A 115,343-nucleotide genomic window follows, 5' to 3' on the forward strand; every position below is an offset into this window, starting at 1 on the left:
AATCTGTCATGTGTTTCTCCTTTCGCTGTGGTGCCGGAGGATATCCCATGAGAGATTTCAGCCTGTTTCTATAGATATTGTAGCAACATAGAAGGGGAAAAACAAGGCGTTTTCAGCCGGGATATCCGTCCGGTGTGATGGTTGTAAAGTGGTATCCATTAAAAATCGGAATTTCCCGGCCGAGCGGCCATGAACTTCTGAACAGGAAACAGTGGTAATATTTCCTGCAGGACGGATGAAATATCTGGAACTGCAGTACAAGACGCCGCCCTGAGATTTAATGTAAGAACATTATACACAGAGCGTTTTGAAAAGGCAAGAAAAATTTACAGCAGAGACTCCAGAAAACGTTCCCGTACTTCTTCCAGGTATGTCTTGCTAATCGGGAGCTGTTCGCCGCCTGTTACAAAGACCGTGGTGCCGTCAAGCTTTTCCACATGGTCGATATTGACCGCCAGGGTACGGTGGCACTGGATAAACTCGGAGGGAAGAGAGGAGATCACATTTTTGAGTGGCATCGCCTGGCGGTGGACGCTCCCGTCAGATGTGTGGACCTCGGTATACTGGTTCCGGCTTGAAAAGTACAGAATATCCCGGTAGGGGATCTTTGTGATATTCCCGTAGTGGCGGCAGACAAAATAGGCTCCTGACTGGCGGCGTTTCACATACTGCATGCAGGAGTCGAGCTGTTCGTAGGAGATGGGCTTGAGATAATAATTGAGGGCGCGGACATTATAGCCTTCGAAGACATACTCCTGATAGGCGGTGAGAAAGACCAGTTCTCCGGTATATCCGTCCTGTCGGAGACGGTATGCCAGGCTGACTCCGTCTGTATCTCCCAGACGGATATCCAGGAAGAGCAGGGAGAAGTGGGAATAGTCAAGCGACAGGAACTCTTCCCCGGAACGGCAGACAGAAACAGAAAGGTCCGCAGAATTTGCAGCCTGCCATTTCCGGAGCAGTTCTTCGAGTGTTCTGATATAGGGCTCTTCATCCTCAAGAATACATACGTTGATAGTCATGCACAGCCTCCGTTATCATATGTCAATAGTCATGTACAGTCCCCGCTGTCCAGGGGCAGGATCAGGGTGAACGTGAACTGGTCTTTCTCAGGGCAGAGTTTTAAGAAGCCTCCGGCCCGTTCCGCGATCCCGGCGATCCGTCTCAGTCCGATGCCGTGATCTTCCCCTGCCCGTTCTTTTGTCGTGGCGGGAATCCCCTCGCGGGTCTGATTATAATGTCCTCCGCTGCTGTTCTCAATCTGCAGGAAAAAACTGGACTTCAAGATCTTGATAGTCGTGTGGATGTAGCGCTGCCGGTCATCCGGCAGTTCCAGACACGCCTCTACCGCATTGTCCAACGCACAGGCGAGGACGGCAGAAAGCTCGGTATCCTCAATGGGAAGTGTCATTCCTTCCGGGAGGATGACCGAGTTGACCAGGCTGATGCGGTGCGCCCGGGCGTCAGCGAGCTTGCAGGATAGGACCGCGTCGATGACAGCGTTTCCGGTATGGATATCACGGCGGTCCGTGGTCATCTGGTGCAGGAGAGTGCCGAGATAATGGACGCAGGTCTTTGTCTCCCCGTTTTCCAGGAGCTCCCGGCAAGTCTGGAGATGGCGGACGAGATCTATTTCCTGGAGAACGGGCGCGTCGTGTCTGTGGAGAACAGCCGGGGCGTGGTCGTGGAGGACGAAAAAGGCACGTCTGCAGAAAGCGGGGAGGGGAGCATATGAAGAAGAGACTCATCGGCGCGTTGGCAGTACTGCTGTGCGCGGCCCTTGCCCTGCGGGTCCGGGCAGTGAACGCGGATGTGAGAGAACCGGAGATCGTGAACTATGAGATGGGACAGGAGGCGGCCCTTGGGGAGAATATCTTCCTGGACAGCTATGAAGATATGAACGGGTATTTTGTGACCGTGGAGTCGGCACATATCCTGACCTATGATGAATTTATGGAAAAGCATAAGGAGAGCATTGAGGCGAGCCTGGAGGAGGGGGATTCCCTGCCGGATAAGAACAGCGAAGTGTTCCCCGAGATGGTATATGAGGTGAATATCTTTGTGCGAAACGGCGGTACGGAGGAGAAGGAGGACTGCGGTCTGGCGTTTATGAACTACAACCTGACTGCCACGGACTTTATGCTGCAGATCAGCGATTCCCTGTACTGGCTCGTCAATCCGGGGGAGCCCTCGATGTTCATGGACTTCCGGCTCCGCCCCCAGACCTCTATGGAGTTCTGCCTGCCGTTTTTCTTCGCCCCGTCGTCCGATGCGTCGGGACCGGGGCTTGGTCTTACGGAAGATGAGGTGCGCGGGGCAGAAATGTATTTGCCGGTGTCCCTCTATCCGCAGCAGATCCAGATCCGGGTCGAGGCGGAAGAGTGAGCGTCCGGCGCGGAAAAACAGGGGCTTAAGCAGCCCGTGAAAATTTACAGCTCCACTGCCGTCCACGTATGTCCTGTGGACGGCAGAAACTTTTCCAGAATATCCTGCGTCCTGATCTTCAGGCTTGCTGTGTTGATGCAGGGATGGCAGCCGATGTATTCACTTCTTAAGATATCCCCGTCGATCACGAGATTTACCTTATGTTCTGTGTCGTTCATCAGACCCATGACGCTGACGCTTCCGGGCGTGATGTCCAGGTACTGCTCCATATATTCCGGCCCGGCGAAGGAGAGCCTTGAGATGCCCAGCTGATGGGAGAGGTCCTTTGTGAGGAACTTCTTGTCCCCGGGCATGAGGAGCAGGTAGAAGGCTGTTTTCTGCCGGTTGCACAGAAACAGGTTCTTGCAGGGCATGATACCCAGTTCGTCCTCGATTCCCCGGCATGCTTCGATGGTGAAAGCGGCTTCATGATCCACGCCCTCAAAGGGGATTCCCAGTTTTTCCAGAAGTTCATAGACCCGGCGCTCTTTGTCCGGGCGGCCGGTACAGTCCGGCATCTGTGTAAAATGATCTTTGCTGATATAGATTTCGGTTGAATAAGTTTCGTTCATAGATTGATTATCCTCCATAATTTTATTCAGGCCGCATTTTATCGTTACAGTCTGAGCCAGAGTGATACGGCGAGATCCGCTGCGAACAGAAGAGTCAGCAGTGTGGTCAGCAGGACCCGTTTTGTGTGCGTAAGTTTCAGGAACCATTCGTTCCACCTCGGCGCAAAATAATAGAGAAATGCGCATCCAAGGAGCGCGAATGAAACAGAGCCGCCCAGGTAAACTCTGCCGCCCAGGTTGAGAAAATATTCACTGTAGTTGCGAAGGTGCAGCCCGAGACCCAACTCAAAGAGCCAGTTCATCGTGTATTCTCCCACTGTGTAGAGGCAGAAGTTCATGAGGAATACAAGCACCGGTTTGTCCAGAAAATGCCGGATAACCGCCAGGAGCAATACAGCGCATACTCCATACAGGGGGAGCCAGGGACCGCTCATGAAGTTGGTATCCGGCAGGGTTCCGCTCTGCAGAAGACTGGTCAGCGCCTCCAGTACCCACCCGAAGATGGAAAATGCATGGAACAGAAAAACGTAGGAGAGAAAGCTGTATTTCCTTCCTGCTTTCAGAGGACTGTGGACAGCTCTCGAGGGAGGCTGTACGGAAAAAAGGAACATGGGATACTGTTCCGGCTCAAACTGCGTGATCCTGGAATAAGGTCCGCGGGAGTCGTCATAGAGCGCCTTGCTGATCAGCAGCTCGTCCTCTGTGGGAACATGTTCCAGGTAGGAATCACTTAAATTCTCAAATCCCGGAGAGCGGGAGAGCACATAATTCCTCCTCAGCGTGAGATAGAGCTGGGCCCTGCACCCTGTCATATATGGGTTTACAAAGAGCAGATCTGCTGCTCCGAGGGTACACAGAGACAGAATTTCCCATCCGGTGAAAGACAGATCCAGAAGGAACATTTTCCACTTGTTGTGCTGCGTGAGCTGACGGGAGAGAAAAAATGCATCTTTCCGGCGGATCTTCGGATTTTCAGCGAGAATATACGGGATCAGACTATACTCATAATGCTTTATGAAACCGCCGATGACCGTCAGATTCCACAGAAACTGGAAAAAAGAGCGGCAAAACATCACCCATGCAGGATGGATAAAACAGCGCAGCTGATACAGGAAAAAGATCTTCGAGAGCGGGGTGTTTCTGTAATTGTGGAGTTCAAGGAAGAAACGTTTCTCGCCGACCTGGAGAATATTGTTGACAAAGATCAGGTATAAAAAGGACAGGACCACCCCGCTGAGAAGAAAAACTGCGGAGAATCCGATATCCTCTGTGACAAATGTGTTTATTGTCCTGAGCACGGAGAAGAAAAAGGACGTGCCGGATGTATAGAGGTCGATCAGAAAACTGCCCGGATCCACAGGAGAGCTGCCGATCAGACGGTCGAGAATGGTGTCATCCAGAAAGTTGCTGACCATTTCCTCCGCCACCTGGGAATTGGAGATGTCAGGTGCAAAAGGCGCGTCTGTTGCTCCTTTTTCCGGCACGGAAGTCTGATAACCGAAAAAGGTAGTGGAAACCGGGTATGCAGTTGTAAGTACAGCAATAAGGAAGCAGACGGAAATCAGCTTGAAATAGTTCTTCTTTATGGCTGTACGAGATTTTTTCTTTAGCGCTTTCCTCGTCCACATATATGCCTCCGGACTGAATAAAAACAGTGTAAAAAGTAACAGTGCCGGATGATTCCGACACTGTATTATTATAATTTAGATGAATATAATTTGCAAGATGAATCGAAGCGCGCTTCGCCCGGCAATTCGAAGCGCGCTGTTCCCGGATATTTATTCGGACTGGTACCAGCCCCAGACATAGAGAACCGGAAGGATCAGGTTCAGAATATATGCGGCTGAGAATCCGGTCGTGACGATATTGAACACGATGGTGGCGATTACAGACAGGACATAGACTGCTCCGATGATCATTACGGACTTCCTGGAGCGGTACATGACACCCATGATACCTGCGGCCATATCGATACATGACATGATCAGTGATACAACGTAAGACCACATGGGGATGGCTGCCATTCCCATAGATTCCAGAGCCGAGGTGATGGCGTCGTAGGTGGCGAGTGTAATGATTCCTCCGAGAATACCAAAGGCGCTGAAAATGATCAGCAGAATAGATACGACATTTAACAGTGTGCTTTTTTTCTTCTTCATTGTGAGATACCTCCTCATAAAATTGTGTAAAAAGGGTTTATAGAAAACACGGTTTGCAGACCATGTGCTTTCTCCTGCGCTTTCCCGTTTACATCCTGCGGAGTGCTTCGATGGGGCTTAAATTCGCTGCTTTTCTTGCCGGGTAAATGCCGAAAATAATCCCTACGCCGCAGGAGAAAAGGGTGGCGGTTACAACCGCCGGGAGTGACAGGGAGGCAGTGATGCCTCCAAGCTTAAGGGCGCTGATCAGTGCGGTAAGACCTCCGCCCAGCAGGATACCGATGATGCCGCCGATTCCGGAGATGATGGCAGACTCGCACAGAAACTGGGCGATGATGGAGCCGGTCTTTGCCCCCAGCGCCTTGCGGATCCCGATTTCCCGGGTCCGTTCCGTGACGGAGACCAGCATAATATTCATGACGCCGATACCGCCGACTACCAGGGAAATCCCCGCAACAAGTGCCACGAAAGCGGTGACCCCGTCCATGACTGCGCCGAACATGTCGGTGAGGTCAATGGGGCGTTGGCGGATGAAGGGAGCATCCCCCAGATCTGCATGTCTGGAGTTAAGCACCCGGACCGCGGCAGATGCCACCTGGGAGGAAGCATCGCTGTCTGCTGCTGTCAGGGTGACGGAAGAGAATCCCTCTACCGGGATGCCGAAAGCTTCTGCGGAAGTATAAGGCATTTCGATGGAGATAGAAGTGATGTCAAGACCCATTGCCTGGTAGGTCTGTTCCACTTCCATCATATCGTCGGAAGTCTCACGGATTCCGAGGATGGTCACATCCCGGATACCGCTTCCGATGGCGAGTTCAAAAGTCATGCCGGTCACATTGGTGTTGCCGAACAGATAGATGGCTGTGAGCTCGTCGATAACGCAGACAGGTCTTCCGTTTACCATGTCGTTTTCTGTGAAATAACTGCCACGCATGAGAGGGGCGGAATTCATGGTATCAGCGTAGTCGGGAGTAGTCAGTGTGATGTATGCGTCAAAGGTTCCTTTCCGTGTTGTGCATTTCCCTGTGGTACTCTGGTACGCGGTGACGCTTTCCACCATATCTCCAAGGGAACTCTTCAGATAGGAAATGTCGTCCCCGGTGATAACCTGGGGATCCGTCAGTTCCTCGGTATTCGCCTGGACAGTCACCGTGTTGGTCTGCTGACTGGCGGCGTTCACCACGTCATTTTTCAGTCCGTTTCCGATGGAGACGATGGTCACCACCGAGGTGATGCCGATGATGATGCCGAGCATGGTGAGGAAGGAACGGCCTTTGTTGGCGCGGATGTTATCCAGAGCCATCTTGATGTATTCAAAAAATTGTCCCATATGTTTTTCCCTCCTGGACGGTTATTCGGATTCGGTCTCCTGGGCAACAGCGCGCATTCCTTCGTGAATGTCCAGATTGGTCAGATCATTTACCACAAGATCCCCATCGGAAAGACCATTTACGACTTCCGCCTGTGTGGCTGACATGACGCCGAGTTCCACCGGGCGTTCCCGCACTATGCCATCCTCGATGACGTAGACAAAATCGCCGTCGGAGGAAGCATTGACAGCTTCTGTGGGAATGACGATCACGTCTTTTGCCTCTGCAATGGTCATGCGGACTTTTGCCGAAGCACCGATGCAGATATTACCGTCCGGGTTATTGATGTGAACCTGGGCTCCGATCACGGAGTTGCCCTGAGCGTTTGGAAGGGCGATCCGGTCAATGGCTGTCAGCGTCCCCTCGTAGGTACTTTCTCCCATAGTGATAACAGCAGTGGTCCCTGTTTTGACTTTTGCATAGTCATCGGGAGAGATTTCAATCTTTACCCTGACGTTGTCGGTGCTGGCAATCGTAAACAGCGCTCCGCCCTGGGCGGCGGTTCCGGATTGTGCTGCCTCTGCAGAGGCTATGACACCATTCATGTCGGCTTTCACTCCTTCTCTTCCTTTCTGGAGCAGTTCTTCCGGTGTGAGCGCTGCAAGTTCTGCCAGGTTGTCGCTGATGTCCAGTCCCTTAAGTTCTTCTGCGGTCATCCCAGTATCTGCGGAGACGGAACCTGCAGCCTGAACTGCAGCCTGCCACTCGGCATATTTTGCATCGTACTGTGCTTTCAGCTCTGTATATCCGGCATCATCTACTGAAATATCCGGAAGCTTTGACAGCTCGCCCTGCAGAGCACTGACTTTTGTCTGCGCCTGGCTGCGCGCGGCAACTGCTTCATCATAGGCCTGGAACACCGGCTCCAGATCAGAGATTGTCTTCTTCTGTTCCTCTGTCCGCTCCGCTTCCGGAATATTGAGAGCTGCGTCAAGATCCGCCCGCTTTCCGGCATATCCGGTTTCCGTGGAGTCGATGATATTCTGGCTGCTGTCGATGATCTGCTGCTGAACGCTGATTTCGTTTTCCAGTTCCTGACGGCGTGCGGCATTTTCCTGTGTCTGAGCCTCGGCAGCCTTTGCGTTGGCTTCATACTGTGCCTTCGCCTGAGCGACCTGTGAAGCCAGAGTATTTACTTCGTTTTCCAGGGCATTTGCCTGTGCGGCGGCCTGACTGGCAGCAGCGCTGGCGGCTTCTGCAGCTTTGGCATTCTGGGCTTTGGTTGCCCGGGAGGCATTCAGGCTTGACTGGAGAGTCAGCTGTGCCTGCTGATTATCCCGCTCCAGGGTAGAGGTGTCAAAGGAGACGAGCAGATCCCCTTCTCTGACTGCCTGACCGACTACCGCATTGCACTGGCTGATAGGCGCAGTGACAGGAGAGTAGTAGGTTTTTGTATTTTCACTTTCGATAGTTCCAGTGGAATTGTACTCCTCAGATACCGTGCCGCGGGAAGCCCGTACCGTGGCAAGAGCAGTGCCGGCGTCTGTGCCTGAAGACTGCCCGGATGTCAGGAATGACAATCCTAAAAATGCCAGGATCAATACTCCGATTACCGGTATGATAACCCAGCCGGGCAGCTTCTTTTTTGGAGGCGCGGGAACTGCAGAAAGCACGTCGGTGTCTGACAGGTCTGTTTCGACCGGGAATTCCGTGTCTGTGGATGGAATATCAGGTTGGTTATTGTTTTTCTTACGTTTCATTATGTTTTCCTTTCTCTTGGTTTTTTTTGAATTACTTTCTTAAATCGGATCATCTTATAACTTTAATCTTTCATCTTTATATTTCACGATTCACCATTCAGATAATCCGCTTCCACGCGCCCGTCGCTGATGCGGATGACTCTTCTGCTCTGCCGGGCAATGTCATCGTCGTGGGTGATGACGATGACGGTCCTGCCGCTTTTGTGGAGTTCTTTTAAAATATTCATGATTTCAACGGTCGATCTGCTGTCCAGATTCCCGGTGGGTTCATCCGCCAGTATGACAGGAGGCTGCGCGGCAATGGCCCTTGCCACGGCGACTCGCTGCTGTTGTCCGCCGGAAAGTTCCCCCGGCCGGTGCTTCATACGTTTCCCGAGACCGACTTTTGTGAGGGCGGCAGTGGCGAGCCTGCGCCGGGTCTGCTTTGAAACGCCCCGGTAGATCAGGGGAAGTTCTACATTCCCTATGGCGTCCAGATTCGGGATCAGGTTAAAACCCTGGAAGATGAAGCCGATCTCCTGGTTGCGGATTTCAGAGAGCTGATTGTCTGTCAGCCCGGATACGTCCCTGCCGTTCAGGTAATAGTGTCCGGATGTCGGGGTATCCAGACAGCCGAGCATGTTCATCAGCGTGGATTTTCCCGAACCGGAATGCCCTACAATAGCGACAAACTCCCCTTTTTCAATGGTCAGGCTGACGCCGTCAAGAGCGCGGACTTCATTCTCACCCGGATTGTAAATCTTATGTAAGTTCTCAACCCTTATGAGTGGTTCCATAATAGTCTCCTTTTCATTATTGTATTAATTAAGTAATACAATAATACTGCAAAAGGAAAATGTCAATAGGGGAAGGTTATTTTGGAATGGAAAAACTGATACAGGTTCCCTGCCCTTCATGGCTGAGGATTGTCAGACCGTTATTGCCAGGATAGGACAGAGTAAGCCGTTTATGGGTGTTTCTTACACCGATGTGGAATTTCTGATCATCCGGGGCGTCGAGAGACTTACGAATTGCTGTCAGGCGATCACGGCGGATTCCTGCCCCGTTGTCCAGAATATGAAAGCGAAGAGAATCACCTCTGTCCAGGATTTTAATCCGGATTACGAGGGAGTCCTGGGGCGAATGTATGCTGTACTGAATACTGTTTTCGAGAAGCGGCTGGAAAAGCATGCGGATGACGCGGCAGTTCAGGATATCCTCGTCATATTCCCACAGAAGTGCAATCTGTCCCGGATGATGGAACTTCTGTATTTCCACATACTCTTTGCAGGAACAGATTTCCTCCCGGAGCGTGACGGGCGATGAAGAATCACCGAGAGCATAGCGCAGAATATCAGATAGTGCATGGATCAGCCTGCTTGCTGGAGCCTGATATCCTTCCTGCTTGACGATTTCCATATCAATAGATTGGAGCGTATTGAAGAAAAAGTGTGGATTGATCTGAAGCTGAAGGGCTTTCAGCTCACTTAATGTTTTCTTTAGTTCCCCTTCTTTCACCTGCAGGGTAAGTGCATTATTTCTTACAAAGGTATGGATTACATGATTGAGGATAAGGTTATATTCATCAAGTTTTTCACTGCCCTGATCATTTCTGCCGTCAAGCGGATAAGTGCCGGTTTCCGCCTGCCAGAGAATATCCAGAAGCTGTTCGATCTGGCTGAAATTTTTATTTGTCAGATAGAAACTGAATATCAGGCATAAAACTGCCGCAATGATAACTCCGGCAACGGCGCAGTAAAGGATCTGGTACATGAGCTGATAGATATCATGGGTTGGAACAAGAGAAAGAAAGTGAAGCCCATATTCGGGATAGGTAAATTCTGTCAGAATATAAGATTCTCCCTCATATCGGACAGGCATGAGATATCTGCCTTCCTCTGATGCGGAGAGAGAAAGCTGAAGGTGTACGCTGTTGTTTTTATCAAAATTCATAGCAGAGGCATTGTCATTGGAGAAGAGAAGCCTGCCTGCAGAATCTGTGACAAGTATTGCCTCGTTGGAATAGTTCTCTATAGATGCCAGAAGTTGCGAAAGCACACTCTGGTTCAGATTTATAACAAGCACACCATCATAATAATTGATCCGACGGTATATTGTGACAGCCTCGTGGGCTGCCTCAAAGGAATAGTTCTGAAAGGAACGGTTTACAATCCAGGCATCTTCTTTATCTGTATGGCTCTTGAAATCAGAAAGCCACTGTTGATCCGGCGTATCGGAGATGGAAGTGATCTGGCGTCCCGTCTGAAAAAATATATCATTTTCATTTGGATAGTAGATATATACAGAGTCAATATAATTGCAGCCAGAACGGACATTTTCCAGGATGGAATACATGATGTCTTTTACGGCATTTTCCTTATAATTCAGAGATGCCTGATTGAGAATCCGGTACATGGACATGGAGACGTCAGTGCTGTTGTTAAGCATAACAGCCACTTCGTCCCCCTTTGTAAGAATCTCCTCCATGAGCCGTGTGCCGGTCTGGAATGTGCTCTGTGCTTGCGAGTTTGTGTTTTTCCGGATCTGAATATAAGAAAAAATGGACAGCAAAAGTCCGATAATGATTACGGGAAGAGAAAAAATAAAAAAGTAGCGGATAAATTTGTGGATAAAATACTTCTGTTTCATCAAAAGATTCCTGCCTTATTTTTGGATGGAGTTGTCGCGAAACTCTCTCGGAGTAATTTTGTAGTATTGTTTAAATGCACGGGTAAAATTTTTGGGGTTATCATATCCTACCATCAGTGCGATTTCGTAGGTCTTAAAATCAATGTTTTTCAGAAGTTCTGCAGCCCGTTTCATTCTGCTCTGAGTCAGATAATCGGAAAAGGTCATTCCGGTTATTTTGTGAAAGAGGCGAGAAAAGTAGCCCGGACTTAAATGAACCGATATAGCAGCCGTATCCAGCGAGACATCGCTGAGATGGGACTGCACATAATCTTTGGCCGCATCAATCACTTTGGCGTGATACGTATTATCTCCGGTATCCGGAATGTCGGTCTCATCGGGAGTTTCTGCTTCCAGTTCTTCTTTGATGCGGAGTACTGCGGCGGTTAATTCTTCGTATTTGATCGGCTTCAGAAGAAAGTCATGTACTTTATATCGGATTGCCTTCTGTGCATAATCAAAATGCCGGTATCCGGTCAGAATAATAATGGCAATAGAGTTCTTCTCCTCCCGAAGCATACGGACAAGGTCAAGTCCGGATATGCCGGGAAGCCGGATATCGCTCAGCAGAATATCTGCCGGATGACAGGAAAGATAGTGCCATGCATCCTGACCGTTGGAAAAGCTTTCTGTGACCGTAATGCCAAGGGAATTCCAGGGAAACAGATTGACAAGGCATTCACGGATGTTGTCTTCATCCTCAACAATAACCAGTTTGAGCATATTGCACATCTCCTTTGAATAAAAATAGAAGAAAAATGTCAAAAAATGATACTTTTGCTGATAATGTTAGCATAATCTCGGAAGAAATGTCAAGGAAGGCACCTGTAAAGAAAATTACGGACATGGTAAATTGTATATCAGAAAGGATATCCGAGAAATGAAAAGAAAAGGAGGAACAGTTTTATGAGAAAAAAGTATGTAGCGATGATGCTGGCGGCGATTCTAGGAATTTCAACGGCATTTGCTGCTGGTGGCTGCGGTCAGAACGATTCGGAAGAAAAGCAGGGAGAACAGGGAAATAGCGAAGAAAACGAAGAAGATATCACGCTGCGGTTTATGTGGTGGGGAGATGACGTGCGGCATGAAGCTACCCTGGCAGTAATCGAGCAGTACGAAGAAGCACATCCCAATGTAACGATTGAGGCGGAGTATGGCGGATATGACGGGTATTTTGAAAAACTTACCACACAGCTTTCCGGTGGTACAGCAGCTGATATTATCCAGTATAATGCCAATACAGTTACGGATCTTATGGCAATCGGTGATGTCTTTGTCAATCTGGAAGACTACTCGGATGTACTTGATACTTCAGGATTTAATCAGGATTTTGTACAGAACTTTTCTTACTACGACGGAAAAATGATCGCCCTGCCGACAGGAGTAAACGGTGGAATCTGGCTTGCCAATACAGCCCTGTTTGACGAGGTGGGGATTGATCCGGAAAGTATCGTGACATGGGACGATTTTATTGCGGCGGGCAAAAAGATGCATGAAGCCAACAGCAGCTATTATCTTTTTAATATTGATATCGAGACACTTGGAAAAGAGCTTTTAGGTTCCATTATGGCACAGATTACGGGCGAGGATATGATCGATGTTGATACCTATGAGATGAATTTTACAAAAGAGGATCTTCTCACGGCATTTACGCTCATTGAAGAAATGTACGACAACAATGTGTTGGAACCGGCAGCGGACAGCGCTCCGTATTCTCTGAAGATCAATACAAATCCGAAATGGATTAACCATGAACTGGCGGTCGCATATGGAGCAACCTCTAACATCTATGACGGGTATTATGATTTTAAGGATACAGCAGCGGCTCTTGATATGCCGGTGTTTGAAGACGCGAAAGAGACTGGAATCCTTTATGTTCCGCCGCAGATGATGGCAATATCGTCTACATGTGAACATCCGGAGGTGGCCGCGGATTTCCTGAATTACTTTTTTAATGACGAGACAGCTCTGGATACACTGAAAGGATGCCGCTCGATCCCACCGACAGAAAAAGGACAGCAGATCTGCGAAGAAAAAGGATATATTGATCCGGTGCTTGTGACTGCTGTGGAAAAGGCTGCAGAGACAGGAACTGCTCATCAGAATATCTACACCCCCACTGAGGTAGTGGAGATCCTTCAGGACGCGACAGAGAAAATTGCCTATGATCAGGGTGATGCGCAGAGTATTACGGAGGAGACGATGACTCTTCTTGAGGAAACACTGAACAGGCTGAAAGGATAGCAATATCCTGAGGATACAGATAAGAAGAGGTTTTGGAAAGTATGGGGATGCCGTAACATAGAAGGAAAAGTTCTGAGTGCGGCATCTCCGCTTTCAGAAAAGAGGTCAGGTATGGGAAAAAAGAAAAAAAAGCTCGGGGATGCGAAAGGATACATATACATACTCCCGTGGATCGTTGGCTTTCTTATGTTTCAACTGCTTCCGCTGGCAAATTCTTTCCGGTATTCCCTTACAAACATTAAGCTTGGCGGAGATTACGATTTTATCGGTCTTGACAATTATTTACGGATGTTTACGGGAGATGCGGATATCATTAATTCCGTGCTGGTCACACTGAAATATATTTTTATGACTGTTCCGGCAAAATTGATCTTCGCCCTTGCAGTCGCCATGCTGCTGAGCATGAAAATCAAAGGAATTCGCATATTCAGAACCGTTTACTATCTCCCGTCGATTCTGGGCGGAAGTGTGGCGATTTCTGCACTGTGGCGGGTCATGTTCATGAAAACAGGGATTGTAAATAATCTCCTTGGCACAGAGATCAACTGGCTGGGAGATCCGAAGTATGCCTTGATTACGATTGGTCTGATCGATGTCTGGCAGTTTGGTTCCTCCATGGTATTGTTTTTCGCGGCTCTTAAGCAGGTCCCTGCCGATCTGTATGAGGCGGCGCAGATAGATGGGGCGGGAAAAGTTCGGTCGTTTTTCCAGGTTACATTGCCGATGATAAGTCCGGTAATGCTGTTTAATATCGTAATGCAGACAATCAATGCCCTGCAGAATTATACATCTGCATATGTTGTGACAGGGGGAGGACCGATAAAATCGACGAATGTTATGGCTCTTAAAATTTATGAGGATGCATTTGTGAAATCAGATCTTGGATATGCCAGTGCGGAATCATGGCTTTTGTTTGTGCTTCTTCTGGCGCTGACCGGCGTGATCTTTATTACTTCGAAATTCTGGGTGTTCTATGGAGATGAGGGAGGCGAGTAACCGTGAAGAAAAGAAAAAGGAAACTGATGCGTTGGATATCATTTCTTGTTGTACTGGCTCTTGGCATTGTTATGATCTATCCTCTGATCTGGATGTTTTTTGCATCATTTAAAACAAATGATGAGATTAATCTTGCGACTGCACTTCTACCACAGCATTTTGATCTTTCCGGATTTATTGAAGGGTGGAAGTCATCCGGACAGTATACATTTACAGACTATTTTATCAATACGTTTGTCCTGGTTGTACCTACGGTACTGTTTACCGTTGTGTCCTGTACGGTTGTCGCGTACGGATTTGCCAGATTTTCATTTAAGGGAAATAAGCTTCTTTTCGGGATCATGCTTTCAACCCTTATGGTGCCAAATTCCGTGCTGATTATCCCCCGATATCTCCTGTTTCGGGATTTCGGATGGCTGAACAGTTATATGCCGTTCTGGATGCCTGCCCTGTTTGCCTGCTATCCTTTTTTCATCTATCAGGAAGTGCAGTTCCTGCGGGGAATACCGAGAGAACTAGATGAGGCGGCAAAGATAGACGGGTGCGGTTCGTTCCAGATACTGACGAAGATTCTTCTGCCGGTACTGAAACCGTCTATGATGTCAATCTGTATTTTTCAGACAATCTGGACATGGAATGATTTTATGAATCCGCTGGTATATATCAACAGTGTATCAAAATATCCGTTGTCACTTGCACTGCGGATGGGACTTGACGTAGCAGCTTCGGCAAACTGGAATGAGATTATGGCAATGGCGTGTGTGTCTGTTATTCCGCCGATGATCATGTTTTTCTGCCTGCAGAAGTATTTTGTGGAAGGGATTGCAACGTCAGGATTAAAAGGTTAGTGGAGGAGAAAAATGATGAGTGGTTATACATTTCGAGCAATGGAGGTTCATGATTTTACGCAGATCTGGAATCTGGATGAGATCAGGAGAAGACTGGATTTTATGGTCCGCAACGGGATGAATGCTCTGGTATTTCATGAGCCGGGGATAGAGGACAAGATTGTTTTTCCTGCAAAATTTCTGGGTGGAAGCGGGAATCCCGACAGTTACTACGATGCTTTCCTGGAGGTAGACCATGCGATTCTTTATCATGCCCTTCGGGAGAACCTGAATCTGAACCGCAGAGATTATATAAATCATGTCATTCGAGAAGCAAGAGAAGCAGGAGTGGACGTATATTTCGAAAACAAGGAACTCTGGTTTTCTGATTTTGTCCTGAAATACAGAAAAGAACTGATGCAGCAGGACGGCACGATCTGCCCCAGCGATCCGTTCTGGTATGAAGAGTTCCTTCCGTACAAGTATAAGGAGCTTTTCCTGGCACTTCCGGATCTGGCGGGAATCATATGTTCAATCGGTACGGGAGAGGCGAGACTTGCAATCAGCAATACATTTGCCTGCGGGTGTGACAGATGTAAGAATCTGGATCCGGTGGAATGGTATAAGAATATGATACTGGGAATGTATAAGCCTTTTAAAGAGGCAGGAAAGAAGCTGATCATCCGGGATTTCATCTATACAAAAGCGGAACAGGAGCGGTTCCAGAAAGCGTTTATTGATATGCCGGAAGATATTGTACTCTCTCTGAAAAATACACCTCATGATTTCTATCCCACATTTCCCGACAATCCTCTGATGGGGCAGGTAGGAAGTCATCCGCAGATTACCGAGTATGATGTGAACGGGCAGTTCTTCGGCTGGGGAGCACAGCCTTCTGCGATGCTTTCCGACATCCGCCGCAGGCTGCGGTATGGAAAGGAGCATAATGTGACCGGATTTCTGGCACGGACAGACTGGGAGGGGGTGCAGGACTGGACCTGCTTTGATAACCTGAATATGGTGAATCTGTATGCAATAGCGGCGTGTGCAGAAGATGAGAATATCAGTGATGAAGCGATTTATCTGAAATGGCTTGAGGGAGAACATATGCTCCGGGAAAATCTGACACCGGGAGAACTGAAATCCTGTATCGGCAGGATGAAGGAATGGCTGGATGAAACATGGCCGATTGTGGAGAAAACAAATTTTGTCAACGGGTGTCTGTTTTCGAACGATAGCTGTATTCATCTGACACCGGATCAGTTCACCTTCATCGGCGGAACCCACCACAGTTTAAGTGAGTGGGATCCGGAAAAGAAAGACGCCCTTGAAATGTCTGCAGAAAACATTAGAAAAATTATCGGAGATAAAGAGTGGGCGAGAGAAAAATGCGAGAAACTGGCAGATCAGGTCTCCTCAGGAAATCCGGGACTGACAGAAGAAGCATATGATAAGGTGAAAGAGCATTTTGAGTTTATGCGCTGGTATGTGAGAGGATTCCGGTTAACTGCAAGAGGCTACTGTTTTGGGCGGTATGTGCGGGAAAAAGATGGCAATGATGTGATTGCAGAAGGAAAGACTGCTGCAGAACTTCTGAAAGAAAACATTCAGGAGATGGAATGTTACCGGGAAAAGCTGTGTACTATGCCGTTTATCCATACATATCCGTTTGATGCACAGCTGAATCCGGAACGTGTAGATTTCTATATTCAAGCTTTGAAGAAAATGTCAGGAGGAACTGCGAGATGAGACCGGTAAGGATTAACAGGGAAACATTCCGGGACAAGGTGATGGGGTGCTGGCTGGGAAAAAATGCGGGCGGTACGCTTGGGGAGCCTCTGGAGGGAAAATTCGGGCAGAAGGAAATGTTCCATGTGGACTGGTATCCTTCTCTGCCGGAGGGGGGGATACCGAATGATGATCTGGAACTTCAGCTGATCTGGTTCCAGAAACTTAAGGAGAAAGGACCGGGGATTACATCTGCCGATCTTGCGGAAAGTTGGATGGACTGTGTCTCCTACAATTTTGATGAGTATGGGCTCTGTAAAGAAAATATGCAGAAAGGACTTCTTCCGCCGGTCTCTGGTTGGCACAACAATGCCTTTAAAGACTGCATGGGAAGTCCCATACGCTCTGAAATCTGGGCGTGTATCTGTCCGGGAGCTCCTGAAAGGGCGGCATGGTATGCATTCCAGGATGCCATCGTCGATCATGGAGGCGGAGAGTCGGTTTACGGTGAGATTTTCAACGCAGTGCTGGAATCCTGCGCATTTGTAAACAGCGATAAATTTGAATTGCTGAAGGCTGCTTTGTCTGCAATCCCCAAGTCCAGCAGAACATTTCAGTGCGTCAAGAAAAGCATCGATAATTATCATGCCGGGATGGAATACGAGGCAAACAGGAATGATCTTGTTGAACATTTTTACCATCCGGTTGCGCAGTATTCACCGTTGAATTTAGGATTCCAGACAATCGGCTGGCTGTATGGAGAGGACTTCGGCGACGCCATCTGTAAAGCCGTAAATTGTGGGTGGGACACGGACTGTACTGCTGCGACACTGGGGGCAGTACTCGGAATTATCGGGGGAGCTTCTGCCCTGCCGCAGAAATGGATTGAACCTCTGGGATATGAGATTGCCACTAACATGACGACAGGAGGAATCCGCAATCTTACTGCGCCCACGAATATCCGGGAACTGACCACGCTGGTGTGTCAGGAGGCAGAGAACGTTGCACGGTACTGGAACAGCGGTATCTGCTTTACCGATGCGGAACCAATGAGCCGGAATATGGTTCTCCATGTGGAAAAACCGGATTTTCTGGACAGTTACGAGCCAAATGGTATCGCATACAGCCTGGGCGGTTTGAAAGAGACCGTGTGCTACGAAGAGCATGCAGCTATCCTGGGGGACAGATCTTCAAAAATTTCTCTTTGGCTTGAAAATCCCCATCCGGAAGAAAAGGAGGCAGAAGTGAGCCTGGAACTTCCGGAGGGATTCTCCTGCAGCAGGGATGGCGAGATTTTACCGGAAAATATGAGCGCGGAGGAAAGCATCCGGCTTCGTATTCCGGCAGGAGAGAAAGTTATTTTGAGATATGAAATCAGCGCAGATCCCGAAAAAATCCACGAGACGAATCTGTGCTGGTTCAGAATCCGGATAAAAGGCGAGCCGGTAATTCCGGCGGTTCCTGTAGTGCTGACCGGAGGAAGAAGGTGGATGGTATCCGAACTGTTTGAGGATCGGACACTGGATGATGACTGCGGAATCTGCGAAGAACAGATCTTCCTGACAGCGCCGGAAGGCTGGAAAGAACAGTGGAATCCGGGAAATGATCTGCAGGTGTCCGGCTGCTTTGAAAAAGATAAAAATCGAAAAAGCGGAATCGTGTATGCTCTTCACCAGATATATTCAGAAGAAGACAGGAAAGTAGTGCTGGGGGTCCCGAACAATGGGTATATGAAACTGTTTTTGAATGGTCAGATGATCCACCGGACAAAGGAGAAAGTTCCCCTTCGCGCCAATCTTGGGAATGGAGGAGCCCTGGGAGACCTGTCTAACTATGTGGTGACAGAACTGAAGAAAGGTTGGAATCAGATTCTCATAAAGATGCAGTCAGACGGTGCAGAAAGCGAACCCTACATGGCTCATTTTACTGTAGGCGGGATGAGTGATGTGTGTGTGAAAAATCATGGTATGCCGGTAATGGGATTGATCCGTTCGCGGTTTATCTGGGGGTGGTAGAGTGAAAGAATGGATTCGCCCCGGATACCTTACGCAGACTGTGAAAGCAGATGACAGAAGAATGGAGTTTGACTGTAAGAATCAGACGATTGTGCAGAAGGAAACACTGGTTGACGTGTTGTTTATCGGTGATTCCATTACACAGATGTGGGAACTGCCGGCATATTTTCATGAATCAGGCTTAAGAATGATTAACCGGGGAATCGGGGGAGACCGTACAGGCACGCTCCTTCACAGATTCCGTGCGGATGCAGTCCAACTGAAACCGCATTTTACAATATTAATGGACGGAATTAATGATGCATGGGACCTGGAAGATGATAACTGGAAACAGGAACCGGGAATACCATTGGACGAAGTGATCAAAACGGCAGTTTGCAACATACGGGAGGTGCTTAAGATTGCAGCAGAAGAAAAAATGAAGCTGGCGGTCTGCTCCCTTCTCCCGACGGAAATGCTGTGGACAAACCATGAGAGAGACCGTCAGATCTATGTGCAGATCTTTAATGCGGAACTGCAGAGGCTTGCGGAGAAATATGGATATCCATTTGTCGATTATTATCATTCTTTTGTTGCGGAAAACGGATATTCAGTCAGAAGGGAACTTACCCGCGAGGGGCTTCATCCGAACGTGTTCGGCTACGACAGAATGGCAGAGATACTGAAACGGACAGTGAAAATATTTGATTGAGAATAAAGTGGCTGCAGGTGCTCTTTACAATATACCTGCAGCCACTTTATTTGTGCTTCGTTTCGAAAAATCCCGATTCAGTGTGTTTTCCTCCGCTTTGGATAATGGACGGGAATCTCAAGGAGAGTGCGCACCCTGCCTGCCAGGTGCTTCTCAATGGCATAAAGGTGCTCTTCCGGGAGATTCAGGCTTTTATGTCTCTTAAAGCGGAATCCGATCATGCGTCTGAGCTGTTCTTTCTGTCTGCTTCCCATGACCTCTGCGCACACTTCCTCATAGGAAATATTATAAGGATTGGAGCGGGTTCTGGCGTATTCGTCCAGGTTTGCGTAATCTTCTTTTCCGGCATAGCAGAAAAGAGAAAGTCCGTTGTCAAAGATGGGGGCGGGAGCAATGATTTTTCCGCTGCGGTTATCGCGCAGAACACCAAAGTTTCCGAAATGCCGGTCCTCGTTGTAGATCAGTGCATCAAATACAAGCATGCTGCGGATCTGTTCGGAAAAATCCGTTCCCAGCCTGTCATAATAGGAAAGGCAGGCAGCAATGCCTCCACTCAGGACGATGCGTCCGATGGGAATATAAGAGATGTCGATACTGGTAAAAAGAGCACATTTGGACGCTGTGATTCCTTTCCAGTTCTCCAGGTCATAATGCACTGCATTCAGCCCCATGGTCTCTGCAATCTGAGAAGCGTAATACTCACAGTAGGGTTCTCTGCCGGTATTTGATGCTCCGGAAGTGCCGCCCTTGTATAGGTAGATCCCGTCATGCTCCACATAGCGCCATGCTTTGGGGAGCATACCGCCTGTGGTTAGTTCAGGAGATGTAGTGAACGCCTGTCTGCTTCCACCTGCTCCGGTATAGGCAACCAGAGCCAGAATTTCGGAAAAGCGGTTCTCATAAAGATTATATTGAGAAAATTTTCCTTCAAATCCTTCCGGAACGATCCAGTAACTGTCGTTCAGGGAGAGACCTTTGCAGACGTCAATGATTCCCTTGGTGTCATTGCGGCTCAGCCCCAGAGTCTTTAGAATCTCGTCCACAAAGGCGCGGTTCTTCGGAATGACCCGGCGTTCCAGCCAGTGGATAACACCTTCGCCGGTGCGTTCCATATCCAGGGGCAGCAGATATGCCTGTTCTCTGTTCGTGTATATGATTTCGGCTACCAGACCGGACAGACCACGTTTTTCCATGGAAAAACGCATCAGTTCAGTGTCATAGATCCGAAGGCTGTAAATATCACTCATAGGCTCCTCCTTATCGGTTAATCGCTTAGTTTCATTATAACAGCATTTCCCCTGAGCCTCAATGAATATATAAAAAATATTGTAAAGCGCACTTGACATATAATGTAAAGTGAACTATACTTTAAATGTAAAGCGAGCTATACATCGGGCACAGGTACTGCAGATCCTGTGCGGAAAGGAGAGATCAAACGTGCACAACCGGATACAGGAACTGCGCAAGGAGCGCAGAATTACCCAGAGTGAACTGGCGGATGCGGTGGAAGTGACCCGTCAGACGATTATTTCCCTGGAAAACGGGAAGTACAATGCATCCCTGATCCTGGCACACAAGATCGCCCAGTTTTTCGGGATGACTATTGAAGAGATTTTTATTTTTGACAAAGAGGAGGAGAACATATGTTGATCAGGAGCATGTTGTTTCACGGGGCAAAGACAGATGAAGAATTCAGGGAAAAGCTGAAAGCGAGAAGACGGCTGATGATACCGTTTATTGTGCTTGGTCTGGCGGCGGTTATCGCCGGGATCATCGCGGGAATCGTATTTGAGGATTCACAGCAGGGGTCATTCCTTGGCGGAATGTATACCGGGGCAGGCGCGGCAGTCACTGCGGCAGCGATTGTGGCAATCATCCGGATCAATAAAACATTAAAAGATGAAAAGCGGCTTCACAGACAGCGCATCGAAGAAAGTGACGAGCGGAGGAATGACATCGTCACCAGGTCTTCTTCGATGGCAGGATTCGTTATGCTTTATGTCTGCTTTGCAGGACTTCTTATTGCCGGATTCTTCAGCATGGCAGTGTACTGGACTCTGTGGTGTGTAATGGTAGGATATTTTCTCTGTTTCGTGCTGCTGAATCTGTATTTTGAAAAGAAATTATGATACCGGGCGGTTTTCTCCCGGGTGGAGTGCTTCGTGTTCCCGGCGGATTTCCTCAAAGCAGTCCGGGGCGGTCCATTCCCGGTTTGTCGGAGTCAGGATCGCCTTGTAGGGAAACGGACCTGCTCCGCATTTCCGCAGGGCGGCAAGAGCCTGATTGAGGCGGTTGTCATCGAAAAAGCAGAATACGAAAAGGGTGCCGGGAAGCTCAGCGCCTTCATAGGTACTGTCCACCCGCTCCATGCCTTTTACGCCGGCAAGGGCGCCCAGAGGCTGGTTATAGTCTTCCGGTGAAATCCGTTTCAGACGGACATGAAGGGGAAAGAGCGCCATCTCGATTTTAATGAGCTGATCTTTCTGCGGGGGATTGAAAAGTAAAATTGTTTCTTTCATATGGAATGCTCCTTGATTTTTATAATTGATGATCTGGCTTCGGAAAATGTCTTTATAGCTGAACCAGATACCTTCCTTAGGATTGTAACACGATTTCCGGCAGCAGGGAAGGGGAGGAGAAAAATGAGAAAAATGAAAAAAGCACTTGCATCTTTCAGAAAAGAATGATATAAGATGAATTGTATTAAGACAATAATACAAAATAAATATTATAATGAGGTAGGAGGAAACGGACGTGATTGAGATTAAAAATCTCACGAAAGTGTATAAACTTAACAAGAAGCAGATGCGGGAGTCGAAGACGACAAATCCGCTGAAAACTGCAGTTGATGACTTAAGCCTTACTGCCCGCCCGGGCGAGATCTACGGTCTGCTCGGACCGAACGGCGCGGGCAAAACCACAACGCTGCGCTGCATTTCCACGATTATCCGCCCCACGAAAGGGCAGATCTATGTGGCGGGGCATGAGGTACAGAAGGAGCCGGAGAAGGTGAGGGAGAAGATAGGGTTTCTGACAGGGGATATCCGTCTGGATCCCCAGTTCTCCGTGGACTATATGTTTGACTTTTTTGCCAGGCTGCACAGGATGCCACCGGAGCGGATCAAAGAGAGGAAAGAGGAACTGTTTACTTATTTCGGTATCCGGGATTTCGCTCATAAGAAGATCAAGGAACTTTCCACCGGAATGGGACAGAAGGCAGCCATCGCCGTATGCCTTGCCCATGATCCGGACATCGTGATTTTTGACGAGCCCACCAACGGACTGGACATTGTCACGGCGAGAAATGTGACGGATTATCTGAAAAAGTTAAGAGACGAAGGAAAACTTGTGATTGTTTCCACGCATATCATGTCAGAAGCAGAGAAACTGTGTGACAGGATCGGCATTATCATTGACGGGCAGAAGGTGATGGAGGGAAGGCTGGAAGAGATTCTTCACGACACGGATTCACAGGATCTGGAGGACGCTTTCTTTACCTTATATCAGAGCAGAAAGGGGGAGGAGTAAGATGGAAGGAATCAGACAGATATGCGCAAAGGAACTGGCCAGAGTGTTCCGGGATAAAAAGATGGTGGTCTCTGTCTTTATTCTTCCGGTTGCACTGATGATCGTAATTATGAGTCTGGCGAGCAGTATGGCTCAGAGTGCAAATGAAAATGTAGAGACGCACCGGTCTGTAGTGTATGTGGAAAATGCACCGGCGGGATTTGTGGATTTTCTTACTGCAGCGGATGAAAACTGTCTTGTGTACACTCCGGAAAATGCAGATGAAATGCCGGGCGTCGCGGCAGATGCAGAGAGCCCGGATTCACTTATGAAAGAAGTCCGGAATGCGGTTGTGGAGGGAAATGTGGATCTGATCATCGAGTTTCCTGAAAACTTTACAGATGAGATTGAGTCCTATAAGGCGGGAAATGAGATCCCCCAGGTAAAGACTTACTATAATCCGTCAGAAGACTATTCCAATGCTGCCTATCAGGAAATTTCCGGAGGAGTCCTTGAGGCGTACCGGCAGCAGCTTCTCGCCCGGAGAGTACCTGATATGGCTTCACTGACAGTGTTTACCGTGAACTCCGATAATCCGGATATGATCCTTCAGGATGAGGGAAAAGCAGGCGGTAAGATACTGGGAATGATGATGCCGTACTTTGTGACGATTCTTCTTTTCGCGGGAGCGATGGGAATCGGTACGGATATGGTGGCAGGAGAGAAGGAGCGCGGTACCATGGCAAGCCTTCTTGTCTCCCCGGTCAGACGCAGTTCTATCGTGCTCGGCAAAGTGTTCGCGCTGATGATTATCTCCGGTGTGTCCGCGGTCGTCTATGTGGCGGCAATGGTGATCTTTATGCCGCAGATGATGGGCGGCTTTGCGGGAGAGGATCTGGGTATCAGCCTGACTCTCACCCCCGGACAGATCGCTATGCTGGCGGTTCTGCTGATCCTTGTGGCATTTCTTTATTCCGCAATTGTCGTGATGATTTCCGTGTTCGCAAAATCGGTAAAAGAGGCGAGCACTTATATCACTCCGGCGTACATCGTGATCCTTATGCTGGGGCTGTCCACCATGTTTACCACAGAGGCGCCGGCCGACTGGGTATATGCAGTTCCGGTGTACAATATTACCCTTGCCCTGCAGGGAATCCTGACACATGAGATTACTGCCCTGCAGTATGTCCTGACACTGGTTGTGACACTTGTGACAGGAGGGATTCTTGTGGCGGCGATTGCGAAGGCGTTCGAGAGTGAAAAGGTGATGGCGCTTTAAAGCTGGTACTTTATCTTCAGAAGTTCATATAATAATATAGAAGGAAGAAGAGAGCCGCTCGGGCAGGGGGAGTGTCCGGGCGGATTTTTTTATCCGGTTTTTGTCTGAGGGAGGCTTGACCAGTGAGAATCTGTGAGCTCAGGGAAAGAGAAGTGATCAATATCTGCAGCGGCAGGAGACTTGGGTGTGTGGCGGATGTGGAGATCAATGTCTGCGACGGAACGGTGGAGGCGATTATCGTACCGGGACCGGGAAAGATCTGCGGTTTCCTGGGGACAGACTGCGAGTATGTGATTCCGTTCGGCTGCATCAGGAAGATCGGACCGGACATTGTACTGGTTGAGATTCAGGAAGAAAAGTTTTTGCAAAAGTTCTAGTCTTTGTGTATAATGAACGCAGAACTTCAGGCAGAAAGGCGGGAAATACTATGAGATGTCCATATTGCGGAAACCCGGATACAAGAGTGATCGATTCCAGACCGGCGGAGGATAAGAGTACGATCCGCAGAAGACGGTCCTGTGATGAGTGCGGGAGACGTTTCACTACCTATGAAAAGGTCGAGACGATTCCCCTGATTGTGATTAAGAAGGATAATAACCGGGAACAGTACGAGAGAACCAAGATCGAGCACGGTGTCTTAAGTGCATGCTATAAGCGGCCGGTTCCGGCAGAGATGATCCAGAAGACGATCGATGCCATCGAGCTTGAGATATTCAACCGGGAGGAGAAGGAGATTCCCAGCAGTGTCATTGGCGAGATTGTCATGGAAAAACTCAAAGATCTGGATCCGGTGGCATATGTGAGGTTTGCATCCGTGTACAGAGAGTTCAAGGATGTGAATACTTTTATGGATGAGCTGAAGAAGTTCCTGCAGTGACGGCACAGAGGAAGGAAAGAACATGAGGACATATAAGCTGACTATCGCCTATGACGGCACCCGTTACCAGGGGTGGCAGAGACAGGCAAACACGGACCAGACGATACAGGGAATTCTGGAAAGTGTCCTGTCGGAGGCGGCGGGAATCCCTCTGGAGGTGGACGGTTCCGGCAGAACCGACGCCGGAGTCCACGCCTGGGGGCAGACTGCCAGTGTGGTGCTCCCCTCCCCGGCGGGAGAGGAGTTCTTTCTTGATACGGTAAATGAAAGACTTCCGGAAGATATCAGAATCCGTGAGGCATGCCTGGTCAAAAACGGGTTCCATGCAAGGAAGAGCGCCGTCGGAAAAAAGTATGAGTACCGGATCGACACCGGGGAAAAAGCGGATGTATTTGAACGGAGATATTCCTTCCATTATCCGTGCTGCCTGGATCTGGAAGCCATGCGCAGGACGGCGGGATATCTTACAGGAACCCATGAGTTTGCAGGGTATACGGATAAAAAGGATAAAAGCGGGGAAAAGTCCACAAAACGGACAATCTATGATATAATAGTCAGCGGACAAGGCAGCAGGGTGCTTATTACCTATGACGGAACAGGATTTCTGTATCATATGGTACGGATTCTGACGGGCACGCTGCTGGAAGCAGGCACCGGGGTACGCTCTCCGGAGAGTGCGGCGGATGCCCTGCACAGAAAGGACAGGCAGAAGGCGGGGTTCCTTGCCCCGGCGCAGGGACTGTGTTTAAAAGAAGTGCGTTACTGACAGAGAAAAGAGGGCAGATAAGAAGAGATCTATCTGTCCTTCATTTTGGGGCGCTTTTGCAGGTGCTGTTGGCAGAAGGAGGAATAAATGAAGCTGATATCTTGGAACGTAAACGGAATCCGGGCATGTGTCCAGAAAGGATTCCTTGATTATTTTAAAGAGGCGGACGCCGATATTTTCTGTATTCAGGAGACGAAGATGCAGGAGGGGCAGCTCTCCCTTGAACTGGAGGGATACCACCAGTACTGGAATTACGCGGTGCGAAAAGGATATTCCGGAACTGCTGTATTTACAAAGAAAGAACCCCTTACCGTGAGTTATGGAATCGGAATCGAGGAGCATGATCAGGAGGGGCGTGTGATTACCTGTGAGTTTGAAGATTTCTATTTTGTAACTGTATATACGCCAAACTCCCAGAACGAACTGGCAAGGCTGGATTACAGGATGAAGTGGGAAGATGATTTCCGCGCCTACCTCAAGAAGCTGGAAGAGACAAAACCGGTGATCGTCACGGGCGACATGAATGTGGCCCACGAGGAGATCGACCTGAAGAATCCGAAGACGAACCGAAAAAATGCCGGGTTCACCGATGAGGAGAGACAGAAATTTACGGAGCTCCTGGATGCGGGATTTATCGATACGTTCCGGTATTTTTATCCGGATCAGGAAGGGATCTATTCCTGGTGGTCCTACCGGTTCCGGGCACGGGAGAAGAACGCGGGGTGGCGCATTGACTATTTCTGTGTCTCAGAGTGTCTGAAAGACCGTCTCGTGGATGCGAAGATCCACACGGAAGTGATGGGATCAGACCACTGTCCGGTAGAACTTGACATTACGGATTAAAATAGTAATAGACAGGAGGAATTATAAATGACAAAGATTGATATTATCTCCGGTTTCCTCGGGGCCGGAAAAACAACACTGATAAAGAAACTGCTCTCCGAGGCATTTCAGGGCGAGCAGGTGGTACTGATTGAAAATGAGTTCGGTGAGATCGGCATTGACGGAGGTTTCCTGAAAGAGTCCGGGATCGAGATCCGCGAGATGAACTCCGGGTGCATCTGCTGTTCCCTGGTGGGTGATTTCGGGAAATCCCTGCGCGAGGTTGTGGATACCTACCATCCGGACCGCATCCTGATTGAGCCTTCGGGAGTGGGCAAGCTTTCCGATGTGATCAGGGCAGTGCAGGACGTACAGGGAGAGATTGATGCGGAGCTCAACAGCTTTACTACGGTAGTGGATGTGACAAAGTGCAGGATTTACCGGAAGAATTTCGGCGAGTTCTTCAGCAACCAGATCGAGTATGCCGGCGCGGTGATCTTAAGCCGTACAGACAAGGCAAAGCCGGAGAAGATCGAGGAGGCGGTGAGTCTGCTGCGGGAACTCAATGATAAGGCTCCCTTTATCACGACGCCTATCGCACAGCTTCCGGGGAAAAAGATCCTTGAGACCATGGAATCCAGCAAGTCTCTGGAGGAGGAACTTCTGGCGGAAGTGATCTGCCCGGTGTGCGGAGAGCACCATGACCACGATGAGTGCTGCGGTCATGATCACGACGACCATGACCATCACCACGATCATGAGCACCACCATCATCACGGGGATCACGACCACGACGATCACGATCATGAGCATGGCGGCCACGATCACGATCATCACGATCATGAGCACGGCGACCACGACCACTGCTGTGACCACGATCACGACCATCACCATCATCATGACCACGCAGGTCATCATCATGCAGATGAGGTGTTCACAAGCTGGGGACGCGAGACGATCCATACCTACACAAAGGATCAGATCACAGAGATCTTAAAGAAGCTTGAGAGTGACAGCTCCTACGGAAATATCCTGCGTGCCAAGGGAATGGTTGCGGGCGCTGACGGAGAGTGGATCTACTTTGATATGGTGCCGGGCGAGCATGATGTGAGGACAGGTGCTCCGGAATATACGGGAAGAATCTGCGTGATCGGTGCAGAGATCAACGAGGAAAAACTGGCAGAACTCTTTGGCGTTGCGTAAAAAGAAGGTCCCGGCGCGGATGCCGGGACTTTTGAAAGGAGATGGTACGGAGTATGAGAGAACCTGATGTAATGGTATATCTGATGACAGGGTTCCTTGACAGCGGAAAGACCCAGTTTTTGAACTTTACCCTGAAACAGGATTATTTTCAGATTGACGGGAAGACGCTTCTGATTCTCTGCGAGGAGGGCGAGGAAGAATATAATCCCATGGAGCTCCTGAAATATGGCGTTGTGATCGAGAAGGTGGAAGACCAGGAAGATCTGACGGAAGAATGGCTCATGGAAATGGACAGAAAACATGAGCCGGAGCGTGTCGTTATCGAGTATAACGGCATGTGGAAAGTCAGCGATTTTGAAAAGCTGAAACTTCCCGCAGGCTGGTCCATCGAACAGAAGCTGACGACAGTGGATGCCAGTACGTTCCAGATGTACCTGACGAACTTGAAGCCGCTGTTTGTGGAGATGGTAAGAAATGCAGAGCTGGTTCTGTTCAACCGCTGCGAGGACCGCAAGCCTCTGGCAGGATACCGCCGGAGCGTAAAGGTGGTAAGCCCCCAGGCGGAAGTGATTTTCGAAGATGAGAACGGCGAGATCGACAATATTTTCGAGGATGAAGTGCCCTATGATCTGAAAGCTCCGGTGATCGAGATCCGAAGAGAAGATTACGGAATCTGGTATGTGGACATGATGGATCATCCGGAGAGATATAAGGGAAAAGTCGTGGAATTCACGGCAAAAGTTCTCAAGCCCAAATCATTCCCGTCGAAAGTGTTCCTGCCGGGACGCATGGCGATGACGTGCTGCGCGGAGGATACTTCATTTCTCGGATATGTCTGCCGGAGTGCCTATGCGCCGAAGCTTAAAGCAGGACAGTGGGTGAAAGTGCGGGCAAAGGTGCGGTACGCGAACCTTTCGGTCTACCGGGGAGAAGGACCTGTGCTTGAAGCGGAAAATATAGAGCTTGCAGAGCCTATAGAAGAACTGGTATACTTCAATTAACAGATTCACAGGAGGTATTTGTCATGGATAAGAAATATGATGTGATTGCTCTGGGAGAACTGCTCATTGATTTTACGATGAACGGACAGAGCGAACAGGGAAACAATATGTTTGAGGCGTGCCCGGGGGGAGCGCCCTGCAATGTGCTTGCACTCTTAAATAGGATGGGAAAGAAGACGGCATTTGTCGGAAAGGTCGGAAAGGATCAGTTCGGCACGCTTCTGAGAAACACGATCACAGAAGCGGGGATTGACGCTTCCCATCTGATTACAGACAATGAAGTAAACACAACACTTGCATTTGTACATACATTCCCGGACGGAGACAGAGAATTTTCCTTCTACAGAAACCCGGGAGCAGACATGATGCTGGCACCGGAGGAGATCGATCCGGAATTCATTGCACAGACGAAAATCTTCCATTTCGGAACGCTGTCCATGACACATGAAACGGTGCGCGAAGCGACGAAAAAAGCGCTGGGAATTGCGAAGGAAAACGGATGTCTGATCTCTTTTGACCCGAACCTGAGGGAGCCTCTCTGGAGTTCTCTGGACCTGGCGAAGGCGCAGATGGAGTACGGTTTCGGATACTGCGATATCCTGAAGATTTCTGACAATGAGATCCAGTTCATTTCCGGAAAAGAGGACTATGACGAGGGAATCGCATATCTTCAGGAGAGATACCATATCCCGCTGATTCTGCTGACTATGGGAAGAAACGGAAGCCGTGCATACTACAAGGGAATGCGTGTGGAGCGTCCGGGATTCACTGTAAAGGCGATTGAGACGACGGGAGCAGGAGATACCTTCTGCGGAAGCTCCCTGAATTATATTCTGGAGCATGATTTCGAGAACCTGACAGAGGAGCAGCTGGGCGAGCTGCTGACATTTGCAAATGCGGCAGCAGCCCTTGTTACTACAAAGAAAGGTGCGATCCGGGCGATGCCGGAGCGGGAGGATGTGCTGGCGCTGATCAACGGGTGATTTATGCCATCCGGTTCTTATTCCTCCACTCCCGCGGCGATATCCCGTATATATGCTTGAAGGCCCGGGAAAAATGAAGCTGGTTCGGGTATCCTACGGCATTTCCGATGTCGCTGATGGGGAGATGAGTCAGCTTCAGCAGTTCTGCTGCCTTTACCATCCGGTAATTCATCAGGAATTCCTGGGGAGATTTGCCGATAGTATCTTTGAATATTCTGCCGAAATAGCTGCGGTTGAGACCGCAGAAAGCGGCGATGCCCTCAACGGAAATATCGTTCTGAAAGTTCTGTTCGATATAGTTGAGGGCTTCTTTTATATAGAAGTCTTTCAGTTTCCCGCTGTTCGAGAGCTTCATGGAAGCTGCGGAACGCGAGAGATAATCAATAAACAGGTAGAGATGCCCGATCAGATGGAAGGGCGACTCATCGCTGTGTTCTGCAATATAGAGCATTTCCTGCATCATTTTTTCCCGAAGATCTTTGGAATGGGCGTGGTAAACCGGGTTTTCCGGTGACAGACCGGCAATTTCGATAATCTCTTTCGCGCGCAGGCCGTCGAACTCCAGCCAGACATATTCCCAGGGGAGTTCCGCGTCTGCTACATAAGTATTGATCTGTTTCGGAAAAATCATGAAGCCCTGGCCGCTGCGGATCTGATATGTGTGAGTGACACCTTTCAGATCGTCCGCCATAAGGGTGCCTGTTCCGGAGATTACATAGTGGAACAGAAAGTGGTTGCGGGAGGCGGGACCGAAAGAGTGTGCGGGTTCGCACTGCTCCTTTCCGAACTGGTACAGTCCCAGGTCAACAAAGTTTTCATTTGGAAATACAGAAAAGATAATATCACTCATGGTTGAAATCTCCTTCGGATCAGCTTTGGCGTCTGCAGGCTACATATATATAATATACCAAAATGCGCTCCTATTTGGCAATAGAAAGAAATAAAACGCAAACTGGCATAAAATCCGAAAAACAGGGATATTTATAGGCGCATTTTGGAATGTTATAATATATTCACAATAAAAAAAGAACAAAGGAAGGAGCGGTAACTATTATGAAAAGGAAAAATGCGATCAGCGCTGTCCTTGCGGTTGTCATGGTGACGGCGGCTGTCCTTCCGGGATGCGGTGCCAATGAGAATGACGGAAAGACGGAGATAGAAATTCTCCAGTACAAACCCGAGGCGGCAGCGTATTTCGACCAGGTGGAGGACGAGTTCAACGCGACCCACGATGACATTCATCTCACGATCAGTTCTCCAAATGACGCCAGTACGATTATGAGAACGAGATTTGTGAGAAACGACTATCCGGACATTATCGGAATCGGAGGAGATATCAACTACTCCTATTACGTTGATGCGGATATTCTTGCAGATATATCGGACTATGAAGGGCTGGCCGATATTAATCCGACTTATGTGGATATCCTGGAATCACTGGAGATTGTTCCTACAGAAGGGACATACGGAGTGCCGTACGTGGCCAATGCAGCGGGAATTCTGTACAACAGAGATATGTTTGAGGAGCATGGATGGAAGATCCCCGAGACCTGGAGCGAGCTTATGGATCTCTGTGAGGAGATCCAGTCGGAGGGAATCCTGCCGTTCTACTTCGGTTTCCGTGATACCTGGACCTGCCTTGCGCCATGGAATGCCCTGGTAGTAGGACTGGCGCCGTCAGACACATGCCAACAGGTAAACGCAGGCGAGACCACATTCAGCGATCAGTACCGGGAAACTGCGGAAAAATGTCTGAAACTTCTGGATTATGGTCCGGATGATCCGTTTGCATACGGGTACAATGACGCATGTACGGCATTTGCCAACGGAGAATCTGCGATGTATCCCATCGGAAGCTACGCGGTTCCCCAGATTCAGCAGGTAAATCCGGATATGAATATTGATTCCTTTGTCATGCCGGGAAATGATGACGCATCAAAGAATACGCTGAATTCAGGTGTTGACCTTCTCTTTTCTGTGACGGCAGCATGCAAGAACAAGGAAGCGGCTTATGAAGTTCTGGATTTCCTTCTGGAAGATGAGAACATCCAGGCGTATATTGACGACCAGAATGCAATCCCGTGCAAGAGCGGTGATTTTACTCTGTCACCGGCACTGGACGGCATGACATCCTTTATTGAAGCGGGGAATATGACAGACTATCAGGATCACTACTATCCGTCTGAGATGGCTGCGGATGCACTGATCCAGACATTCCTGATTAACGGTGATGTGGATGATTTCCTGACTACATTTGACACAAGCTGGCAGAGATATAACAGGGATATTATCCGCGAAGTTCAGGAATATAACGAAGAGCATGGAACTGCTGACTAGGAAAGGAGCGGGAAAAGATGAAAAAAGCAAATGACAGCAAAAGAACTTATATGCTGATTACCATACCGATACTGGCACTGTTCGTGTGCTTCAACACGATACCTCTGATCCGCGGTGTGATCTACAGTTTTACGAACTTTAAGGGATTCGGATCTTATGAATTTGTCGGCCTGCGCAACTACATGGATCTGTTTACAGACCCGAGAATCGGAGGGTCATACCTGTTTACAATCAAGCTTGCAGTGGCAGCGACCATCGTGACCAATGTGATCAGCCTGATCCTTGCCCTGGGGCTGAACAGCAGGATCAAAGGAAAGACATTCCTGCGTGCGGCATATTTCGTGCCGAATGTTCTGGGAGCTCTGGTTGTAGGATACATTTTCCAGTACTTCTTTACATACATTCTTCCGGAACTCGGGAAAATGATCGGAAGCGATGCGTTGAGTTCCAGCATGCTTTCCAACAAGAATACGGCATGGATTGCGATTGTGATCGTCTGTGCATGGCAGTCCATTGCAATGAATACAATCATCTATATTTCGGGTCTGCAGACTGTGCCCGAGGATGTATATGAGGCGGGAGACCTGGACGGAGCTACAGGATGGAAAAAATTCCGTTACCTGACATTCCCGCTGATCATTCCTTTCTTTACCATCAATATGGTGCTCTGCGTAAAGAACTTCCTGATGGTATTTGACCAGATCATGGCTATGACGAAAGGCGGCCCGGAACAGAGTACAGAATCCATTTCCTATCTGATCTATAATAATGGTCTGTCAGGCGGAAGCTTCGGATACCAGAGTGCAAACGCAGTTGTATTCTTTATTGTGATCGTGGCAATTTCCGTGGCTCAGATGACGATTTCCGGCAGGAAGGAGGAGCAGTTATAATGTATGAGAAAATGAAAGCAAAGGTAAACTGGCCAGTTACAATCCTTCTGTTTATCGGGTTGATTACAGTGGCATTCCCGCTGTATATGACGATTGTGATCGCCTTCAAACAGCCCTCAGAGATGACCAACAGTATCGCGGGGATCCTTTCCCTGCCGAAGTCCTGGAGCTTAAGCAACTTCGCCCAGGCAATGGAACTGACAGATTTCTGGCGTTCCCTGGGCAACAGCCTTCTGGTAACTGTAGTTACGGTAGTGCTTGCCATTGTGCTCCACTCCCTGATGGGATATGCGGTGGGAAGAAATAAAGCCCACAGCAAAGTTTACAACTTTATCTACCTTTTCATTGTAAGCGGTATGTTTGTCCCGTTTGCTATCCTGATGATGCCTCTGGCAAAGCAGACGGCGGAAATGCATCTGGACAATTGGGCTGGTGTTATCCTGCTGTATGTGGTATTCTATATGCCGATGAATCTCCTTCTGTATACAGGGTATCTTGTAAATATTCCGATTGCCCTTGAGGAGGCGGCAAGAGTGGATGGCGCGAGTACATGGCGGACATTCTGGAAGATCATCTTCCCGATCATGAAGCCCATGCATGCTACGGTTGCGGTTATCACAGCCCTGGCAGTGTGGAATGATGTCATGACTCCTCTGATTATCATGTCAGGAAAAGGAGAAAACACGCTGCCACTTGCTCAGCTGACATTCCAGACCCAGTTCGGTACGAACTACAACCTTGCGTTTGCATCCTATCTTCTGGCTTTGATACCGATTATCATATTCTATGTGATCTGCCAGAAACAGATTATCAACGGAGTGGTGAACGGGGCTGTGAAATAGACGCATATTTTCGGGGCGGAGCCAGATATCCGGCAGTACGGCACCTCACTGCCTGGGGACTGGCTCCGGGACGAAATTGTGCGGAGGAGAGGATGCCACTGACAGAATGGATATAACTTGGAGGAAAGAGATATGGCTATTATATATGATGAACAGCAGAGGACACTTACTCTGCACACGAAAAATACTACTTACCAGATGCAGATTGACAAGTTCGGGTTCCTTCTGCACCTGTACTATGGGAAGCGTGCGGAAGGGTGTATGGATTATCTGCTGACATATTATGACCGTGGATTTTCCGGAAATCCGTATGATGCGGGACGAGATAAGACTTATTCCATGGATGCGCTTCCCCAGGAGTTCCCGTCTCTGGGAACGGGGGATTACCGGTCCCCGGCATGTATTATCAAGAATACGGACAGTACATATTCCAGTGATTTCCGGTATGTTGACCATGAGATACGGGACGGCAAATATGCGCTTCAGGGACTTCCGGCAGTGTATGCCGGAGATGAGGAAGCTCAGTCGCTTGAGGTAAAGCTTGAGGATAAAGTTACCGGCGTACAGGCGGTGCTGCTCTACGGCGTGCTGCCGGAATATGATGTGATCACGAGGAGTGTGAAGATTGTCAACGGCGGAGCGGGGAACATTACAGTGGAGAAGCTCTGCCCCGCCTGCCTTGACATGACCGGTGGAAACTATGATTTTATCACATTCTACGGACGTCATGCGATGGAGAGAAATTATCAGAGGATGCCCATCGGACACGGACTTTCAAAAATCGGCAGCCTGAGAGGTTCGTCGAGCCATCAGTATAATCCGGCTGTGATCGTGGCGGATCACGGGACAACCGAGGAAGCGGGCGGATGCTATGCACTTTCCTTTGTCTACAGCGGCGGATTCCAGAGTGAGGCGGGAAAGGATCAGTATAACCAGACGAGAGTGGTGATGGGGATTTCAGAAGAGCAGTTCGCATATCCGCTGAAGCCCGGTGAATCTCTGCAGGCACCGGAAGTGATCCTGAGTTACTCTGCAGCAGGACTTGAGCTGCTTTCCCAGAATCTTCACCGCTGTATCCGGACCCATCTGTGCCGTGGCAAATATAAAGAAGCCGTCCGCCCGGTGCTGATTAACAGCTGGGAGGCGTCCTATTTCGATTTTACCGGTGAGTCGCTCCTGAAGCTGGCAGAGCAGGCGGCGCAGCTGGGAATCGAGATGTTTGTTATGGATGACGGCTGGTTCGGAAACAGGGACAGCGACTTACGAGGTTTGGGTGACTGGAAAGTCAATGAAAAGAAGCTTGGCTGTTCCCTGAAGGAGCTGATCAGCCGCATCAACGGGCTGGGGTTGAAATTCGGGATCTGGATCGAGCCGGAGATGGTAAATGAAGACAGCGATCTGTACCGGGCACATCCGGACTGGGCCTTCGTGATCCCCGGCCGCAGGCCGAACCGCTCCAGACATCAGCTGGTTCTTGACTTTTCCAGGCGGGAAGTCGTAGACTATATCTATGCACAGATATGCAGTGTTCTCGACCAGGGAAATGTGGAATACATCAAGTGGGATATGAACCGGAGCCTGGCGGATATCTACTCGGCAACAGCGGACAGCCAGGGAAGGGTGCTTTATGACTATACACTGGGGCTGTATGATTTCCTGGAACGGCTGGTGAAACGCTATCCGAACATCCTGATCGAGGGGTGCAGCGGCGGCGGCGGACGTTTTGACGCGGGAATGCTCTACTATACTCCTCAGATCTGGTGCAGTGATAATACAGATGCTCTGGACCGTGTGGAAATCCAGTACGGTACCTCTTTCATTTATCCGGTTTCGTCAGTCGGGTCTCATGTGTCCGCGTCTCCGAATCATCAGACCGGAAGGTGTACGTCACTTCATACAAGAGGGACAGTGGCCATGGCAGGCACCTTCGGGTATGAGCTGGATCTGAATCAGCTCACGGATGCGGAAAAAAATGAGATCAGGAGCCAGATTAAAGATTACAAGAAATATGCAGCGCTTATCCAGAGAGGCCTTTATTACAGGCTTACCTGCCCGCAGACAGATGATGTGGGAGCATGGGCGTTCGTTTCAGAGGACCGCAGCGAGGCGCTTGTCCAGGCTGTGACCCTGAAACAGCATGCAAACATGCCGGTAAACTATATCCGGATCAGAGGACTTGAGGAGGGCTGTATGTACCGTGAGGCGTCAACCGGAAGAGTTTACAGCAGCGCGGCACTTTCGGATGCCGGATTCCCGATTCCGATTGCCATGGGAGAGCATCAGGCATATCAGTGGCATTTTGTGAAAGAAAAATAGGAAGAATCCAGGAGGGGACGCAGATGGCGAAGAAAACGGCGAAGAGAACCGGCGCGAAAACGACTGCGGCATCAACGGTGAAAAAGACAGCGGCGGCTGTGGCGACGACGAAGAAAACAGCGGCAGCGGCTGAGACAGCGACGAAGAAAACAGCGGCCGCGGCTGAGGCTGAGGCAGCGACGAAGAAAACAGCGGCGGGGGCTGAGGCTGTGCAAACGGCGAAGAAAACTGCAGCAGCGGCGACGGCGGAGAAAAACGCGGCCGCGGCGAAAGCTGCAGCAGAAAAGGAAAAGTCGGACAGAATTTTCCAGGAGCGGCTTAACCGGCATCATGATGAACTGAGGTGGCTGTACATGGAGCTCTACGGCAATTCAGACATGTTTGCAGAGCTGTGCGGTCAGATGAAGCGGTATTATGACGAGCGGAATGAAAAGCTGAAAAGGCTTGACTCAGAGCGGGAAAAAGAAGGCGAGTGGTACCGGAAACGGGATATGCTCGGCATGATGATGTATATTGACAACTTTGCGGGGAATATCAGAGGCGTGCAGGAGAAACTGCCCTATCTGGAAAAATGCAATGTGAACTATATCCATCTGATGCCTTTCCTGGACTCGCCGAAAGGAAGATCTGACGGCGGATACGCAGTGGCAGATTTCCGAAAGGTGAAACCGGAGCTGGGAACGATGGAAGAACTGGCGGATCTTGCGGAAAAATGCCATGAAAAAGGGATCAGCCTGTGTATGGATTTCGTTATGAATCACACATCGGAGGATCATGAGTGGGCGCGAAGAGCGCGTCAGGGAGACGGAGAGTACATGAGCCGTTACTTTTTCTATGCGGATCCCTCTATTCCTCAGGAATACGAGAAGACTGTACCACAGGTATTCCCGACAACGGCGCCGGGCAACTTTACCTGGCTGCCGGAACTGGGGCATTATGTGATGACCACATTTTATCCCTATCAGTGGGATCTGAATTACCGCAATCCCCGGGTGTTCAATGAGATGATGTACAATTTCCTCTATCTGGCAAACCAGGGAATGGATATTATCCGGATCGATGCGGTTCCCTATATCTGGAAAGAGCTGGGAACAAACTGCCGGAATCTTCCCCAGGTACATACGATTGTACGTATGATGCGTATGATCGGCGAGATCGTCTGCCCGGGCATTGTACTGCTTGGCGAGGTGGTCATGGAGCCGGAGAAGGTGGCGCCTTATTTTGGAACAGTGGAAAAGCCGGAGTGCCATATGCTTTATAATGTGACAACCATGGCGACTACATGGAATACTGTGGCAACCCGTGATGTCCGTCTCCTGAGGAAACAGATGGATATTGTGTGCGCGCTGCCGAAAGAGTATACCTTCCTGAACTATCTGCGGTGTCACGACGATATCGGATGGGGACTGGATTATGGCACGTTAAGCAACTGGGGCATGAAGGAAGTTCCCCACAAGAAATATCTCAACGATTATTTTCAGGGCAAGACAGAAGGAAGCGTCAGCCGGGGCGAACTCTACAATGAGGATCCGGTGACCGGAGACGCAAGATTCTGTGCCACGACAGCCTCCATGTGCGGGATTGAGAGCGCAGGTTTTGAGCAGGATGAGGAGAAGATGGACTGGGCAATTGAAAAAGATCTCATGCTCCATGCATATATGTTCACCCAGTCCGGCATCCCCATGCTCTACAGCGGCGATGAAGTCGCACAGGTAAATGACTATACGTATAAGGAAGATCCCGACAAGGCTCCAGATTCCCGGTATATCCACCGCGGAAAATTCAACTGGGAACTGGCAGAGCGCATCAGTGAGAAAGGAACCGTGCAGCAGCGGATTTTCGACGGGCTTGCAGAACTGGAAAAGATCCGCAGAACAGAACCCGTCTTCAGCGCCGATGCAGAAGTATATACAAAGGATTACAGCGACACATCCATCCTCTGGATCGTCCGCCGGGCAGAGGGGAGAGAACTCCATGCAGTGTTTAACTTCAGTGATGAAGGAAAGACGGTCTGGATGCCGGAGAAGGCAGAGTATACGGATCTGCTGACCGGGAAAACCGGGGAAGTAGAAACCGTGGAGCTTCCCGGCTGGGGATTCTTCTGGATGGAGAAAAAATAAGAAGTTTTTATATATGGGGCTGTCACATGAGGCTAGATTTCTCATGCGATATGCCCCATATTTGCAGGAAAAGGAACGCGTACTAAAACCGGCTTTGCCCCTGCGCTACTCTTCAAAGTTCAGGTTCTCCGGTCCGTCGGGCAGATCCTCTGTGGGGTCAAAATCAGTGGTCGGGACGTTCAGCCCGACTTCCGAGAAAGATTGCAGGTCTGCCGGCCGATGCAGATTTTCTTCAATGTAGTAAATTTGCTCTTTTGAGCGCCTTTTGAAAGAGATGAAACATATTATCATGATAAAAATGCAAAGAACTCCGCGCAGAAAAGAAAATTTTCGTAATAAGTCTTGAAATTACCGGGGGGGGGTATGATAGATTTGTACTTTATACGAAAAGAGGGATAAAATGTCAGTTAATTTGGAAGAGTGGCAGCGCCGCAGATATGATCCTGTGTCTGTCTGGAATATACATAATGCGGAGGAAGAGGTCAGGGAAGCAGAGCTTGTGACAGCCAATTTTATCATCGGATCCTGCGGGATTGAGAAGATACTGGGAAAAATCCTGGAGAGCCGGGCAAAATATGCGTCAGTGGCGATCCGGGAAGACATGGAAAAAGTGACTGTGGAAGATGTGGTATGGCATTTTCAGAAAAATGGTCTTGACCTGATCTACATGAAAGATTTCAGCGATGGCGGGGGAAATGCAGTGCGGATGGATTTTGAAAACCTCCGCACTGCATGCTGATTCAGAAAGAGTTGTATGTATTTATCTGGAAACGGTCATCGCGCAGAATAAGGTAGTGGGAATGATCCGCATAGATAACATAGTCAGGGGTTGTCAGAACCATGGAGCCCTCCGGATCGAGAATATAGGAAAGCGAGACAGATCCTCCTAATTTTCCTGTACTTATAACAGGATACTCTCCGGAAGTGACAAACGCCATCTCATCACCGTCAGAGAGAGGATAGACTACATCATCGATCACAATGGTGGTCGCCTCGCGGTTCAGCCCCTGGACTACATAGCTGTCCGTACCAAAGAGAAAGATGTTCTGGAGACCGGGGGTCACTCCGGAAAAAGATGCGCCTTTCGTCCGGCTGTAAGCATCATAGACTGTGTATTCTCCGGAGGAAGATTCCAGAAGAAACAGGTCTTTGTCCTGATAGATAATGTCTTCGCAGTTCTCCGGAAATACTGCCTCCTGCATTCCTTCAAGGCGCAGAAAGTGGGGCTGCCTTTCTTCCCCGCAGTCAAACCGCAGATACATATTGTGATCTGTCCGCCGATACTGGTTCTGGGGGAACCATACGTTGAGGTAATCCCATTCTGTAAACTGGATGTGACCTTCCGGGTCGCAGAGAAAAGAAGCGGTGGAAATCAGGTCGGTTCCATCCTCCTGGATCTCTGTATATTTACATTCGACAATCATATATTCTCCGAGAATGATCTGATCTACGGAAATACCGCCGAAAAGCGCCAGATCATAAAGGTACTCCGAGTTCTTTTCGTAAAAGATGCCGGTATCGAGCAGGCAATCTCCGTTTTCGTCTGCAATGTATGAATATCCTTCGGGATTTTTTCTGTTGTACAGAACCAGACCGTTGGCAAAGGAAAAAACTTCTTCCGGGTCTTCACTGTCTTCGGATAACGGATGGCAGTTCCGGTCATATGTTCCGCTGCTGAGCACGAAAGACAGGAGATGCCCCTTGTCATCCGCCGTATACGCGCAAAGTCCGTCCTGGGGCTCAACTGACCAGTCCTGATCAGCAACACTCCAGACGCCGGTCTGATAATTTTCCCGGTCTTTGCGGATGCGGATAAAAAGAAGCGAGTTCTTGGCAATCGCCCCGGCAGTCTGGTCGAGAATCATTCCGTCCAGGGCGACACACATTTCAATCAGCGCGTTTCGGAGGGAGAAGACCGGGCTCCCGTCCGGGGCCAGCACATGTACCCCGGGCGCATAGTCAGATCCGGTAGCGCATAGAAAATAAGTGCCGACAGCCGGAAAACGGTTGAGGTCCGCACAGCCTCCTGAAAGTAAAATGATTGTGAACGCCAGAAAAAACGGCAGGATTTTTCTTCGCAACATCTGCATTTCCCCCTTATGAATGTCTGAACTGATATCGACAGTTTTATCTATACTATAGCAGTGGGGAACAGGCATGTAAATAAAATGTCAGGTAAATAGAATGTTGTCAATAAAATGTTTGACAAGGACGTTTCAGAAAGATATAATAATCACGAAACAAGGGCGTTTTTCATTCAGAGGTGGAGAACGCCCTTTTGATATTTCCAAGTGAAAACAGATGAATATGAAGAATAAGGAAAATGAAGAATCAAAATGAAAAGGAGGTTTCATTTATGCATAATTATACTAGGGAGGATATTCTCCAGATGGTGGAGGAAGAAGACGTCGCTTTTATCCGCCTTCAGTTTACAGATATCTTCGGAATCATGAAGAATATGGCTGTGACGGTCAGCCAGCTTGAAAAGGCTCTGGACAACAGATGTATGTTCGACGTTTCTTCCCTGGAAGGCTTAAGCGGAGAGGAGGATTCGGATATGTATCTGTATCCGGACCTGAGCACCTTCGAGATCTTCCCATGGCGTCCCCAGCAGGGCAAAGTGGCGCGGCTGATCTGCGACGTTTACCGCACGGACGGCACGCCTTATGAGGTGGATCCCCGCTATGTCCTGAAGAAAGCGATCACGGGGGCGCGGGAAATGGGATATACCATGAATGTGGGACCAGAGTGCGAGTTCTTCCTGTTCCACACAGACGACGACGGCCTGCCGACGACGCTGACCCATGAGCAGGGAGGCTATTTCGATGTGGGCCCCATTGATTTCGGGGAGAATGCGAGACGGGATATGGTGCTGACTCTCGAGGAGATGGGATTTGAGATCACATCCTCCCATCACGAGATCGCCCCTGCACAGCATGAGATCGATTTCCGCTATGATGAGGCTCTTGTGACAGCGGACAATCTGATGACATTCAAGATGGTTGTCAAGACGATCGCAAAACGGCACGGACTCCACGCTACGTTTATGCCGAAGCCGAAGAGCGAGACGTACGGTTCGGGGATGCATATCAATCTTTCCCTGAGCAAAGACGGGATAAATGCATTTCAGAGCGCAGATGATAAAAACGGGCTGAGCCGGGAGGGTTACTACTTTATCGGAGGTCTCATGAAACATATGAAGGCGATTACCGCGATCACAAATCCTACGGTAAATTCCTACAAGAGATTTGTTCCCGGATACGAGGCGCCGGTTTATATGGGGTGGTCGTCCAAAACCCGGGGACCGCTGATCCGCGTGACGGAGGGGCGTGGAGAGAACACCAGGATCGAGCTGAGAAGCCCGGACGCTGCGGCAAATCCATATCTTGCGCTGGCGGTTCTGCTGACTGCCGGACTGGACGGAATCCGGAATCAGATTATGCCGCCCGACTGCATTGATGCGAATATCCAGAAAATGACCCCGCAGCAGCGGGAAGCGCTGCATGTCGAGGCGCTGCCGCGGACGCTGGATGAAGCGCTGGATGAACTGGAGAATGATGAGCTGATTCTTGGTGTGCTGGGAGAGAAACTTGCGGATAAGATCATAAGAGCGCGCCGCCAGGAATATCATGAATACTGTATGCAGGTGACGGACTGGGAGATCGCAAATTATCTCTATAAGCTTTAGGAGATGAAAATACAGACTGCAGGAGGTGAAGACCGGTTTGAGCAATATTATCGTGGCGTTCCCGAAGCGTGAAAATGCGGTGGGAATACGGAATGCGCTGGTGCGTTCCGGTATGGAAGTGTCGGCAGTCTGCCTGACCGGGGCAAAAGTTCTGCAGTATGCCGATACGTGGGGCGAGGGCATCGTCATCTGCGGGTACCGCCTGCAGGATATGCAGTATACTCAGCTGCGGGAAATGCTTCCGGAGAGTTTTTCGCTCCTGCTGATCTCCTCGCCGGAGAAATGGGCTGACGGCCTGCCGGATGGCGTGATCGGTCTCCCCATGCCGCTTAAAGTGTACGATCTTGTCAATACGGTGGAAATGCTTCTCCAGTCAATGGAACAGAGAAAGAGGAGACGCCGGGAAAAGGGCAGAGTCCGGAACAGCCGGGAAAAGGAGCAGATCGACCAGGCAAAGGCACTGCTCATGGAGAGAAACCACATGTCGGAAGAAGAGGCGCACCGCTACCTTCAGAAGACGAGTATGGAGACCGGAAGAAATATGCTGGAGACGGCGCAGATGGTTCTCACGATTATGAATGAATAAAAAAGCAGAGAGGATTAAGAAATATGCGTTTTACCAAGATGCAGGGACTTGGAAATGATTATGTGTATGTCAACTGTTTTGAGGAAAAGCTGACGGAACCTTCCAAACTGGCGGTCAGGATCAGCGACCGGCATTTCGGCGTGGGATCGGACGGATTGATCCTCATTAAGCCCTCGGATAAGGCGGATTTCGAGATGGAGATGTACAATGCCGACGGCTCCCGCGGAGAAATGTGCGGAAACGGAATCCGCTGCGTGGCGAAATATGTCTACGACTACGGACTGACCGATAAGACCCGGATCTCTGTGGAGACGCTGGGAGGAATAAAACACCTTGATCTTACCGTGAAGGATGGAAAAGTAAGCCTTGTGAAGGTGGACATGGGAAAACCGGTTCTGGAACCGGAGAAAATTCCGGTAAGGGTAGAAGGAAACCGGGCTGTGGACGTGCCGATTCCGGTGAAAGGAAAGAAATACCGCATGACGTGCATTTCCATGGGAAATCCGCACGCCGTGATTTTTGCAGAGGAGGATGTGCGGGAGCTGCCGCTTCACAAAATCGGACCTTTGTTTGAAAATCATGATATGTTTCCGAACCGGGTAAACACAGAATTCGTAAATATACTCGACCGCAATACCGTGCGGATGCGTGTCTGGGAGCGGGGATCGGGAGAAACACTGGCGTGCGGCACCGGGGCGTGCGCGGTGGCGGTAGCCTGCGTGCTGAACGGACGCACCGAAAACAGTGTGACAGTAAAACTCCCCGGAGGAGATCTGCAGATCGAGTGGGATCAGGAAGAAAATACCGTCTATATGACCGGTCCTGCGGAAACGGTGTTTGACGGCGTATGGCTGCAGTGACGGAAAAAATACAGCGAAAAAGCCGAAGTGCCGGGAGTGTGTCCTGGCACTTCAGCTTTTCAGCATGACTTTCTGTCCGTTTACATTAATATTTTCCAGGTTCTGAAATACCCAGTCCCCGGTCTGAGGAGAATATCTTATGATTACCGGAATCCAACAGTCGCGGACGGCCAGATAAAGATACTGACCTGACCTGATGCTGATATTATTCGGTGAATTATCCCCGGTAATATAGATATCTGAGCCAGAGCCTGTTTTTAATACTCCGGTTATCATAATATCACAGCTCCTTTCGTCCGAAATTCAAAGTGAATAAACTCCCGTTTATTACCATTTCAGTCTATATAAAAATTATGAACATTTTATGTTATATTATGTAAAGTTTTTTTAATAAATCATAAAATAAAGATAAATTCAGAAAAAAATACATAAATTAAAAAATATAAAGAATTTAAAAAAAGGGGTTGATTTTTTTGAAGAGTTTGGTATAATAACCATGTTGCTTGCGAGAGCAGCAAAAAATAAATACAACAATGCGGAATGGTGTAATTGGCAGCACAGCAGACTCTGACTCTGTTAGTAGGGGTTCAAGTCCCTTTTCCGTAGTTGGGAATTTGCGGAGAGCAGGTTCCCTATTTTATCGGAGTGTGGCTCAGCTTGGTAGAGCGCTACGTTCGGGACGTAGAGGCCGCAGGTTCAAATCCTGTCACTCCGATTTCAAAAAGCCTTGTAAAAACGGACTTCCTTTACTGTTCGGTTTACAAGGCTTTTCGTTTACCTAATAAATTTGCCTAATATTTTTCTCAGACACTACAGTAAATCATGATATAATCAATGTTGGAATTTAGAAGATAAGGGATGGTCTGTTATGGATTACAATGAAGTTAAAAAAAACTGGCAGAATAAAAAAATAACTGACGAGGCAGATTTAAAAATAGCATTGGAGAATTTCCGTATTCTGTTTGCCTACAACTCAAATAAAATCGAAAATCCTATGACCACATATCATGATACCCGTGAGATTTTTGAAAATGGACGAGTGGAAAATTACAGTGGAGATCTGAGGACGATCTTTGAAATACAAAATCAAAAAGAGTGCTTTCATTTCCTGACGAAAAAAAATATTGAGCGCAGCCCTCTTGATGAAAATTTAATCAAAGAGATTCAAGGGATTTTAATGAAAGGCTGTTACGATCAGACACGTTATGAGAAAGGGGAGCGTCCCGGACAGTACAAAATACATGATTATGTTGTGGGAGATGAAGTTGGAATCGCTCCGGAAGATGTCGCAGATGAAATCAGAGACTTATGCCAACAGGTAAATGAATATGAGGGCAGTGACATTTTAACTGCGGCAGCCTTTTTCCATCTGAGCTTTGAGGCGGTCCATCCCTTTGCAGATGGGAATGGAAGAGTAGGCAGGACACTTTTGAACTATTATTTGATGATACATGATTATCCTCCGACTATTATTTATAATGAGGACAAGGCAACATATTATATGGCGCTTGCGGCTTTTGACAAGACAGGAAAAATAGACGGATTTATTGCGTTTTTGCGGGAGCAGACAGTAAAAACGTGGACAAGAAAAAATGTGCTTCCGAAGTTGAAAAATCCCTGAACCCGAGTGTGTTCAGGGATTTCTTTTATAAGGGGCAGTCAGGAGAGATTTTCCCCCATACCTTGAGCATCCGGCAAAAATCCGCTATAATCTTAAAGGTAAATTTTAGTTGAGACACAACCTTATAGCAGGGAGATTGATGAAAAATGAAGATAGTATTGCAGAATCTTACGAAAAAATTCCCCGCCCGGGGGAAAAAGAGCCGGGGGGACGTTACCGCTGTGGATAACTTTACCTGCGAGATCCCGGACGGAGAACTGATGGGGCTTCTCGGACCGTCCGGATGCGGGAAGAGCACCACGCTGAATATGATCTGCGGGCTGGAGAAGCCCTCGGATGGAAAGATCTTCTTCGGGGAGGAGGATGTGACCGCCCTTGCACCGGAGCTGCGGGGTGTGGGCATGGTGTTCCAGAATTATGCGCTGTACCCCCATCTCACTGTCCGGGATAATATCCGGTTCCCCCTTGAAAACCTGAAAGGGAAGAATAAACTTTCAAAAGAAGAGATGGAAAGGCGGGTGAAGGAGGCGGCAGGTCTGGTGCAGATCGAGGAACTCATGGAGCGCAGACCCAGTGAGCTTTCCGGCGGGCAGCAGCAGCGGGTTGCCATCGCCCGTGCTCTGGTGAAGATGCCCCGGGTGCTGCTCCTGGACGAACCTCTGTCCAATCTGGACGCCCGCCTGCGTCTGCAGACAAGGGAGGAGATCCGGAGAATTCAGAAGAAGACGGGTATCACCACGGTGTTTGTCACCCATGACCAGGACGAGGCCATGAGTATTTCCGACCGGATCGCGGTTATGGATCACGGCGTCCTCATGCAGATGGGAAAACCCCAGGAAGTCTATGACAATCCGGCGAATCTGTTTGTGGCGAAGTTCCTCGGCACTCCGCCGATCAATGTGTTCCGGGGAGAGGTGCGCGGCGGCATGCTCTGCATCGGGGATGCTCCGGTACTTCCGGCGGCAGGTGTTCCTGATCAGGAAGTGTGGGCGGGTATCCGTCCGGAGGGATTTATTCTGAAGGAAGACGGCCCCTTTGCCTGTCAGCTGAACCGGGTGGAGGTTATGGGAAGGGACGTGAGCATCGTGTCCGCCCACAGCGCATGTACCGGTGAGACGGTCCGTTCCATCATCAATGCGGAAAACCATGTGGACACAGGAGTTTCCACGGTGCGTTTTGCGCTGAAGCCGAACAAAGTATTCCTGTTCCACAGGGATACGCAGGAGCGGATTCTTACTGACGCCCGCTGATACGGAAAGGAGAGAGTGACCTGTTATGAACAGCAATAATAAGAAAGCCTGGCTGTATCTTCTGCCTGCGCTGTTGTTTCTCATCGCTTTTCTGGTTTATCCGCTGATCGATGTGTTTATTTATTCCATGGAGGAAGGCTTTAATTTTGCTTCCCAGACATATTTCGGTGTAGGAATCTACAATTTTTCCTACGTGCTTCATGACCCGTATTTCCTGCAGGCGGTGCAGAATACTTTTATACTTGTATTCATCACAGTGCCCGTGTCAACATGTCTGGCACTGCTGATTTCTCTGGGGTTGAGTTCCATAAAGCCGCTGCGGGATCTGTTTCAGACCATTTATTTTCTGCCCTATGTGACGAATACGCTCGCCGTGGGGCTGGTGTTCATGATCCTCTTTCAGAAGACGGAGTACACGGACGGTCTGGTGAATATGGTGATCAATCTGTTCGGGGGAAGTTCCGTGGATTTTATCGACGGGCCCTACTGGGCGAAAATGTTCGTGCTCTGTTTCTACACCGTGTGGGTGGTCATGCCCTTTAAGATTCTGGTGCTCACAAGCGCCCTGGCGTCTGTGAACCAGGATTACTACAAGGCGGCGCGGGTGGACGGGACGCCTCGGCTGCGCATCTTTACGAAGATCACGCTGCCCATGATCTCACCTATGATCTTCTACCTGGTGATTACGGGTTTTATCGGAGCGTTCAAGGCATACAGCGACGCGGTGGCTCTGTTCGGCACGGATCTGAACGCGGCGGGGATGAACACCATTGTAGGATACGTCTACGACATGCTGTACGGAGACAGCGGCGGCTATCCGTCCTATGCTTCGGCGGCTGCCATCATCCTGTTTGTCATCGTGCTCACGATTACCTGCATCAACCTTCTGGTGAGCAGGAAGAAAGTTCAGTATGAAAGGAGATGAGCGGAAATGGAACAGACGGATTTTGAAAAAGTACAGAAAAAGACGGAGCGGCAGAATGCAGTGCGGAAAGCCGTCACCTACATTCTCCTGACCCTGTGGGCGCTGATCGTCCTCTTCCCTTTTTACTGGATGGTGCTGACCTCGGTGAAGAGCTACGGAGCATATAATGCGGAACACACGCCTTCCTTCTTTACGCTTTCGCCCACGCTTCAGAACTATGTGGATGCATTTACCACAGTGCCGCTGGTCGGCTACCTTTTAAATACCGTGATCTTTGCACTGCTGACCACAGTGCTCATGGTGGTGGTCAGCACACTGGCGGCATACGCCTTCGCCCGCCTGCAGTTCAGAGGAAAGAACCTGGTGTTTACCCTGTTCCTGGCGTTGATGATGATCCCCAGTGAACTGGTGGTTATCACCAATTTTGTGACCATAACGAACATGGATCTGAGAAACACCATGACAGGTCTGGTGCTGCCCTCGGTTACATCGGTATTTTACATTTACCTGCTCAAGGAGAATTTTGAACAGGTGCCCGATGAGCTGTACCGGGCGGCGAAAGTGGACGGCACTTCGGATCTGAAATACCTGTGGAAGGTGATGATCCCCATCTGCCGTCCGACGATCGTAACCATCACTATCCTGAAGATTATCGAGTGCTGGAATTCCTATGTATGGCCCCGGCTGATCACGGACGATCCGGCATACTATCTGGTGTCGAACGGAATCCAGGAGATCCGGGAAAACGGGTTCGGACGCGAGAATATCCCGGCGATGATGGCGGCGGTGGTTGTCATATCCGTGCCGCTGATCATCCTTTTCCTTGTGTTCCGCAGGAAGATCATGGAGGGTGTGTCAAGAGGAGGTATGAAAGGATGAAAAGACCAGGAAGAATGTCGGGGAAAATGCCGGGAAGAATACTTGCGGTCCTGCTTGCGGCTTCCCTGTGTGGGGCGGGACTCTCCGGATGCCACGGCAGAGAGGAAGAGCCGGCAGAGTTTACTGTACCCGAAGAGTTTGACGCATCCGGGAACTATGAGATTACATTCTGGGCGAAGAATGACACCAATAAGAGCCAGACGGATATTTACAGAGAGGCGATTGCAGACTTTCAGGAACTGTACCCCAATATTACGGTGGATCTCAGGCTCTATACAGACTACGGGGACATTTACAATGACGTGATCACAAATATCGCCACAGACACCACGCCCAATGTCTGTATCACCTACCCGGATCATATCGCTACTTACCTCACCGGGCAGAATGTTGTGGTTCCCCTGGATGATCTGATGGCGGATGAGACATACGGTCTGGGCGGGAGCGGGCTGCTTTTCCAGTCGCCCACGCAGTCCCAGATTGTTCCCCGGTTCCTAGAGGAGTGCAGGATCGGAGGAAACTATTATGCGCTGCCTTATATGCGCTCCACGGAAGCCTGCTATATCAATAAAGACTATGTGGAAGCACTGGGCTATACAGTGCCGGATGTGCTGACCTGGGATTTCATCTGGGAGGTGTCGGATGCGGCGGCAAAGAAAAATCCGGACGGCACATATGCCCTGAACGGGCAGGATGTCATGATCCCGTTTATTTACAAGTCTACGGACAATATGATGATACAGATGCTGAAGCAGCAGGGGGCAGGGTACTCTACGGATAACGGAACAATTGAGATCTTTAATGATACGACAAAGGAGATTCTGTATACTGTGGCGGAACATACGGGAACCGGAGCGTTTTCCACATTCAAGATATCCGGTTATCCGGCAAACTTTCTGAATGCAGGGCAGTGTGTGTTTGCCATTGATTCTACGGCGGGGGCAACCTGGATGGGAAGCGACGCCCCGCTGGTGGATATCGCGGAGGAGGCGCTTACGCAGTTTGAGACAGAGGTCCGCATGATCCCCCAGTATGATCCGGAGCATCCGCAGATGATTTCCCAGGGACCGTCTGTGTGCATTTTCAATAAGGATGATCCTCAGGAAGTGCTGGCGTCCTGGCTGTTTACCCAGTATCTTCTGACAAATGACGTTCAGATCGCCTACTCGGAGACAGAAGGATACGTACCGGTAACGACAGTGGCCCAGGAGTCGGAGGAATATCAGGACTATCTCTCGAGGGCGGGAGAGGACAATGACCAGTATTATGATGTGAAGATCAGGGCAGCCGAGCTTCTGCTGGAACACGAGAACGATACGTTTGTTACTCCGGTGTTCAACGGATCTACATCTCTGAGAGATGCGGCGGGGCAGATGATCGAGAATGTGACCAAGTCCATCCGCAGGAAAGAGACAGTGGATGACACGTATATCCGGAATCTGTACAGTGACGTGACAGCGCTGTATCATCTGAATGACAGCAGCGGTCTGGCGGGAGGCAAGGCGGATCTGGGACCGCTTCCCGGGACAGCCGTAGCTCTTATTGCGGGAATCGCGGCAGTCTGGGTGCTGATCATCCTTTATCTGATCCGCTCGAAAGTGAAAGAACGCAGCAGGTGTTGACTTCCCTGTTTTTTTGACTATAATAATATTGTTGCACAAGAACTGTGCCGGTGTCCGGCACTGAGCAATCAGAAAAGGAGATTATTATGAAGAAGAAAGTATTAACTACGTTACTGGCGCTTACCCTGGTGTTCGCTCTGGGCGGCTGCGCAGGCGGCGGAAACAGCGATACGACCGGTGACAACACGACTGCAGAAGACAACACGCAGGATCAGGCAGAAGGCGCAGACGATGCGGCTGCAGAGGTTATGAGCTACGATGAGTATATGGCTGCGGCTGTTGACACGGAGGTTACAGTAGAAGCTTATGTCCAGGCAACACAGTCCTGGTGGGAAGACAAGGCTACGATCTATGCACAGGATAAGGACGGCGGATATTTCTTCTATGACACAGCATGTTCAGAAGAAGATTACGCGAAGCTTGTACCGGGAACGAAGATCCGTGTAACCGGATACAAGACAGAGTGGTCCGGCGAGGTGGAGATCCAGGAGGGAACCTTTGAGTTCGTGGACGACGGGGATACCTATGTGGCGGATCCTGTCGATGTGACAGAGTTCCTTGGAACAGATGAGATTGAATCCTACCAGAACCAGTTTGTGGCTTTTAAGGGTATGACAGTTGAAGCGTCCAGCGATGCAAGCGGAAATGAGGCAGCATTTTTATACAACTATGACGGATCCGGTACAGACGGTGACGACCTGTATTTCAATGCATCTTACAACGGACAGACTTATACATTTACCATCGAGTCCTATCTGTGCGACAGCAGCACGGAGGTCTATGCGGCAGTGAAAAACCTTCAGATCGGTCAGGTGATTGATATGGAAGGATTCCTGTACTGGTATGAGGGCGTGAATCCGCACATCACTTCTGTTACGGTAGTACAGTAGCAGCGGAAAGCACCAGCAGCCGGCTGAAAACAGAATAACTGAATTTGCATGAGATAATTTTTACATGGGATAAGAAATGCCGTGCCGGAATCTGTCAGAACCGGTGCGGCATTTTTCTCTGATATCCCCTGTTTTCAGTGGAGGGGGACGCCGGAAATCGCAGGGCACAATTTGGATTCGGCACTTGATGATGCCGGGAAAACATTATATAATAGCTACAGTCAGTACAAAGATAACTTTTTTCAGAGGAGTGGAATAAGGGTATGTTTGAACATATAAGAGATTGGATCGAGGAGCATAAGGTTCAGACGGTCGGAATCGCCATTGCCGTGGTTATTGCGGCAGGCGGCGTTACTACGGCTGTTGCTTATTCGGCAGGCGTTTTTGACGGGCTTCTACCGACTTCCGCGGAACTGCCAAAGGAGGAGGAGAAGAAGGCGCACCCGCCGGTGATCGCTCTCTACAGTGATACGATTGTCACGGGAATCAATGCGGAGGTCAGCCTTCAGGACAAAGTGATCGAGTCCATTTACGCGGAGGCAGGCGTGAAGGATATTACCATCGAGGCGGCGAACGAGGCGCAGAAGAATAATGTGGCTGTCACGGACATTGAGGACAGGGAAGAGAGAAACGGCGTTCCTGCCAAGCAGATCCGGTTTTCGGCGGAAGGAACTTACACGGTGAATATAACTGTAACTGATCAGGAAGATTCCCAGACGGTAAAGTCGGTGACATTTGAGGTGGGAAATGAGCTCATGTCCTATGTGCAGGGCATTCAGGCGTGGTCTGTTGAAGCCGGGGCGGCAGATACGGATTTCATGTCGGGAGTGACGTGGAATGAGGATTACGTGGCGTCCGTGACTGTGGATGCATCCAACGTGGACACGGCGACCCCGGGCACATACGCCCTGATTTACCGGATTACGGCAACAGACAGACTGGGCGGGACTTCCCTGGAAAAGACGGTGAACGCCACGGTGACAGAGCCGCCGAAAGAGGAAGAGCCGGAAGAAGAACACGTACATAACTTTAATATCCCCATCCGTACAACCGTTGAACATCCGGCGGAGACGCATACGGAGAGACAGTGGGTTGTGGATCAGGCGGCATGGACGGAGACCCAGACCATCGATCATCCGGAGGAAGGACATTATGAGGATGTTCTTGTATCCGGGGCAAGGGATGCGGTCGTTTGTACTGCCTGTGGTGCAGAGATTACTGGCAATGTGGACGCACATCTGCAGGCACATGCAGATGCGGGGGAGCCAGCGGGAACGGAGACGGTTCACTATGAGGCGGTTTACGAGCAGCGCTATGTGGTAGACCAGGAGGCGTGGACAGAGACCAAGACCATTGAGCATCCGGAGCAGGGGCACTACGAGGATGTCACCGTCGTGGACCGGGAAGCATGGACGGAAACCCGTGTGACCGGATACCGGTGCGCATGCGGGGCAGTAGAATGATTTCCGGCAGAGAAATCGCAGCAGGAGCAAAGCAGGTACAGGATATGGAAAAAGCAGTCTTATTTGACATAGACGATACATTATACGATCAGACACAGCCGTTTGTCCGTGCATACGGACGGTATTTCGGAGACCGGTTTGATATAGATGCAGAGAAGATATTCCCGGTTACACGAAAATACAGCGATCAGGTCTATGGCAGGGCGATGGCCGGAGAGATCACGATGGAAGAACTCTACGTATATCGTGTACAGAAGGCGTTTGAGGAGTTCGGAATCTCGATTTCGAGGGAGGAAACCCTGGCGTTTCAGGAGGTCTATGCCGGATGCCAGAAACATATCAGTATGACGGAGCGGATGAAGCGGATCTTGAGCTTCTGCTCCGGGCGGGTGAAGGTGGGGATTATCACAAACGGCCCCTCGCAGCATCAGTGGAATAAAGTGAGAAGCCTGCAGGCGGATCAGTGGATTCCCGAAGCGAATATCTTTGTGTCGGCGGATGTGGGAGCAGAGAAGCCAAGGCGGGAGATTTTTGAATACGCGCAGAAATCCATGCAGCTCGACGGGACGGAAGTTTATTTCGTCGGAGATTCCTATGACAGTGATATGGCAGGAGCCATGAATGTGGGATGGAAAGGAATCTGGATGAACCGCCGGGGACACCGGATCCCGGAAGGCGGAAGAACACCGGATTTTACCGTGACTTCCGAGGAAGAACTGGAAGAACTGCTCCATGAGCTTCTTGCAGGAGCGAAGAACTGAGAAAATAAACAGCGCTCTACAGGAAATTATTTCCTGTGGGGCGCTGTTCTGCAATATTTTTAAGATATTTTTCCGGGATGCCATGCAAGCCGTATACTGGATACATGATGCTCCCCGGTCATCCAGTCCACATCGTTTGTGATCCAGTCCATGATCTCCAGCTGGCGGGTCTCCCAGGCGATGGTGGATTCGCGCGCTTCGGGCGTCTCTTCTACTTCCATGGTTGTATCGATCTCATCGTAGCCGAAGATATAGCCGCCGGCACTCCAGATGCTGAAATTGCTGTCCGGCCCCGGATCGACGGTGTCGCCGCGCTGTGCGATCAGTCCGTCATGGCGTGCCTTATATTCCTCTTCGCAGCCGGGTTTGAGCTTTGTCATGAACATCCGGTGGCGGATCAGTTCCTTGCTCTCACGGACGATACCGAAGTTATGATACATCAGTCTCATATCCTTTCCCGGAGTGGAGATCCAGGTGTAGAGCCCTTCGCTGTCCATCTCCCGCATCAGGCTGTCTGCTTCTGATGCATCGGCCTCTGACGGGCGGACGCCGTCGTCACATTCATAGTAGACAAACACAAGGGATTCTGCGTTCCAGATGCTGAAATTGCGGATGCCTGTCCGGTCCAGCAGCCGGGTGGTACGATCCCAGACCTCTCCCAGTTTTTTTCGATAGTCATTCATTTTTCCGTCGTTGATCTTTACGGCAAGAGCATGTCGTTCCATTTTAAAATCCTCCTGAAAAGATATTGATTTTCGTATAATTAAGTATATCATGGTATTAGGAAAAAGACACGTGAAAAAGTAACACCCGAACCGGGAAATGGAAACCGGGAAATGGAAAGGAGAAAAGATGAAGCAGATCATGGAAGAATCCGGTGTGTTCCAGTATGGAACCGTGGATACAGATCAGATTCGGTTCCTGCAGGAAGTGCGGGAAATGTACTTATCCGGCCGCTCCCTGCCGTTTCCCGGAGCGGGCCCACGGTTCTCTGGAAGGATACGGAATCATGGTGAGTGAGCTTGCCGGACAGGCGGGAATCCGTTATATCAACGGAACAAACACGGTTACATATTTCGGCGGACTGCTGATACCGTAAAGTGCGGTAAAAAGGACCGCGCATCTGAAAGGACGGATGTCACTTTCGGATGCGCGGTCTCTGTTCAGCTTCAGTCTGTTCTGTTTTATACGTATTTCTCAAGTGTTGCCCTTACGGCGCCTTTTCCTGCAATCATTTCTGAGAAGTACCGGCATACAAGCGGAGCCAGGCCGACTTCAAACAGGTTTACGCCGAAGATCTTGTCGTTCTCAAGAACCGGTTTTAATACTTCTTCCGCATTTATCGTGTCTCCCAGTTTGATGGAAGCTACATACGGGCATACCGTGTCGAGAAGCGGATCCGGGCTGAGCTCGAAAGCATTGCCCTCATCGTCGATTGCCATCAGGTAGCGGAGCCATCCTGCAAATACAAGCGGGATGCGCTTTAAGTCTGCCACATTCAGTGTATCGGACTTCTGGTAAGCCTTGATGGTCTCACCGAAGCGGATTGCCAGCTTCTGGGATGTGTCTGTGGCGATTCTCTGCGGGGTATCCGGCATGAACGGGTTCGGGATGCGGACATTGAGAACCGTATCGATGAACTCCTTCGGATCAAGGATGCCCGGATTTACAACAACCGGAAGTCCCTCTTCGTATCCGATGATCTCAACCAGTTTCTTCAGGACAGGATCCTTCATTTCCTTGGAAATGAGGTCATATCCCAGCAGGCATCCGAATACCGCCAGTGTGGTGTGCAGCGGGTTCAGACAGGTGCAGACTTTCATCTTCTCCACCTTGTCCACGGTCTCGCGGTCTGTAAAGATCAGTCCGCCTTTTTCCAGTGCGGGACGTCCGTTCGGGAAAGCGTCCTCGATTACAAGGTACTCGCATTCTTCTGCGTTTACGAACGGAGCCACGTAAGTATTCTTGCTTGTGATAACAGGCTCAAGTTCTTCCACGCCGTCCTTTTTGAGGATCTCTTCCACGGAAGCATTCGGCCGCGGCGTGATCTTGTCGATCATGGTCCAGGGGAAGGACACCTTCGCCGGATCCGTCACATAAGCATAGAACCCTTTTTCGGCAGTTCCATTGTCTTCCCATGCTTTTGCAAATGCTGTAATGGCAGTGTAGAGCTTGTCTCCGTTGTGAGAGCAGTTGTCCATGCTGACCATGGCCATCGGTTTTGCGCCTGCGGTAAATCTTGTGTACAGAAGAGCGGCAACTTTTCCGATATAGCTGTCCGGTTTCTCCGGCCCTTTCTCCATATCTGCGGTCACGGCCGGAAGCTGTTTTCCTTTGCCGTCAACCAGGCTGTACCCTTTTTCCGTGATCGTAAATGTTGCCATCTGGAGAGAATCTTTTGTGAAGATCTCTTTGAGGCGTCCGAACTCTGCCGCGTTGTCCGAATCCAGTGTAAGAGATTCCATCACGCTTCCGACCACGGTTTTCTCAACATTGCCGTCGGCTTTCAGTGTCACGAGGATTGTGTAGTCATCGTGGGGATGATTCATTTTCTCAATGATTTCATAGTCGTAGCCTTCCGCAACGGTCAGTCCTCTGTCGAGAACACCTTCATTTAAAAGGTTCTGCACCACATTTGCCTGGAAGGCGCGGAAAATGTTTCCGGCTCCGAAGTGAATCCAGAAGGGATTCTCTTTTGTGGCAGCCATCACTTTTTCCCGGTCAAATTCCGGGAGTTTATATCCTTTGGAGGTCCATTCCTCTCTGTTTTTTAATCCTGCTTCGCTAAGCTGCATGTCTATCTCGCTCCTTTCTCGATAGCTTCCCAGAGTCCCTGAAGGTAAGTCGCACCAAGCGCGCGGTCATAGAGACCATATCCCGGCATTGCAACCTCGCCCCAGATCATACGTCCGTGGTCCGGGCGGATCGGTCCGTCAAAGCCGATCTCATAGAGAGCCTTCATGATCTCATACATGTCAAATGTTCCGTCAGAGGAGAGATGCGCTGCCTCTTCGAAGTTGGTCGGTGTGATGAACTTCAGGTTGCGGACATGTGCAAAATGAATTCTTCCTTTCAGGGAACGGATCATATCCGGCAGGTCGTTCTCAAGATTTGTTCCGTAGGAACCGGAGCAGAAAGTAACACCGTTGTGCGGATTGTCCACCATGTGCATCATGCGCAGGATGTTCTCCTTGTTGGTGATGATACGCGGAAGCCCGAATACGCTCCATGCGGGATCGTCCGGATGGATTGCCATGTTGATGTCGTATTTGTCGCAGACGGGCATGATTCGCTCGAGGAAATATTTCAGGTTCTCAAAGAGTTTCTCATTGTCAATATCTTTGTACATCTCGAAGAGCTCTTTTACATGCGCCATACGCTCCGGCTCCCAGCCCGGCATTACTGTTCCGTTCATATCGCCGGAGATGGAATTAAACATGTCTTCCGGATTCAGGGCATCGACTGCTTCCTGTGTGTAGGCAAGGACAGTGGATCCGTCCGGCCTTACTCTTGCCAGCTCGGTTCTTGTCCAGTCGAATACCGGCATGAAGTTGTAGCAGACAAGATGCAGGTCTTCCAGTCCGAGGTTCTCCAGAGTCTCGATATAGTTGTCGATATATTTGTCTCTGTCAGCGGAACCTGTCTTGATGGCATCATGTACGTTGACGCTCTCGATTCCCGCCACATGAAGTCCTGCCGCTTCTACTTCCTCTTTCATTGCGCGGATGCGCTCCCTGCTCCATACCTCTCCCGGCTGGGTGTCATAAAGAGTTGTGATAACTCCTGTAACTCCCGGAATCTGGCGGATCTGCTGCAGTGTTACAGTGTCGAATTTCGAGCCGTACCATCTCAGTGTCATTTCCATAATTTCTACCATCCTTTCTTTTTTCGATTATGGCTTGTTTCTTATGTCCTTATTATATTTGATAATGGGGAAAAAGCCAATTGAAAGAGTTGTTGCGCACATTGCAAAAATTGCAGTATTGACTAAGGGGGAGTGAAAAATACATGGACAGGCAGTTTGGTAACGGAAAATTAACAATATTTAAAGAATGCTAACATCTTTTTTAAGAATTGTCGGTTATAATAGTGCTGTAATACATATCAGGTAAGGTGACAGTAAAATGCTAAAGAAAAATAATGGAAAATACAATATCAATTCGCTTATATTATGCGGACTGGTATTTTTTGTGATAGCTGCGACGGCGTTCTGTATGGTAGTGAACAGCCGCGAGGCGGCAGAGGAAAAACAGAGGATTGCGGCGGAGAAAAAGGCCGAAGAAGATAAAAAGGCGGCTGAGGAAGCAGCGGCGGCCGCGGCGCAGAAGGCAGCGGAAGAAAGAGCGCAGTCAATGTCTGTTCAGCCGGGGGTTCCGGTGGGAACGACAGAAGTCAATTCGGATGAAAAAGTGGTATATCTGACCTTTGATGACGGACCGTCGGAGAATACTCAGAAGGTACTCGATATTCTGGCGCAGTATGATGTAAAGGCAACCTTTTTCGTGACCGGTGCCCATGAGGAACTCAGACCCCTGATTAAAACCGCTTACGACGCGGGTCATACTATCGGGCTGCATACATATAGCCACGATTATGCAAAGGTATACGCTTCGGTTGACTCTTATTTTTCAGATCTGGAGCAGATCGGGGAAGTGGTGAAGGAACAGATCGGTTTTGTCCCCTGTTTTATCCGTTTTCCCGGCGGTGCGTCCAATACGGTGTCGAGAAAATACTGTGAAGGTATCATGACGGCACTGAGCCAGCAGGTTCTGGAAAAAGGTTATCAGTATTATGACTGGAATGTGAGCAGCGGTGACGGCGGCAGCGGCTGTACAAAAGATGAGATTATCGCCAACTCCGAAACGGACAAGTACAGCCATGTAATGCTCCTGTTCCACGATGCGGCGACGAAGAATGCCACGGTGGAAGCACTGCCAAGTATTATCGAATATTATAAAAACCTCGGGTATGAGTTCCGGGCGATTGACCGGAACAGTTATGTGTCTCATCATGCGGTGAATAATTAGATGGGAAAGATTTATCGACGAACTCCCCCTTTCTGTGATATGATAATGATCAGATTGTTGAGCAGAAAGGGGGATTTTGTGTGCATTTTAATATGTCCCGGTTTGATTCATACCGTGAGGATAATCGCCGCGAAGTAAAAAAAGCAAAAGGATTCTTTTTAAGCTGGAGGGAATTACAAGAGTTGATGACACGCCGGTGCATAAAGCACTGCGGGAAGCGCTGGCAAACTGTATTGTCAATACAGATTTCTATTTCCCCCGGGGAATTGTAATCAGAAAAGATGCTGAATCCATTATTCTGGAGAATCCGGGAAGTATCCGCATCGGAAAAGAGCAGATGTTAAAAGGCGGAATTTCAGATCCGAGAAATAAAGCCCTGATGAAAATGTTTAATCTGATCGGTATTGGAGAAAGAGCCGGAAGCGGAGTACCTGACATTTACAGTGTGTGGGAACAGCAGGGATGGGAAAGTCCTGAAGTAATGGAAGAATACGGACCGGATCGAACAATATTGAAATTATCATTTATAAAAAGCGCTGATAAAAAAGCGCTGATAAAAAGAAACTTACAAAAAAAACCAGACAACAACTGGAAGAAATAGTGGAATGGATGGAGCCGGACAGAGAGTACAGAGTAGTTGAAATAGCTGATTTTCTTGGAATTAAAGAGACAAGGGCGCGTGAATTGATAAGAGAATTGATACGTCTTGAGAAAGTAAGCGCGATGGGGAAAAATAAAGGGCGCAGATACAGAAAAAAGCAGTAAAGCAGGAGAAGAAAGATTCGTGAACGGTTGCTGTGTTGGAAATGAAAGTGCAGACAGCATTCACTTATACCCCTTTCTGTGATATGATTATATCTATGTGATCATAGAACAGAAAGGGGTATTTCTATGGGAAATACGTTAAAACATATAACCCTGGGGCTCGTCGCCCACGTCGATGCGGGGAAGACTACGCTTTCCGAGGGAATGCTGTATCTCGCCGGTATCACCCGGAAACTGGGGCGCGTGGACCACGGGGACGCCTTCCTTGATACTTATGAACTGGAACGGGAGAGGGGGATCACGATTTTTTCCAAGCAGGCGGTCTTCCCGTGGAACGATGCGGAGATTACGATTCTGGATACACCGGGGCATGTGGATTTCTCTGCGGAGATGGAGAGGACGCTGCAGGTGCTCGACTATGTGGTGCTTGTGATCAGCGCGCTGGACGGCGTGCAGGGGCACACGGAGACGTTGTGGAGGCTTTTAAAGCGCTACGAGATCCCGACGTTTATTTTTGTCAACAAGATGGATCAGGAAGGCGCAGACAGGGAGAGGATTCTCGCACAGCTCAGGGCGCGGTTCGGCGACGGGTGCATTGATTTCGGAGGACTTTCAGGTAATGCGGACATGCTCGAAGATCTGGCGGTTTGCGACGAGGCGATGATGGAGGAGTTCCTTGAGCACGGGACAATAGGCCGGGAGACAATACGCCGGGTGATTCGTGAAAGACATGTGTTTCCCTGTTATTTCGGATGTGCCCTGCGCGCGGAAGGCATAGAGGAACTTCTGGACGGGATTACGGAGTATACATTCTGTCCGCAGTATCCGGAGACATTTGGCGCCAGAGTCTATAAGATTGCCCGGGATGATCAGGGATCAAGGCTGACTTATATGAAAATTACAGGGGGAAGCCTTCGGGTAAAGGAGACGGTTCCCGGAATCCAGGAGAAGGTCAACCAGATCCGGATTTATTCCGGGGCGAAATACGAGATGGTGCAGGAGGCGCTTCCCGGCCAGATCTGTGCGGTGACAGGACTGGACAGCACACGTCCCGGACAGGGGCTGGGTGAGGAAGAAGAGGCGGAGATGCCGGTGCTTGAACCGGTTCTTACTTATCGGATTGAACTGCCGGATGAATGTGATCCCCACACCATGCTCCGATCTCTGCGCCAGCTTGAGGAGGAAGAACCGGAACTTCATATTGTATGGGAGGAAAAACTGGGCGAAATTCATGCAAAGCTGATGGGAGAGGTGCAGATCGAAGTACTCCGCAGGCAGATCAAAGAACGGTTTGGCGTCAGTGTGACCTTCGGGGAAGGAAGTATTGTCTATAAAGAAACAATCGGCACGGTGGTTGAGGGCGTGGGACATTTCGAGCCTCTGCGCCACTATGCCGAAGTACATCTGAAAATGGAGCCGGGCGAGCGGGGCTCGGGGCTGCAGTTTGCCTCCGAGTGCAGTGAGGACATTCTGGACCGGAACTGGCAGCGGCTGATCCTGACCCATCTGGAGGAAAAAGAACACCGGGGCGTGCTGACCGGTGCGGCAGTTACAGACATGAAGATTACGCTGATTTCCGGGCGGGCCCATCAGAAACATACCGAGGGCGGAGATTTCCGGCAGGCTACATACCGGGCGGTCAGACAGGGGCTTATGAAGGCGGAGAGTATCCTTCTGGAGCCATATTATGCATTCCGGATGGAGCTGCCCGCCGGAAATGTAGGACGTGCCATGACCGATATCCGCCGGATGTCAGGGACATTTGACACCCCGGAGACGGACGGGGACAGTGCGGTGCTGACAGGGAGCGTGCCGGTGGAAACCATGCGGGGATATCAGACGGAATTTGCCGCTTACACAGGCGGAAGAGGAAGACTTTCCTGCGTCCTGAAAGGATACGATGTGTGCCACAATGCGGATGAGGTGATTGCGGCTGCGGATTATGATCCGGAGGCAGATCTGGAGAATCCGGCAGGTTCCGTGTTCTGCGCCCATGGAGCAGGATTCGTTGTGCCATGGTATGAGGTGGAGAATTACATGCATTTGGAAGGCATGCAGGAAGAGCGGGGGACTGACGAAAATGATGATTCCGGCGAAAACATACACCCCGGCGGAATTTCCGGAGGCCCGGGAGGATACAGAAGAATCGCCGGTCAGGAAAGACGGCAGATCGAGCTGACCAGGGAGGAGCTGGACGCCATCTATGTGAGAACACCGGATCCGGTGAAACGAAAAGTGGGCAGTACCCCGGTCACTGTGCGTGTAAAGAACCGGAACGAGAGTGCGGAAGTAGAAGGCTCCGTGCAGAATGACAAATGGGCGCAGCGCCGGCGGGACAGGGGCGCCGGGGAAGAGTATCTTCTTGTAGACGGCTACAATATTATTTTTTCCTGGGAGGAGTTAAAGGATCTGGCTGATACAGATATCGGCGCTGCCCGGGGAAAACTGATGGATCTGCTCTGCAATTACCAGGGATACCGGAAGTGTACGCTGATTCTTGTGTTTGACGCATACAAGGTGGAAGGAAATCCCGGAGAGGTGATGAAATATCACAATATCTATGTGGTTTACACAAAGGAGGCGGAGACTGCGGATCAGTATATCGAAAAGACCGTGCGGAAGATTGCCCGGCAGGCGCAGGTTACAGTGGCTACTTCCGATGCCCTGGAACAGGTGATTATCCTCGGTCAGGGAGCGCGCCGGATGTCGGCGCCGGGACTGAAAGAAGAAGTGGAACTGGCGATTTCGGAAATGCGGGGGGAGCATCTTGGAAAAGGAGAGACTCTGAGAAATTATCTTTTCAATTACCTGGAAAAGGATACGGCGAAAATTATGGAGAGCGTGCGGCTTGGAAAAGAAAAACTGGACTGATTAAAAAAGTTAGAACTGGACATTTTAATAACACCAGTCAGGTGCTAGTATACCAGTATTGAAAGAAGCAGGAGGCTGGTTGATTATGGAAAGAAGAAATGAAACAGTGGTAAAGCTTGCGCAGACCGCGCTTATGGCGGCGCTCTGCTTTGTATCATTTACCTATCTGCAGATAAAAATACCGGTAGGAGACGGCGCTACATCGATTCATATCGGAAATGCATTCTGTGTGCTCGGCGCCCTGATCCTGGGAGGCTGGTATGGCGGACTGGCAGGTGCTATCGGCATGTCGATTGCCGACATTCTGGATCCGGTTTATATTGTGGAGGCTCCGAAGACGTTTGTCCTGAAACTGTGTATCGGACTTATTGTGGGACTGGTGGCTCACCGTTTCGCAAAGATCAATGAGAGCACGGATCGGAAATATGTGTTACGCTGGAGTATTATCGCATCGATTGCAGGGTTGGGATTTAATGTGATCGCAGATCCTCTGGTGGGATACTTTTACAAACAGTTCATTCTCGGACAGCCCCAGGAGATGGCTGCCACACTGGCAAAAATCGGAACTGCTGCTACATTTATCAATGCGGTGGTGTCCACGGTTCTCGTGGGAGTGCTGTACATGGCGCTGCGTCCGGTGCTGATGAAGACAGGGATGATTCACGCGGGTACGGGACGGGTGAAAGAAGCCTGAGAGCAGACTTGAGAGAGTCAGTTGACAAGAGAAAAGAAAAGCTATGGGAAAACCGGCTCCGGCAGGATCTGAAAAGAGAGAAAATAACAGATTCTGCCGGGGCATTTTTTATCTGCGGACGGTTTACGGATGAGAGAATTAATGTTATGATAATAGGCAGAAAATCAAAGAGAGAGAGGTTATGGAGATGAGGTGCATCAACTGTTATCAGGAGATACCTGACGGCTCAAAATTCTGTCCCCACTGCGGCGCACAGCAGCCGGTATCCGGAAATCAGGCAGGTACAGATACATATCAGAACACACAGTACAGCGATGCTGACAGCGGGCAGCAGAATGCGCAGTACAGTGATCCGGACGGCGCCCGGTACAGCGGGCAGCAGAATGCGCAGTACAGTGATCCGAACGGCGCCCAGTACAGCGGGCAGCAGAACACACAGTACAATACGCAGAACAGTACGCAGTATCAGTATGCGCAGTATAATCACGAGGAGCCGGTAAACTGGATTCCGTATCTGATCCTGTCGATTATTTCTACAGTATGCTGCTGTATTCCGGTCGGTATCGTGGCTATTTTCTATACGGTTAAGATTAATACGGCAGTTTCTTCCGGAGATGCTGAGAGTGCGAGACATGCGGCGAATATGGCAAAGATCTGGATTATTGTCGCTGTCGTGGTAGGAATCGTGGTGGATCTGATTGCGTATTTCGTTTTCGGAATGATCGGTGAAATCGGGTATTATTACTACTATTGAGAAAGATGGAAAATACCGATAATAGATGGAAAATATCAATATTATAAGAAAAATGTTCCGGGAGAGCGTAAGGATGCGGATTGCCCTGACGGCGGGAATATGCGCTGTACTGGCGGCAGGAGCTCTGTTCCTGTATTTTCACAGCCCGTTTCAGCATCCCATTCCCTGCGTTTTTTATCTGATGACGGGACTGTACTGCCCCGGATGCGGCGCCGGGCGGGCCTGCTATTTTATCCTTCACGGAGAGTTCCTGAAGGCGTTCGGGTATAACCCGCTGATGGTGATTGTCCTGCCGTTTATCGGACTCTACATTGTGGCACGGGGAATCGACTGGACTGTGACGGGAGGAAATCATGTGGACGGGAAGATCAGCGCGAAGTTTCTGCTCACTGTACTGGTGGTGATTCTGATATATGGCGTGCTGAGAAATATCCCGGCATTTCCCTTTACCCTGCTGGCACCCGGCGGCATCACGGCAGTGTTAGGATGATTGAAGATATATTATGGAGGAAAAAAGATGATTAACAAACTGGTTGAAAAGATCAAAAAGACGAAAGCCCCGATCGTGGTGGGACTTGACCCGATGCTGAGCTATATTCCGCAGCATATTCAGGAAAAGGCATTCAAAGAATATGGCGAGACGCTGGAGGGAGCAGCGGAAGCGGTCTGGCAGTTCAACAAAGAGATCGTTGACAAGACGTATGACCTGATTCCGGCAGTAAAACCGCAGATTGCCATGTATGAGCAGTTCGGTATCCCGGGACTTATGGCGTTTCAGAAGACGGTAGACTACTGTAAGTCAAAAGATCTTGTAGTGATCGGTGATATCAAGAGAGGCGATATCGGCTCCACTTCTGCGGCATATGCGGCAGGACACATCGGACGGGTGAAAGTGGGCAGCAAAGAGTATGTTCCCTTTGGTGAAGATTTTGTAACTGTGAATCCGTATCTCGGATCAGATGGTGTAAAACCATTTATCGATGTGTGCAAGGCGGAGAAGAAGGGACTGTTCATCCTTGTGAAGACGTCCAATCCGTCCAGCGGCGAGTTCCAGGACCGCCTGATCGACGGACGCCCGCTCTATGAGCTTGTAGGTGAGAAAGTTGCAGAGTGGGGCGCTGACTGCATGGGTGATGAGTACAGCTATATCGGTGCGGTTGTAGGTGCGACTTATCCGGAGATGGGTAAGATTTTAAGAAAGATCATGCCGAAGTCATATATCCTTGTGCCGGGCTACGGCGCACAGGGCGGTCAGGGCAAGGATCTGGTACATTTCTTCAACGAGGACGGTCTCGGCGCTATTGTGAATTCCTCCCGCGGCATCATCGCGGCATATAAGCAGGAATCATATGCACAGTACGGCGAGGAGAACTTCGGCGACGCGTCCAGAGCGGCAGTGGAGGCGATGATCGCGGACATCAGCGGAGCACTGGAAGCGAGGTAGGAGGCTATATGGCAGAAAAGAGAAAAGAAAACGCAGTGGTTATCTCCCAGGAGAAGATCGCTGCAGATATATACAGTATGTGGATCAGGACGGAGGCCGCTGCGACGGCAGTGCCGGGGCAGTTCATCTCAATGTATACGAACGATGGGAGCAAACTGCTCCCCCGTCCCATCAGCATCTGCGAGATTGACAGGGAAAACGGCAGCCTCCGCGTGGTTTACCGGGTGACCGGACCGGATACGGGGACGGCGGAATTTTCCCGGATGAAAGCAGGCGATATCATCCCGGTGATCGGTCCCCTGGGAAACGGATTCCCATATGGAAAGGCGGAAGGGAAACGGGCGTTCCTGATCGGCGGCGGAATCGGTGTGCCGCCCATTCTGGAGCTTGCAAAACAGATGAAATGTGAGAAGAAGCAGATTATCGTGGGGTACAGGAATGCGGAGACATTTCTCCGGGATGAGTTCCAGGCCAACGGCGAGGTTTATATTTCTACTGAGGATGGCAGTGTGGGGACAAAGGGCAACGTGATGGATGCTGTCCGGGAGAATGCTCTTGAAGCGGATATCATATATGCCTGCGGGCCGACTCCCATGCTTCGGGCAATCAAGCAGTATGCACAGGAGAATGGAATCGAGTGCTATATCTCTCTGGAGGAGCGGATGGCATGCGGGATCGGCGCATGTCTGGCATGTGTCTGTCAGTCGAAGGAGATCGACGACCACAGCCATGTGCACAACAAGCGGATCTGTAAGGACGGACCGGTATTTCTGGCTGCGGAGGTGGAGATCTGATGAATACGAAGGTAAATATTGCAGGTGTTGAGTGGAAAAATCCCGTGACCGTGGCATCCGGAACATTCGGGTCCGGTGCGGAGTACGCGGACTTTGTGGATCTGAACCGTCTGGGCGCTGTGACAACTAAGGGCGTGGCAAATGTTCCCTGGGCGGGCAACCCGACTCCCCGTGTGGCGGAGACTTACGGCGGAATGATGAACGCGGTGGGACTTCAGAACCCGGGAATCGATGTGTTCTGCGAGCGGGATATTCCGTTTCTGAAAAAATACGACACAAAGATCATCGTAAATGTCTGCGGCCGGTCTGAAGAAGATTACTGTGAGGTGGTTGAGCGCCTGGCAGATGAAGATGTGGATATGCTGGAGATCAATATCTCCTGCCCCAATGTCAAAGAGGGCGGCATCGCTTTCGGACAGAATCCGAAGGCGGCGGAAGCAATCACGAAAGCTGTGAAAAAATATGCAAAGCAGCCCGTGATCATGAAGTTAAGCCCCAACGTGACGAGTATTCCGGAGATGGCGAAAGCCGTGGAGGCAGGCGGCGCCGACGCGGTTTCCCTGATCAATACATTTACGGGAATGAAGATCGATATTGACAGAAAAAAATTCGTGCTTGCCAACCGGACCGGCGGAGTCTCAGGACCTGCCATCCATCCCATCGCGGTGCGGATGGTCTATGAAGCGGCGCATGCGGTAAAGATCCCGGTGATCGGCATGGGCGGAATTGCTAAGGCGGAGGACGCCATCGAGATGATCCTGGCGGGCGCTTCCGCAGTGTCCGTGGGGACGGCGAATTTCTATAATCCTGCGGTTACCATGGAGATCGTGGACGGAATCGAGAAGTATATGGAGAAATACGGATTTGAAAATGTCAGCGATATGGTGGGGATTGTAGAGTAAATTACAGATGTGTATTAAGACAGGTGTATTTCATCCGTGCAGGTATTGGCACGGGCGGGATACACCTTTTTTATGCGATGCCTGCTTGAAGCCTTCTTGTGCAGTGTGGTAGAATTGTAAAATAGAAGAAGGGTATTCCCATAATAAAATTCAATAAAGGAGAAGTCTATGATTCGTCCATTTTGCCGTACTGATCTCGACAGCATCGCTGAGATCTGGCTGAATACCAATATAAGCGCCCACAATTTTATCCCGGAGTCATACTGGCGGGACAATTTTCTCCCGGTAAGGGAGATGCTTGGAAAAGCGGAGATCTATGTGTATGCAGAGGATGATGGGATCCGGGGATTTATCGGTCTGGACGGGAACTATATCGCCGGGATTTTTGTGAGAAAGGGAGGGCAGTCACGGGGGATCGGCAGGAAGCTGATCGCATTTGTAAAAGAGAAAAAGCCGGAGCTGTCCCTGCATGTGTATGAGAAAAATCAGCGGGCAGTAAAGTTCTACGAGAGGGAAGGATTTGCGATTCGGAGCAGGTCTGTGGATGAGAATACCGGGGAGCAGGAACTTCTGATGACATGGAAGCATCAGCACTTAAAGAGGATGACAAATCAGGAAATTTTGCGGATCGCCATGGAACAGTCGGCAGTCGATCTGAACTGCCGGGCGGAAGATTTTCTGAAAACAGAAAATGTGATTGTCCATTCGGCAGAGAATCCGGGAGCGAGAAAATATCTGGAACTTCCCTTTACATGCGACCTGGTTTCCTATGGAAGTAATATCGTGGCTTCTGTGGAACCGCAGTATGAGGAAATCGTGAAAGGATATATCGGCAGATATCTTCCGGAACACTGCTTTGAGACCCCGAATCTGTATGTGTTGAACGAGACTTTTGCAGAATATGGGATGAAGGTCTGCTTTATGGCAGAGTATTTTCTGCCGGATGTGGATCAGGAGGTAAAGAATGAATGTGAATATGCCCTGGCGCTGATGGGACCGGAGGACTTCAAATCCCTGTACATTCCCTGTTGGAGCAACGCTCTCTGTGAAGCGAGGAAAGAGCTGGATGTACTGGGAATCGGCGCGTATCGGGAAGGAAAACTGATTGGTCTGGCAGCCTGCTCTGCAGACTGTGACAGTATGTGGCAGATCGGTGTCGACGTGCTTCCGGAGTATCGACGTCAGGGAATCGCTTCAGCGCTCACTGGCGCACTTTCCCGGGAGATTTTAAAGAGGGGAAAAGTTCCCTTTTACTGCTGCGCCTGGTCGAATATCAAGTCCGCCAGGAATGCGATAAAGAGCGGTTTCCGTCCTGCCTGGGCGGAACTGACGGTGAAGCCGGCAGAATTTGTAGAGAAAATGAACAGATAACCATTTCATTTAGGAGGAAAATCATTTAAAATGGAATATAGCATAGTAAGACTGACGGACCGTCCGGACATGAAAGAAAGCGCCGCAGGATGGTTTCACGAAAAATGGGGGATTCCCGAGCAGGCATATCTGGAGAGCATGGAAGAGTGTCTGAAAAAAAGCGGTGGGAAATGCAGCACGGAACGGGAAGCGGCGGTTCCCCAGTGGTATTTGGCGATGGAAGGAGAACGCATTATCGGCGGAATGGGCGTGATTGAAAATGATTTACACGACCGGAAAGATCTGGCGCCGAATGTATGTGCCGTCTATACAGAGGAAGATCGGCGCGGGCGTGGCGTGGCAGGTGCGCTGCTTGGATATGTGTGCAGAGATATGAAGAATCGGGGAATTGATACGCTGTATCTTATTACCGATCATACCTCTTTTTATGAGCGCTATGGTTGGGAGTTCCTCTGTATGGTACAGGGGGACGGAGAACCGGAACTGTCGAGAATGTATGTGCACAGGTAGAAAGATTATGGAGATCAGAGAAGGACAGAAAGTCACAGCAAACGGAAAAGAGTATGAGATCTTAAAACTGCTTGGTAAAGGCAAGGGCGGTTATTCCTGGCTGGCTGCGGTGGATAAAAGAAAAGTGGTGTTAAAGCAGATCCACCATGAACCGTGCGATTATTACCGGTTTGGAAACAAGATCGAAGCAGAGCTTAACGACTACAGACGGCTGAAAGAAATCGGGATCCGGATGCCGGAGATGCTCGATGCTGATGTGGAAAATGAACGGATCATAAAGGAGTTTATCGACGGAGAGACCGTGTATGATCTTGTACTGGCGGAGCGTCTTCCGGAGACCTGCCTGGAACAGGTAAAAGACATGTGTGCGCGGCTGTATAAGGCGGGGACGAACATTGATTATTTCCCGACGAATTTTATTCTGCAGGATAATGTTCTTTATTACATCGATTATGAATGCAATGATTACATGGACGAGTGGAATTTTGAAAACTGGGGGATAAAATACTGGTCGAAAACGCCGGAATTTCTCCGCTATGTAAATGAGCATACGGCGAAAGCATCGGAAAAACCGGTAGATCCCATCTGGCAGAAACTCTACAACGAAGCGAGAAAGGTGCAGCGGGCAAGGAGTCTTTCCCCTTATATCGATGCCGGACAGGTCGCAGCGGCACTTCTCACAAAAAGCGGAAATATCTACGTGGGAGTCTGTATCGACACCGCCTGCACTCTTGGCATGTGCGCGGAGAGAAATGCGATCGCCAATATGATAACCAACGGGGAGAATCAGATTGACAAAATTCTTGCAGTGATGGGAGACGGAAAGGTGGGACCGCCCTGCGGTGCATGCCGTGAATTTATGATGCAGCTTGGCAGAGACAGTGCAGATATTGAGATTCTGCTCGATCTGGAGACCGGGAGGACGGTACGCTTAAAAGAGCTTCTCTCGGACTGGTGGGGGAGAAAGGAAATACAGGAAGATACAGGATGAGAAAATACAAGGGAGGAAGAGTGCAATGAAAGGAACAGGGTTAAAATTTCTGTGCAGAAGAATCGCAGCGGGTGCGTTTCTGCCTGCCGTGCTGCTGACCGGGTGCAGCGGGAATCCGATGGCAGCGCTGTACGACAATGAGAGTGCGATTGTCAGTGACTCGAATTCATATAATCTTGACGGGCTTACCCAGCAGATTGAAGATGATACCCTCGAGATTACGGTGGAGAAGATGGAAGGAATGGATACCATATGGTCGTTTGAGGCGGATTATGAGGCGGAGATCAGCATGACGTACCGTATTTCTCTGGAGAGCGGAAAGCTGAAGCTGGTCCTGATCTCACCGGACGGAGACCTGACTACACTGGCAGAGTGCAGCCCGGATATGGGATTGAACGGAGAGAGCATTATCCCCATTGAACCGGGAGTAAACAGGATCAAAGTTGTGACTGACGAGGACACGAAATTCACCCTGGATCTGTCGATCCCGGAGGGAGAGCTCCGGGAACTGGGATTCTAAAGGATAGGAAAATGAGGGGGACTTATGGGAAGAAAAATACAGGAATATTTTTTCTGCTTTATGCTCTATTCGATCCTGGGATGGATCTATGAAGTGTTTCTGGAGGTTGTTGTTTACCGGTGGGGATTTTCCAACAGGGGTGTGCTCTTCGGTCCGTACTGTGTGATTTACGGAGTGGGAGCGCTGATTCTGATCTTCTCCCTGGGCGGTCTTCAGAAGAAGCGGATCTGTGTGGGAAAGATTCCGGTTACACCGGTTCTGGTATTTATCGGGATTGTGGTGATCACGACAGTAGTGGAGCTGATCGGAAGCTATATTATGGAATTTACAACCGGCGGATGGCTTTGGGATTATACGAGATTTTCCTTTAACTTTGAGGGAAGGATTGCCCTCAATCCGAGCATCCGCTTCGGGATCGGAGGGATGATTTTCCTCTATCTTCTTCAGCCGCTCTTTGTACGGCTGACAGAGAAAATGCCGCCGAAAGTATTTCGTGCTGTGACGGGAATCATGGCGTTCCTTTTCCTTGCGGATGTGGCGGCGCTGGTGATCAAAGCTGTGGTGTGACAAAGGGTGTTCCCATTGGAGGAAATCTGTGGTAAAATTGAGAGGATTTCAAAGGCGGGGAAAGAAAATCAAGGGCCGGAAGGTCCGGAAGATACAGGGAGGTTATTAAAATATGGAACAGTACAAGCAGGAATTTATCGAGTTTATGGTGGACAGCGATGTGCTGAAATTCGGCGAGTTCACCCTGAAAAGCGGGAGAAAGTCTCCGTTTTTCATGAATGCGGGAGCCTATGTGACGGGATCCCAGTTAAAGCGTCTGGGAGAGTACTATGCAAAGGCGATCCACGACAGATACGGGGATGATTTCGATGTGCTTTTCGGACCGGCTTATAAGGGAATCCCTCTGGGGGTTGTGACAGCCATTGCCTACAGCGAACTCTACGGAAAAGAAGTACGTTACTGCTCTGACCGCAAGGAGGAGAAGGATCACGGCGCGGACAAAGGAAGCTTTCTGGGAAGCAAATTGAAGGACGGGGACCGAGTGATTATGATCGAGGATGTGACGACATCCGGAAAGTCCATGGAAGAGACTGTGCCGAAGGTAAGAGGCGCGGCAGACGTGACGATCGTGGGACTGATGGTATCCCTGGACCGCATGGAAGTCGGAAAGGGCGGCGAGAAGTGCGCGCTGGAGGAAGTCCATGATCTGTATGGATTTGATACCGCGGCGATTGTGACCATGGCAGAAGTGGTAGAGCACCTTTATAACAGACCGTACAAAGGAAAAGTTGTCATTGATGATACATTAAAGGCAGCAATTGATGCATACTATGAAACATATGGAGTAAAATAGGAGGCGCATTGTATGGAGAAGGCATATCGTGCAATGAAAAACAGCGGTACGGGAAATATCGTACTGGGAATTATCGTGTTGGTGATCGGAATTACGGCAGGAGTCATTTCCATTGTAAATGGTGCGAATCTGCTCAGGCATAAAAAGGAGATTACATTTTAGAAAAGCAGCGCAGGCTGTGACGCTGGGATGAAAAGGGGGACAGACCGTCCGGAAGGAGGGCTGTCCCTTCCGACTGAATAAACGGCAAAGCGCCGTCTGTCAAAGAGGTAAGATTTTGAGTAAGAAAAAGGCGAAAATAATCAGGGCCTTTGGTAAGGTCCTGTTTGTGTTATATATTGCTTTCCTGATCTATTTTCTCTTCCTTGCCGAGTGGTACGGCAGGGAGGGCGTAGCGGAAGAATACAGGTATAACCTGGAACTCTTCAAAGAAATCCGGCGGTTTCTTACATACCGGGAACAGCTCGGCATGTTTGCGGTGTTTGCAAATCTTTTCGGAAATATCCTCATTTTTGTGCCGTATGGCTTTTTTATTTCCATGGCGAGCAAATCGAGGGGATTCTTCAAGACTCTGTTTTACAGTATGGGGCTGAGCCTGATCGTGGAGATTATTCAGCTCATTACCCGGGTGGGGAGTTTTGATGTGGACGATATCCTGCTCAATACGATCGGGGGAGTGCTTGGATTTATTATTTTTGCAGTTTGTAACAGGATAAGGAGAAGGCTATATGTTCGGAAACGAAAAAAGCGCTGAGCAGCGTCAGCGGGAAAGGGAACGGAAAAAACGGGGGACGAGAAAATACGGACAGGCAAAACAGCAGCACTCCCGCATGGGAATTGTCTCATGCTGGATGGCGCTTCTGTCGCTGCTGATACTGGCAGGATGCATTCTGTATGCCTACCTTACGAGAGGAGGCACGGTGGGGATTGTAGGGGGACTGGCAGTGGTTTCTCCGGTTTTGTCAGCATGCGGGGTTCGGTTTGCCATAAAGGGATTCCGGGAGAGGGACCGCAGATACATTTTCTGCAAGATCGGGCTTCCGGTAAATATTCTGATGCTGATTGTTTTCTGTGCTATTTTAATAGGCGGTCTGAGCTGAATGTGTTTTCGTTTGATGATAGGAGGTTTTTAGATGAGACGGGAAGAATGGCTGAGAGAGAAAAATGAAGCGTGCGCGCAGCGGCATGAGCTGGCGGTGGACCGGCTGAGAAGTCTGATCTCTGAGGAGACGGTGGCTTCCAGATACCGGGCGTTTTTCCAGGATACGGCGATTTTTCTTCTGGAGCTGGAAAATGTCAGGCGTAAAGTTGCAGACGGTATGTGGGAATCCTATACCCTGGAACAGAAGCAGAGCTTAAACGAGATCCTCTACAGCGATATTCTGGGGAAAAATTATGAAGCGAGCTATGGAAATCCGGCTTTCGCCTGCAGAAAGCTGGGAAGGGATATGGGACAGCTCCTGAGTCTGCTGTATGCAGAGATGCGCTCCGGGATTGCCTTCTGCTTCGCGGAACGCACCGATTATCTGACGATTCTCTACGAGCTCTTTATAGAGGTCTACAACTGCTTTGAGGAAAAAGAAGAGCCGGAGACAAAAGAAATCCGTGACATCATTTACTGGTATGCCAGTGATTACTGCGATGTGTTTCTGGAGGAGAGGATACGGGAGCAGATTGATCCGGAACTTTCCTTTGCAGCGGAGATCATAGAACATGCAGATCTGGACACGGACGATTATCTGTACCGGTTCGGGGAATATATTACGGAAAATGAACTTGGAACCGCCCGGCATCTGCGCTCGCTCTCAGAGGAGACAATCCAGAAGATGGCGGACGTCTATACGGAGGGATACCGGATCGGATTTGTCAATACGGGGAAAGATCTCTCGAAGAAGTCGTCAGTCAATATCCGTTACAGCCTGGGATTCGAGAGGGTGATCCGGGCGGCTGTGGAGAATTTCCGGAAAATGGGGCTCAAACCTGTCATTTACCGGGCGGCAACCAGTGTGATCACAAAGAGGGAACACCACAGGATCGGGTATTACGGGGCGGTTCCCAACCGGCAGTATGATTACGACCACCGGCAGGATCAGGCTCTGTTTATGGACAAACGCTATGTTGAGCGGAAACTGGAAGTCATGAAGACAACCTATGAGCAGAACCGGATCCTGGCGGCAGGAATGGGAGGCCCGGCAGTGATGGAAATCTTCGGAGAGCACCCATTTTCTCCGGAGACAAAAGAGGAGGCGCCGTCGTACAGTGAGACGCAGAGAGAACTCTCCCTGTTCTATGACAGCAGATCCGGACAGATCACCAACGAGTATATCCGCGGGGATGAGCGAAGCTTTACCATCGTGGCGTACCCGGTGCCGGAGATCGGGGAGAAATATCCGGAGATCTTTGACGAGGTAATCCGCATCAATACACTGGACGCAAAGCTCTATGAGAGAGTTCAGCAGACGATGATCGACGCTCTGGATCAGGGGGACTACGTTCACATTCTCGGGAGCGGGGATAATGAGACGGACCTGAAGGTGAAGCTGATCACCCTGAAGGATCCGCAGAAGGAGACGATTTTCGAGAACTGCGTGGCGGACGTGAATATTCCGGTGGGCGAGGTCTTTACCTCTCCCGTACTGGAAGGAACATCCGGCGTACTGCATGTGAGCAGGGTATACCTGGAGGAACTGGAGTACCGGAATCTGAAACTGACTTTTGAGGACGGGAAGATTACGGATTACACCTGTTCCAATTTTGAGGATGAGGCGGAGAACAGAAAATATATTTACGACAATATTCTCAAGAACCACGAGACGCTGCCTCTCGGAGAGTTTGCCATCGGCACAAATACCACTGCCTATGTGGCGGCAAGAAAGTATGGCATCGAGGATAAAATGCCGATCCTGATTGCGGAGAAGACGGGACCGCATTTTGCCGTGGGAGATACCTGCTACAGCTGGAGTGAGGACATCCGTGTCTACAATCCCAACGGCAAGGAGATTATGGCAAAGGACAACTCCGTATCGCTTCTGCGTAAGGAAGACGTGTCGAAAGCATATTTCAACTGTCACACAGATATAACCATACCTTATGAAGAGTTAGAAGAAATAAGTGTAGTGACAAAAGAAGGCAAAAACATTATACTTATAAAGAACGGAAGATTCGCACTGCCCGGGACGGAAGTCCTCAACGAACCGCTGGGATAGGCGGCAGGCGAAGGAACAGTAATCAGATTACAGGCAGGTTACAGAAGGAGGAAATCAGATGCCAAAAGTAGGAATTGTAATGGGCAGCGACTCAGACCTGAAGGTGATGAGCAAAGCTGCAGCGACGCTGGAAAAATTCGGAATTGACTATGAGATGACAATTATTTCCGCTCACCGCATGCCGGATACATTTTTTGAGTGGGCGAAGGCAGCAGAGGGAAAGGGAATCAAAGTGATTATCGCGGGAGCAGGAATGGCGGCACACCTTCCGGGAATGTGCGCGGCGCTTTTCCCGATGCCGGTGATCGGTATTCCCATGTCCTCAAAGAACCTGGAGGGTGTGGACGCACTTTACTCCATCGTCCAGATGCCGCCGGGAATCCCGGTTGCCACAGTAGCCATTGACGGGGGCATGAATGCTGCGATCCTTGCGGCGAAAATTCTTGCTGTATCGGACGGGGAACTGCTTGAAAAGCTGAAAGCGTATTCTGCGGAAATGAAAGAGACCGTGCAGGCAAAATCCGACCGGTTAAAGGAAGTCGGATATGAGGAATATCTGAAGGAAAAATAGGAGAGAACAGGAATGGATTATAAGAATGCAGGCGTTGATATTGAGGCCGGTTACAAATCAGTGGAACTTATGAAAGAGCATGTAAAGAAGACCATGCGCCCGGAGGTCCTCGGAGGACTGGGCGGGTTTTCCGGAGCTTTTTCTCTGGCAAAGATCAAAGAGATGGAGGAGCCGGTGCTGCTTTCCGGCACGGACGGATGCGGCACGAAGGTGAAGATCGCCATGATTCTGGACAAACATGATACTATCGGGATCGACGCAGTCGCCATGTGTGTGAACGATATTGCATGCGCAGGCGGCGAGCCTCTGTTTTTCCTTGACTATATTGCATGCGGGAAAAATGAGCCGGAGAAGATCGCGGATATCGTAAAAGGCGTCGCGGAGGGATGCCTTCAGGCAGGAGCTGCCCTGATCGGGGGAGAGACTGCGGAACATCCGGGGCTGATGGCACCAGATGAATACGATCTGGCCGGTTTTGCAGTGGGCGTGTGTGACAGGAAAGACATGATTACCGGGGAAAACTTAAAGCCCGGCGATGTCCTGATCGGTATGGCGTCTTCCGGAATCCACAGCAACGGATTCTCGCTTGTGAGAAAGGTGTTTAACATGAAGCGGGAAGCTCTGGATACTTACTATGACAGCCTGGGCTGTACGCTGGGAGAGGCTCTGATCGCTCCGACGAGAATCTATGTGAAGGCATTGAAGAGCATCAAGGATGCAGGAGTTACAGTCAAGGCATGCAGCCATATCACAGGCGGCGGCTTCTATGAGAATATTCCGCGTATGTTAAAGGACGGCACTCATGCAGTGATCAGAAAGGACAGTTACCCCATTCCGCCCATTTTCCATATGCTTTCCGATGACGGAGATGTGGAGGAACATATGATGTACAATACATTTAATATGGGTCTTGGCATGGTGGTTGCTGTGGACGAGGCGGATGTGGATGCTGCCATGGAGGCGATCCGCGCAGCAGGTGAGGATCCGTATGTGGTAGGTAACATCGAGGCAGGAGAAAAAGGAGTGACCTTATGTTAAAGGTTGTAGTGATGGTTTCCGGCGGGGGAACGAACCTCCAGGCAGTCATAGACGGTGTAAAAAACGGGACGATCACGAATACAGAGATTGTCGGCGTGATCAGCAACAACAAAAATGCATATGCACTGAAGCGGGCGGAGGAGAACGGAATACCGAATGTCTGTGTATCCCCGAAGGATTTTGCCACCCGGGAAGAGTTTAATGACAAGCTGCTCGAAGCGGTGGATGCATACAGTCCGGATCTGGTTGTACTGGCGGGATTCCTTGTGGTGATTCCCCCGGCCATGATCGAAAAGTACAGGAACCGGATGATCAATATTCATCCGTCTCTGATTCCGTCTTTCTGCGGAAAAGGATTCTACGGGCTGAAGGTACATGAGGCGGCGCTTGCGCGCGGAGTAAAGGTGGTCGGCGCTACCGTGCACTTCGTTGATGAGGGAACGGATACCGGACCGATCATCCTGCAGAAGGCTGTGGATGTGCAGCAGGGTGATACGCCCGAGATCCTGCAGAGGAGAGTCATGGAGCAGGCGGAGTGGATCATTATGCCGAAAGCCATTGACCTGATCGCCAATGGGAGAGTGAAGGTCGAGGGAAACCGAACGATCATTTCTCAGGAATAAATCTGTGAAAAATCCTGAATAAATCCGGATGTAATGCCGGAAAGATGCAGAATAAATCCGGGAGCAATGCCGGAAAGATGCAGACGCATCTTTAGAAAAGGAGGACGTTATGAAGGTACTGATAGTTGGAAGCGGCGGAAGAGAGCACGCCATTGCAGCGAGCGTGGCAAAGAGCCCGAAGGCGGACAAGATCTACTGCGCTCCGGGAAATGCGGGAATCGCTGAGTACGCAGAGTGCGTGGATATCGGAGCAATGGAGTTCGACAGGCTTGCCGCATTTGCAAAAGAAAAAGAAATCGACCTCTGTATTGTGGGCATGGATGATCCGCTGGTAGGCGGACTGGTAGATGTTCTGGAAGAAGCGGGAATCCGCACATTCGGCCCGAGGAAAAACGCCGCCATTCTCGAGGGATCCAAGGCATTTTCCAAGGATCTGATGAAGAAATATAATATCCCCACAGCGGCTTACGAGAACTTTACGGATCCGGATAAGGCACTGGCATATCTTGAGACGGCGAAGTTCCCGATTGTCCTCAAGGCGGACGGTCTGGCGCTCGGAAAAGGCGTTCTGATCTGCCAGAATCTGGAAGAGGCGAAAGAGGGCGTGAAGACCATCATGCTCGACAAGAAATTCGGATCTGCGGGAAATGAGATGGTTATCGAGGAGTTCATGACCGGTCGGGAAGTGTCTGTCCTCTCTTTCGTAGATGGAAAGACCATCAAGACCATGACAAGCGCCCAGGACCACAAACGTGCCGGAGACGGGGATACCGGACTGAATACCGGTGGAATGGGAACCTTCTCTCCGAGCCCGTTCTACACAAAAGAAGTAGAGGAGTTCTGTGAGAAATATATCTATCAGCCGACTGTGGACGCCATGGCAGCAGAGGGACGCCCGTTCAAAGGCGTGATCTTCTTCGGCCTGATGCTCACGGCAGACGGACCGAAGGTTCTGGAGTACAACGCCCGTTTCGGAGATCCGGAGGCCCAGGTTGTGCTTCCGAGGATGAAGACAGACATCATTGATGTGATGAAGGCCTGCATCGACGGAACGCTGGACCAGATCGACCTGCAGTTTGAGGATAACGCGGCAGTCTGCGTTGTTCTGGCTTCCGAGGGATACCCGGTGAAATATGACAAGGGCTTCCCCATCAGCGGCCTTGAGGAGTTCAAGAAGCATGAAGGGTATTACTGCTTCCATGCGGGAACAAAATTCCAGGATGGCCAGATCGTGACAAACGGCGGACGAGTGCTCGGCGTGACGGCAAAAGGGAAAGATCTGAAAGAAGCCCGGGCGAATGCCTACGCGGCGACAGAGTGGGTACAGTTCAAGAATAAATATATGCGGCATGATATCGGAAAAGCGATAGACGAAGCATAATTCGGGGACGTAGTGAAATTCAATTTCACTACGTCCTGTTTTGTCTCTCGTCCGTCTTTAAAATGCAAAAAAGGATGGGACTGATGGATACATCAAATATCAGTATAAAGAGTGGATTTGGGAGAAGATTTTATTTATTTTTTTGGAAATCCTGCTGATTCTAACAAAAAATAGATGTATATATTGAACAATGACGAGATGTAAAAATTCTATTTGACAAACGATTTGCACAAGTCTATAATAAAATCATGTTCACGAGCACACACCAAAAAAGAACAGAAAGGAAATGAAAAAATGCGGGCGACAAAAGAATATAGGCTTTCTTTTACAGAAGAGGCACAGAAAATCGTAGACCAACTGACTTTGGAGCAGAAAGTATGGCTGATGAGCGGAAATATTGATATGCAGCACATGACTTCGGATACAATGGCAAAGATGGCTGAGGCAATGCAGAGCGATGAGAATCATTACAATGTGGTTCCATATGCAGCCGGAGGTCTTGAAGATCCGAAAGTTCCCCCGATGCTGTTTGTAGACGGTCCGCGCGGCGTTGTCTGCGGAAATAACCAGGCAACCTGTTTCCCTGTATCTATGGCGCGGGGGGCTACGTTTTCCCCGGAACTTGAGGAGAAGATCGGACACTGTATCGGGAAAGAGACACGGGCCTTCGGCGGAAATCTTTTTGCTGGCGTGTGTATCAATCTCCCGTATAATCCCGGTTGGGGAAGAAGCCAGGAGACATACGGGGAAGAGACTTACCAGGTCGGTCAGATGGGCGCGGCACTGGTGCGGGGCGTTCAGGATGAGGACGTTATGGCGTGTGTAAAGCATTACGCATTTAATGATATGGAAAATGCGCGTTTCAAATGCAGTGTGACCTGCGACCAGCGTACAGAGAAGGAGGTCTATCTTCCTCATTTCAAGGACTGTGTTGACGCCGGTGCTGCCAGTATCATGAGTTCTTACAACCGATATAACGGAGTGCACTGCGGACACCATAACTATCTTCTGAACCAGGTACTGAAAAAAGAGTGGGATTTCGACGGCTTTGTAATGTCTGATTTCTGTTGGGGCGTACGCGACACGGTAGAAGCGGCGAACGGCGGACAGGACATGGAAATGATGTGGACACAGCAGTTTGGAGACCGTCTGGTGAAAGCTGTGCAGGACGGATTTGTGCCGGAGGAGAAGATCAATGAAGCTGCTCTGCGCATTGTCCGGACCATTCTTGCTTTTGATAAGGATCATAAAGAATATGATATGTCCGTTGTCGGCTGCCCGGAACATATTGCAGTGGCAAAGGAGGCTGCGGAGAAGGGGATTACGCTGATTAAAAATAACGGCGTGCTTCCTCTTGACCGCGCACAGGTAAGGAAGGTGGCTCTGATCGGGAAACTTGCGAATACCGCGATCATCGGTGATCATGGCTCCAGTTGGGTACGGCCGCCGTATGTGGTGACACCGGAGGAAGGGCTTAAGAAGCTTCATCCGGAAAGCGAAGTGGTCTTTGACGATGGATCTGATATTGAGAGGGCGAAGAAGCTGGCGGCAGAGTCTGACGCGGTTGTTTTCGTAGTAGGATACAATTATGATGATGAAGGTGAGTTTGTCTCCGCAGAAGAAGTGGACAACTATACCGGAGCTGTGGGCGGTGACCGTAAGACAAGCCTTGGACTCCACGCGGATGAGATCGAACTTCTTCAGCAGGTCGGACCGGTCAACCCGAAGTCCACAGCTGTCCTGGTCGGCGGCAATATGATCATGATGACAGAGTGGTATGACTGCGTGAACTCTGTGATGATGGCTTACTATCCGGGAATGGAAGGCGGCACCGCAATCGCGGAGATCCTTTACGGTGATGTGAACCCGTCCGGAAAGCTTCCCTACGTGGTACCATATTCCGAAGACGATCTTCCCTATGTAGACTGGGAAGCTTACGACCAGTATTATGAGTATTATCACGGATATACCCGTCTGGAAAAGAACGGTGTAAAACCGTTGATACCATACGGATTCGGCTTAAGCTATACCTCATTCGGGTTCTCGGATGCAGAAGCGTATTCTGACGGGGAGAATCTGAAAGTGTCCGTGAAAGTAAAAAATACCGGGGAACGGGCAGGAGAAGAGGTTATCCAGGTTTATGTGGGATTTGAAAATTCCGCGGTGGACCGCCCGGTAAAACAGCTCCGCGGTTTCCAGAGAATCCATCTGGATGCAGGGGAAGAGAAGTCGGTTACGGTCACAACTCCTCTGGAAAAACTGAAATGGTACGATCCCACCCACAGGGAGTGGAAACTGGAAAATATGAGATACTCTGTCTATGTAGGCAACAGCTCGGCAGAAGAGGATCTGATAAAGACAGAGATCGACCTGTAAAAGAAACACAGGAAAAGAAACGGCTGGGGAGGCATGGCGCTTCAGCCGTTTCCTGCATAAACCGGAAAATGAAAGGAGACACAGAGTATGCAGAAACAGTTGTTTAATTCGGACTGGTATTTTACGGACAAGGCGGGCGGAGGCCTGGCAGACCAGATTCACGGCGCTTCCAAAAAGTCGGAGAAAGTGGAACTCCCGCACGATGCAATGATCCATGAAAAGAGGACGCCTGATGCTGTTTCAGGGAGTCAGTCCGGTTTCTATCCGGGAGGTGTCTATCAGTATACGAAGAAGTTTTACGTGCCGGAGGAATGGAAAGATCAGACGGTTATCTTTGAGTTTGAAGGTGTTTATGCCCATGCAATGGTATATATAAACGGCGACTATGCAGGCGGATGCCTTTACGGATACTCCAACTTTTATGTATGCGCCGATGAATTCCAGAAATATGGGGAGGACAATGAGATCCGTGTTACTGCCAACAACAGTATGCAGCCCAACAGCCGCTGGTACTCCGGAAGCGGCATTTACCGGAGTGTCAATCTTTTCACCGGCGGAATGCTGCGGATTCCGGTCAACGGAGTACGGATAACGCCAAAGAATATCCGGCATGACACCGCGGTGGCAGAGGTTGAAGTGAAAATTGAAAATGACTGCCTTCAGGGAGAGCGGATTAAAGTACATACGGAGATCATTGATCCGGACGGAAATACAGCCGCAGAAGATGAGACGGTGATTACCGTTTACCGGGGGGACCGGACAGGCGTGCGCCAGAGAATCCTCCTGTCCGCTCCGAGGCTCTGGGACTGTGACAGCCCGGAACTCTACACGGCACGGGTATCTCTGAACACTGACGGAGGGAAGATGGACTGCGTGGAAGAAAAGTTTGGTGTCCGTGAAATTTCCGTGGACCCGGTGAACGGTTTCTGCCTGAATGGAAAGACGGTCAATCTGCGGGGAACCTGTATCCACCATGACAATGGCATTATCGGGGCGGCGACTTACTACCGCGCGGAGGAAAGACGCTGCAGACAGCTTAAGGAAGCAGGATTTAACTGTATCCGGAGTTCCCACCATCCGATGGGAAAAGCCATGCTGGATGCATGTGACCGGATCGGCATGCTTGTGATGGACGAGCTGTCCGATATGTGGACCAGACCGAAAAATACGAACGATTATGCGCAGGAATTTGTTTATCACTGGGAGGAGGACGTGGAGAAGATTGTCGAAAAGGACTACAACCATCCCTGCGTGATCCTCTACTCTACCGGAAATGAGATCCAGGAAGCCGGAACGCCGAAGGGGGCACAGATGAACCGCAGGATCTCTGATAAATTCAAAGAACTGGACGCAACCCGCTTTACGACAAGCGCCGCGAACGGTCTGATCGCGGCGTCTGACTGTATGAAGGAGATCATGACAGATGTACTCCGCGAAGCAGGAAGTGACCTGAGCGGAAGCGCGGAAGGAGGAGCAGAGGGCGCAGGCGGAAGCAATCTGCTTAATAATATGATGTCTCTTGTCATGTCGGGAAAGACCGGAGATGCATTCGCCGCCCATCCGAAAATGACGGAGCGGCTGGAGGAGTTTGCCGACGCCACCGATATTGCGGGGTACAACTATCTGACAGGGCGCCATGCCCTGGAACACCAGCTGAACCCCAACCGGGTGGTGCTCGGAACCGAGACATTCCCCGGAGACATCGTAAGGCTCTGGGATGTTGTGAAGAAGAACAGCCATGTGATCGGCGATATGACATGGACAGGATATGATTATCTGGGCGAGGCAGGATGCGGTATATTCTACTATGACGGAAAGGCGAATTTCTCATCGAACTGGCCGGACCGTGCCGCGTATATCGGCGATATTGACCTGACAGGATACCGCCGTCCGGTCAGCTATCTGCGCCAGATCGTGTTCGGGCTGAGAAAAGAGCCCTATATCGCAGTGGAACGTGTGAACCGTTACGGACAGCCGCATAGTATGACGCCGTGGATGTTTAAGGATAATATCGCAAGCTGGACATGGCCGGGATATGAAGGGAAACCGGCAAAGGTGGATGTCTACTGCGCATCCCCGGAGGTGGAGCTTTTCCTGAACGGGGAGTCTGTGGGAAGAAAGCCTGCTGGAGAGGAAAACGGATATACAGCGCCCTTTGAGATGACGTATCATCCGGGTGAACTCAAAGCGGTGGGATACCGGAACGGACAGATGGAAGGAGAATTCCTGCTTTATACAGCCGGAGAAGAAGTGCGGCCCGTGATCCAAGCAGAAACGCAGAAGATTCATGCCGACAGCCAGGAACTGGTCTATATTACCGTTGGTCTGGAGGATGCTTCCGGTTATCCGAACCTGTATGAGGTAAGGAATGTTTCCGTGCAGGTGGAAGGAACGGGTGTCTTGCAGGGATTCGGAAATGCGGATCCGCAGTCGGAAAACAGCTATGATGATACAGTCTGCCCGACCTATGACGGCTATGTGATGGCTGTGGTGCGCTCAACCGGTGAAAAGGGCACTATTACAGTGACCTTTACCGTCGAAGGTTGTGGCTCGGTACAAACCATTATCGAGGCAGAATAGAATATCAGGAGTTTAACAACACTCCCGGAGTGCCGTTTCGACAGACACTTCCGGGAGTGTTTTGACAAATAAATGAGGAAGTGCTATGCTGTTTCTCTGAAAAGAAAGAGTGAAGGAGCTTGGAATATGGTGACAATGAAAGATATCGCAGCAGAGGCAGGTGTTTCCAGAGGTACTGTGGACCGGGTGCTTAACAATCGGGGCAGGGTGGCACCGGATAAGGAAAAGCGGATCCGGGAGATCGCCGAGAAACTGGGATACCGCCCGAATCCGGCAGGAAAAGGACTTGCAGCGAGAAAAAAGCAGCTGAAAATCGGGTTTATTTATGTGAAAAATGCGGCGGCGCCTTTCCATATGGCAGTATACCGGGCAGCACAGGAGTATGCGGTGGAACTGGAACAGTATGGCGTAGAAGTCTTGTTTTTTCCTGTTACCAGGGCGATAGAAAATAATGAAGAATGGATCCGGATGTTTGAAACATTGATTCCGGCCCGGCCGCAGATTGACGGATGGGCTGTTCTGGGGCTAGCGGCAGATTCTCTGGTCACCTGGCTTAAGATGAGAGGAGAAGGAACTGTGCCTGTTGTTACTTATAATCTGGATTCATCCTGTGAGTGGAAACTGGCATATGTCGGATGTGACTACCGGCAGGCCGGCAGGCTTGCCTGCGGAGTGGCATCTCTTATGACAGACGCACAAGGAAAGGTCTGTATTCTTTCGATGGACCCCGGAAATATCCAGAGTTCCGCAGAACGGATCGAAGGATTTGAGGATGAAATGAAGGACCGGTATCCGGACATGGAGATCGTGGATAAGATTTTTTTCGGCATGGAAGGATATTATGAGTCGGTAAAGGGAGACCTGATGAAAAAGCTGGAGGAATACAGTGGTATTGATGTGATTTATCTGGTCAATCCGGGAGATTACAGTATTTGCGAATATATCTCCAGGACAGAGATGCCCCACAGGGTAAAGATTATCACAAATGACCTCATCACCGGAGAACAGTGGGAAATGGTGAGAAATGAAAAGATCGCGGTAACAATCTGTCAGGAGCCGGAAAAACAGGGCAGGAAACCACTGGAGATTTTATTTGATTATCTTGCGCTTGGAAGGGAGCCGGATACAGCCTGGTATAAGACGGAGCTTTCTATCAATATTGCACAAAATTTATAATAAATCCAGATGAAACTTGACAAAACTGTGCAGAGGGTATAGTATAATTGTAGTGTGCTCGTGTACATCTTTCGTATTTAAAATATACCTATTTGAGAAAGGAAAGATGTATACATGGAAGAGAAAAAATATTTAAAATGGTATAACAAAGTAGGATATGGTTCCGGAGATCTGGCAGCCAACTGTATCTATGGACTTATTACAAGTTTTGTCATGATATTCCTGACAGATTATATCGGGTTGAACTCCGCTGTCGTTGGTATCCTTATCATGTTCTCAAAATTTGCTGACGGCGTGACCGATGTGCTGTTTGGAAACCTGATGGACAAGACGCATTCCAAAATGGGAAAGGCACGACCGTGGATGCTTTTTGCTGAGATTGGAAACGTGATCTGTCTTGTCGCAATCTTTGCCATCCCGACAAGCTGGGGAATGACGGCACAGTATGTGTATTTCTTCATTACATATACACTGCTGAATGCAGTATTCTACACAGCAAACAATATTGCCTATGCTTCCCTGACGTCCCTGATTACCCGGAATGTGAATGAACGTGTGCAGATGGGGTCCATCCGTTTCATGTTCTCCCTGGTTACGAACATTGTCGTATCCTCTATTACTCTGCTTCTGGTAGAGCCGCTTGGCGGAGGAACCACAGGCTGGCGTAACATCGCTCTTATTTATGCAACGGTTTCACTTATTGTCAATACCCTCTCGGTATTTTCCGTCAAGGAGCTTCCTGTTGAAGATATGAATGAGGCTACCGGAAAGTCGGAAGAAGTAAAATCAGATGTTTCTTTCCTGGAATCACTGAAACTCCTTCTGAAGAACCCGTACTTTATCCTGATTGCCATTTTCTATATTTTAATGTACATTCAGACAGGTATTACAAGTGTTGGCGCTTACTGGTGTACCTATGTGCTTAAGAATGAAGCTGCGCTTGGTATGTTCAGTGCCGCGCAGATGGCGCCTATGGTGGTGGGACTTGCATTTACTCCTATTCTGATCAAAAAGATGAAGGGAATGTATAAAGTAAACTTCTACGGATATTGTGCGGCTACCATTTTCCGTGTCTGCTTTGTATTCGCGGGTCTTTCCATGAACATCCCGTTCATGCTGATTTCTGCTGCACTGGCAGGATTATGTACCAGCCCGGTTACCGGAGATATCAACGCGCTGATCTCTGCTGCATCTGAGTATACGGTAAGGACTCAGGGCAAGCACATTGAAGGCGCCATGTTCTCCTGTTCCTCCCTTGGAATCAAGGTGGGCGGTGGCCTTGGAACTGCTTTATGCGGAATCCTTCTGGATGCAGGCGGATATATTAACGGCGCGGCAGACCAGCCGCAGTCCGCGATCAATATGCTGAACTTTATGTACCTCTTCTTCCCGCTGATCGCAGTAGCCCTTACGGCGGTTGTTATGTACTTCCTGAAAGTGGAAAAGGCAAATGCCGACTGGGACAAGGCACACGGAAAGAAAGCAGTATAACAGAGAAAATTGTTATGGGACTGCCGGCAGACGCCGGAGTCAGTCTCTGATATACAGGGGGCAGCGGAACCAGACACCGCTGCCCCATAATTACTTATCTGCCTTCATTTTAGTTGTTTTCACTGTATACTTCAAATGACTTCTCCATCTTTTCCAGTATCTCTGAATACTGCCGGAATGCGTTTCTCATCTCCAGCTCATTGAATGGCTGGTTCTTATAGCAGATCCGGTGTTCCATGGCAGCCCAGAAATCCATGGAGATCGTGCGGAACTGGATCTCTACCGGATAATACTCCATACCGTCCATATAGTAGACCGGGACGCCGACAATCAGGTGGTAGCTTCGGTATCCATTGGGTTTCGGCGTGGTGATATAGTCCTTCTCCTTTATGATAATCAGATCCGACTGCTTTTTCATGCATTTTACCAGATGACAGATATCGTATTCAAAAAAGCAGATCACGCGCACGCCTGCAATATCATGGAGCTGTGCCCGGGCGTCTTCTGCGCTCTCTTCAAATCCATGGTTCCTGAGCTTTTTTTCAATGCTCGTCTTCTCTTTGATTCTGCTCGTGATTCCGTGAATCGGGCAGGGCTTGTCCTGTTCTTCCGCCTTATGGCTCAATATTTCCAGCCGTGTGAGAATGGTGTTCATAGCGTCTGTGTACGGAGAAATCAGAGTGTAGTACTCGTCTTTTGTCATTTCATTTTATACTCCCTTCGCCGGTTTACTGCCAGGATGGTTCAGCTGTGCATGCAAGCGGAAAATCCTGGATTTATTCTGGGATGCGGGATCCTCTTTTTACCCCGGCTAAAAGGAACTTTAGCACCGGAATGTGATGAATCGGTGCAGAAAATATTATAGAATTCTTAAAATTTTAGGCAGGCAAGGTACAGTAAAGTCAGGCTTTACTGCTTCCCCAATTTACATACCACAGGATATTTACGATGATCTCCGCCGCGCTAAGTATCCACATGGCGACGGCTGCCCACTCGTATCCCGCGGAAATGGCAGTGCCAGCTGCGGATTCCAGCAGGTTACGGACCGGTGCTGCAGCCAGAACAGGCAGGATTACCAGAATTGCGGCGGCACTTAAGGTAAAGATCCCTGTGACCGCGGCAAGGATAAAGCGCATGCTTTTAAGCCCCATTGTATACAGGATGAGGGGAAGAAAATATACTGCAGCGATAAAAAAGACTGCCTGGAACATGCCTTCGCTTCCGAAACGGTTGGCATTTCCGAACTGTGCATACGGGGAGAGGGATGCTGTAACCGTAATCATCATGAAGAGAAAGGCGGAGAGGCATGTCAGGATGAGAAAAACCTTCTGTTTTCCTGTAGTGTTGTGCGGCTGATTCTGATGAAATGTGTTCTGTGGGTGGTTCATTTTACTTCCTCCTTGAACTTTTTGTATTTTTATGTTCTGTTGATTTCTGTGATGCCGGGAATTCCATCGGCATCTTTCCAAAGCATACCAGAAAAAAGAAGGAAATTTGCCACAGTGCCATAACCGGACAGACGAAATGTCATAACCGGTTCGGATGGTATATTGAAATCCCATTTTTTATTCAGTATAATGGAACATGTCGGAAATCCTGTATACAGGAAATGCTGACAGATATGCGGGACAACGGAGGTGGAGTACATGCGGATTGCGTTCTGCGATGATGACAGGGCGGTGCTTTCCCAGCTGGAGGAATATATCCGGGAAGGAAATATCCCGGCGGGAAGTTCTGTCACATATGATTCCTTTTCCTCCGGGGAAGAACTCCTCGCATATATGGAAAAAACGGGAGAAAGCTGGCAGGTGTTTGTCCTGGACATTTCCATGCCGGGGTTAAGCGGCATCGAGACCGCAGCCCGGATCCGGGAAAAGGACCGGAACTGTCTGATCATTTTCCTTACAGATTACAGCGAATATGTGTATCAGGTTTTTGAGGTACTTCCGTTCCGTTTCCTGCGAAAACCGATTACCTGCGAGGCTTTTGAAAAAGTGCTCCTGCAGGCGGCAGACCATCTCCGCCTTTTTGGCAGCCTGTTCTTTTTTCAGAATGGCAGGGAGGAGTACCAGATTCCGTGCTCGGACATTTTCTGCTTCGAGGCACAGGGAAGAAAGGTCCGGATCAGTACGGAACAGGGAGAATATGTCTTTTACGGGCGGATCGGAAAAGTTGCAGAGGAACTGGACAAAGCGCTGTTTGTGCGCTGCCACGCCTCATATATTGTAAACATGGAGAAAATATTTTCTGTGGGGGAAAATACTCTTGTTCTCCAAAGCCGGGAAAGCATTCCGGTCAGCAGAAGATATAAGCCGTCGGTAAAGGAGCAGTATTTTAGATTTGTAAAATGGCGGTGCGGGAAATGACGGACAGAATTACTTTGATTGGGGGCATTACGGCATACGCCGCGGATCTTGTCCTGTGCGGGATTGATATTCTGGTTACTCTGGAACTGATGAGGCGCTCCTTCGGGGAAATCAGAAGGCGCAGACACATGGTTTATGCAGGGATGGCTGTCCTGGTCGCCGGCATTGTGACATGGGGACATCTGACGGGCAATGTGGCGGTATCATTTTTCATTTTCTGGATCTGTATTCTGGTTGTCGGGTTTTATCCCCCGGATTTCAGGAAAAAGGTTCTGTTCTGCACAGCCCTGCTCAGCCTGAATGTGTCGGTACTGTTTGTGATCAATGATATTACCAATATTCTGCCGAAAGGGTGGTATCTCTACGGGCTGACGGCATATCATATTCTGTTCTGGGTGATTGTGTATCTGTCTATGAAGTTCAGCGGGAATTCCGGGGAGGAGCTGACATGGAAAATGTGGGCGCTGCTCTGTGCCATCCCGGTTTTGTGCCTCGCGGGAACGCCGCTTACCGCGCTGCTGACCGGCTGCTACAGCGGATCTGTCCGGGAGGCGGCGCTTCTCCATCTGCCTGTGCAGACGATCTTTCTGGCGGTCAACCTCCTGGTGTTTGTGCTTTACCGGGAGCTTACAAAAGCTTATGCCGCAGACAGGGAAAACGCGCTTCTGCTTCAGCAGATCGAGTATCAGAAGAGACAATATCAAGAAAATGAAAAAGCAGACCAGGCGGTCCGTGAGATCCGCCATGAGATGAAAAACCAGCTCCGGACCCTGACCGCCCTGTATAAAAACGGGGAACAGGCGGAACTGGGGGCATATCTGGAGGCAACGGCAGGCAGGCTGGAGAACTTTCGGCAGAGGATCAGGACGGGAAACCTTCCGGCGGATTCTCTTCTGAATATGAAAATAAATGAAACAGAGCAGGCGGGAATCTGCTGTAATGCGGATGTGCTGATTCCATCGGACATTGAGTTCCCGCTGACAGATATGATTGTTATTCTCGGCAACCTGTTTGACAATGCCCGGGAGGCGTGCATGCTGCTTCGGGAGAAGAATGCCCGGAATATCCGGGTGAATTTCTCCATGAATTATACAGGCGGAATCCTGCTGATCCACATGGATAATCCATATGGCGAATTCTCCGAAAAGACCCGGAAAGAAGAAGCAGATCTGCACGGCCTCGGGCTGAAAAATGTGGAACGGACTGTGCGCGGGCTCCGGGGCATGATGAATTACAGCGCCCGGGATCATCTGTTTTCCGTGGACATTGTGATCCGGTTCCCGCGGGAAGAGAAAAAGGAGCGGATAATATGAGAACATCAGCAGATTTGAATCAGGCAGCAGATATACGGCATCTGCTTGAACGGTCGTTCCCTTTCTGGGATAGTTTAAGTGAAAGCCAGAAGGAAGAAATGATCAGCGGAGTGACGAGGACAGAGTGTCCGAAGAAGACGGGGCTGCATTTCGGAGGCGGTGAATGCGCGGGGGTACAGATCATTGAGAGCGGCAGGGCGCGTGTGTTCATCACTTCTCCTGGCGGCGGCGATATTACCCTGTTCCGCCTGCTGGACGGAGATGTGAGTATTCTAAGCGCGGCATGCATGTTAAACGGAATGGATGTGGAACTGGATATGGAGATGGAGACGGACTGTGTGATCTGCACCGTCCCGAAGAAGGTTTACCGGAAACTGTACGAAGAGAGCGGTTCTGTGAAGGACTATACCATGGAAATGATATCGGAGAAATTTTCGGATATTATGTGGCTCTTTAACCAGTATGTGTTTTCAAATGTGGCATCCAGACTGGCATCGGCTCTTCTGGAACACCGGGCGCTGGAACAAAGCGATGAACTTGCCATTACCCACGAGATGCTGGCGCGGGACGCGGGGACTGCAAGAGAGGTGGTCACAAGGCTGCTGAAACAGTTCCAGGCGGACGGGCTGGTGAAACTTACCAGGGGAAAAGTGGAGATTACAGATGCGAAGGGACTGGGGAAAATATAAAACTTTGTGATTTTATCACGGAAATTTTGCGGGAATGTGGTATACTAAACCCAGAACAGAAAAAAGCAGATGAATTTTAAGGAGGATATAAACATGGCAGTGATCAAATTAACAGCAGATAATTTTGAGCAGGAAGTAATGCAGTCCGACAAGCCGGTACTGATTGATTTCTACGCAGACTGGTGCGGACCGTGCAAGATGATGGGACCGGTAGTGGAAGAGATCTCCAATGAGGTATCCGATGCAAAGGTGTGCAAGATCAACATCGACGAGCAGATGGAACTGGCCCAGAAATACGGTGTGATGAGTATTCCGACGTTCATCGTGATCAGAAACGGACAGACAGCGGCAAAGCAGATCGGCGCGGTGCCGAAGAGCGCGCTCTTAAATCTTCTGAAATAGAGAAAATAACCGGAAACAGACTGAAAATTAAAGGGCAGCGTGTGAAGATCAGGGAAACCTGTTTTTTACATGCTGCCCCTTTTTCTGCTCATCCCCGAAATGTTTTTCGGAACGGGATAACGGGCTTCTGGCCCGGAAACCTTTCCGCGCGCACCGGAAGAGCCGGCTTCCGGTCCGGAACGGCCGGACGGGTACCGGCGGTGACTGTCCGGTTTTCGGAAATTCATGATCATGTGATATGAGTTTGCCAGGTTTTATGATATGATAAAAAAATCAGGAGAATAATTCCGAAGGAAGTGAAAGATATGGATCATTTTGAGGTGTTAAAACAGTTTTCAGAGGCATCGGAGCTCCCGGTGAGCGTGTTCGAACAGAGGGAACTGGTCTTTAAAGGACACGGGGAAAAGCGGGATTTCAATATTCCCATGTTTCTGGTGGAATCTCTTCCGGAAGAACTTCCCGGGATCTGGATCAGCCATACCCCGGAGAATCTCTTTTTCGGCGGCTTTTTCTTTGGCGGGCGGGGATACCTGATTCTGCTCGGCCCGTCTTCCGCCAACGAATGTTCCATCGCCCAGTGCAGGCAGATACTGGGCGCTCTGGGGTACAGAACGAAGGACGCGGGGACCTTTCAGAAGATTATCAATGATTTTGCGTTCTGTGATTTCTACCACATGAAGAAATACCTGCGTTTCCTGGACTGCATTTTCAATGGCAGGACCGTGGAAGATATTCCGGGAATCGAACTGAAATGGAAGAAAATATTTATCGGTTCGGAGGATTATCCGATGGAGCTGCCTGAGAATGAAGAGAAGCAGGAGGAAGACGAAGAAAGGATCATGAATGCGATGATCCGGTACGGAAAAGTAGAGGAACTGAAACGATATTTTGATGAGAGCATGTTTCGGACGAATACCTCCGCGGATAAGCTGTCTGTAAATTCCAGCGTACGCCGCAGCTATGTGGTCGGCGCGAATATGGTGATGTCGAGGATCGCGATCAGCGAGGGGGTGGACGTCCAACAGGCAAGAAACCTCTCCGGATACTATCTGGATCTTCTCATGCGGACGGAGAGTGTCCCGGATCTGGACCGGATTTTTTACAGGTTCGCCCTGGATTATACGAACCGGATCCGCAGCGCAAATGAGATCAGAGGCGGCGATATGCTCTCCAGGAGAGTGAACAGTTTCGTGCAGGCGCACCTTTACACCAGACTGAGCACGGCGGTCATCGCGGAGGCGCTGCATCTGAATGAATCCTATCTGTCTGCGGAATTCAGGAGGGCGAACGGAAAGACCGTTACCGGGCACATACAGGAGTGCAAGGTGCGGGAGGCGAAATTTCTGCTGGAAACCGGACGGAGCCCCCAGGAGATCAGCGATATACTGGCATTTTCCTCGCCCAGCTATTTCGGCGCTGTCTTTAAGAAAATCACAGGCATGACTCCTGTGGAATACCGGAGTTTTGCAGAACGGGGAGGAATAAGGCAGACAGATGAGTAAAAAAAAGAGTACCAGACTGCTGCATGAAAGCAGAAACTGGTACTTTTTTTGTGTATTAAAGCAAAAATTCTGACAGAGAACCAAAATAATTGACATTGATCGAAGAATATGTATTGTACAATAAGTCCTGCGAAAAGAAATATGAGAAAAAAGACAGAGGAGGTTCCTGATCGTGAAAAAACAAAAAGATCCAAAGAAAGTAGGAGTCGGAAAAATCGTTGCCTGGAACAGCCGGGCCATCTCCCAGGGAATCGGTCTTATGGTGGTCGGATATCTGACGCTGTACTGCACCGACACGCTGAGTATGCCGCCTGCACTGGTCGGTATTCTGCTGGTTGTCAGCAGGCTTCTGGACGGAGTTACGGATGTGTTCGCCGGCTATATTGTCGACCGGACAAATACAAAATGGGGCAAAGGAAGACCGTACGAGTGGTGCATCATCGGTATGTGGCTCTCTATCTGGCTGATGTTCAGCTGTCCGCCGGAGTTCTCCATTGTGGCGAAATCCGCATGGGTTCTCTGCATGTACGCCCTCGTCAACAGTGTGTTCTATACCTTCCTGCAGGCAGACAACACCGTCTACATGTGCCGGGCATTCCGGTATCAGGAGCAGTACGTAAGCTTAAGCTCCGGAGGCGCGATCCTTTCCATGGTCTGTGTGGCAGCCTTTAACATCGCGGCGCCCGCACTGGTGGATACATACGGCAACTCATCTTCGGGATGGAGTTTCCTTATGGCCTGCATCGCGATCCCCATGGCGATCATCGGCATTATGAGATTCTTCTTCATCAAGGAGACAGTAGACGCGGACGTCAGTGCGTCCGGTGAGAATGAAGAAAAAGTCACACTCTCGGACGTAAAGACCACACTGACGAAAAATCCCTATATCTGGATCGTGGCGCTTGTCCTGTTTGTGAGCAACTTCGTGACAAATATGGGCGTCGGGAACTATTACTTCAAATACATCGTAAATAACCTGAGCCTGCTCGGACTGGTCAGCGCTTTCCAGATGCTCTCGATCCCGCTTATGCTTTTTGTGCCGGCCATTCTGAAAAGAATCAGTATATCCAGACTGATCATGATCGGCTGTATCTTAAGTGCCGCGGGGTATGCCCTGAACTTTATCGCCGGAGCGAATACAGCGCTGCTCTCCGCCGCGGCGATCCTGTTCGGTATGGGGAGCGCGCCGATCTCCATGCTGATCAATCTGATGATTATCGAGTGCGCGGACTTTAACGAGTGGAAAGGATTCCGCCGTATGGAAGGAACCCTGAATTCCGTGACCAGTGTTGCCATCAAGGTGGCTTCCGCTCTGGGAGCGGGTGTGCTCGGCATCCTTCTGAGTGCGTCCGGTTATGTGGACGATGCGGCTCTGATCCCGGACAGCGCGGTCAGTATGATCCGTAACCTTTACTCCACGATCCCGGCTGTTCTGTGGGCGATTGTGGCGGCAGCCCTGCTCCTCTACAAGCTGGATAAAAAGATGCCGGCGATCCGGGAAGAGATCGAGGCGCGCAGAGCGGCAAAAGAACAGACAGGAGCAGCAGAATGAAAATAACCGAATGATGAAAGAAGGGAGATCATACAGGATGGAAAAATATCTGGATACTTCTCTTTCCCCGGAGGAGAGAGCGGAGGACCTGCTGGGAAAAATGAGCCTGGAAGAGAAGATGGGGCAGGTGGCAGGATGGTGGCCGCAGAAGCCCGGGGAGACGGAGATACTGCGCAAGAATTATCCGGCCGGCGCAGGCCACATAAGCTGTATCGAGATGAGGGACCTGAAAGACTGGGATGAGATCGCGCGTTTTCAGAGGGAGATCCAGGAGACGGTCATGGAGCTGAGCGAGCACCATATTCCGGCTGTATTCCATATGGAAGGGCTGTGCGGCGCATTTCTCCAGGATTCTACAAGTTTTCCGTCCGGAATCGGAAGAGCATCATCTTTTGATCCGGCTCTGGAAGAACGGATCGGGCATGTGGTCGCTATTCAGGAGCAGGCTGCGGGAGTCACCCAGACTTTCGCGCCGGTGCTGGATATTTCCCGGGATTCACGCATGGGAAGACAGGGCGAGACATACGGGGAAGATCCGGCCCTGGCGTCTGCCATGGGCGCGGCATATACGAGAGGACTCCAGGGCGCGTCCCTGGACGGCCGCCATACGGACGCAGTGGCAAAGCATTTTCTTGGATTCCATGAGTCAAAGGGAGGGATACACGGCGCTGACGCCGAAATATCGGAGAGGGAACTGCGTGAGGTGTACGCCAGACCGTTCCAGGCAGCGGTCACGGAGAGCGGGCTGAAAGGAATTATGCCATGCTACTGCTCGCTTAACGGCGCGCCGGTCTCGGCGACAGAAGAGTATCTGACGGGACTGCTGCGGGAAGAGATGGGATTTGACGGGATGACGGTGGCGGACTACTGCGCCATCTCAAATGTCCATACCGTACAGAAAGTCGAAGAGACGCTTGCGGATGCGGGATACCGATGTATGGATGCCGGCCTGGATGTGGAACTGCCGGATAAAAACGCTTACGGGGACGAACTGGCAGAACGGTTCGCGGACGGAAGCGCGGCCCCGGAGATCCTGGACCGGGCTGTGAGGAGGGTGCTGACGGCAAAGTTCCGCATGGGGCTCTTCGAGCATCCGTTCTGCCTCGATCCCGGGGAACAGCAGGCCGTATATGAAAAGCTCAGACCGGAGGCCGAGCAGGTTTCCCTGGAGTCGGCCCGGGAATCCGCCGTGCTGCTGAAAAATGACGGAGTGCTTCCCGCCGGTCCGGAGCGGTATGCCGGAAAGAAAATCGCGGTGATCGGCTGGCACGCGGGAACTGCCCGGAGCTTTTTCGGAGGATATACACATTTTACCTTTGCCGAGGGAAAATACGCGGTGATCACCACCACTGCAGGACTGGGAGGCGAGCGCACGGAGAATGAATCGACGGCGAACGTGGCCCGGATTCCGGGAACAAAGATCCAGGCAGAATCCCCGGTATTTGAGGAGATCCTGAAGCACCAGAAGCCGGGGATACGGAGCCTGTATGAAGAGCTGAGGGAACGCTTTCCGGACGCGCAGGTCGGCTATGCTTACGGCTATCCTTTCGCGGGAAATGACACATCCCGCCATGCGGAGGCCCTGGAACTCGCGGCAGGCGCGGATCTTGTGATTGTGACGCTGGGAGGGAAGTACGGATGCAACTTTATCGCCTCCATGGGAGAAGGCGTGGACAGCACGAATATCAACCTGCCGGAATGTCAGGAGATCTTCCTCAAAGAACTGGAAAAGCTCGGGAAACCGGTAGTGGGGGTCCATTTTAACGGAAGACCGGTATCCAGTGATACGGCGGACCGGGTCTGCAGCGCTCTGATCGAAGCGTGGAATCCGTCGGAAATGGGAGCATGTGCCCTTGCGGATGTGCTGACCGGCAGGATCAGTCCGTCAGGAAAACTTCCGGTCAGTGTGGCTTACAATGCGGGACAGATTCCGGTCTGCTATAATCATCCCAACGGGTCCTGCTGGCATCAGAGTGAGAGCATCGGATTTCCCGATTATCTGGATGCTCCCCACAGACCCAGGTATCCCTTCGGACACGGACTCTCCTACACGTCATTTTCTTACGGAAACATGGAAATCCGTAAGGAGGAGGGCGAAGGTAAGATCCGGCTCTCCTTTGAACTGGAAAACACCGGAGACTGCTATGGCGTGGAGACGGCGCAGATGTATGTGACGGACTGCTATGCCAGTATGACGCGCCCGGTAAAAGAACTGGCGGGCTTCCGGCGTGTTGGTCTCAGTCCGGGGGAGAAGAAGCGGGTGACATTCATCATGCGGGCGGACCAGATGGCGTTCCTGGACCGGAAGATGCGCTGGAAGGTAGAGAAGGGAACTTTCCTGGCGGAAATCGGAAGCTCATCGGAGGACATCCGTCTGAGCGGAGAATTCCGGATCGGGCAGGACCGTTATGTGGACGGCAGGAACAGAGGATTTTACGCAGCATCAGAAGAGGAGAAAATATAAGACCATGGGAAAGCAGATCTATCATGTACTGGAAGATCCTGATTATCAGGATTCCTATATCGACATTGACGAGACGAGAACAAGGAAGAATGCAAAAGGAGAAGAGACGGCTTACCGCTATATCCATGGCGGCTTCCGGAAAAAAGCGGTAAAGTTCAGCATCCACTTTCCCGATCCGGAACAGTACCGGGGGGTTTTCTTCCAGTATCTGTCCCCGTTTCCGGGACCGGACGAGGAGATGGCGGCGTTCGCGGCCACAGGGGCGGATGATGTGATTCTGTTCTCGATCCTTCACGGAGCGTATTTCGTGGAGAGCAATATGGGAGTAAAAGATATGTTCGCCCCGGACCCCGATGAGACGGTGCGGTGGAAATCCAGCGCGGCGGTCGCCGAGTTCAGCAGAAAAAAGGCCATGGAGATCTATTCCTGCTCCCGTCCGGCGGGGATCGTATACGGCGGAAGCGGCGGAGGATACAAGACTATGGCGTGCATCGAAAATACGGATGCCTGGGACGGCGCGGTTCCGTATGTGATCGGAACCCCGGCGTCCCTGCCAAACACGATTACCATGCATGTCCAGGGAGAGCGCGTCCTGCGGAACGCGTTCCCGAAGATCCTGGATCATCTGGACGCCGGCGGCAGCGGAGACATGTACGAGGGTCTGGACCGGGATGAGGCTGACATGCTCCGGGAACTGACCAGTATGGGAATTCCGCCGCTTGCCTGGTATCCCGAGGCGAAGGGGCAGTTCAGCGACCTGTCCCTCCCCGTGCTCATGCCGGGAATCAAACGGATGGATCCCGGATATTTTTCGGATTTCTGGACTGTCCCGGGATATATGGGAGCGGACCCGAAGAGCAGTGCGTCGAAGGACAGACTGCAGTTTGAGGGAACGGTGAAAAGTGTCCGTCTCCCCGAACAGGAAGAGAACGGAAACGGAGAACCCGACAGCCGCAGCGGCGTGGACGACGCCTGGAAGAAGATGATCGCTGAAGGAAAAGATTCCTGGATCGAGCTGGAAAGACTTCCGGAGGGGAAAAATCTGTACATGCGGGGAGTGTCCGTTACTTTTGAGAGCGGCAGTGCGGCGGGGAAACAGCTCATGATGGATCAGGTGTACCCGGGCGAAAACGGCGGCGGATATATTACGGTCAGTATGGGCGGCAGCGGGGAAACGCTCCGGGACATCCTTTCGGGAGTGAAGCCGGGAGACAGGCTGACGCTTGACAATTCCGACTATATCGCCATCCAGTCCTATTACAGACACCAGGTTCCGGCAGATTTAAGTTTTCACGCATGGGACCAGTTCCGCAAAGAGGACGGGACGCCGGCCCTGCCCCAGCGGCAGAATGTTATGGGATACAGCTTTACGGGAACAGGGACCGTGCAGGATGGGAACATTCAGTGCAGGGTCATCATGATCCAGGCGCTCATGGATGAATCCACCTGCCCCTGGAGCGCGGACTGGTACAGGGGAAAAGTGATCGAGTCCCGCGGAAATGAGGATGATTACAGGCTTTACTACATGCAGCGGTGCATGCACGGGGACGTCACCTGGCTGGAGAATAATATGTCCGTCAATTATAAAGGGGCGCTCTTCCAGGCGCTGCTTGACATGGCAGCCTGGGTTATGGAAGGAAAGGAACCTCTCAGAACAACCGTGTACCGGAGAAGCGGCGGACAGATCGAGGAGGAGCCGGACGCGGCACGCAGGCGCGGCATGCAGGCGGGTGTGCGGCTTACCGTGAACGGTGAAAAGTGCGCTCATGTCCGCGCAGGGGAAGAATTTACCCTTAAGGCGGAGATGACCATGCCGGAGAACGCCGGAGAGATCACGTCCGCGCGCTTTGACCTGAATGATAACTGGACGTATTCCGTGCCGGCGCAGGGACTTTTCCCGATCGAAGGGGAAGTGAAGCGCACAGAAAAAGACGGCGTCCATGGTGCGGTATCCGAGATAAACTGTAAGTATGAGGAACCGGGCGTTCATTTCGCGTCTGTGCGGATCACCAGCCAGAGGGACGGAGACGCGGACGATATTTTCACGCAGGTCTGCAATCTGGACAGGGTAAGGATTATTGTAGAATAATTAATATACGGATCCTGTAATTCCGCAAAATAAAACAGAGCGCTGCGGCAGAGGAAATCTCCTCTGCGCGGCGCTCTGTTCTGCTGTACGCCGCCTCTGCAGATTTTTGTTGTGGCGTGTCCGGGGAAAGGATATAATAGATACAGTTCACATATCCTCCGGCCGGTCTTCCGCCGGAGGATCAGACGCAGAATCAGACACAGAATCAGACACAGAATTCAGGAGGCATCCCATGTCATTACAGTTTATATTCGGGAATTCCGGAAGCGGAAAATCCCATTATCTGATACAGCATATTGTGCAGGAGTCGGTCCGCTGTCCGCAGAAGAACTATCTTGTCCTTGTTCCGGAGCAGTTTACCATGGAGACCCAGAGGGAGCTGTGCCGGGCACATCCACGGAGAGGGATTATGAATATCGACGTCTTAAGTTTCGGCAGGCTTGCCCACCGTGTATTCGAGGAACAGGGGCAGGACCATCTGCGGGTTCTGGACGATGAGGGCAAGAACCTGGTTCTGCGCAGGATTGCAGGCGGCTATGAGGAAGAACTGACGGTACTTAAGGGCAATCTGAAGAAGCAGGGATACATCAGCGAGGTAAAGTCTGTGATCTCGGAGTTTACCCAGTACGGCGTAGGCTTTGAACGTCTGGACGAGTTCATGGAGGGTATTGACCCGGACAGCTATCTGTACTATAAGCTGAAAGACATCCGGAAGGTCTATGAAGGCTTTGAGGAGTTCCTGAAAGAGCGGTATATCACGAAGGAGGAAATGCTCGATGTGCTGAGCGGCATGGTTCCCCGGTCGAAGCTTCTGAAAGGGAGCGTTGTCGCACTGGACGGGTTCACCGGATTTACCCCCGTGCAGAACCGGCTTCTGGGAGAACTCCTCCGGGTGTGTGAAAAAGTGATGATTACCGTGGAGATGGACCGCCGGGAAGACCCTTTTGTGTACCGCCATCCGTACCAGCTCTTTGGCTTAAGCAAGCAGATGGTGACGTCTCTTGTAAAGACGGCACAGGAGGTGAATACAGAAATTGACGATCCGGCAGAACTCTGCCAGACACCGCCCTGGCGATTCCGGGAGAATCCGGTGATGGCTTTCCTGGAGTCGGAGCTGTTCCGCTATTCCCGGAGAACCTGGGAGGAAGAGCAGAGCGCGGTGTCCCTTCACGAGTCCAGAAATCCGCGTTCGGAAGCCATGCACACGGCGGAGCAGATCCGCCGGCTTGTGCGGGAAAAAGGCTTCCGCTACCGTGACATCGCCGTGATTACATCGGATATGAATGTGTATGCGGATGTGCTGGAAAAGGCGTGCGCAGCATATGAGATCCCGGTGTTTATGGATTACAAGAAAAGCATTCTCCTGAATTCCTTCGTGGAGTATCTGCGCAGCCTCCTCTCCATGGCGGAGGAAGGGTTTACCTATGAGAGCGTGTTCCGGCATCTGCGCACCGGACTTACGGGATTCACGGCGGACGAAGTGGACCGGATGGAAAACTATGTGGTTGCCCTTGGACTCAAAGGATATAAGAAATGGCAGCAGGCATGGGTGAGACGGACGCCGGGGACAGACGGGGAAGCGCTGGCAGATCTGAATCATCTGCGTGTCCGCTTTGTGGAGAAAATCGATCCGCTCATGATCATTCTGAAGAAACGCAGAAAGACGGTGCGGGATATTACGCTGGCAGTGTATGAGCATCTGGTGCGGGAGAAGCTGCAGGAACAGCTTAAGTCAATGGAAGACCGGTTTCAGGCGGAGGGGGAACTTGCCCTGGCCAAAGAATACTCCCAGGTATACCGGATCGCCATGGAACTGTTTGACAGGTTTGTGGAGCTTCTGGGGGACGAGGAGACTGCCCTGAAGGATTACTGCGGTCTTCTGGACGCCGGACTGGAGGAGGCGAAGGTAGGCGTGATCCCGCCGAGCATTGACCAGGTAGTTATCGGCGATATGGAGCGCACCAGAATCCGGAATATCCGGGCACTGTTCTTTGTGGGGGCAAACGACACCCTCCTGCCCGGGAACGCGGGCGCCAGGGGGCTTCTTTCGGAGCGGGACCGGGAGAAATTCGCGGACGCCCGGATCGAGCTCTCGCCGGGGCCGAAGGAGAAGCTCTATGCTCAGAAATTTTATCTCTATATGAATCTGACAAAGCCCACAGAGTACCTGTGCCTGTCCTGGTCTAAGGTTTCCGGCGAGGGGAAGACCCTGCGTCCCGCCTATCTCATCCAGGATATTCGCAGGCTCTTCCCGGACATCAGGACCCGGGATGAGGAGAACAGGGAACTGGCGTACCGGGAGCTGACGAGAAAGACCGGAATCCGCTATCTCGCGGAAGGCATAAGGGACCGCAGGCAGGGAGTGGGGCAGGAGTGGAAGGAACTCTATACCTGGTTCGCGGGGGATGAAAAGAGCCGGACTGCGCTCAGTCAGGTCCTGCGTGCCGGATTTTTAAGACGGCAGGAGAAAAGTCTCGGAAAAGAGACGGCGGGAGAACTGTATTCCGATCCGGACTATGTAAGCGTGACCCGGCTGGAGCAGTTCGCCTCCTGTGCCTACGCCCATTTCCTGAACTACGGGCTGCGTCTGTCCGACCGGGAAGAATACGGGTTCGAGACTATGGATCTGGGAAATATCGTCCATCAGGCACTGGAGCGTTTCGCCCGGAAAGCAGAGCGGGAGAAATTAAACTGGACGGAGATGACAGATGAGAAACGGGATGAACTGATCGAAGAGAGTGTGGAAGAAAGTGTCATCGATTATGGAAATACCGTCCTTTTCAGCAGTGCAAGAAACGAATATATGATCCACCGGATCAAGCGCCTGATCCGCCGGTCGGTCTGGGCGCTGACAAAGCAGCTGGAGAAAGGGGACTTTGTGCCGAGCGGGTATGAACTGAAATTCGGAAGCGGGAAGATCGACCGCATTGATACCTGCGAGGACGAGTCAAAAGTTTATGTAAAGGTGACCGACTATAAGACCGGCATGAAAGCGTTTGACATTACCGCTTTTTATCACGGGCTGCAGATGCAGCTCCCCGTCTATATGAATGCGGCTGTGGAGGTGGAGAAGAAACGTCATCCCGGGAAACAGGTGGTGCCTGCGGGAATCTTCTACTACCGCATTCAGGATCCCATCGTGGGCAGAGAGGACACTGACGAGGCAGTGGAAAAGAGTATTCTGAAAGAACTCCGTCTGGACGGGATTATAAACGGGAGCGGGGAGATTGTGGAGCATCTGGAACATGACCTCTCCGGTACGTCTGTGCTTTATCCGCTGGGAAGAAACCGGGACGGTTCCTTAAGCAAAAGTTCCCGGGCGCTGCCGCCGGAGGCATTTGACACAGTACTTGCGTATACAAAAGAGAAAGAGCGGGAACTGAAAGAGCAGATGTATGCGGGGGACGTGCAGGCGGCTCCCTACGAACTGGGGGACGCAACCGGATGTGACTACTGCCCCTTCCGGGACATCTGCGGCTTTGATCCAAGGATCGAGGGATGCGGCTACCGGAGACTGGAGAAATATTCTATGGAAGAGGCCATAGAAAAGATGAAAGAGAAGACAGGCGGAAGCGGAAATGAAGGGGAAGATAAAGGAGAAGACCGATGGGAGTAAAATGGACAGAAGAACAGCAGAGAGTCATAGACCTCCGGAACTGCAATATCCTTGTGTCCGCGGCGGCAGGTTCGGGAAAAACGGCGGTGCTTGTGGAGCGCATCATCAGGAGACTGACTGACGAGACCGCCCCGGCAGATGTGGACCGGTTGCTGATTGTGACATTTACAGAGGCCGCGGCAGCGGAGATGAAAGAGAGGATCGGGGCCGCGGTGGAGAAAAAGCTCTCAGAGCGCCCCGGGGACGCTCATCTGGAGCGGCAGGCGACGCTCATCCACAGCGCCCAGATCACGACGATCCACAGTTTCTGCCTGTCTGTGATCCGGGATCATTTCCACGTCATCGGCATCGATCCGGGATTCCGTATTGCGGAGGAAGGGGAACTCAAGCTGCTGAAGCAGGACGTACTGGACGAGATGCTGGAGCAGGAATATGCCGCGGGAGATGAGAAGTTCCTGGAGTTTGTGGAGAAATTCGGCACCGGGAGAAATGACAGAAAGATCGAGGAGCTCATCTTAAACCTCTATGAATATTCCCGCAGTTATCCCCGGCCGGGGCAGTGGCTTGCATCCTGCGTGGAGGCTTACCGGATCGACCCGGAGCAGGCGGAGGAAGCTGAGGTAACCGTGACCGCCAGGCAGCGTGTCTTAAGAAAGGCGGAGGATATTCTGGGGATTCTCGAACGCGCGCGGAAGATCTGTGAGGAGCCGGACGGACCGTATATGTATGCGGATATGATCGAATCGGATATGCGGGAGGCCAAACATCTTCTGGAGGCAGAGACGTATGACGGGATGAAGACGGCGGCGGAGGGCTTTGTGTGGAAACGGCTTTCCGCAAAGAAGGATCCCGGTGTGTCGGAAGAGAAAAAGACAGAAGTAAAAGAGCTGCGGGATACGGCGAAGAAGCTGCTGAAGGAACTCCAGGCGGTGTACTTCTTTGCGCCTCTGGAGGTGTGGACAGAGGATATGCGGACCGCGGGAGAGACAATGGAGACTCTGGTTTTCCTTGTGAATCAGTTCGCCGGGATGCTGTCGGAGAAGAAACAGAGCCGGAATATGATCGACTTTGGTGATATGGAACAGTTTGCCCTGGCGATTCTGACACAGGAAGAGGACGGACGCCTGGTTCCTTCTCCGGTTGCAGCGGAGTACCAGGACCGGTTCGATGAGGTGATGATCGACGAGTATCAGGACTCAAATCTGGTTCAGGAGGCGATTCTGACCAGTGTGTCAAAGGTGTCCCGGGGAACTTACAATATCTTCATGGTGGGGGATGTGAAGCAGAGCATCTACCGGTTCCGTCTTTCCCGGCCGGAACTTTTCATGGAGAAATATAATACCTACAGCCTGGAGGGCGGAGACTGCCAGAGGATCGACCTGCACCGGAATTTCCGCAGCCGGGAGGAAGTGCTGGACAGTGTGAACCAGATTTTCCGGAAGATCATGAGGAAAGAGCTGGGAGGAATAGAGTACGACGATACGGCGGCGCTCTACCCCGGGGCAAAGTTCCCGGAACTGCCGCAGATGCCGACGGCGTTTACAGACCGCACGGAACTGCTGCTTATGGATAAAGACGAGATCCGGGGAGAGGATGAGCGGCGGGCGGAGGCGCGGATGATTGCCTGCCGGATCCGGGAACTGATTGCGGGGGGTGTTGTTCTCGATAAAGAGACAGGGCAGTACCGTAGAATCCGGTACCGGGATATTGTGATCCTGACCCGGAGCATCCAGGGATGGGCGGAGAGCTTCTCCGCGGTGCTCGGGGAAGAGGGAATCCCCGCCTATTCAGTGAGCCGGGAAGGGTATTTTGAGACGTATGAAGTAAGTGTGCTTCTGGATTATCTCAAAATTCTGGATAACGCGCGCCAGGATCTGCCCCTTGCCGCAGTGCTGACGTCCCCGTTTGCCGGTCTGGACTCCATGGAGATGGCGCAGATCCGCCTGGCGTTTCCGAACGCCCCGTTCTATGAGGCGGCTGTGCGGTATGCCGCCGGGGAGGACGGCGCACCGTGCAGCGGTGAGTCAGGCAGCGGTGAGTCAGGCAGCGGTGAGTCAGGCAGCGGCGCACCGTGCAGCGGCGGCAGTCCGGACGGCGGCGCGTCAGACAGCAGTGTATCAGGCAGCGGTATACCGTGCGGCGGCAGTTCGGACTGTGGAAAAATAAAACTCAGGGAAAATCTGCGTACAAAACTTGCTGCGTTCTATGAACAGGCAGCATATTTCCGCGCAAAAGTTCCCTACACGGCGATCCACGATCTCCTGACTGAGATCATTGACTCGACCGGGTATGGTACGTTTATCCTCGCCATGCCCGGCGGAGAACAGCGCAGGGCAAATGTAGAGATGCTTGTGGAAAAGGCAGCGGCCTTTGAGGGTACCAGTTATAAAGGGCTGTTTAATTTTGTCCGCTATATTGAGCAGCTGAAAAAGTATGATGTGGATTACGGGGAAGCGGGTATTATGGACGAACAGGCGGATACCGTGCGCATTATGAGTATCCACAAGAGCAAGGGGCTGGAATTTCCGGTTGTCTTTGCGGCGGGAATGGGAAAACGGTTCAATACCCGGGACTCCAGGGGGAATATCGTGATCCACCCGGAACTGGGCGTGGGAATCGACGCCATTGATCTGGAAACGCGCACCAAAGCGCCGACATTCCTGAAAAAGATCATCCAGGAGGAGACCGGTCTTGAGAATCTGGCGGAGGAACTGCGGATTCTCTATGTGGCGCTGACCCGGGCGAAGGAAAAGCTGATCATGACGGGAATGACGGATGGAAAAGAGACCGAGAGAATTCTGAAGGAAAAAGAATCCGGAGAATGTGAAAGAAATCAGGAACTCGGACTGTATCAGCTGGAAGGAGCCCGCTCTTATCTGGACTGGATTCTTCCCGCAGCGGCAGGAGAGGATTTCCTGGATAAACGGATCTTTACGCCGGAGGACCTGGAGGCTGCCGGACGTGCGGAAGAACATGCAGAGGCGCTGGCGCTCGATGTGCTGACACACTGGGATGAAAGCCGGTGTTTTGTACCGGAACTCAGGAAGAGCCTGCGGGAGCAGATGGATTACGAATATGCCTACCGTGACGAGGGAAAACTGAAACTGAAATTCACTGTATCCGAACTGAAAAAAAGAGCGGCTCACGGAGAGAGGATGGGAGATACGGAGGATACGGCAGCGGATGAGGTCGGGGAAGAGATGTATGCGGAGCCGGATGTGGTGCCGCTGATCCCGGATTTCCTGAGGGAAGAAGAGACACTGACCGGAGCTTCCCGGGGAAGCGCTTATCACAAGCTTCTGGAACTCCTTGATTTTTCCAGGGAATATGATGAGAATTCCCTGGGCGCGGCAATCGAAGAACTGCGGGGCGCGGGGAAACTCTCGGAAGACATGGCGGAGTGCATCCGGCTGCCGGATATTCTCTCTTTCCTGCACTGCGGAAGCGGCAGAAGGATGACAGCGGCGGCAGGCCGGGGACAGCTTTTCAAGGAGCAGCCTTTTGTGCTGGGAGTGGACGCAGGGGAGATCTATCCCGGAGAGACGGCGGAAGACATGATTCTTGTGCAGGGGATCATCGACGTATATTTCGAGGAGCCGGACGGTCTGGTGGTTCTGGACTATAAGACAGACAAAGTGAGAAAAGCTTCGGAACTGACAGAGAAATATCATGCTCAGCTGGACTATTATGGTCAGGCGCTTGAGCGGCTCCTGCAGAAGCCGGTGAAAGAGAAGATTATTTATTCCTTTACTCTGAAGGAGGAGATAAAATTATGAGATTTCTGATCTGGTATCTGATCCTGATCAACATTATCACCTGGATTATCTATGGTCTGGACAAATGGAAAGCCAGGCGCGGGAAATGGAGAGTCCCGGAGAAGACGCTCCTTCTTCTCGCCCTGGCGGGTGGAAGCATCGGCGCCCTGGCGGCAATGGTGATGTTCCATCACAAGACGCACAAGGCAAGGTTTTATATCGGCGTGCCGCTGATTCTGATCCTGGAATGTGTGATCGGGGCGGTGGTCTGGTGGAAACTGTCAGCGTAAGCGTCGTTGTACAGACGCAGTGGAACGAACTGTTTTTGCAGCTGTCTGCTTATTAAATTCCTGCTGTTTTCAACATCAGCCACATTGTTTGTCCTCCGCAGTTTATGTATTGGATTCTGATAGAAGCGGTGACTGCAGCCATGTGACAGGAGAGAAAAAAATTTATTTCTTTTACTCAGAAGTGATGAGAGTAAATGATCCGTAGAGTGCATTTCACATTTTAGTATGATAGAGTAAAGATGCATCAAAACGAAAATATTTCATTTTAAAGAGGCGTGTGGTTATGAAAAACGAAAATGTCTGATTTCACTTGTTTCATTTTTGATTCTGGAGATTACAGGTATTTTTGCCGCCTGCTTTTATGTAAGCGATTTGTATATCAGAAGTATATTTATCACTGTTATTGTATGGACAGGATTCAGTATTTCCTCTCTTCTGGGTACGCTCCTGAAACGGCAATAAACTAATATCCCCGCCCTGTGGGAAAACTGCTTCCGGCAGAAGGAAAGCAGTTTTCCTGCAGGGCGGGGATATTAGTTGTCAGGTATCTGTTATATCCGCTGTTCAGTTATCTGCGCAGATGCTGTGTTATCCGATCAGCCGATCAGCCTCTCCACGATCGTGCGCACATCCTCTGTCTCCATCTCTTTTAAGTACCCTGCCACAGCGTCTTTGAGTCCCGGCACTTCGGTCAGGTCTTTCCCGCTCCAGAAGTCAGTCTTTGAGAGAACAGCCTGTGCGATGCCGTCTGCATCCAGGCGGGACCAGATGTCGGAGAAGAACTCCAGGACAGCCGCGTCGTCACGGATCGGATATGTGGTGCCGTCTTTTCTTGTCCCGGTATAGGCGCCGTCTTTCGTCTCGCCCTGGTAGAATTTGATAAACGCAGCCAGGGAGAAGGTCAGGCATTTCGGAAGCTCTTTCTTCTCCTCCACATACCCGAGCAGGGAGGGAAGGCATCTTGCGTTGAACTTGGAGCAGGAGTTCAGGGAGATGTCCAGCAGTTTGTGTTTGATGTACGGGTTGGCAAAGCGGTCATTTACCGCAGCGGCAAAGGACTCCAGTTCATCTTTCGGAAGATCCAGGGTCGGGATCACTTCTTTATAGATGACGTCGTTCATAAAGGTGCGGAAGGTGTCGTCTTTCATAAAGTCCATAACGATGTCAAAGCCGGCAAGGTATGCGGCAAGCACCGTGGAAGTGTGGGCGCCGTTTAAGATACGTACTTTTCTCTTTTTGTAAGGCTTTACATCGTCCGTCCAGATCACATTGGCGTCAGTTCTGTGAACCGGGAGCTTGTCCGCCCACTTTTTATCTCCTTCGATTACCCAGAGATTGAACAGCTCGCTTGTGTCGATGATATTGTCCTGATAGCCCAGTTTTTCTTCAAAATAGTTCACTTCATCCCTGGGGTATCCGGTTACGATCCGGTCTACCAGAGTGCTTGTAAATTCATTGGCGTTTTCCACCCAGTTTATGAATCCTCCGCCAAGCCCCCACTCGTCCGCGTACTGAAGGACGATACGTTTTAATTCCGCGCCGTTGTTGTCAATGAGCTCTACCGGGAGGAAGAGCAGTCCTTTGTCAGCGGCTCCGTCAAAAGCCTTGTATCTCTCGTAGAGGAAAGCAGTTACTTTCGCGGGGAAGGATACCGGCGGGCGGTCCGTCAGCTTGTCTCCTGCGTGGTAAGCGATCCCTGCTTCTGTTGTGTTGGAAACGACAACTTCCAGATCCGGGCTTTTCGCCAGGTCCATCAGGGCGTCATAGTCTTGGTCTTCATAGGGATTGATGCAGCGGGACACGGAAGTGATGACTTCGATATTCTCCACCGCCTTCCCGTTTTCGGAACCGCGCATCGCCAGTGTGTAAACGCCGTCCTGGGCGTTGATCATATCTTTGAGTCCTTTTTCAATGGGCTGGCACAGGACGATGCTTCCCTGATAGACGCCGTCCCGGTTCGCCTTGTCGATCATCCAGTCTACAAAGGCTCTTAAGAAATTGCCCTCTCCGAACTGGAGCACTTTTTCCGGATAGTTCCCATATACTTTTTTAACGGTTTCATTGACTGGTTTCATGGTAAGTCCTCCTTCATGAAAGAAAATGGTTGGAAAATGATTAAAATAAACCTGTAAAAACAGCGGTTATCTCTCCCGCCCGGGCTACAGGGTGACTCCCTGCTTGAAGATCGCCATATCGTGATAGCCCGCCTTCTCCGATTTCACCTGCTCGCCGGATGCGACGGAGATGACATAGTCGAAAAACCGGTCCCGAAGGGAGGGAAGCGTATCGCCGTCCACCAGTGTGCCGCAGTTGAAATCGATCCAGTTGTTCTTCTTATCGAAGAGCCGGTTGTTGGTGGATATTTTCACGGTTGGCACCGGCGAGGCGAAAGGAGTCCCGCGCCCGGTGGTAAACAGGACGATATGAGCCCCGGAAGCCGCCAGAGCGGTGGATGCGACAAGGTCGTTGCCCGGAGCGCTTAAAAGGTTCAGTCCCTTTTCATGAACCGGCTCGCCGTAGGAGAGCACGCCGCGGACCGGAGCGCTGCCGGACTTCTGGGTGCAGCCCATGGATTTGTCCTCCAGGGTGGAGATGCCGCCCTTTTTGTTGCCGGGAGACGGATTCTCATAGATAGTCTGGTTGTGGCTTTTGAAATATTCTTTAAAATCATTGATCAGGTGTACGGTCTGGTCAAAGAGCTCCTTGTTTTCGCAGCGGTTCATAAGCTGCGTCTCCGCGCCGAACATCTCCGGTACTTCGGTGAGGATCGTCGTGCCGCCCTTGGAGATGAGCAGGTCGGAAAACGCGCCAACTACCGGGTTCGCCGTGATGCCGGACAGCCCGTCGCTTCCTCCGCATTTCATGCCGATGACAAGCTCGCTGCAGCTGATGGGTTCCCGGTGGAATGACCCTGCATAACCGGCAAGCTCTTCCAGAAGCTTTAAGGCGTCGCCGATTTCATCGGAAGATTCCTGGCAGACGAGAAATTTCACGCGGTTTTCATCGTATTCCCCGATATAGTTTTTCAGCACGTCAATATTGCTGTTCTCGCAGCCAAGACCGAGGACGAGCACTCCTCCTGCGTTGGGATGGCTGATCAGGTCAGCCAGGATGGTCCGGGTGTGCTCCTGGTCATCTCCCATCTGGGAACATCCGTAAGGATGAGGGAATGCAGCGACAGCTTCCACCGTCCCTTTAACCAGATACTGTGCTTCTCGCTCGATCGCCTGCGCCACGTTGTTGACACATCCCACAGTGGGGATGATCCACAGCTCATTGCGCACGGCGGCACGTCCGTCCGTGCGGCGGTAACCCTGGAAAAACGCCTCCTCCGTGGGTTGGATCTGGGGGTGCTGCGGTTCGTAGGAGTAGTTCAGCAGATCCCCCAGTCCGGTGCGGATGTTGTGGGTGTGAACCCAGGAACCGCAGGGAATGTCGGCTGCAGCAGTGCCGATGGGACAGCCGTATTTGATGATCTGCGCTCCTGCAGGGATATCTGTCAGAGCGAACTTGTGCCCCTGGGGAATGTCCTGGATGAGCGTGACCGCTGCGCCATCATTGCCGTCCGGCAGCGTCTTTGTCCCTGCCTGCAGGGGAGAGAGTGCGACAGCCACATTGTCGTTTGGATTGATTTTCAGATAAGTTTTCATAAGCACGATCCTTTCAAACTCAAAAATGTAAGTGCTTACATTAAAGTACAATTTTTTTTCGGCTGAGTCAATACGAAATCGAAAAAAGAAAGAAAAAAGTCAGATTTCACAAAAGTGCAATATTAAAATTCAGCGATATTTACAACGAAAACAGATTGCCAGGAATGAGGGAATCGATTATAATGAAAGTATGTGTAAGCGATTACGCAACTGTGGGCATGCGGAGGTGAGACGATGAATATTTATGATATTGCCAGACTGGCAGGGGTATCCATCGCCACGGTGTCGCGTGTGGTGAACGACAGTCCCCGGGTCAGTGAAAAGACCAAGCAGAAGGTGCTTGCGGTGATGAAGGAAAATGACTACACGCCGAATGTGTTTGCCAGGGGGCTGGGGCTTGATTCCATGCAGTCCATCGGAATTGTCTGCCCGGACGTCTCGGATGTTTACATGGCAGGAGCCGTTGCCTTTCTTGAGCACAGGCTGCGGGGGTACGGGTATGACTGTATCCTGTACTGCAGCGGATACCAGCAGGAGAAAAAAGAGCGGGCGCTGGAACTGATCCAGAAAAAGCGGATCGACGCCCTGGTGCTGGTTGGCTCTACCTATGCGGGCAGGGGCGGGGACGACGATTCCACCGGATATATCAGGGAGGCGGCGGAGAATATTCCGGTATTCCTGATTAACGGGAAAGTGACGGGGAAGAATATATATTCGGCGTACAGCACGGACAGTGATTCTTCCTATGATGTGGTTTCAAAGATGATTGAATCGGGGAGAAGAAGAATCCTTTTCCTGACGGATTCCGGTTCCTACAGCGCCAACCAGAAGCTGGAGGGGTATGAGAAAGCTCTGCGGGAGCACGGGCTTCCGGTTCTCGGGGAACTCAAGCTCCGCACAAGGAATGAGGTGCATTATGTGCGGGACATTCTTCTGTCCAGGCGCGCCCTTGTGTTCGACAGCGTGTTTGCAACAGACGACGGACTGGCGGTGGGGGCGGTCAAGTATGCCCATGCCAGAGGGCTTAAGATCCCACAGGAGCTCTGCATCGTAGGGTATAACAATTCGGTGTATTCCATCTGCTGCGAGCCGGAGCTTACGACGATCGACAACACAAGCGAGAAACTCTGCAATATCACCGTGGACAACCTGATGAAAGTGTTAAAGGGGGAGGCAGTTCCGGAGGAAGTCCCGGTACAGTGTGTCCTTGTGAAACGCTGTACCACAGATTTCTGAAAAATTACAGGAGATCTGCCAGAAAGAAAGGAGAACAGACAATTATGAAAGCATTTATGGACAAGGATTTTTTACTGAGCACAGATACCGCAAAGGAACTGTTTCATGACTATGCGGAGAAGATGCCGATCCTGGATTACCACTGCCATATCGATCCGAAGGAGATCGCTGAGGACAGGAAATTTGAAAATATTACCCAGGTATGGCTGGGCGGAGACCATTATAAATGGCGCCTGATGCGCTCCAACGGCGTGGAGGAGAAATATATCACCGGAGATGCCACAGACCGTGAGAAATTCCAGAAATGGGCGGAGACTCTCGGCAGAGGAATCGGTAATCCGCTGTTCCACTGGAGCCATCTGGAACTGCAGAGATATTTCGGCTATACCGGTGTGTTAAACGGGGATACGGCAGAGGAAGTGTGGAATCTCTGCAATGCGAAGCTTGCGGAGGATTCCATGAGCACACGCAACCTGATCCGCCAGTCCGGCGTTACGCTTGTCTGCACGACCGATGACCCGGCGGATTCTCTCGAGTGGCATAAAGTACTCAAAGAGGATGACAGCTTTGAAGTACAGGTCCTTCCGGCATGGCGCCCGGACAAGGCAATGTCCATCGAGAAACCGACCTTTGCAGAGTATCTGGTGAAACTGGGAGAGGCTGCAGGCATGGAGGTAAAGACATTTGCGGACATTAAGGAAGCACTGAAAAAGAGAATGGCATTCTTTGATGAAATGGGATGCCGCGCTTCCGACCATGGCCTGAACTATGTGGTATACAATCCGGCTTCGGAGGAAGAAGTGGAGGCGATTGTGGCAAAGAGACTTTCCGGCGCAGCGCTTACCACAGATGAAGAAGAGAAGTATAAGACCGCGTTCATGCTGTTCGTGGGAAGAGAGTACGCAAGGCTCGGATGGGTGATGCAGCTCCATTACGGATGCAAGAGAGACAATAATAAGGCAACGTTTGCAAAACTGGGACCGGATACCGGATTCGACTGCATCAGCAATTACACGCCGGCGGATCAGGTGGCAGATTTCCTGAATGCCCTGAGCGAGACGGATGAGCTTCCGAAGACAATCCTCTACAGCCTGAACCCCAACGACGATGAGGCGATCGGCACGATCATCGGCTGCTTCCAGGATTCCACGGCTGCGGCAAAAGTACAGCAGGGGTCTGCATGGTGGTTCAACGACAACAAGACCGGAATGATCAAACAGATGACATCCCTTGGAAATCTGGGATGCCTTGGAAATTTTGTGGGAATGCTGACCGACTCCAGAAGTTTCCTCTCCTACACAAGGCATGAGTATTTCCGTCGGATCCTCTGCGATCTGTTCGGAACCTGGGTGGAGAATGGAGAGTATCCGAAGGATATGAAGATGCTTGGCACGCTGGTGAAGGATATCTCCTATAATAATGCAGTGAGATATTTTGGATTTGATCTGGATACAGTAGAATAACTGTTGAGTGAAAAAGAAGTTCAGAAGTGTTTCAGAGGGTCTGGCGCATTACGCGACAGACCCTCATTTTTACTGCGACTGCAGATAGTGCTCTGCGTCCTCAGCACTAAGCTCATATACTTCCTGCCCGCTTCATACCAGTCCTTTTTCATCGCCTCATCATGCTTCTCCTGATCAAATGTCTCCAGGATCATCTGGACCACCTCTGCTTTCTGCGATACCAGGATATTCCTGGTTATTTAATTTTCCATCATTCAATTAGTTGCACCTCCATTATAAAAAATAACTTTTGCAGTTGCAACCTTCTGTGAGCTCAATCAAAAGGAATCTGTCCGGCAAAAGTTCTTCTGGTAAAACTATAACTGCACAATTTGTACGCTATGCCGGATAAATATTCCATTATTATAGGCGCAATGCGTCAATCTGTCAATATGATAATATACACAAATTTCTTCTGCAGATTTTTCCTGCAAATTTTGAAAAAAGTAGTTGACAAACCCTCCGGAAGCATATATTCTGTATATGACAGCTAGTTAGTTACTCAACTAACAAACTAGATAACAAAGAGGTGATACGGTGAACATCAATCCGAATTCAGAGAAGCCGATCTTCATCCAGATTGCGGAGCAGCTTGAGGATTCCATATTTACGGGCGTATTCCCGGAGGAGACGAAGATCCCCTCCACCAACGAGATATCTGCCCTGTTTAATATCAATCCCCACACGGTTCTGAAGGGGATGAACATACTGGTGGACGAAGAAATTATTTACAAGAAAAGAGGTCTGGGGATGTTTGTGAAAGAAGGGGCGGTCGGAAAGATCCGGCAGAAGAGACAGGGGCAGTTTTACGAGCAGTATATCGCCTCTATGATTGAGGAAGCGTCGAAGCTGCATATGACGAAGGAAGAAGTGATTGCTCTGGTAGAAAGGGGATATGATAATGAGTAAGATCCAGATTAAAAATGTTACAAAGCGGTACGGGGATGTCACGGCCCTTGACCATGTTTCGTTTTCCTTTAAATCCGGGAAAATCTATGGTTTCCTGGGACGGAACGGTGCAGGCAAATCTACGCTGATCAACATTATCGCCAACCGGATTTTCCCGGACGAGGGAGCGGTCTTTATCGACGGACTTCCGGCAAGAGAGAACATGGATGTGCATGAGAAGATCTTCTGCATGAGTGAAGCCGATCTGTACGATACGGGGATGAAGGTCAGAGATCATTTTAAATGGACCGGGCGGTTCTACGACAGTTTCGACGTGGAGAAGGCATTTAGGATCGCGGAAGAATTCGGCCTGGATACCGGGAAAAGGTTCAAGGCGCTCTCCAAAGGTTACCAGTCGATTTTCAAGCTGACAATCGCCCTTGCTCTCAACGTCCCGTATGTGATCTTTGATGAGCCGGTGCTGGGGCTGGATGCCAATCACAGGGAGATGTTTTACAGCCTGCTGCTAAAAGAATTCGAGGAAAACGAGAGGACACTGATCATAGCCACCCATCTGATTGAGGAAGTGGCGAACATCATTGAGGAGGTTGTCCTCATCGATAACGGGAGAGTACTGCTCCAGGAGAGCACGGAGGAACTTCTTGAGACCGGATACTGTGTGTCGGGATTTGCAAAGGATGTGGATGCATACTGTCTTGGAAAGAATGTTATCGGAACGGATGAGCTTGGCAGTCTGAAACTTGCCTATATCTGCGGAGAAAAGACGGAGATCCCGCAGGGGAGCAGCCTGCAGATCACGGCGATGAATCTTCAGAAGCTGTTTGTGAAGCTGACCGGGAAGGCGGTGGACGGGAACGCAGTGGCCGGGAATGCAGTGGCGGAGAAAGGAGATATGAAATTATGAAAAAGTTAAAAGCAGCGATCCAGTATGAATGTCTGACATCGGTGAAATACGTCTGGCTCTTTTATCTGATCCAGTATGCGGCTGTGGCGCTCATCACGGTGATCGTGATGCTCAGTGTGAATACTACTGAGGAAGTGGGAACAAACTGTCTGGAATTCAACACACTGATCTATGTGGGAATCCTGGGAGGCCTCGGGGCGAAAGAAGACTTTCGCATGCTGATCCAGAACGGATTTACCCGCAGATGTATCTTCCTGGCGGCGGCGTCCATGTTTGCATTTATATGCGGAGTGATGGCGTTGGTTGACACGGCGGTGGGACAGATTCTTCATCTTGTTTTCCCGGCGTACTCTTCTGTGTTCGGCGCACTCTACGGATATGAAAATGTTTTCGCAAACTGGATATGGCTGTTCTGTTTCTACATGCTCGTGTGCAGTCTGCTGTATCTGGCGGTTCTGGCGATCAACAAGGCGGGGAAGACCATCTCCATCTGCCTGGGGGTGGGACTTGGCGCGGCAGTGCTTGTGATTGTGGCCCTGTTCCGGTATGTGGTTCCGGGAGAGACGGCAGCGAAAATTGCAGAGGCCGCAGCGGCAGCTATGGGATATTTAAGCGACGGGACCGTGAACCGCGTATTTCCCGTGCTTACCATGCTTGTGCTTGCAGCTCTGTCCGGAGCAGGAGCCTATGCGGTGCTCCGCAGGACGGAACTGTAAAAAGAATCACACTTTTTTGTCAGCTTTTTCATAATTCCGTCACAAATCGGGGCTATCTTATGAATCGTAAAAAGGAAATGAAGTGGATGGAAGAAATCCAAAGAGATGAAAAGAGGCTGACAATCATGAGTGAAGAATTCAGGAATGAAAATACAGAGATGAATGAAACTGCACAGAATATGCAGAAATCAGAAAGTGATATGCAGGAATGGTATATGCCGGGTTCGGAGACCGGTAAGGCTCAGAGCGGGAGCAGCACAACGACTGCAGAAGCTCCCGGAAATGAGCATCATCAGAAGAAAGAAAAGACGCACAAACCTATGACAACAGGCAGGAAATGGGCGAGCGTGGTAGCTATGGGCCTTGTGTTTGGGCTTGTAGCAGGAGGCACCATGTTCGGAGTCAACATGGCGGGCAACCGGATTGCGGGTGACTCCGGTAAGACTGCGATCCCGCAGACCCAGACCACATCGGGAACAGCTTCATCCGGAAGTTCAAGTTCATCGGAGGGCGGCACGGTTGCAGATGTGGCGGCAAATGCAATGCCTTCACTGGTTACGATTTCCACCATGTCAGTGGAAGAGATGAGAAGCTTCTTCGGAGGAACTCAGCAGTATGAGGTGGAAGGCGCCGGAACCGGTGTTATCGTAGGAGAAAATGATACCGAACTTCTGATTGCCACCAACAACCATGTGGTAGAAGGTGCTCAGAGCCTGTCTGTCGGATTTATCGATGAGGCGAGTGTGGAAGGCGAGATCAAGGGAACAGATGTGAACAATGACCTTGCAGTAGTTGCCGTAAAACTTTCAGATATTCCGGATGACACGATGAACCAGATCAAGGTCGCAACCATCGGCGATTCGGACGATATGCGCCTTGGAGACCAGGTTGTTGCCATCGGTAATGCCCTCGGATACGGACAGTCTGTTACAAGCGGTTACATCAGTGCGTTTGACAGAGATCTTACACTGACAGACAACAACGGAACGACGATTACATCCACCGGACTGATCCAGACGGACGCGGCAATCAACTCCGGAAACAGCGGCGGTGCGCTTCTGA

Annotated in this window: 103 protein-coding genes and 2 tRNA genes (1 of these 105 running past the window's edge); 83 read left to right on the forward strand and 22 right to left on the reverse strand. The window is 50.4% G+C overall.

What is annotated here, in order from left to right; genetic code table 11:
• Nucleotides 1-326: 326 nt before the first annotated feature.
• Nucleotides 327-1,022 carry a LytR/AlgR family response regulator transcription factor gene (locus B5F07_RS10415; protein ID WP_087161223.1) on the reverse strand — a complete coding sequence of 232 codons (696 nt, stop codon included), beginning with the start codon at nt 1,020-1,022 and terminating at the stop codon, nt 327-329.
• A gap of 29 nt (nt 1,023-1,051) precedes the next feature.
• Nucleotides 1,052-1,537 (reverse strand): ATP-binding protein, encoded by a 486-nt coding sequence (locus B5F07_RS10420; RefSeq protein ID WP_087161224.1) that lies wholly within the window; start codon nt 1,535-1,537, stop codon nt 1,052-1,054.
• A 24-nt stretch (nt 1,538-1,561) separates the two neighbouring features.
• Between B5F07_RS10420 and B5F07_RS22630 the strand changes: the two genes are divergently transcribed.
• Nucleotides 1,562-1,735, forward strand: coding sequence for a hypothetical protein (locus tag B5F07_RS22630; RefSeq protein ID WP_162613108.1), 174 nt, complete (start codon nt 1,562-1,564; stop codon nt 1,733-1,735).
• On the forward strand, nt 1,732-2,385 hold the full coding sequence (locus B5F07_RS10425; protein WP_087161225.1) for a DUF5028 domain-containing protein: 654 nt from the start codon (nt 1,732-1,734) through the stop codon (nt 2,383-2,385). The genes B5F07_RS22630 and B5F07_RS10425 overlap by 4 nt, the downstream gene beginning before the upstream one ends.
• 44 nt (nt 2,386-2,429) lie before the next feature.
• On the opposite strand, the gene B5F07_RS10430 is transcribed toward B5F07_RS10425, so the two are convergent.
• The 8 genes from B5F07_RS10430 to B5F07_RS10465 form a co-directional block, all read right to left on the reverse strand.
• Complete coding sequence (locus tag B5F07_RS10430) at nt 2,430-2,996, reverse strand: prolyl-tRNA synthetase associated domain-containing protein (RefSeq protein ID WP_242972500.1); 567 nt, start codon at nt 2,994-2,996, stop codon at nt 2,430-2,432.
• 44 nt (nt 2,997-3,040) lie between these two features.
• Complete coding sequence (locus B5F07_RS10435) at nt 3,041-4,624, reverse strand: DUF975 family protein (protein WP_087161227.1); 1,584 nt, start codon at nt 4,622-4,624, stop codon at nt 3,041-3,043.
• 150 nt (nt 4,625-4,774) lie between these two features.
• A complete protein-coding gene (locus B5F07_RS10440; protein ID WP_087161228.1) occupies nt 4,775-5,155 on the reverse strand; it encodes a hypothetical protein in 381 nt (126 codons plus the stop codon).
• 88 nt (nt 5,156-5,243) lie between these two features.
• Nucleotides 5,244-6,485, reverse strand: coding sequence for an ABC transporter permease (locus tag B5F07_RS10445; protein ID WP_087161229.1), 1,242 nt, complete (start codon nt 6,483-6,485; stop codon nt 5,244-5,246).
• Nucleotides 6,486-6,506: 21 nt separating this feature from the next.
• Nucleotides 6,507-8,225 (reverse strand): efflux RND transporter periplasmic adaptor subunit, encoded by a 1,719-nt coding sequence (locus tag B5F07_RS10450; RefSeq protein ID WP_087161230.1) that lies wholly within the window; start codon nt 8,223-8,225, stop codon nt 6,507-6,509.
• An 83-nt stretch (nt 8,226-8,308) separates the two neighbouring features.
• Complete coding sequence (locus B5F07_RS10455; RefSeq protein WP_087161231.1) at nt 8,309-9,001, reverse strand: ABC transporter ATP-binding protein; 693 nt, start codon at nt 8,999-9,001, stop codon at nt 8,309-8,311.
• A gap of 76 nt (nt 9,002-9,077) precedes the next feature.
• Nucleotides 9,078-10,853, reverse strand: coding sequence for a sensor histidine kinase (locus B5F07_RS10460; protein ID WP_087161232.1), 1,776 nt, complete (start codon nt 10,851-10,853; stop codon nt 9,078-9,080).
• A gap of 15 nt (nt 10,854-10,868) precedes the next feature.
• Nucleotides 10,869-11,615 carry a response regulator transcription factor gene (locus B5F07_RS10465; protein WP_162613109.1) on the reverse strand — a complete coding sequence of 249 codons (747 nt, stop codon included), beginning with the start codon at nt 11,613-11,615 and terminating at the stop codon, nt 10,869-10,871.
• Between the two features lie 183 nt (nt 11,616-11,798).
• Between B5F07_RS10465 and B5F07_RS10470 the strand changes: the two genes are divergently transcribed.
• The 6 genes from B5F07_RS10470 to B5F07_RS10495 all read left to right on the forward strand — a co-directional run bounded on the left by B5F07_RS10470 (nt 11,799) and on the right by B5F07_RS10495 (nt 19,393).
• Nucleotides 11,799-13,136 carry an ABC transporter substrate-binding protein gene (locus B5F07_RS10470; RefSeq protein ID WP_087161234.1) on the forward strand — a complete coding sequence of 446 codons (1,338 nt, stop codon included), beginning with the start codon at nt 11,799-11,801 and terminating at the stop codon, nt 13,134-13,136.
• A gap of 111 nt (nt 13,137-13,247) precedes the next feature.
• A complete protein-coding gene (locus B5F07_RS10475) occupies nt 13,248-14,132 on the forward strand; it encodes a carbohydrate ABC transporter permease (RefSeq protein ID WP_087161235.1) in 885 nt (294 codons plus the stop codon).
• Nucleotides 14,133-14,158: 26 nt separating this feature from the next.
• Nucleotides 14,159-14,980 (forward strand): carbohydrate ABC transporter permease, encoded by an 822-nt coding sequence (locus B5F07_RS10480; protein WP_191404769.1) that lies wholly within the window; start codon nt 14,159-14,161, stop codon nt 14,978-14,980.
• 12 nt (nt 14,981-14,992) lie between these two features.
• Nucleotides 14,993-16,708 carry a hypothetical protein gene (locus tag B5F07_RS10485; protein WP_140398003.1) on the forward strand — a complete coding sequence of 572 codons (1,716 nt, stop codon included), beginning with the start codon at nt 14,993-14,995 and terminating at the stop codon, nt 16,706-16,708.
• Nucleotides 16,705-18,702: an ADP-ribosylglycohydrolase family protein gene (locus B5F07_RS10490; RefSeq protein ID WP_087161238.1), complete on the forward strand. Its 1,998-nt coding sequence runs from the start codon at nt 16,705-16,707 to the stop codon at nt 18,700-18,702. The genes B5F07_RS10485 and B5F07_RS10490 overlap by 4 nt, the downstream gene beginning before the upstream one ends.
• Nucleotide 18,703: 1 nt before the next feature.
• Nucleotides 18,704-19,393 carry an SGNH/GDSL hydrolase family protein gene (locus tag B5F07_RS10495; protein WP_087161239.1) on the forward strand — a complete coding sequence of 230 codons (690 nt, stop codon included), beginning with the start codon at nt 18,704-18,706 and terminating at the stop codon, nt 19,391-19,393.
• 77 nt (nt 19,394-19,470) lie between these two features.
• Here the strand turns inward: B5F07_RS10495 and B5F07_RS10500 are convergent, their stop codons facing one another.
• On the reverse strand, nt 19,471-20,640 hold the full coding sequence (locus B5F07_RS10500; RefSeq protein ID WP_087161240.1) for a protein kinase: 1,170 nt from the start codon (nt 20,638-20,640) through the stop codon (nt 19,471-19,473).
• A gap of 190 nt (nt 20,641-20,830) precedes the next feature.
• Here B5F07_RS10500 and B5F07_RS10505 point away from each other — a divergent pair, with 190 nt between their 5' ends.
• Entirely contained in the window at nt 20,831-21,043 is a 213-nt protein-coding gene (locus B5F07_RS10505; protein ID WP_087161241.1) for a helix-turn-helix transcriptional regulator, read from the forward strand.
• Nucleotides 21,037-21,522, forward strand: a complete 486-nt coding sequence (locus tag B5F07_RS10510; protein ID WP_087161242.1) for a hypothetical protein — start codon at nt 21,037-21,039, stop codon at nt 21,520-21,522. Before B5F07_RS10505 ends, B5F07_RS10510 begins: the two co-directional genes overlap by 7 nt.
• On the opposite strand, the gene B5F07_RS10515 is transcribed toward B5F07_RS10510, so the two are convergent.
• Nucleotides 21,517-21,912 carry a DUF3783 domain-containing protein gene (locus B5F07_RS10515; protein ID WP_087161243.1) on the reverse strand — a complete coding sequence of 132 codons (396 nt, stop codon included), beginning with the start codon at nt 21,910-21,912 and terminating at the stop codon, nt 21,517-21,519. The two genes, B5F07_RS10510 and B5F07_RS10515, sit on opposite strands and share 6 nt — an antisense overlap.
• Before the next feature lie 235 nt (nt 21,913-22,147).
• Here B5F07_RS10515 and B5F07_RS10520 point away from each other — a divergent pair, with 235 nt between their 5' ends.
• The 9 genes from B5F07_RS10520 (at nt 22,148) to B5F07_RS10560 (ending at nt 29,831) form a co-directional block, all read left to right on the forward strand.
• Complete coding sequence (locus B5F07_RS10520) at nt 22,148-22,921, forward strand: ABC transporter ATP-binding protein (protein ID WP_087161244.1); 774 nt, start codon at nt 22,148-22,150, stop codon at nt 22,919-22,921.
• A 1-nt stretch (nt 22,922) separates the two neighbouring features.
• A complete protein-coding gene (locus B5F07_RS10525; RefSeq protein ID WP_087161245.1) occupies nt 22,923-24,179 on the forward strand; it encodes an ABC transporter permease in 1,257 nt (418 codons plus the stop codon).
• Nucleotides 24,180-24,301: 122 nt separating this feature from the next.
• Nucleotides 24,302-24,556: a PRC-barrel domain-containing protein gene (locus tag B5F07_RS10530; RefSeq protein ID WP_087161246.1), complete on the forward strand. Its 255-nt coding sequence runs from the start codon at nt 24,302-24,304 to the stop codon at nt 24,554-24,556.
• A gap of 50 nt (nt 24,557-24,606) precedes the next feature.
• Complete coding sequence (gene nrdR, locus B5F07_RS10535; protein WP_087161247.1) at nt 24,607-25,056, forward strand: transcriptional regulator NrdR; 450 nt, start codon at nt 24,607-24,609, stop codon at nt 25,054-25,056.
• Between the two features lie 22 nt (nt 25,057-25,078).
• The gene (gene truA, locus B5F07_RS10540; RefSeq protein WP_087161248.1) at nt 25,079-25,822 is read left to right on the forward strand and encodes a tRNA pseudouridine(38-40) synthase TruA; all 744 of its coding nucleotides are present in this window, start codon (nt 25,079-25,081) and stop codon (nt 25,820-25,822) included.
• An 87-nt stretch (nt 25,823-25,909) separates the two neighbouring features.
• Entirely contained in the window at nt 25,910-26,665 is a 756-nt protein-coding gene (locus B5F07_RS10545; protein WP_087161249.1) for an exodeoxyribonuclease III, read from the forward strand.
• Nucleotides 26,666-26,692: 27 nt separating this feature from the next.
• The gene (locus tag B5F07_RS10550; protein WP_087161250.1) at nt 26,693-27,847 is read left to right on the forward strand and encodes a CobW family GTP-binding protein; all 1,155 of its coding nucleotides are present in this window, start codon (nt 26,693-26,695) and stop codon (nt 27,845-27,847) included.
• A 53-nt stretch (nt 27,848-27,900) separates the two neighbouring features.
• The gene (locus B5F07_RS10555; RefSeq protein WP_087161251.1) at nt 27,901-28,848 is read left to right on the forward strand and encodes a TIGR03943 family putative permease subunit; all 948 of its coding nucleotides are present in this window, start codon (nt 27,901-27,903) and stop codon (nt 28,846-28,848) included.
• A 23-nt stretch (nt 28,849-28,871) separates the two neighbouring features.
• The gene (locus B5F07_RS10560; protein ID WP_087161252.1) at nt 28,872-29,831 is read left to right on the forward strand and encodes a carbohydrate kinase family protein; all 960 of its coding nucleotides are present in this window, start codon (nt 28,872-28,874) and stop codon (nt 29,829-29,831) included.
• Nucleotide 29,832: 1 nt separating this feature from the next.
• Here B5F07_RS10560 and B5F07_RS10565 read toward each other — a convergent pair whose 3' ends face one another.
• Nucleotides 29,833-30,681 (reverse strand): AraC family transcriptional regulator, encoded by an 849-nt coding sequence (locus B5F07_RS10565; protein ID WP_087161253.1) that lies wholly within the window; start codon nt 30,679-30,681, stop codon nt 29,833-29,835.
• A gap of 200 nt (nt 30,682-30,881) precedes the next feature.
• On the opposite strand from B5F07_RS10565, the gene B5F07_RS10570 reads away from it, so the two are divergent.
• The 6 genes from B5F07_RS10570 to B5F07_RS10600 all read left to right on the forward strand — a co-directional run bounded on the left by B5F07_RS10570 (nt 30,882) and on the right by B5F07_RS10600 (nt 39,075).
• On the forward strand, nt 30,882-32,168 hold the full coding sequence (locus tag B5F07_RS10570) for an ABC transporter substrate-binding protein (protein WP_087161254.1): 1,287 nt from the start codon (nt 30,882-30,884) through the stop codon (nt 32,166-32,168).
• A gap of 17 nt (nt 32,169-32,185) precedes the next feature.
• Complete coding sequence (locus B5F07_RS10575; protein ID WP_087161255.1) at nt 32,186-33,058, forward strand: carbohydrate ABC transporter permease; 873 nt, start codon at nt 32,186-32,188, stop codon at nt 33,056-33,058.
• Complete coding sequence (locus B5F07_RS10580) at nt 33,058-33,900, forward strand: carbohydrate ABC transporter permease (RefSeq protein ID WP_087161256.1); 843 nt, start codon at nt 33,058-33,060, stop codon at nt 33,898-33,900. The genes B5F07_RS10575 and B5F07_RS10580 overlap by 1 nt, the downstream gene beginning before the upstream one ends.
• A gap of 132 nt (nt 33,901-34,032) precedes the next feature.
• Nucleotides 34,033-36,216 carry an alpha-galactosidase gene (locus B5F07_RS10585; protein ID WP_087161257.1) on the forward strand — a complete coding sequence of 728 codons (2,184 nt, stop codon included), beginning with the start codon at nt 34,033-34,035 and terminating at the stop codon, nt 36,214-36,216.
• 23 nt (nt 36,217-36,239) lie between these two features.
• Nucleotides 36,240-38,336 (forward strand): alpha-amylase family protein, encoded by a 2,097-nt coding sequence (locus B5F07_RS10590; protein ID WP_087161258.1) that lies wholly within the window; start codon nt 36,240-36,242, stop codon nt 38,334-38,336.
• Between the two features lie 400 nt (nt 38,337-38,736).
• Nucleotides 38,737-39,075 carry a hypothetical protein gene (locus B5F07_RS10600; protein WP_087161260.1) on the forward strand — a complete coding sequence of 113 codons (339 nt, stop codon included), beginning with the start codon at nt 38,737-38,739 and terminating at the stop codon, nt 39,073-39,075.
• A gap of 1 nt (nt 39,076) precedes the next feature.
• Here B5F07_RS10600 and B5F07_RS10605 read toward each other — a convergent pair whose 3' ends face one another.
• The gene (locus B5F07_RS10605; RefSeq protein WP_087161261.1) at nt 39,077-40,420 is read right to left on the reverse strand and encodes a hypothetical protein; all 1,344 of its coding nucleotides are present in this window, start codon (nt 40,418-40,420) and stop codon (nt 39,077-39,079) included.
• A 272-nt stretch (nt 40,421-40,692) separates the two neighbouring features.
• On the opposite strand from B5F07_RS10605, the gene B5F07_RS10610 reads away from it, so the two are divergent.
• From B5F07_RS10610 to dapF, 3 genes are read left to right on the forward strand one after another with little or no spacing between them, the layout of a single operon-like run.
• Nucleotides 40,693-42,024: a glutamine synthetase family protein gene (locus B5F07_RS10610; RefSeq protein WP_087161262.1), complete on the forward strand. Its 1,332-nt coding sequence runs from the start codon at nt 40,693-40,695 to the stop codon at nt 42,022-42,024.
• 37 nt (nt 42,025-42,061) lie between these two features.
• Complete coding sequence (locus B5F07_RS10615; RefSeq protein WP_087161263.1) at nt 42,062-42,610, forward strand: ANTAR domain-containing response regulator; 549 nt, start codon at nt 42,062-42,064, stop codon at nt 42,608-42,610.
• 23 nt (nt 42,611-42,633) lie between these two features.
• On the forward strand, nt 42,634-43,470 hold the full coding sequence (gene dapF / locus B5F07_RS10620) for a diaminopimelate epimerase (protein ID WP_087161264.1): 837 nt from the start codon (nt 42,634-42,636) through the stop codon (nt 43,468-43,470).
• Between the two features lie 51 nt (nt 43,471-43,521).
• Here dapF and B5F07_RS10625 read toward each other — a convergent pair whose 3' ends face one another.
• Complete coding sequence (locus B5F07_RS10625; RefSeq protein ID WP_087161265.1) at nt 43,522-43,746, reverse strand: hypothetical protein; 225 nt, start codon at nt 43,744-43,746, stop codon at nt 43,522-43,524.
• A gap of 258 nt (nt 43,747-44,004) precedes the next feature.
• Between B5F07_RS10625 and B5F07_RS10630 the strand changes: the two genes are divergently transcribed.
• The 10 genes from B5F07_RS10630 to B5F07_RS10675 all read left to right on the forward strand — a co-directional run bounded on the left by B5F07_RS10630 (nt 44,005) and on the right by B5F07_RS10675 (nt 52,881).
• Nucleotides 44,005-44,076, forward strand: a tRNA-Gln gene (locus B5F07_RS10630).
• A gap of 35 nt (nt 44,077-44,111) precedes the next feature.
• Nucleotides 44,112-44,185 (forward strand) — tRNA-Pro (locus B5F07_RS10635).
• Nucleotides 44,186-44,338: 153 nt separating this feature from the next.
• Nucleotides 44,339-45,091, forward strand: a complete 753-nt coding sequence (locus B5F07_RS10640) for a Fic family protein (RefSeq protein WP_087161266.1) — start codon at nt 44,339-44,341, stop codon at nt 45,089-45,091.
• Nucleotides 45,092-45,237: 146 nt separating this feature from the next.
• A complete protein-coding gene (locus tag B5F07_RS10645; RefSeq protein ID WP_087161267.1) occupies nt 45,238-46,341 on the forward strand; it encodes an ABC transporter ATP-binding protein in 1,104 nt (367 codons plus the stop codon).
• 25 nt (nt 46,342-46,366) lie between these two features.
• A complete protein-coding gene (locus B5F07_RS10650) occupies nt 46,367-47,266 on the forward strand; it encodes a carbohydrate ABC transporter permease (protein WP_087161268.1) in 900 nt (299 codons plus the stop codon).
• A gap of 6 nt (nt 47,267-47,272) precedes the next feature.
• Nucleotides 47,273-48,145 carry a carbohydrate ABC transporter permease gene (locus B5F07_RS10655; RefSeq protein WP_087161269.1) on the forward strand — a complete coding sequence of 291 codons (873 nt, stop codon included), beginning with the start codon at nt 47,273-47,275 and terminating at the stop codon, nt 48,143-48,145.
• On the forward strand, nt 48,142-49,767 hold the full coding sequence (locus tag B5F07_RS10660) for an ABC transporter substrate-binding protein (protein WP_242972501.1): 1,626 nt from the start codon (nt 48,142-48,144) through the stop codon (nt 49,765-49,767). The genes B5F07_RS10655 and B5F07_RS10660 overlap by 4 nt, the downstream gene beginning before the upstream one ends.
• Before the next feature lie 86 nt (nt 49,768-49,853).
• Nucleotides 49,854-50,657, forward strand: a complete 804-nt coding sequence (locus B5F07_RS10665) for a hypothetical protein (RefSeq protein WP_087161270.1) — start codon at nt 49,854-49,856, stop codon at nt 50,655-50,657.
• Nucleotides 50,658-50,920: 263 nt separating this feature from the next.
• A complete protein-coding gene (locus B5F07_RS10670) occupies nt 50,921-52,120 on the forward strand; it encodes a hypothetical protein (protein WP_087161271.1) in 1,200 nt (399 codons plus the stop codon).
• A 44-nt stretch (nt 52,121-52,164) separates the two neighbouring features.
• The gene (locus tag B5F07_RS10675; RefSeq protein WP_087161325.1) at nt 52,165-52,881 is read left to right on the forward strand and encodes an HAD family hydrolase; all 717 of its coding nucleotides are present in this window, start codon (nt 52,165-52,167) and stop codon (nt 52,879-52,881) included.
• A 59-nt stretch (nt 52,882-52,940) separates the two neighbouring features.
• Here B5F07_RS10675 and B5F07_RS10680 read toward each other — a convergent pair whose 3' ends face one another.
• Nucleotides 52,941-53,606 carry an L-rhamnose mutarotase gene (locus B5F07_RS10680; protein ID WP_087161272.1) on the reverse strand — a complete coding sequence of 222 codons (666 nt, stop codon included), beginning with the start codon at nt 53,604-53,606 and terminating at the stop codon, nt 52,941-52,943.
• Nucleotides 53,607-53,770: 164 nt separating this feature from the next.
• On the opposite strand from B5F07_RS10680, the gene B5F07_RS10685 reads away from it, so the two are divergent.
• Nucleotides 53,771-53,980: a DUF2284 domain-containing protein gene (locus tag B5F07_RS10685; protein WP_087161326.1), complete on the forward strand. Its 210-nt coding sequence runs from the start codon at nt 53,771-53,773 to the stop codon at nt 53,978-53,980.
• Nucleotides 53,981-54,065: 85 nt separating this feature from the next.
• On the opposite strand, the gene B5F07_RS10690 is transcribed toward B5F07_RS10685, so the two are convergent.
• Together B5F07_RS10690 and uxuA are read right to left on the reverse strand one after the other, a co-directional pair.
• Nucleotides 54,066-55,676 carry a mannitol dehydrogenase family protein gene (locus B5F07_RS10690; protein ID WP_087161273.1) on the reverse strand — a complete coding sequence of 537 codons (1,611 nt, stop codon included), beginning with the start codon at nt 55,674-55,676 and terminating at the stop codon, nt 54,066-54,068.
• A gap of 2 nt (nt 55,677-55,678) precedes the next feature.
• Complete coding sequence (uxuA, locus tag B5F07_RS10695) at nt 55,679-56,746, reverse strand: mannonate dehydratase (RefSeq protein ID WP_087161274.1); 1,068 nt, start codon at nt 56,744-56,746, stop codon at nt 55,679-55,681.
• 259 nt (nt 56,747-57,005) lie between these two features.
• On the opposite strand from uxuA, the gene B5F07_RS10700 reads away from it, so the two are divergent.
• The 27 genes from B5F07_RS10700 to B5F07_RS10830 all read left to right on the forward strand — a co-directional run bounded on the left by B5F07_RS10700 (nt 57,006) and on the right by B5F07_RS10830 (nt 85,326).
• Nucleotides 57,006-57,908, forward strand: coding sequence for a polysaccharide deacetylase family protein (locus B5F07_RS10700; RefSeq protein ID WP_242972502.1), 903 nt, complete (start codon nt 57,006-57,008; stop codon nt 57,906-57,908).
• Nucleotides 57,909-58,245: 337 nt separating this feature from the next.
• Nucleotides 58,246-58,509, forward strand: coding sequence for an ATP-binding protein (locus B5F07_RS23070; RefSeq protein WP_242972503.1), 264 nt, complete (start codon nt 58,246-58,248; stop codon nt 58,507-58,509).
• 290 nt (nt 58,510-58,799) lie between these two features.
• A complete protein-coding gene (locus tag B5F07_RS10710; RefSeq protein ID WP_087161275.1) occupies nt 58,800-61,544 on the forward strand; it encodes a translation factor GTPase family protein in 2,745 nt (914 codons plus the stop codon).
• An 85-nt stretch (nt 61,545-61,629) separates the two neighbouring features.
• Nucleotides 61,630-62,238 carry an ECF transporter S component gene (locus B5F07_RS10715; protein ID WP_087161276.1) on the forward strand — a complete coding sequence of 203 codons (609 nt, stop codon included), beginning with the start codon at nt 61,630-61,632 and terminating at the stop codon, nt 62,236-62,238.
• 181 nt (nt 62,239-62,419) lie between these two features.
• Nucleotides 62,420-62,992 carry a CD225/dispanin family protein gene (locus B5F07_RS10720; RefSeq protein WP_242972504.1) on the forward strand — a complete coding sequence of 191 codons (573 nt, stop codon included), beginning with the start codon at nt 62,420-62,422 and terminating at the stop codon, nt 62,990-62,992.
• A gap of 25 nt (nt 62,993-63,017) precedes the next feature.
• A complete protein-coding gene (locus B5F07_RS10725) occupies nt 63,018-63,482 on the forward strand; it encodes a DUF2752 domain-containing protein (protein WP_087161277.1) in 465 nt (154 codons plus the stop codon).
• A 27-nt stretch (nt 63,483-63,509) separates the two neighbouring features.
• Nucleotides 63,510-64,436, forward strand: coding sequence for an orotidine-5'-phosphate decarboxylase (gene pyrF / locus B5F07_RS10730; protein ID WP_087161278.1), 927 nt, complete (start codon nt 63,510-63,512; stop codon nt 64,434-64,436).
• 8 nt (nt 64,437-64,444) lie between these two features.
• Nucleotides 64,445-65,230: a dihydroorotate dehydrogenase electron transfer subunit gene (locus tag B5F07_RS10735; protein WP_087161279.1), complete on the forward strand. Its 786-nt coding sequence runs from the start codon at nt 64,445-64,447 to the stop codon at nt 65,228-65,230.
• On the forward strand, nt 65,230-66,132 hold the full coding sequence (locus tag B5F07_RS10740) for a dihydroorotate dehydrogenase (protein ID WP_087161280.1): 903 nt from the start codon (nt 65,230-65,232) through the stop codon (nt 66,130-66,132). Before B5F07_RS10735 ends, B5F07_RS10740 begins: the two co-directional genes overlap by 1 nt.
• Before the next feature lie 168 nt (nt 66,133-66,300).
• Nucleotides 66,301-67,503, forward strand: a complete 1,203-nt coding sequence (locus B5F07_RS23395; RefSeq protein WP_204248839.1) for an N-acetyltransferase — start codon at nt 66,301-66,303, stop codon at nt 67,501-67,503.
• A 30-nt stretch (nt 67,504-67,533) separates the two neighbouring features.
• Nucleotides 67,534-68,013, forward strand: coding sequence for a GNAT family N-acetyltransferase (locus B5F07_RS10755; protein WP_087161281.1), 480 nt, complete (start codon nt 67,534-67,536; stop codon nt 68,011-68,013).
• Between the two features lie 7 nt (nt 68,014-68,020).
• On the forward strand, nt 68,021-69,004 hold the full coding sequence (locus tag B5F07_RS23400) for a hypothetical protein (RefSeq protein ID WP_330397796.1): 984 nt from the start codon (nt 68,021-68,023) through the stop codon (nt 69,002-69,004).
• 25 nt (nt 69,005-69,029) lie between these two features.
• A complete protein-coding gene (locus B5F07_RS10765) occupies nt 69,030-69,524 on the forward strand; it encodes a hypothetical protein (RefSeq protein WP_087161282.1) in 495 nt (164 codons plus the stop codon).
• A gap of 24 nt (nt 69,525-69,548) precedes the next feature.
• Entirely contained in the window at nt 69,549-70,091 is a 543-nt protein-coding gene (locus B5F07_RS10770) for a putative ABC transporter permease (RefSeq protein ID WP_087161283.1), read from the forward strand.
• Nucleotides 70,092-70,203: 112 nt separating this feature from the next.
• Nucleotides 70,204-70,884 carry an orotate phosphoribosyltransferase gene (gene pyrE / locus B5F07_RS10775; RefSeq protein WP_087161284.1) on the forward strand — a complete coding sequence of 227 codons (681 nt, stop codon included), beginning with the start codon at nt 70,204-70,206 and terminating at the stop codon, nt 70,882-70,884.
• Nucleotides 70,885-70,896: 12 nt separating this feature from the next.
• Entirely contained in the window at nt 70,897-71,046 is a 150-nt protein-coding gene (locus tag B5F07_RS22835) for a hypothetical protein (RefSeq protein ID WP_191403324.1), read from the forward strand.
• A 115-nt stretch (nt 71,047-71,161) separates the two neighbouring features.
• Nucleotides 71,162-71,638 (forward strand): VanZ family protein, encoded by a 477-nt coding sequence (locus B5F07_RS10780; protein WP_087161285.1) that lies wholly within the window; start codon nt 71,162-71,164, stop codon nt 71,636-71,638.
• On the forward strand, nt 71,613-71,984 hold the full coding sequence (locus B5F07_RS10785; RefSeq protein WP_087161286.1) for a DUF6142 family protein: 372 nt from the start codon (nt 71,613-71,615) through the stop codon (nt 71,982-71,984). Before B5F07_RS10780 ends, B5F07_RS10785 begins: the two co-directional genes overlap by 26 nt.
• 33 nt (nt 71,985-72,017) lie before the next feature.
• On the forward strand, nt 72,018-74,090 hold the full coding sequence (locus tag B5F07_RS10790) for an aminopeptidase (RefSeq protein WP_087161287.1): 2,073 nt from the start codon (nt 72,018-72,020) through the stop codon (nt 74,088-74,090).
• A 58-nt stretch (nt 74,091-74,148) separates the two neighbouring features.
• Complete coding sequence (gene purE / locus B5F07_RS10795) at nt 74,149-74,661, forward strand: 5-(carboxyamino)imidazole ribonucleotide mutase (RefSeq protein WP_087161288.1); 513 nt, start codon at nt 74,149-74,151, stop codon at nt 74,659-74,661.
• A gap of 12 nt (nt 74,662-74,673) precedes the next feature.
• The gene (gene purM, locus B5F07_RS10800) at nt 74,674-75,699 is read left to right on the forward strand and encodes a phosphoribosylformylglycinamidine cyclo-ligase (protein WP_087161289.1); all 1,026 of its coding nucleotides are present in this window, start codon (nt 74,674-74,676) and stop codon (nt 75,697-75,699) included.
• Complete coding sequence (purN, locus tag B5F07_RS10805; protein WP_087161290.1) at nt 75,693-76,322, forward strand: phosphoribosylglycinamide formyltransferase; 630 nt, start codon at nt 75,693-75,695, stop codon at nt 76,320-76,322. Before purM ends, purN begins: the two co-directional genes overlap by 7 nt.
• Before the next feature lie 109 nt (nt 76,323-76,431).
• Nucleotides 76,432-77,703, forward strand: coding sequence for a phosphoribosylamine--glycine ligase (gene purD, locus B5F07_RS10810; RefSeq protein WP_087161291.1), 1,272 nt, complete (start codon nt 76,432-76,434; stop codon nt 77,701-77,703).
• A 294-nt stretch (nt 77,704-77,997) separates the two neighbouring features.
• Nucleotides 77,998-80,079 (forward strand): beta-glucosidase family protein, encoded by a 2,082-nt coding sequence (locus B5F07_RS10815; RefSeq protein WP_087161292.1) that lies wholly within the window; start codon nt 77,998-78,000, stop codon nt 80,077-80,079.
• A gap of 87 nt (nt 80,080-80,166) precedes the next feature.
• Nucleotides 80,167-82,659, forward strand: coding sequence for a glycoside hydrolase family 2 protein (locus tag B5F07_RS10820; protein WP_087161293.1), 2,493 nt, complete (start codon nt 80,167-80,169; stop codon nt 82,657-82,659).
• A gap of 126 nt (nt 82,660-82,785) precedes the next feature.
• Nucleotides 82,786-83,835, forward strand: a complete 1,050-nt coding sequence (locus tag B5F07_RS10825; protein ID WP_162613110.1) for a LacI family DNA-binding transcriptional regulator — start codon at nt 82,786-82,788, stop codon at nt 83,833-83,835.
• 114 nt (nt 83,836-83,949) lie between these two features.
• Entirely contained in the window at nt 83,950-85,326 is a 1,377-nt protein-coding gene (locus B5F07_RS10830) for an MFS transporter (protein WP_087161295.1), read from the forward strand.
• A 109-nt stretch (nt 85,327-85,435) separates the two neighbouring features.
• Here B5F07_RS10830 and B5F07_RS10835 read toward each other — a convergent pair whose 3' ends face one another.
• Together B5F07_RS10835 and B5F07_RS10840 are read right to left on the reverse strand one after the other, a co-directional pair.
• Nucleotides 85,436-86,029: a GTP pyrophosphokinase gene (locus tag B5F07_RS10835; protein WP_087161296.1), complete on the reverse strand. Its 594-nt coding sequence runs from the start codon at nt 86,027-86,029 to the stop codon at nt 85,436-85,438.
• A 199-nt stretch (nt 86,030-86,228) separates the two neighbouring features.
• Nucleotides 86,229-86,714: a DUF5391 family protein gene (locus B5F07_RS10840; protein WP_087161297.1), complete on the reverse strand. Its 486-nt coding sequence runs from the start codon at nt 86,712-86,714 to the stop codon at nt 86,229-86,231.
• Nucleotides 86,715-86,972: 258 nt separating this feature from the next.
• Here B5F07_RS10840 and B5F07_RS10850 point away from each other — a divergent pair, with 258 nt between their 5' ends.
• The 11 genes from B5F07_RS10850 to B5F07_RS10900 all read left to right on the forward strand — a co-directional run bounded on the left by B5F07_RS10850 (nt 86,973) and on the right by B5F07_RS10900 (nt 105,364).
• The gene (locus tag B5F07_RS10850) at nt 86,973-87,692 is read left to right on the forward strand and encodes a LytR/AlgR family response regulator transcription factor (protein ID WP_087161299.1); all 720 of its coding nucleotides are present in this window, start codon (nt 86,973-86,975) and stop codon (nt 87,690-87,692) included.
• Nucleotides 87,689-89,005, forward strand: a complete 1,317-nt coding sequence (locus tag B5F07_RS10855; RefSeq protein ID WP_162613111.1) for a sensor histidine kinase — start codon at nt 87,689-87,691, stop codon at nt 89,003-89,005. Before B5F07_RS10850 ends, B5F07_RS10855 begins: the two co-directional genes overlap by 4 nt.
• Nucleotides 89,002-89,694: a Crp/Fnr family transcriptional regulator gene (locus B5F07_RS10860; protein ID WP_242972505.1), complete on the forward strand. Its 693-nt coding sequence runs from the start codon at nt 89,002-89,004 to the stop codon at nt 89,692-89,694. The genes B5F07_RS10855 and B5F07_RS10860 overlap by 4 nt, the downstream gene beginning before the upstream one ends.
• Nucleotides 89,695-89,787: 93 nt before the next feature.
• Complete coding sequence (gene trxA, locus B5F07_RS10865; protein WP_087161301.1) at nt 89,788-90,096, forward strand: thioredoxin; 309 nt, start codon at nt 89,788-89,790, stop codon at nt 90,094-90,096.
• Between the two features lie 305 nt (nt 90,097-90,401).
• Nucleotides 90,402-91,598, forward strand: a complete 1,197-nt coding sequence (locus tag B5F07_RS10870; protein ID WP_087161302.1) for a helix-turn-helix domain-containing protein — start codon at nt 90,402-90,404, stop codon at nt 91,596-91,598.
• Between the two features lie 172 nt (nt 91,599-91,770).
• A complete protein-coding gene (locus B5F07_RS10875) occupies nt 91,771-93,150 on the forward strand; it encodes an MFS transporter (RefSeq protein WP_242972506.1) in 1,380 nt (459 codons plus the stop codon).
• A gap of 37 nt (nt 93,151-93,187) precedes the next feature.
• Nucleotides 93,188-95,614, forward strand: coding sequence for a glycoside hydrolase family 3 N-terminal domain-containing protein (locus B5F07_RS10880; protein ID WP_087161304.1), 2,427 nt, complete (start codon nt 93,188-93,190; stop codon nt 95,612-95,614).
• On the forward strand, nt 95,559-97,703 hold the full coding sequence (locus B5F07_RS10885) for a hypothetical protein (RefSeq protein WP_087161305.1): 2,145 nt from the start codon (nt 95,559-95,561) through the stop codon (nt 97,701-97,703). Before B5F07_RS10880 ends, B5F07_RS10885 begins: the two co-directional genes overlap by 56 nt.
• Before the next feature lie 232 nt (nt 97,704-97,935).
• On the forward strand, nt 97,936-101,319 hold the full coding sequence (locus B5F07_RS10890; protein WP_087161306.1) for a PD-(D/E)XK nuclease family protein: 3,384 nt from the start codon (nt 97,936-97,938) through the stop codon (nt 101,317-101,319).
• On the forward strand, nt 101,310-105,095 hold the full coding sequence (locus tag B5F07_RS10895) for a UvrD-helicase domain-containing protein (RefSeq protein ID WP_087161307.1): 3,786 nt from the start codon (nt 101,310-101,312) through the stop codon (nt 105,093-105,095). The genes B5F07_RS10890 and B5F07_RS10895 overlap by 10 nt, the downstream gene beginning before the upstream one ends.
• Complete coding sequence (locus B5F07_RS10900; protein WP_087161308.1) at nt 105,092-105,364, forward strand: DUF1294 domain-containing protein; 273 nt, start codon at nt 105,092-105,094, stop codon at nt 105,362-105,364. Before B5F07_RS10895 ends, B5F07_RS10900 begins: the two co-directional genes overlap by 4 nt.
• 596 nt (nt 105,365-105,960) lie before the next feature.
• Here the strand turns inward: B5F07_RS10900 and B5F07_RS10905 are convergent.
• Together B5F07_RS10905 and B5F07_RS10910 are read right to left on the reverse strand one after the other, a co-directional pair.
• Nucleotides 105,961-107,439, reverse strand: coding sequence for a tagaturonate reductase (locus B5F07_RS10905; protein ID WP_087161309.1), 1,479 nt, complete (start codon nt 107,437-107,439; stop codon nt 105,961-105,963).
• An 84-nt stretch (nt 107,440-107,523) separates the two neighbouring features.
• Entirely contained in the window at nt 107,524-109,014 is a 1,491-nt protein-coding gene (locus B5F07_RS10910) for a UxaA family hydrolase (RefSeq protein WP_087161331.1), read from the reverse strand.
• Nucleotides 109,015-109,248: 234 nt separating this feature from the next.
• Here B5F07_RS10910 and B5F07_RS10915 point away from each other — a divergent pair, with 234 nt between their 5' ends.
• From B5F07_RS10915 to B5F07_RS10940, 6 genes are all read left to right on the forward strand, one after another.
• On the forward strand, nt 109,249-110,250 hold the full coding sequence (locus tag B5F07_RS10915) for a LacI family DNA-binding transcriptional regulator (protein WP_087161310.1): 1,002 nt from the start codon (nt 109,249-109,251) through the stop codon (nt 110,248-110,250).
• Nucleotides 110,251-110,294: 44 nt separating this feature from the next.
• Nucleotides 110,295-111,713: a glucuronate isomerase gene (gene uxaC / locus B5F07_RS10920; protein WP_087161311.1), complete on the forward strand. Its 1,419-nt coding sequence runs from the start codon at nt 110,295-110,297 to the stop codon at nt 111,711-111,713.
• A gap of 576 nt (nt 111,714-112,289) precedes the next feature.
• Nucleotides 112,290-112,661 carry a GntR family transcriptional regulator gene (locus B5F07_RS10925; protein WP_087161312.1) on the forward strand — a complete coding sequence of 124 codons (372 nt, stop codon included), beginning with the start codon at nt 112,290-112,292 and terminating at the stop codon, nt 112,659-112,661.
• Nucleotides 112,654-113,565, forward strand: a complete 912-nt coding sequence (locus B5F07_RS10930; protein ID WP_087161313.1) for an ABC transporter ATP-binding protein — start codon at nt 112,654-112,656, stop codon at nt 113,563-113,565. Before B5F07_RS10925 ends, B5F07_RS10930 begins: the two co-directional genes overlap by 8 nt.
• A complete protein-coding gene (locus B5F07_RS10935; protein WP_087161314.1) occupies nt 113,562-114,281 on the forward strand; it encodes a hypothetical protein in 720 nt (239 codons plus the stop codon). Before B5F07_RS10930 ends, B5F07_RS10935 begins: the two co-directional genes overlap by 4 nt.
• A gap of 86 nt (nt 114,282-114,367) precedes the next feature.
• Nucleotides 114,368-115,343, forward strand: partial view of a S1C family serine protease gene (locus B5F07_RS10940; RefSeq protein WP_242972507.1) — the 5' portion only. The gene runs 482 nt beyond the window's last position; 976 of the gene's 1,458 nt are visible here — the first part of the coding sequence; the start codon lies at nt 114,368-114,370; its stop codon lies off the right edge, out of view.

Source organism: Lachnoclostridium sp. An169, from assembly GCF_002160525.1.
GTDB lineage: Bacteria > Bacillota > Clostridia > Lachnospirales > Lachnospiraceae > Mediterraneibacter > Mediterraneibacter cottocaccae.

Coding starts and splice junctions, on each gene's coding strand:
- B5F07_RS10415 (WP_087161223.1), bottom strand. CDS start 1,022: ATGACTATCAACGTATGTATTCTTGAGGATGAAGAGCCCTATATCAGA.
- B5F07_RS10420 (WP_087161224.1), bottom strand. CDS start 1,537: ATGACCACGGACCGCCGTGATATCCATACCGGAAACGCTGTCATCGAC.
- B5F07_RS22630 (WP_162613108.1), top strand. CDS start 1,562: ATGGACGCAGGTCTTTGTCTCCCCGTTTTCCAGGAGCTCCCGGCAAGT.
- B5F07_RS10425 (WP_087161225.1), top strand. CDS start 1,732: ATGAAGAAGAGACTCATCGGCGCGTTGGCAGTACTGCTGTGCGCGGCC.
- B5F07_RS10430 (WP_242972500.1), bottom strand. CDS start 2,996: ATGAACGAAACTTATTCAACCGAAATCTATATCAGCAAAGATCATTTT.
- B5F07_RS10435 (WP_087161227.1), bottom strand. CDS start 4,624: ATGTGGACGAGGAAAGCGCTAAAGAAAAAATCTCGTACAGCCATAAAG.
- B5F07_RS10440 (WP_087161228.1), bottom strand. CDS start 5,155: ATGAAGAAGAAAAAAAGCACACTGTTAAATGTCGTATCTATTCTGCTG.
- B5F07_RS10445 (WP_087161229.1), bottom strand. CDS start 6,485: ATGGGACAATTTTTTGAATACATCAAGATGGCTCTGGATAACATCCGC.
- B5F07_RS10450 (WP_087161230.1), bottom strand. CDS start 8,225: ATGAAACGTAAGAAAAACAATAACCAACCTGATATTCCATCCACAGAC.
- B5F07_RS10455 (WP_087161231.1), bottom strand. CDS start 9,001: ATGGAACCACTCATAAGGGTTGAGAACTTACATAAGATTTACAATCCG.
- B5F07_RS10460 (WP_087161232.1), bottom strand. CDS start 10,853: ATGAAACAGAAGTATTTTATCCACAAATTTATCCGCTACTTTTTTATT.
- B5F07_RS10465 (WP_162613109.1), bottom strand. CDS start 11,615: ATGCTCAAACTGGTTATTGTTGAGGATGAAGACAACATCCGTGAATGC.
- B5F07_RS10470 (WP_087161234.1), top strand. CDS start 11,799: ATGAGAAAAAAGTATGTAGCGATGATGCTGGCGGCGATTCTAGGAATT.
- B5F07_RS10475 (WP_087161235.1), top strand. CDS start 13,248: ATGGGAAAAAAGAAAAAAAAGCTCGGGGATGCGAAAGGATACATATAC.
- B5F07_RS10480 (WP_191404769.1), top strand. CDS start 14,159: ATGCGTTGGATATCATTTCTTGTTGTACTGGCTCTTGGCATTGTTATG.
- B5F07_RS10485 (WP_140398003.1), top strand. CDS start 14,993: ATGATGAGTGGTTATACATTTCGAGCAATGGAGGTTCATGATTTTACG.
- B5F07_RS10490 (WP_087161238.1), top strand. CDS start 16,705: ATGAGACCGGTAAGGATTAACAGGGAAACATTCCGGGACAAGGTGATG.
- B5F07_RS10500 (WP_087161240.1), bottom strand. CDS start 20,640: ATGAGTGATATTTACAGCCTTCGGATCTATGACACTGAACTGATGCGT.
- B5F07_RS10510 (WP_087161242.1), top strand. CDS start 21,037: ATGTTGATCAGGAGCATGTTGTTTCACGGGGCAAAGACAGATGAAGAA.
- B5F07_RS10515 (WP_087161243.1), bottom strand. CDS start 21,912: ATGAAAGAAACAATTTTACTTTTCAATCCCCCGCAGAAAGATCAGCTC.
- B5F07_RS10525 (WP_087161245.1), top strand. CDS start 22,923: ATGGAAGGAATCAGACAGATATGCGCAAAGGAACTGGCCAGAGTGTTC.
- nrdR (WP_087161247.1), top strand. CDS start 24,607: ATGAGATGTCCATATTGCGGAAACCCGGATACAAGAGTGATCGATTCC.
- truA (WP_087161248.1), top strand. CDS start 25,079: ATGAGGACATATAAGCTGACTATCGCCTATGACGGCACCCGTTACCAG.
- B5F07_RS10545 (WP_087161249.1), top strand. CDS start 25,910: ATGAAGCTGATATCTTGGAACGTAAACGGAATCCGGGCATGTGTCCAG.
- B5F07_RS10550 (WP_087161250.1), top strand. CDS start 26,693: ATGACAAAGATTGATATTATCTCCGGTTTCCTCGGGGCCGGAAAAACA.
- B5F07_RS10555 (WP_087161251.1), top strand. CDS start 27,901: ATGAGAGAACCTGATGTAATGGTATATCTGATGACAGGGTTCCTTGAC.
- B5F07_RS10560 (WP_087161252.1), top strand. CDS start 28,872: ATGGATAAGAAATATGATGTGATTGCTCTGGGAGAACTGCTCATTGAT.
- B5F07_RS10565 (WP_087161253.1), bottom strand. CDS start 30,681: ATGAGTGATATTATCTTTTCTGTATTTCCAAATGAAAACTTTGTTGAC.
- B5F07_RS10575 (WP_087161255.1), top strand. CDS start 32,186: ATGAAAAAAGCAAATGACAGCAAAAGAACTTATATGCTGATTACCATA.
- B5F07_RS10580 (WP_087161256.1), top strand. CDS start 33,058: ATGTATGAGAAAATGAAAGCAAAGGTAAACTGGCCAGTTACAATCCTT.
- B5F07_RS10585 (WP_087161257.1), top strand. CDS start 34,033: ATGGCTATTATATATGATGAACAGCAGAGGACACTTACTCTGCACACG.
- B5F07_RS10590 (WP_087161258.1), top strand. CDS start 36,240: ATGGCGAAGAAAACGGCGAAGAGAACCGGCGCGAAAACGACTGCGGCA.
- B5F07_RS10600 (WP_087161260.1), top strand. CDS start 38,737: ATGTCAGTTAATTTGGAAGAGTGGCAGCGCCGCAGATATGATCCTGTG.
- B5F07_RS10605 (WP_087161261.1), bottom strand. CDS start 40,420: ATGTTGCGAAGAAAAATCCTGCCGTTTTTTCTGGCGTTCACAATCATT.
- B5F07_RS10610 (WP_087161262.1), top strand. CDS start 40,693: ATGCATAATTATACTAGGGAGGATATTCTCCAGATGGTGGAGGAAGAA.
- dapF (WP_087161264.1), top strand. CDS start 42,634: ATGCGTTTTACCAAGATGCAGGGACTTGGAAATGATTATGTGTATGTC.
- B5F07_RS10625 (WP_087161265.1), bottom strand. CDS start 43,746: ATGATAACCGGAGTATTAAAAACAGGCTCTGGCTCAGATATCTATATT.
- B5F07_RS10640 (WP_087161266.1), top strand. CDS start 44,339: ATGGATTACAATGAAGTTAAAAAAAACTGGCAGAATAAAAAAATAACT.
- B5F07_RS10645 (WP_087161267.1), top strand. CDS start 45,238: ATGAAGATAGTATTGCAGAATCTTACGAAAAAATTCCCCGCCCGGGGG.
- B5F07_RS10650 (WP_087161268.1), top strand. CDS start 46,367: ATGAACAGCAATAATAAGAAAGCCTGGCTGTATCTTCTGCCTGCGCTG.
- B5F07_RS10655 (WP_087161269.1), top strand. CDS start 47,273: ATGGAACAGACGGATTTTGAAAAAGTACAGAAAAAGACGGAGCGGCAG.
- B5F07_RS10660 (WP_242972501.1), top strand. CDS start 48,142: ATGAAAAGACCAGGAAGAATGTCGGGGAAAATGCCGGGAAGAATACTT.
- B5F07_RS10665 (WP_087161270.1), top strand. CDS start 49,854: ATGAAGAAGAAAGTATTAACTACGTTACTGGCGCTTACCCTGGTGTTC.
- B5F07_RS10670 (WP_087161271.1), top strand. CDS start 50,921: ATGTTTGAACATATAAGAGATTGGATCGAGGAGCATAAGGTTCAGACG.
- B5F07_RS10675 (WP_087161325.1), top strand. CDS start 52,165: ATGGAAAAAGCAGTCTTATTTGACATAGACGATACATTATACGATCAG.
- B5F07_RS10680 (WP_087161272.1), bottom strand. CDS start 53,606: ATGGAACGACATGCTCTTGCCGTAAAGATCAACGACGGAAAAATGAAT.
- B5F07_RS10685 (WP_087161326.1), top strand. CDS start 53,771: ATGGAACCGTGGATACAGATCAGATTCGGTTCCTGCAGGAAGTGCGGG.
- B5F07_RS10690 (WP_087161273.1), bottom strand. CDS start 55,676: ATGCAGCTTAGCGAAGCAGGATTAAAAAACAGAGAGGAATGGACCTCC.
- uxuA (WP_087161274.1), bottom strand. CDS start 56,746: ATGGAAATGACACTGAGATGGTACGGCTCGAAATTCGACACTGTAACA.
- B5F07_RS10700 (WP_242972502.1), top strand. CDS start 57,006: ATGCTAAAGAAAAATAATGGAAAATACAATATCAATTCGCTTATATTA.
- B5F07_RS23070 (WP_242972503.1), top strand. CDS start 58,246: ATGTTAAAAGGCGGAATTTCAGATCCGAGAAATAAAGCCCTGATGAAA.
- B5F07_RS10710 (WP_087161275.1), top strand. CDS start 58,800: ATGGGAAATACGTTAAAACATATAACCCTGGGGCTCGTCGCCCACGTC.
- B5F07_RS10715 (WP_087161276.1), top strand. CDS start 61,630: ATGGAAAGAAGAAATGAAACAGTGGTAAAGCTTGCGCAGACCGCGCTT.
- B5F07_RS10720 (WP_242972504.1), top strand. CDS start 62,420: ATGGAGATGAGGTGCATCAACTGTTATCAGGAGATACCTGACGGCTCA.
- B5F07_RS10725 (WP_087161277.1), top strand. CDS start 63,018: ATGGAAAATATCAATATTATAAGAAAAATGTTCCGGGAGAGCGTAAGG.
- pyrF (WP_087161278.1), top strand. CDS start 63,510: ATGATTAACAAACTGGTTGAAAAGATCAAAAAGACGAAAGCCCCGATC.
- B5F07_RS10735 (WP_087161279.1), top strand. CDS start 64,445: ATGGCAGAAAAGAGAAAAGAAAACGCAGTGGTTATCTCCCAGGAGAAG.
- B5F07_RS10740 (WP_087161280.1), top strand. CDS start 65,230: ATGAATACGAAGGTAAATATTGCAGGTGTTGAGTGGAAAAATCCCGTG.
- B5F07_RS23395 (WP_204248839.1), top strand. CDS start 66,301: ATGATTCGTCCATTTTGCCGTACTGATCTCGACAGCATCGCTGAGATC.
- B5F07_RS10755 (WP_087161281.1), top strand. CDS start 67,534: ATGGAATATAGCATAGTAAGACTGACGGACCGTCCGGACATGAAAGAA.
- B5F07_RS23400 (WP_330397796.1), top strand. CDS start 68,021: ATGGAGATCAGAGAAGGACAGAAAGTCACAGCAAACGGAAAAGAGTAT.
- B5F07_RS10765 (WP_087161282.1), top strand. CDS start 69,030: ATGAAAGGAACAGGGTTAAAATTTCTGTGCAGAAGAATCGCAGCGGGT.
- B5F07_RS10770 (WP_087161283.1), top strand. CDS start 69,549: ATGGGAAGAAAAATACAGGAATATTTTTTCTGCTTTATGCTCTATTCG.
- pyrE (WP_087161284.1), top strand. CDS start 70,204: ATGGAACAGTACAAGCAGGAATTTATCGAGTTTATGGTGGACAGCGAT.
- B5F07_RS22835 (WP_191403324.1), top strand. CDS start 70,897: ATGGAGAAGGCATATCGTGCAATGAAAAACAGCGGTACGGGAAATATC.
- B5F07_RS10785 (WP_087161286.1), top strand. CDS start 71,613: ATGTTCGGAAACGAAAAAAGCGCTGAGCAGCGTCAGCGGGAAAGGGAA.
- B5F07_RS10790 (WP_087161287.1), top strand. CDS start 72,018: ATGAGACGGGAAGAATGGCTGAGAGAGAAAAATGAAGCGTGCGCGCAG.
- purE (WP_087161288.1), top strand. CDS start 74,149: ATGCCAAAAGTAGGAATTGTAATGGGCAGCGACTCAGACCTGAAGGTG.
- purM (WP_087161289.1), top strand. CDS start 74,674: ATGGATTATAAGAATGCAGGCGTTGATATTGAGGCCGGTTACAAATCA.
- purN (WP_087161290.1), top strand. CDS start 75,693: ATGTTAAAGGTTGTAGTGATGGTTTCCGGCGGGGGAACGAACCTCCAG.
- purD (WP_087161291.1), top strand. CDS start 76,432: ATGAAGGTACTGATAGTTGGAAGCGGCGGAAGAGAGCACGCCATTGCA.
- B5F07_RS10815 (WP_087161292.1), top strand. CDS start 77,998: ATGCGGGCGACAAAAGAATATAGGCTTTCTTTTACAGAAGAGGCACAG.
- B5F07_RS10820 (WP_087161293.1), top strand. CDS start 80,167: ATGCAGAAACAGTTGTTTAATTCGGACTGGTATTTTACGGACAAGGCG.
- B5F07_RS10825 (WP_162613110.1), top strand. CDS start 82,786: ATGGTGACAATGAAAGATATCGCAGCAGAGGCAGGTGTTTCCAGAGGT.
- B5F07_RS10830 (WP_087161295.1), top strand. CDS start 83,950: ATGGAAGAGAAAAAATATTTAAAATGGTATAACAAAGTAGGATATGGT.
- B5F07_RS10835 (WP_087161296.1), bottom strand. CDS start 86,029: ATGACAAAAGACGAGTACTACACTCTGATTTCTCCGTACACAGACGCT.
- B5F07_RS10840 (WP_087161297.1), bottom strand. CDS start 86,714: ATGAACCACCCACAGAACACATTTCATCAGAATCAGCCGCACAACACT.
- B5F07_RS10850 (WP_087161299.1), top strand. CDS start 86,973: ATGCGGATTGCGTTCTGCGATGATGACAGGGCGGTGCTTTCCCAGCTG.
- B5F07_RS10855 (WP_162613111.1), top strand. CDS start 87,689: ATGACGGACAGAATTACTTTGATTGGGGGCATTACGGCATACGCCGCG.
- B5F07_RS10860 (WP_242972505.1), top strand. CDS start 89,002: ATGAGAACATCAGCAGATTTGAATCAGGCAGCAGATATACGGCATCTG.
- trxA (WP_087161301.1), top strand. CDS start 89,788: ATGGCAGTGATCAAATTAACAGCAGATAATTTTGAGCAGGAAGTAATG.
- B5F07_RS10870 (WP_087161302.1), top strand. CDS start 90,402: ATGGATCATTTTGAGGTGTTAAAACAGTTTTCAGAGGCATCGGAGCTC.
- B5F07_RS10880 (WP_087161304.1), top strand. CDS start 93,188: ATGGAAAAATATCTGGATACTTCTCTTTCCCCGGAGGAGAGAGCGGAG.
- B5F07_RS10885 (WP_087161305.1), top strand. CDS start 95,559: ATGTGGACGGCAGGAACAGAGGATTTTACGCAGCATCAGAAGAGGAGA.
- B5F07_RS10890 (WP_087161306.1), top strand. CDS start 97,936: ATGTCATTACAGTTTATATTCGGGAATTCCGGAAGCGGAAAATCCCAT.
- B5F07_RS10895 (WP_087161307.1), top strand. CDS start 101,310: ATGGGAGTAAAATGGACAGAAGAACAGCAGAGAGTCATAGACCTCCGG.
- B5F07_RS10900 (WP_087161308.1), top strand. CDS start 105,092: ATGAGATTTCTGATCTGGTATCTGATCCTGATCAACATTATCACCTGG.
- B5F07_RS10905 (WP_087161309.1), bottom strand. CDS start 107,439: ATGAAACCAGTCAATGAAACCGTTAAAAAAGTATATGGGAACTATCCG.
- B5F07_RS10910 (WP_087161331.1), bottom strand. CDS start 109,014: ATGAAAACTTATCTGAAAATCAATCCAAACGACAATGTGGCTGTCGCA.
- B5F07_RS10915 (WP_087161310.1), top strand. CDS start 109,249: ATGAATATTTATGATATTGCCAGACTGGCAGGGGTATCCATCGCCACG.
- uxaC (WP_087161311.1), top strand. CDS start 110,295: ATGAAAGCATTTATGGACAAGGATTTTTTACTGAGCACAGATACCGCA.
- B5F07_RS10930 (WP_087161313.1), top strand. CDS start 112,654: ATGAGTAAGATCCAGATTAAAAATGTTACAAAGCGGTACGGGGATGTC.
- B5F07_RS10935 (WP_087161314.1), top strand. CDS start 113,562: ATGAAAAAGTTAAAAGCAGCGATCCAGTATGAATGTCTGACATCGGTG.